This is a genomic window from Ornithinimicrobium sufpigmenti, from assembly GCF_004322775.1.
In the GTDB taxonomy this organism is placed as follows: Bacteria; Actinomycetota; Actinomycetes; order Actinomycetales; family Dermatophilaceae; genus Ornithinicoccus; species Ornithinicoccus sufpigmenti.
On the sequence record NZ_CP036403.1, the window covers coordinates 3921229 to 4035536 of the forward strand.

The following is a 114308-nucleotide window of genomic DNA, read 5'->3' on the forward strand; positions in this document are numbered from 1 at the left end:
CCGGGCCAGCTCGAGGAAGGGGCAGTCCCGCAGCGTCAGGGTCGTCTCCCCCTCGGCACCGTCGACGCTGAGATCGGGCGTGTAGCCCCACTCGGCCAGCAGGTCGACCACGTGCCCCATCTTCCCGAGCCACTCGCCGGCGGTCGCCGCGGGCTCCTCCGGCCCGACCTGACCCCGGTCGGCCAGCCGCTGGCGGACCCACTCGGCTCCCGCCTCCTCCGGGGACAGGTGCGCCACGGAGTCCGGGTCCAGCGCCTCGGCGAGGAGCGTGGCCAGCACCTGGTACGGCCCTTCGGCCTGCGGCGACTCCGAGGGGGTGAGCTCTCCGTCGACGACGACGTACTTCTTCTTCGGCCGCCCCGCTCCCCCGCCCCGGACGAAGTGCGCCTCCAGCAGGCCCGCGGCGACCAGCTGGTCGAGGTGGAAGCGCACGGTCGTGCTGTGCAGGCTCAGCAGCTGGCCCAGCTCTGCTGCGGTGAGCCCGCTGGCGCGGGTCGGTCGGCCCTCGACGGCCAGCCGGGGCAGGCCCGCCAGGGTGTCCACGATCCGCCGGCGCACGGCGGAGGTGAGCAGCGCTGCTCCCTCGTTCGGCGTCTCGGCGGCCCTCACTGCGACTCCCTTTTAGCGGATTGCGACGTCTTATCTAAACCCATCGGCGGGCCAGACGCAAGGGGGATCGGCCGCTCGTCGGCGACCTGGCGATCTGCGCACGCAGCGCCTCCCACCAGCAGAAATACGGCATACATCTATGCGCGAATTGAACGCACGTGCCGTGTGGCGAAGGGGTCAACCCAGGTGTAGGGTACGGGTGTTTAGATGACTCTCTCCGTCAAATGCCTTCCTCACCCATAGGAGCAGGATGAGCAACGCCCCCGCCGGCGTCCAGACGCGCACCGCCTCGCAGGCTGGCCGCGTCATGTGGATCTCCACCACCGCCTTCACGCTGATGTTCGCGGTCTGGCTGATGTTCGGCATCCTCGGCAAGCCCATCCAGGAGGAGTTCGGGCTCACCGACACCCAGCTGTCCTGGATCTCGGCGGTCGCCGTGCTCAACGGCTCGATCTGGCGTCTGCCCGCCGGGATGCTCACCGACCGGATCGGCGGCCGCAAGATGATGACCGCGATCCTGGTGGTCAGCGCGGTGCCCGCCTTCATGGTCAGCAGGGCCGAGAGCTACGGGTGGCTGCTGGTGCTGGCCTTCCTCGTCGGCTTCGCCGGCAACTCCTTCTCGGTCGGCATCGCCTGGAACGCCGCCTGGACGCCCCGTGAGCGCCAGGGGTTCGCCCTCGGCCTGTTCGGCGCCGGCAACGTGGGCGCCTCGGTCACCAAGTTCATCGGCCCGCCGATCATCGCCGCAACGGCGGGCTCGACCGTCATCCTGGGGCTCCAGGGCGGGTGGCGCCTCATCCCGGTCGTGTATGCCGTGCTGCTGCTCGTCATGGCGGCGATCACCTGGTTCGGCACCCCGTCCCAGGACCGGATGCCCGGCTCGTCCCGGACGCTGGGGCAGATGATGACCCCGCTCCGTCAGCTGCGGGTGTGGCGGTTCAGCCTCTACTACGTCGCCGTCTTCGGCGCCTACGTCGCCCTGGCGGCGTGGATGCCCATCTACTACATCAACAACTTCGGGGTCTCGCTGACGACCGCCGGCCTGCTGACCGCGCTGTTCATCTTCCCCGCCTCGCTGCTGCGTCCGGTGGGTGGCTGGTTCACCGACCGCTGGGGCGCCCGCAAGGCGATGTACGGCACCTTCTTCGTCATGCTGGTCACCTCCGGCATCCTGATGATGCCCAACGGCCACGTGGTCATCAACCACGCCGACGGCCGGGCCACCGAGCACCTGGGCTACGCGATGCACATCGTGCCGTTCACCATCCTGCTCTTCCTGCTCGGCTGCGCGATGGGCGTGGGCAAGGCGGCCGTCTTCAAGCACATCCCCGAGTACTTCCCGGACAACGTCGGCCCGGTCGGCGGCCTCGTCGGCATGCTCGGCGGCCTGGGCGGGTTCTTCCTGCCGCCGCTGTTCGCCTACACCGAGGAGTGGTCCGGCTTCCCGACCTCCACCTTCTTCGTCCTCTTCCTCCTCACCGCCGTCTGCCTGCTGTGGATGCACCTCACCGTCGTCCGCATGCTGCACGCGCAGTCCCCCGAGCTGTCCGACAAGCTCGAGCCCAGCGACGGCGAGCAGGACCTCGACCGCACCTTCACCGGAACACCTGACCAGCACGACGAGCCCGACAGCCGTCTACAGGAGGCACAGCGATGAGCACCCCCGCGTCCGAACGCCGCACCGGCGGTGAATGGCTGCAGAACTGGGACCCCGAGAACGAGGAGACCTGGGACAGCGGCCGGGCCTGGTCCACCCTGTGGATCACCACCTTCACCCTCACCCTGTGCTTCATCACCTGGTTCCTGCCCAGCGCGGTCATCCCGCGGCTCAACGCCCTCGGCTACGAGTTCACCCAGGGCCAGCTGTACTGGATGGCAGCCATGCCCGGTCTGGCGGCCGGCCTGCTGCGGATCGTCTGGATGGTGCTGCCGCCCATCCTGGGCACCCGCAAGATGGTGGCGATCACCACCTTCCTGCTCGTCTTCCCCCTGCTCGGCTGGGGCGTGCGCGTGCAGGAGCCGACCGCGCCCTACTGGGAGCTCATGGTCCTGGCCTTCCTGGCCGGTATCGGCGGCGGTGCCTTCTCCGGCTTCATGCCCTCCACCTCCTACTTCTTCCCCAAGCGGCTGCAGGGGACCGCGCTGGGCCTGCAGGCGGGCCTGGGCAACTTCGGCGTCTCCCTGGTCCAGCTGCTCACCCCGTGGCTCATCGGCTTCGGGATGCTGGGCTTCCTCGGCAACAGCCAGAGCATGGAGATGGCCGGCCAGGGCAACCAGGAGGTGTGGTACCAGAACGCGGCCTTCTTCTGGATCCCCTTCTGCCTCATCGGCGCCGCCCTGGCGTGGTGGCTGCTGAAGTCGGTGCCGATCAAGGCCAACATCAAGCAGCAGTTCGACATCTTCAGCAACGTCGACACCTGGCTGATGACCCTGCTGTACATCATGACCTTCGGCACCTTCTCCGGCCTGTCCGCCCAGTTCGGCCTGCTCATGCAGAACCTCTACGGCTCCGGCAACCCCGAGATCGTCCAGGGCACCGGGCCCGAGGCCCAGATGCTCATCGAGGGCTACCAGGTGCCCAACGCCCTGGCGCTGGTCTTCCTCGGTCCCCTCGTGGGAGCGGGTGCGCGCGTCCTGTTCTCCCCCCTGACCGACCGGATGGGCGGGGCGATCTGGACGCTGATCTCCGGGCTCGGCCTGATCGGCTCCATCGCCTTCACCATGACGGGCCTGGTGCCGGACACCTCCTCGGCCGCGGCCCTGGACGCCGGTTTTGACCGCTTCCTGTGGGGGATGCTGGCGATCTTCCTCTTCGCCGGGATCGGCAACGCCTCCACCTTCAAGCAGATGCCGATGATCTTCGAGCGACGCCAGGCCGGTGGCGTGATCGGCTGGACCGCGGCCATCGCGGCCTTCGGGCCCTTCCTCTTCGGGGTCGGCCTGACCCTGATGAGCCCGACCACCTTCTACCTCATCGGCATCGCCTTCGCCGTGCTGTGCGTGGTCATCACCTGGGTGCGCTACGCCCGTCCCGGCGCGCCCAAGCCGGGTTGACCGTCCCTGCGCACGGCATACCCGCGCCCTGCCCAACGCCCGCACACGCACTTCACCCTGCCCATTCAGCCCTGACCCGTCACGACCTGGAGACCGACATGACCGACACACCCCGCACCCTGCCCATCGTCGAGAAGGGCGGCTGCGGCTGCGGCTGCTCCGGCGACGAGGGCGTGCCCGCCCTGGACGCCCGGGAGATCCCGCACGCGATCCGCCACGCCACGATCTTCGGTGCCGTCGGCGGCCTGCGGCCGGGACAGCAGATGGACCTGATCGCCCCCCACGACCCCCTGCCCCTGCTCGCCCAGCTCGCCGAGCGCGAGGGCGGGTCGGTGACGCACGAGTACCTCGAGCGCGGCCCCGAGGTCTGGACGCTGCGCTTCACGCGACAGGCCGACGAGCGGGCGACGAGCACCGCCGGCGCCTGATGTGCACCTACTGCGGCTGCGAGTCGATCGAGGTGATCGGCCGGTTCATGGCCGAGCACACCGCGATCATCAACGCCGCCGGCGAGCTGCGCCGGGCCCTCGAGCGGGGTGCAGAGGAGGCGGCAGTGCACGCCGCCGCCGACACCCTCGCCGGCCTGCTCCACCCGCACACCAGCGCCGAGGAGGTCGGCCTCTTCTCGGTGATGCGGCGCGAGGAGCAGTTCACCGAGCACATCGCTGACCTGTGCTCCGAGCACACCGAGCTCGACGAGCGGCTGGCGGCGGTCCGCGCGGGCGACCACGCGGCCTACCCCGCCTTCGAGCACCTCCTGCGCCAGCACATCGACCGCGAGGACAACGGCCTCTTCCCCGCGGCCGCCATCGCGCTGGACGGCCCGGACTGGGCAGAGGTGGAGCAGACCACTCCCCCAGCGGCGTGAGCCCCGGACGGCGCCGGGCCGACGGGGGACGCGGGCCGGCCCCGCTCCTGCTCCTGCCGGGCGGGCTGGCGCTCCTGGTCGGCATGGACGCCGGGCTCACCCTGGCCGGCGTCCCGGCACCGCTCGCCAGCGCCCGGCTGGCCGACCTGCACGGGTCGCTGATGGTCCTGGGCTTCCTCGGCACGGTGATCAGCCTGGAGCGCGCCACCGCGCTGCGTGCGGGCTGGGGCTTCCTGGCCCCCGCGCTCACCGGTGCCGGCGCGCTGGCGCTGACCCTGCTCCCCGATCCCCTCCTGGGCCGGCTGCTGCTCACCCAGGGACTGCTCACCCTCGTCCTGGTGTATGCCGTCCTCTGGCGCCGCAACCGGGACCTCACCGTCGCCGTGGAGGCCCTGGGCGCGGTGCTGGCGGCCGCGGCCGCGCTGCTGCTGACCCGGGTGGAGGTGGCGGTCGTGGTGCCGCTGCTCGTCGGCTTCGTCGTGCTCACCATCGCCGCCGAGCGGGTGGAGCTGGCCCGGCTGGCCATGCCCGTCGGCGCCGACCGCTGGCTGGTCCTGCTCGCCGGCGGTGTCACGCTGGCGGTGCTCGGCACGACGGTGCTGGCCGGCTCCCGGCCCGGTGCCGAGGTGACCTGGCGGCTGCTCGGGCTGGCCCTGCTCCTCCTCACCGGCTGGCTGGTGCGCCATGACGTCGCCCGGCGCACGGTCCGCGGGAGCGGCCTGCCCCGCTTCGCGGCGGTGGCACTGCTGCTCGGGTACGGCTGGCTGCTGGTGGCCGGGCTCGGGCTGCTGCTGGGCGGGCGACCTGTGGGCGACGGCTATGACGTCGTCGTGCACGCCACCTTCCTCGGCTTCGCGATCTCCATGGTGCTGGCGCACGCCCCGGTGATCCTCCCGGCCGTGCTCAAGGTGCGGCTGCCCTACCACCGCGCGATGTGGGTCCCCCTGCTCCTGCTGCACGCCACGCTCGCCGCACGGGTCGCCTCGCTGGGCCTGGTCGCGATCGGCCTGCGGGCGCTGCCCATCTGGCAGCTGGCGCTGCTCGGCAACGTCGCCGCCCTCCTGCTCTTCCTGCTCACCCTGCTGACGGTGGTGGTGACCGGCCCGCGGGCCGGGCGCCGCCGCATACCGGACCGAACGGAGATCCATGTCTGACCTCGCGCCGACCGCGCGCCGGACCACGCCCGACGGTGGCCGCCGGACGCGAGCTGCGGGCAACCGGGGCCACTGGGCGCTGCGTGACCAGCCCGCCCTGCTGTGGCTGCTGCTCGCCCTGGTGATGACGGCGATCCACCCGTTCGTGCCCGACTCGCGCTGGCTCATGGTCCACCTGGTCCTCCTCGGCGCCCTGACCCACGCGATCATGGTGTGGAGCACCCACTTCACCCAGGCGCTGCTGAAGACCCGGCCGGGGCTGGACGACCGCCGGGCCCAGTCGATCCGGCTGTGGCTGCTCCTCGCCGGCACCGTCCTGACCCTGGTCGGCGTCCCGACCGCCCGCTGGCCGGTCACCCTGGTCGGGGCCAGCCTGGTCAGCGCGGCCGTGGTCACCCACGGGGTGCAGCTGGTCCGGCGCCTGCGGGGCGCGCTGCCCGGCCGGTTCCGGGTGACGGTGCGCTACTACGTCGCGGCGGCGCTGGCCCTGCCGGTCGGCGCCGGCTTCGGGGCGACCCTGGCCCTCGGGTTGTCGGACGTGTGGCACGGACGGCTGCTGCTGGCGCACACGATGACGATGCTGCTGGGCTGGGTCGGGCTCACCGTCACCGGGACGCTGCTCACCCTGTGGCCGACGATGCTGCGCACGCGGATCGCCCCGCCCGCCGAACGGCGCGCCACGCAGGCGCTGCCCGGCCTCGTCGCCTCCCTGGCCCTGCTGGTCGGCGGGGCCCTGCTCGACGTGCGGTGGCTGAGCGTGGTCGCGCTGGTCGGCTACCTCGCCTCGCTGGCCTGGTGGGCCAGCGCCGTGCTGTCACCGGTGCGGCAGGCGCCGCCGCGGGAGTTCGCACCGTCCTCGGTCGGGCTGGCGCTCGTCTGGGGCCTGGCCGCGCTGACCATGGTGCTGTGGCGGCTGGCCGGTGCCGGCAACTGGGCCGACTTCGTCAACGGCTTCGGCTGGACCTCGGCCGTGATCGTGGTCGGCTTCGCCGCGCAGCTGCTGACCGGCGCCCTGTCCTACCTCGTGCCCTCCGTGGTCGGCGGCGGCAAGACCGTCGTGCGGGCGGGCGCGCGCTGGTTCGACCGGTGGGGCACGGCCCGGCTGGTGACGATCAACGTCGGGCTGCTGCTGTGCCTGCTGCCGGTGCCCAGCATCGTGCGGGTCATCGTCTCGCTGCTCGTCGTCGCAGCCCTGGCCACGTTCATCCCGCTGATGATCCTGGGCATCCGGGCCTCCAGCCGGGCCAAGCGCGAGGTGGCCGCCGCCCGCGAGCGCGGCGAGCGTCCGGCCGGGGCCCGGCCCGCGCCGGGTGCCGAGGCCGGCACGCCGGACCGGATGCCCTCCATCTGGTCCGGCGGGCAGCTGGTCGCGGCGCTGTCGGCGCTGGTGCTGGCCGTGTCGGTGGGCGTGGCGGCGGACCCGGCGGCAGCCGGTCTGGGCGGCTCCGGGGTCGGGGTGGCGGAAGGCACGGTGGCAGGTGGCGACGCCTCGGCTGCCGTGACACCCACCGGCAACACGACCACGGTCACCGTCGAGGCGCACGACATGCGCTTCGAGCCCGCCAGCATCACGGTGCCGGCTGGGGACCGCCTGGTGATCGAGCTGGTCAACATGGACGACAACAACGTGCACGACCTGCAGCTCCTCGGCGAGCGCTCACCGCGCCTCGGCACGGGCGACTCCGCGACGCTGGACGTCGGCGTCGTCGGTGGCCCGGCGCAGGGCTGGTGCACCATCGTCGGCCACCGGCAGATGGGGATGGTCTTCGACGTCTTCGTCGGGGGAGGCGACGGCGGCACGGCCGCTGAGGGCGCTGAGGGGTCCGGGCAGGATGGCCAGGACCAGCGCGGGGCCGGGCAGCACGGCGGCGATCAGTACGGCGCCGGTCAGGACGACGACGGCCACGGTGGTCCCGGGATAGCGGCCTTCCCGTCCACGGCCACGCCGCTGCTGGACCCGGGTGCCCGGGTGCAGGACGTGGTGGACCCCGTCCTGGCACCGCTGGGCGAGGAGCGGGTGCACCGGCTGACCCTGACCGCGCAGGAGCTGGAGCTGGAGGTCGCGCCGGGGGTGACGCAGACGCGGTGGACCTTCAACGGCCAGGTGCCCGGGCCGACGCTGCGCGGCCGGGTCGGCGACGTCTTCGAGATCACCCTGGTCAACGACGGGACACTGGGCCACTCCATCGACTTCCACGCCGGCGCGCTGGCCCCGGACCAGCCGATGCGCACCATCGCGCCGGGTGAGTCGCTGGTCTATCGGTTCACCGCCGAGCGGGCGGGCATCTGGATGTACCACTGCTCGACGGCACCCATGAGCAGCCACATCGCGGCCGGCATGGCCGGCGCGGTCATCATCGAGCCCGAGGAGGGCCTGCCCGAGGTGGACCGCGAGTACGTCCTGGTCCAGTCCGAGGTCTACCTCGTCCCGGGCTCCGGCCAGGGCGAGGAGCCGGCGGCCGAGGTGGACGCCGACGCGGTGGCCGGTGAGCGCCCGGCCTTCGTCACCTTCAACGGGGTCGCCGGGCAGTACGGCCCGGCCGGTGAGATGTTCGAGGCCGAGGTCGGCGAGCGGGTCCGCTTCTGGGTGCTCGTCGCCGGGCCTAACCGGCCCACGTCCTTCCACATCGTCGGCGGCCAGTTCGACACCGTCTACGCCGAGGGCGCCTACCAGCTCGGGCCGCAGTCCGAGGGCGCAGGCGCCCAGGCGCTCGCGCTGCAGCCGGCCCAGGGCGGCTTCGTGGAGCTGACCTTCCCGGAGGCCGGGCACTACTCGGCGGTCTCGCACATCATGGTCGACGCCGAGCGAGGTGCCCACGGCGTCGTCCGCGTGACGGACTGAGCGGGCCCCACGGGAACCCCGTCGGCATACCGGGCCCGCCGGTCAGCGCGTGAGCAGCTCCTGCTCGCGCAGCCAGTCCAGCCAGGGGTGCTCGGGGTCGCCGTCCCACCGCTCGCGCCAGGTCTGGACGTGGCGGGCGGCGTAGCGGGCCTGCAGCTCGGGCTCGACCGGCTCGGCGGGCTGGCGGTATGCGTCGGCGCCGCCGACCCAGACGATGGTGCCGCCGCGCTGGCGAACCACCTCGGCGAAGTCGGCGTCCTGCAGCCCCCGCCCTGTGTAGTCGGCGCAGAAGCCGCCGGTGGCCTGGAAGTCCTCGACGCTCATCGCGAAGCACTCGCCGCTGAACAGCCCCCACCGGGTGTCGACGACCTGCTGGCCGGGCACGAGCGGGATCGCGTCCGGGCCCCGGGAGGCGATCTCGTGCAGGCGGCCCATCGGGTAGCCGAGCACCTCCTCCTCGGCCAACGGCGGCAGGTCGAGGACGGGGGTACGCCACACCACGGGTGAGGTGACCTCCTGGTCGTCGGCGTGGCGGGGGATGGCCTGCAGGACGGCGCGGCGCTGGCCACCGACGGCCTCGCCGAGACGCTCCAGGGTGGTCGGGCCGGGGATCACCGTGTCGTCCATGAACACCAGCGTCCGGGCGCCCGCCTCGATGGCGAGGTTGGCGGCCAGGTTGCGGGCCGCGGCGATCGGCAGCGCACGCCGGTCGGTCTGGACCGGCCGCACGATCGTCTCCCACCGGTCGGTGCCCAGCGGCAGCCGGCCCCGGGTGAGCTCGCGGTCCCCCATCGAGATCACGCAGTGCACCTGCGGAGGGACGGAGCCGACGGAGATGCCGTCGACCTGGGCAAGCAGCTGGCTGTGGCGCGCTCTGGTCATGGAGAGCACGGCGATCGTCCCTGGCACGTGCGCATCCTAGGCACATGCAGGCCGGGAATCCACACCCTCCAGGTGGCGGGGCGCGGGTCCGCTCAGGCGGGGACGTAGAGCACGGCGGAGTAGGGCGCCAGGTCGAGCAGCCCCTTACCGTCCTGCACCTCGATGTCCGGGGTGGCGTGGTCGCCGAAGAGCGTGCTGTAGGTGCGGGCGTCGCTGTTGAAGCGCACCCGCCAGTTCCCGCCGCCGGGCACCTCGACCTGGCGCTGGACGGAGGTGGCGGAGAGGTTGACGGCGACCAGCACGTGGTGGTCGTCGCCGGTGGACCGCACGTAGGCGAGCACCTTGACCTCCTCGTCGGCGGTGATCAGCGTGGTGTGCTCCCCGGCCAGGCCGCGGGTGTCGCCCTCGGCGTTGCGGCGCAGCAGGATCAGGTCGCGGAACATCTGGGTGAGGTCGCGGAAGGCCCAGGCCCGCTCCCAGTCCAGCGGCACGGTGTCGCGGAACCACTCGTCCTCGAGGAACTCCTGTCCCTGGAAGAGCATCGGGATCCCCGGTGCGGTCAGGACGAGCGCGGCACCGAGCGTGGCGCGCTTCTGGGCGGCCCACCCGCCCGGGTCGTCACCGTCGACCTCGGAGGGGATCCGCGCCTGGCCGTTGGCCACCTCGTCATGGGACTCGGTGTAGATCACCCGGTCGAACGGCTGGTGGTACTCATGGGTGACGGCCTGGGCCACCGCCGCCACGGAGCGGTGGGCGTCGTCGGCCACGATCAGCGCCTCCCGGACGGGGTGGACGAACTGGTTGTCCCACTGCGCGTGCATCGCGGCACCCTCGGGCTCGACGGAGGTGACCTCGGCGACGTTGTGCAGGTCCTCGGCGATGACGACGTGGCGGGGGAACTCGGTGCGGACCATCTCGCCGATGAGCCGCATCATCTCCCAGCCCTCGGGGATGTCCTCCCCGTCCGTGCCGTTGACGCGGCGCATGTAGGGCGTCATGTCCAGCCGCAGCCCGTCCGCGTGGTAGTCACGCAGCCACATCCGGGCGTTGTCGAGGATGAAGTCGCGCACCTCCTCGCGGCCGTAGTCCGGGCGGGTGTCGCCCCACGGGGTCGCGGAGCGGTGGTCGTTGTAGAAGTAGATCCCGCCCTTGTCGTTCTCGCTCCACCCGTCGAACTGCCAGGTCGACAGGTCGCTGGGGCCGAAGTGGTTGTAGACCACGTCGATGATGACCGCCAGCCCGCGCTTGTGCGCCTCCTTGACGAAGATCTTCAGCGCCTCGGGACCGCCGTAGGTGCTCGCGACGGCGAAGACGTGGGCCGGGTTGTAGCCCCACGAGTAGTCGCCCGCGAACTCCATGAGCGGCATCAGCTCGATCGCGTTGACGCCCAGCCCGACCAGGTAGTCCAGCTTGCCCAGCAGGTCGTGGAGGTCGGCCGGTCCGTCACCGGGGGTGTCGACGAAGGAGCCGATGTGGGTCTCGTAGACGACGAGCTCGTGCTGGTGCGGCGGGGTGAAGTCGTCACCGTCCCAGTCGAAGGCGCCGTGGTCGTAGAGCAGGCCGTTGCCGACGGAGTTGGTCACGGCCAGCGCCCGCGGGTCGATCCGGAGGAAGGTGTCCTCGCCGTTGCGCAGCAGGTACTGGTACTCCTGCCACATCTGCGCGACCGGCACCTCGGCATACCAGTTGCCGTTGCCCTCGGCCGTCATCGGGTGCGCCTCGTCGTCCCACTCGTTGAAGTCGCCCACCACCTGCACCGAGTCGGCGTGCGGGGCCCAGACCCGGAAGGCGTAACCAGCCTCGATCGGGACGGCACCCATGCCGACAGCAGCCATGCCGTTCCTCCGCTCACCAGCGAGGACGCGACCGCCGCGTCCCTGGCCGCCATGCTAAACCGGTCTCGCCGGTCCGGCGGTTCGAGCAGGACGGCTGAGCGTGGGGTCCCGGCGACGCAGGTAGCGTGACCGCGTGACCCCCCGCTCCCGACCGGCCAGCGATGCCTCCGGCTCCGAGGCCCGCGCCGGCCTGGTGCTCGTCGCCACCCTGGCTGCGCTGGCCATGCTCGGTCCGTTCACCATCGACACGATCTTCCCCGGTTTCCAGCAGCTGGGCGAGCAGTTCGACGTCGGCACGGCCGCGCTGCAGCGGGTGACCAGCGCCTACCTGGTGGCCTTCGCCGTGATGAGCGTGGTGCACGGCCCGTTGTCGGACGCCCTCGGGCGACGGACCGTGATGATCGGCGGACTGGCGGGGTATGTGGTCGCCTCCATCGCCTGTGCGCTCGCCCCGAGCTTCGGCTGGCTGCTGGTCGGCCGGGCGGCGCAGGGGGTCTTCGCCGGCGCGGCCACGGTCGTCAGCAGGGCCGTGATCCCCGACCTGTTCAGCGGCCCCACCGCGCGACGGCTGATGAGCCAGGTGATGCTCATCTTCGCCGTCGCACCCGCCATCGCGCCGGTCATCGGCGGCTGGTTGCTGCTCCTGGGCCGGTGGCCGCTGATCTTCTGGTTCGTCGCCGGGTATGCCGTGCTCGGCATCCTGCTCGTGGTCCTGGTGCTGCCCGAGACCCTGCCTCCGGAGGACCGGACCCCGCTGCGTCTCGGCGCGGTCGTGGGTGGCCTGTGGACCGTGGCCAGGTCCTGGCGCTTCGAGCGGCTGGCCGTGGCCGGGGCCCTGACCTTCGGCTCCTACATCCTCTACGTGCTCACCGCCCCGATCCTCGTGGTCGACCTGCTGGGCCAGGGCGAGCAGGATTTCTGGAAGCTCTTCGTCCCGCTCATCGGGGGGATGGCGCTGGGCTCGTACACCGGTGGCCGGTTGGCCTCGCGCGTCTCCGGCGAGCGGCTCGTCGACGTGTCCATGGTGGCCGCCGTGCTCATCGGGCTGCTCAACATCGCGCTGGTGTGGATGTCGCCGAGCCTGCCGTGGGCCGTCGTCGGCCCGGCCCTGTTCGGGGTGGTGATCGGGCTGGCCTTCCCCGTCGTGCAGCTGACCCTGCTCGAGCTCTTCCCGCGCCACCGCGGATCTGCCGCCTCGATGGCCGCCTTCTCGGTGCTGCTGTCCAACGCCCTGATCGCCGGCGTGGTCGGCCCGCTCATCACGACCTCGCTGGTGAGCACCGCCGCGACCAGCGCGGCCTTCGCCACCGGGGGCGCGTTGCTGTGGTGGTGGCACCGGCGGGACCCGGTGGTCCAGCAGGACGTCGCGGGGTAGGTTCGGGAGCCATGGCGGAGCAGACCGACGAGCGGGACTGGTGGGTCCGCCGCCTGCTGCCCGGCGGCGAGGATCCGGACCCTCGCTTCTCGCTGGCCAACGAGCGCACCTTCCTGGCCTGGATCCGCACCGCGCTGGCCCTGCTCGCGGGGGGCATCGCGATCGAGGCCTTCGCGGTCGGCCTCTTCGAGCCGGCCGTCCGCAAGGGCATCGCCCTGCTGCTGATCGTGCTGGGCATGTTCGTCAGCGGGGGTGCCTTCATGCGGTGGCTCGGGGTGGAACGCGCGATGCGCCACTCGAGGCCGCTGCCCATGCCGTTGATCGCTCCCGTGCTCGGCCTCGGCGCAGCGGTCAGCGCGCTCGTCCTGGCGATCTTCATCCTCACCACCGCCCCATGAGCCGCAGGCGCCCGCGCCGGGGGCCAGCGCCTGCGCCGGCCACCGCGGCCGCGGTGGACCGGGGCCTCCAGCCGGAGCGCACCACCCTGTCCTGGAGCCGTACCGGCCTCGCCCTGGTGACGGTCAGCGCGGTCTTCCTGCGCTGGGTGCCGCACTACGGGCTGGGCATGCTGCTCCTGCCGCTGCTCACGCTGGTGTGCGCCCTCGCCATCACCATGACCCACAACCGACGCACCAACCGGGCCGTGGCGGGCATCCGTGCCGAGGTCGACGTGGTCGAACCCATGGCGCTGGTGGCTCTCGTCGCCGTGCTGATGGGGCTGGGCGGCGCCGGGATCGGCTTCGTCCTCTACGCCCCCTGACCGCTCCACGTGGTGGGTGGCACCGGAGGTGCGACGCCGCCGGCGGTCATGGATGGTCGACCGCGACGCGTGCGAGCGTCTCGCGCCGCCCGCATGACCTTGAATCCATGCAATGCGAGGAAGACAACGCGCGTCGGGGTGAGTCCCCAGCACAACCTTGATCCCTGGTTGTGCGGTGTCGTTGTGCGGTGTCGTTGTGCGGTGTCGTCGTGCGGTGTCGTTGTGCGGCGTCCATGAGCGGGGCTATCCCCAGCCGAACGAGCCGCGAAACGGCTTCAGCTCACACAACGACCCGGCACCGCAGCGCCGGGTCGTTCGTCTGTCTGGAAGGCCTTGGTTCGGCAAGGTCTGGGTCGGGGTGACCCCCGCACGTGGCCGCGCTCAGGACGCGAGGCTGGGCTCACCGGCCAGCAGCCGGCGGGCCTGCGCGGCGCGGTTCGAGGTGACCAGCACCTCATAGCTCTGCGCCAGCAGGCTCTGGGCGGAGCGGAAGTCTCGACGGCCACGGGTGGCCCACTGGGCGACGGCACCGAGAAGGGCGCCCCACAGGGCACCGAAGAGCAGGCCCGCGATCAGCAGGGAGAACCAGGCGACCACCGGGGTGAACAGCCCGAGCAGGAGCGCGACGAAGAGGCCCAGCCACGCGCCCGTCCCCGCTCCGGCGAGCGCGGCACGGCCCACGGTCATGCGGCCGGTGACCTGCTCCACCGAGGTGATGCCGTGGCCGAGGATCCGCAGGTTCTCCACCTCGAAGCCCTCGTCGGACAGGCGGTCCACGACGGCCTGCGCCTCGGGATAGGTGCGGTAGCTGCCCAGGGAGGTCCGTCCCTCGGCGAACGCATCGTCCCCGGTGTACACACCGGGCCGGAAGTCGGTCTGGGTGGTCGAACGGTCGGTGTAGGTGCTCATCTGCATCAGCTCCTTGTCATCTGAGCTCCTCCTGGATACTTTTATGATACTAACTAATGACATGTCATGCAAAAGGAGGACAGGTATGGAGCAGCCCGGCCAACCCGTGCAGTCGGCCCCGGCGGAGCAGTCGGCTCCGTCGGACAGCGTCGGCGACGCCCTCGAGGTGGCCCTGGACGCGATCCACCGGGCGCGCAGCCGGCCGGAGGCTCGCAGAGCCGTCCTGGGTCCGGGCGGGGAGTCCCTCAGCGCGACCGACCGCTGGCTGCTGAACCGGCTCGACGAGGCCGGCCCGCTGCGGATGTCGGCCCTGGCCCGGTGGCAGGAGGTTGAGCCGCCGACGATGACCGCGCAGGTGCGGCGGCTGGAGAGTCGCGGGTGGATCATCCGTCAGCCGGACCCGACCGACCGCCGGGTGGTGATGGTCGCGCTGCAGCCGGCCGGCCGGCAGGTGATCCGGCACGCTCAGAAGGCCGCTCGTGAGACTGCCAACCACCTGGTCGCCCACTGGTCCGAGCACGACCGGCAGGAGCTGACCCGGCTGCTCGTGCGCCTGGCGGACGAGCTGGACCGACTTCCGGTCAGCGGACCACCTGGCGCCGCTGGCCGTCGACGCGGCGGGTCCACCCCCGACCGTCCAGGTGCTCCAGCAGCGGCACCGCCACTCGGCGGGTCGTTCCGAGGGCCTGGCGGGCCTGGCTGAGCGTGAACGGCTGCTCCAGGGCAGCGAGCTCGCGCATCGCCCGGGCAGGGCCGTCGGGGAGCAGTACGATGTCGTCCGGGAGGCGCAGCAACCGGCCCTGACGCGCCGCGGCAGCCAGCTCGGTCGACCCCAGCCCCAGCCGCGAGAGCTCCTCCCGCTCCGGCGCGGCGAAGGGTGCGGCGCGCAGACGCACCTCGAGCTCCGTTACGGCGCTCTCCGCGCGGCCCAGACCACCGTGGCCGGGGGCGTGCACGCGGCCGTCGGTGGTCCTCAGCCCCGCAGCGACCACGACGTGACGCACGAGCTCGGGCGCGGGGGTCGGCAGGCCGGAGGGCAGAGAGCCCCCGTCAGTGGCGGTCCGAAGATGCTCCGGCAGCTCCAGGAGATGCGCGACCTCTGCCATCGCCAGTCCAGGGCTCAGGGGGTGGGTCGCGTGGTGCTCGCGCACGCCCTCGACCACCCGCTGGCTCCATACCTGCACCGCCGCGGGATCCACCCACCAGCCGCCGACACGCACGGCCTCGGCGGGCTCGCTCAGCCCCAGCTGCTCCAGCGCGCCGGGGTGATCAGCCTGACGCGAGCGCAGACGCACGTCGGCGAGGGAACGGGCATCCGCACCCTCGAGCGCCTCGGCCCGGCGGCGGGCCGCGCCGCGTCGGCGCAGCGGCAACGGGTCGACGTCGACGACCTGCGCGGACCACAGCTGCCGGGTGCCGGGGTCTCGCAGGAGGGCCCGGTCCCCCACCCGCCAGGGCAGAACCTGGTCGAGGCTGACCCGCGCATGCAAGCCGCCGAGCGGTCTGGTGCGCGCCGGGTGGTCGGCCGACCCCACGTGCAGCGTCACCCGGGCCGGGAGACCGTCGGAGCCATCAGCACCGGCGGAGCGACCAGCGCCGGTCGGCGGCTCGTCACCGGTCGTGACCGGCTCCAGCCGGACGTCGATCACGCGGGCCAGGGCGAAGGCACCGGGGGTGATGAGCACCGACTCCCGACCCGCCTCTGCGGCGTCCACCCGGCGCAGGTTGACCGCGACCCGGGAGACGGGGCCGACGCTCTCGTGCGCGACGTCCTCGCTCTGCAGGCCCCGGACGACCGCCTCCCGGGCGCCGGCCGAGGACACCAGCGCAAGGTGGTCGCCGACGCGCAGGGTCCCGGCGCCCAGGGTGCCGGTCACCACGGTGCCCGAGCCCTGGATGGTGAATGAGCGGTCGCACCAGAGCCGGACCGGTGCGTCCGGATCGGGGTGGGGTATCCTGGCGACGAGCGCGTCGAGAGCCTCGCGCAGCTCGTCCATGCCCGCGCCCGAGCGGGCGGACACGGCGACGCCCGGCACCTCCAGACCGGCAGCCGACAGCCGCCTCGCGGCCTCTCCCCGCACCTGCTCGACCCTGTCCGCGTCCGCCAGGTCGCTCCGGGTCAGCACCAGCACCCCGTCGCGGATGCCCAGCGCGCGCAGCGCGGCCAGGTGCTCCGAGCTCTGTGCCTGCCAGCCCTGGTCGGCGGCGACCACGAACACCACGGCGGTGGCCGGTCCCAGGCCGGCGAGCGTCGTGCCGATGAACCGCCGGTGCCCTGGCACGTCGACGAAGGCGATGTCCGCACCGCTCGGCAGGCGCGTCCACGCGAACCCCAGCTCGATCGTCAGCCCCCGCGCCCGCTCCTCCGCGAGCCGGTCCGGTTCCCGTCCGGTCAACGCGCGGACCAGCGTCGACTTGCCGTGGTCGACGTGGCCGGCCGTAGCCAGCACCCGCTTCATCGGACCGGGCGGACGACGTCGACGGGACCGTCGGTCGCGGTGCCGTCGTCGACCAGCCCGGTGGTCGGGCGATCTACCTGCCGGCCCTGGTCAGCACCGGCCCCCAGCGCAGCCTGCAGCGCCCTCAGCAGGTCCTGGTCCCGGTCCGGAGGTATGCAGCGCAGGTCCACCAGACCTCTTCCGTCCTCCACGCGGGCCAGGACGACCGGCAGGTCGTCGCCGTCGGCGCCGCGGCCAGGACGGCGCAGCCGGGTGACGACGTCGACCGGCACCTCGACGGCATACCCGGGAAGGGGGACACCGGGTGCGCCGCCCCCGCCGACCCGCCCCGCGACGGGAACGACCTCCCGACCCAGGGCGGCGGCCAACCGGGAGACCCGCGGCCGCAGCTCCTCGGCCGTGCGGTGGAGTGCCTCCTGGACCGGGACGGCACCGGCCCGGACCGTCGCCTCGAGGGCGGCCAGGGTCAGCTTGTCGACGCGCACCGCCCGCGCGAGGGGGTGGCGGCGCAGCCGCTCCACGGTCTCCGCCACCCCCAGGACGATCCCCGCCTGGGGGCCACCGAGCAGCTTGTCCCCGCTGGCGGTCACCAGGGTCACTCCTCCCTCGCGCAGGGCGGTGGTGGCGTCGGGCTCGTCCGGCAGCAGCGGGTCGGGGGCAAGCAGGCCGGAGCCGATGTCGGCGACGACCGGGACCGGGCTGCCGTCCGGGCGTCGCAGGTCGCCCAGCTCCGGCAGGCCCACGGCGGAGACGAACCCCTCGACGCGAAAGTTGCTGGGGTGCACCTTCAGCACGCAGCCGGTGTCCGGGCCGATGGCGTCGGTGTAGTCCCGCAGGTGGGTCCGGTTGGTCGTGCCCACCTCCCGCAGCCGTGCGCCGGTGGAGGCGATGAGGTCGGGCAGACGGAAGCCGTCGCCGATCTCCACCATCTCTCCACGGGAGACGACGACCTCGCGGCCCGCGGCCAGGGTGGTCGTGGCGAGGACGAGGGCGGCGGCGCCGTTGTTCACCACCAGGGCGCCCTCGGCGGGCGGGACCGCCTGGAGGAGCGCCTGCAGCGCACCGGCGCCACGACGGGCTCGTTGGCCGGTGGCCAGGTCCATCTCGACGTCGACGTACCCGGCGGCGTCGAGGACGGCTTCCGTCGCCGCGCGGGACAGCGGCGCTCGACCGATGTTGGTGTGCACCACGACACCGGTCGCGTTGAGCACGGGGGTCAGCGAGCTGGTCCTGGTGGGCAGCGCGGCGAGGGCGGATGCCGCCACGTCGTCGGGCGCGATCTCACCCCGCCGGGCCTGGTCCTGGGCGGCCACGACCGCGGCCCGCACCGACGCCCGACCTAGCCGGTCGACGGCGGCCACGAAGGGTGGGCTCGCGAGCAATGTGTCGGTTCGCGGGATCGCCCGTCGCGCATCGGTCTGGCTCACCCGTGAGCTCCCATCCTGTGCAGGTGATTCGGGTTGCTGCCCCCACCCTAGACAGCGGCGAGAGGTTGAGGGGGCCGGTCGACCGCAGGCCACCGGGTCGGGGGCAGAACGCGTCGCCGGTCGGGGGCAAACCGTGTCGCCGGTCGGGGGCAAACCGTGTCGCCGGTCGGGGAGGCATCCGCCGGGGCTACCCTCGGGCCATGGACGCGATCCGGCTGACCCAGTTCGCGCGCGGCGGCGGCTGCGCCTGCAAGATCCCCGCCGGTGAGCTGGAGCAGATCGTGGCCGGTCTGCAGGGGCTCAAGCACCCGCCGGGGGCGGAGGTGCTGGTCGGCCTCGACGACGGCGACGACGCGGCGGCGGTGCGGATCGAGGGCGGGGTGGCGGTCGTGTCGACCTCGGACTTCTTCACCCCCGTCGTCGACGACGCCTACGACTGGGGCCGGATCGCGGCCGCCAACGCCCTCTCCGACGTCTACGCGATGGGCGGCACGCCTCTGATGGCGATCAACCTCGTCGCCTGGCCACGCGAGGCCCTGCCCACCGAGCTGCTCCGCGAGGTGCTGCGCGGTGGCCTCGACGTCGCGACCGAGGCGGGCTGCCCCGTCCTCGGCGGGCACAGCATCGATGCGCCGGAACCGATCTACGGCATGGCGGTCACCGGCACCGCAGACCCCGACCGGCTGATGCGCAACGACGCGGCCGAGGCCGGGCTGCCGATCAGCCTGACCAAACCGCTGGGCGTCGGGGTGCTCAACAACCGGCACAAGAGCACCGGAGAGGTCAGCGAGGAGGCGATCGCGAGCATGGTCGCCCTCAACCGCGACGCCTCCCGGGCGGCGCTCGAGGCGGGCGTCACGGCCGCGACCGACGTCACCGGCTTCGGGCTGCTGGGCCACCTGTACAAGATGTGCCGGGCGTCCGGGGTCGCTGCACGCATCGACTCCTCCGCCGTGCCCTACGTCGACGGTGCCCGGCAGGCCCTGGCCGCCGGGCACGTCCCGGGCGGCTCCCGCCGGAACCTGGACTGGGTCCGGCCGCACCTGCGCGCCGACGGGGTCAGCGAGGACGAGCTGCTCCTGCTGGCCGACGCGCAGACCTCCGGCGGGCTGCTCGTCGTGGGCGAGGTGCCGGGTGCCCCCGTGGTCGGGGAGACCCTGCCCGGCGGTTCGCTGGGCGAAGGGATCCTCCTGCAGGTCGTGTGACGCTCAGGTGGCCTCGACCGCACCTGCGCGCTCGGCGCTGGCCGGCGGCTTGGGGGGCCGGGTGATCAGCGGCACGACGGCGCCGATCACGGCGATGAGGCCGACGACGGTGAAGCCCAGCGCGTAGGCGTCGTCCTCGCCGACCAGCCAGGAGATCAGCAGTGGGCCGATGACGCCGCCGATCGACCAGCCGATGAGCATCAGGCCGTAGATGGCGCCGGAGTACCGCACCCCGAAGAAGTCGCTGGCGGTCGAGGGCAGGGTGCCGAAGGCCCCGCCGTAGCAGAGGTAGATCAGCGCGGCGAGGACGTAGAAGAGCACCATGTTGCTGGCGTGCGGGATGGCCACCAGCGCCAGGCCCTGCAGGCCCAGGATCCCGACGAAGGCGATCCGACGGCCGATCCGGTCCGACAGTCCGGCCCACAGGATGCGGCCGGCCCCGTTGAACAGGCCCATGATGCCGACCAGGGTGGCCGCACCGGCAGCGGTGAAGCCGGCCACGTCGGTCGCCGTGGCGGCAGCCAGGGAGATGAAGGAGATGCCGGCCGTGACCGAGATGGTGAGGATGAGCACGAGCAGGTACCACTGCGGGGTGCGCAGCGCCTCCTGCTGGGTGAAGTCGTAGGGGGCCACCTTGACGGGCGCCGCCTCCTGCTCGCTCGTGACGCCGGAGCCCTGGCCCGCCGGGGCCGCGGCCTGGCCGGGGACGACATACCCCTCCGGCGGGTTGCGGAAGACCGAGGCGCCGAGCAGGCCGGCGACGAGGTAGGCGATGCCGAGCCAGAGGAAGACCTTGGTCGGGTGCAGCTGGTAGGCCTCGCTGCCCTCGATCATCGCCTGGGCCAGGGGTGAGGTGATCACCGCGCCGAAGCCGAAGCCGCCGACCGCGATGCCGGTGATCAGGCCGCGCTTGTCCGGGAACCACTTCTGCAGCATGGCGATCGGCACGATGTAGGCCAGGCCGAGGCCGAAGCCGCCGAGCACGCCGTAGCCGAGGATGAGCAGCCATAGGTCGCTGTCGTCCCGGGCGAAGCTGGCCAGGATGATGCCCAGCGAGTAGATCGTGACACCGATGAGCGCGACGGGACGCGGCCCGCGCTGGTCCTGCATCCGACCACCGAGGAAGGTGCCGACGAAGATCATCCCGATGGCGACCGTGAACGGCAGCGTCGCCTCCACCGTGGACAGGGAGAAGGCCGACGGCTCGGCCAGGATCGCCCTGCTGAAGGTGCTCCACGCGTAGACGGCGCCGATGGCCAGCTGGACCAGGACGCCGCCGGCCAGGATCAGCAGGCGGTTGCCGCCGGTGGAGGTTCTCTCTGCGCTCATCGGGTCTCCCTGCGGTTGACGGTGGTGCGCCGCGCCGTCCTCAGCGGACGGTGACGATGCTGTCGTGAACGGTGCCGCTGCTGCGGCGCTCCTCCAGTCGCCGCTTCTGCGGACCGACGGTGTACTTGGGGTCCTTGGCCGAGACCATCCCGGCCTCGACCATGCCGAAGCGGGTCAGTGCCGATGCCGCGGCCAGCGCCGTGCCGGAGGCGACCGCGAGGGCGCGGCTGCGCCCGGAGAGCAGGGTGCCGAGGCCGCCGGCGATGGTCAGCGCCTTGGCCAGCCGCAGCATCCGCCCGGCCTCGCCCGTCTCCACCGGCTCGTTGAGCTCCAGGTCGGACAGGTGGTGCTCGAGGCGCTGCATCGCGACCAGGTCGGTGGCGGCACCGAGCATCGCGAAGCGCCGGGCCGGTCCGGTCTCGCCGGTGGGGCTGAGGATCATCTGCACCCCGCCCGAGGCCATCGCGGCGGACGCGACGAAGACGAAGGGCAGGTGGCTGCGGCTCTCGAACCACACCGGGGTCACGGTGTCGGAGAGCAGCACGGCGGTGTATGCGGCCAGCGGCGGCCCGAAGAGGGCCTGCCCCACCGCGGCGGGCGGGTCGGCGACCCGCAGCGCCTGCTTGGCCAGGTCCAGGACGGTGCCGGGGCTGGTCCGCACGACGCGGGCCAGCTCGGCCGCCGTGGTCACGCCGGCGAACGCGGCATACCCGGACAGGATCCAGGTGCCGACCGACATCGGGGAAGTCAGCTTGACCGTGCGCAGCATGTTGAGGAAGCGCTCCGGCCGGCCGAGGTCGGCGACGAGCGCGGCGCCGCTGAGGGCGACGGTGGTCATCGCGGTGTAGCGGCTGTTACGCCGCAGCACCGGACGGCCGGTGGCGGCGGCGCCCGAGGCGATGATGCCCGAGCCCGCGGCGATCCCACCGAGGAAGAGGTAGGCGGGGATCTCGTGCTTCCACGGCACCGCCTTGATGATGGGCTGGCCGTAGTAGGCGGAGAACTGGGCGTCCGGGACGGCGGGTGCCTCCCGTGCGCCGCCTCCGTCCCGGTTGAGCCAGCTGCGCCCGCTCCTGGCCAGGTCGCGGGCCGCGCCGCTGGCCGCGTCGCGGACGGAGGGTCGCCGCCGGCGGCGCACCCCCTCGTCCGGCGGCCGGTAGCTGTCGAAGTCGGAGGTCGTCATCCACGCCTCCCGAGGAAGGCCAGGGCGCCGGCGCCGAGCAGGCCCAGCCCGGCCAGGCCGGCCTTGCGGAACATGGCGGGCAGCTCGGCGGTGGGGACGATCGGGTCCGGCGGCAGGCCGTAGACCTCGGGCTCGTCGAGGAGCAGGAAGACCGAACCGGTGCCGCCCACGCCGTCGTCGTCGTTGGCGCCGTAGAGCCGGGCCTCCGTGAAGCCCTGCTCGTGCAGGTGGGTGACCCGCTCCTGGGCCTCCGCGACCAGCTGGTCGCGGTCACCGAACTTGATCGAGGTCGTGGGGCAGGTCTGCGCGCACGCGGGCATCTGGTCCTCGACCAGACGGTCGTAGCACAGCGTGCACTTCTGCGCGATGCCCACATTGGGCACGTGCCCGTCGGCCCGGACCGAGACGGCCGACTCGTCGCGCCGCTCGATCACCCCGAACGGGCAGGCGCCCACGCAGTAGCCACAGCCGTTGCAGACGTCGGGCTGGACCACGACGGTGCCGTGCTCGCTGCGGAAGAGCGCGCCGGTGGGGCACACGTCGAGACATCCGGCGTGCGTGCAGTGCTTGCAGACGTCGGAGGACATCAGCCAGCGGAACTCCGGCATCGGCCCGACGATCTTGTGCCCGTCGACGGTGGTGCTGCTCTGCAGCATGTCCCGCAGGTCGGGGCCGTGGTCGTCGAACGGTGCCGGGGGCGTGCCGTACCCGGCCGGCGGGGCCGCGGTCGGGGCGGACGCCGCACCCTGCGGAGCACCTGCCGGCGCGGGTTGCCCGGCCCCCGCGCCCTCCGGGGCACCGATGCCCGGCATCCCCAGGTCGACGAGGCGCCGCCCCGACTCCCGGGCCTGCAGGATCCGGTCCTGGGTCTGCTCGACGAAGGCGACGTGCCGCCACGTGCTGGCGCCCAGGTCACCGGTGTTGTCGTAGGAGTTGGCGCTCAGGCCCAGGTCGTCCATCGGCAGGGCGTTCCACTCCTTGCACGCCACCTCGCAGGCCTTGCAGCCGATACAGATCGAGGTGTCGGTGAAGAAGCCCTTGCGGCTGGGTGCGTCCTCCCAGCCGGAGTCCGCCGCCACATCGGTGCGTCCGGCGAGCTGGCGCGCGAGGTAACCCATCAGTTGTCTCCTTCGTGGCCGTCGACCGGGCGGGGATCCTGCGGTGGGGCGATGGTCGCGGCCCGTCGCTGCGCCATCTCCGGGGAGACCTCGTCGACCCGCTCGTTGCCGGTCTCGGCGGTGCTCCCGGACCGGGACTGGTACTCGGCGACGAGGCGCAGCAGCGCCTCACCACGCGGTCGGCGACCCGGTTGGATGTCGCACGAGCCCACCTTGGACTCCTGGATGTGCACGTTCGGGTCGAGCACGACACCGAGCAGGTCGTTGGCCGCGTCGCCCTCGACGACCGCGTCCCGGCCGACGCCCCAGTGGTAGGGCAGACCGATCTGGTGCACGGTGCGGCCACCGACCGTGACCGGCCTGACCCGGTCGGTCACCATGACCCGGGCCTCGATCGCCGCGCGAGGGCTGACGATGGTGGCCCACTCACCGTTGACCAGCCCGCGCTCCTGCGCCAGCTCCCGGGAGACTTCGCAGAACATCTCCGGCTGCAGCTCGGAGAGGTAGGGCAACCAGCGGCTCATGCCGCCCGCCGTGTGGTGCTCGGTGAGCCGGTAGGTGGTGAAGACGTACGGGTAGACGTCGTTGCCGGGCTCGCCACCCGAGGGGCTCCACAGGTTGTCCTTGCGCGGGAACACCAGACGGGCAGGGTTGCGCTGCTGGGTGTAGAGCGGGTTGCTGACCGGCGACTCCTGGGCCTCGTAGTGCGTGGGCAGGGGCCCGTCCGCCATACCGCGCGGAGCGAACAACCAGCCCTTGCCGTCGGCCTGCATGATGAACGGGTCGTCCCCGGCGAGCGCCGCCGGACCACCGACGTCGGGGTCGGGTCTGAAGCCCGGTGCGCGGTCGACGGGGAAGTCGGGGACGTCCTTGCCCGTCCACTTACCTTCCTCCTCGTCCCACCAGATGTAGGCCTTCCGCTCGCTCCACGGACGACCCTCGGGGTCGGCGGAGGCGCGGTTGTAGAGGATCCGGCGGTTCATCGGCCAGGCCCAGCCCCAGTCGTGCGCGACATCATCCTGGTCCTTGGCCGGCACCCGCTTGGCGGGCCGGTTGACACCGCCGGCGAAGACGCCGGAGTAGATCCAGCAGCCGCCGGAGGTCGAGCCGTCGGCCTTCATCTGGACGAAGCCGTCGAGCAGCTGTCCGGCCTTCTCACCGGTGAGGTGGTAGCCGTTGACCTCCCGCAGGACCGCCTCGGCGTCGACCTCCCCGTGCTCGTCCTTGGGGTAGTCCCAGGTCATGTCCAGCAGGGGACGGTCCCGCTCGTCGGTGGAGCCGGCCAGCTTGGCCCGGATCCGCACGCCGAGCTCGTGGAAGAAGTCGAGCTCGCTCTGGGCGTCGCCCGGCGGCCGCACCGCCTGGTGGCGCCACTGCAGCATGCGCTGGGTCTGGGTGAAGGTGCCCGACTTCTCGGCGAAGCTGGCGGCCGGGAAGAAGAAGACCTCCGTCTGGATGTCCTCCGGGCGCAGCTCGCCGTTGGCGATCTCCGGGGAGTCCTTCCAGAAGGTGGCGGTCTCGATCAGCTGCAGGTCCCGCACGACCAGCCACTTCAGGTGGCTCAGCGCCATCCGCTGCATCCGCGCGTGGGCGGAGCCGACAGCGGGGTTCTGGCCCACGACGAAGTAGCCGTCGACCTTGTCCTCCAGCATCCCCATCGTGGTCTGGTAGGTGCCGTGGGCACCGGTCAGCCGGGGCAGGTAGTCGTAGCAGAAGTCGTTCTCCGGCGTCGCCGCGTCCCCGAACCAGGACTTGAGCAGGCTGGCGGTGTAGGCGTCGGCGTTGGTCCAGAAGCCCTTCTGCAACGGTGAGGCGATCGCCGCCAGGTAGTCCTGCAGGGTGTCGTGCTGGCCGGCCACCGGCATCGGCAGGTAGCCCGGCAGCAGGTTGAACAGGGTCGGGATGTCGGTCGAGCCCTGGATGCTGGCGTGGCCCCGCAGCGCCATGATCCCGCCGCCCGGCCGACCCATGTTGCCCATGAGCAGCTGCAGGATCGCCGCGGTCCGGATGAACTGGGCGCCCAGGCTGTGCTGGGTCCAGCCCAGCGCGTAGGCGAACGCCGTGGTCCGCTCGCGCCCCGAGTTCTCGGTGAGCGCCCTAGCCACCTCGTGGAACTGCGCGACGGGTATGCCGCACACCTCCTCGACCATCTCCGGGGTGTAGCGCTGGTAGTGCCGCTTGAGGATCTGGAAGACCGAGCGCGGGTGCTGCAGGGTCTCGTCCCTGACCACCTTGGCGTGCTCGAGCGCCGGGCCGCCGGAGCCGAGCTCGTGGCCGCCGGCCCGGGCCCGGTCCGTGGACCCACCCTCCTCCTCGCCGGCCGGGCCGTCGATGTCGTCGTCGGAGCCGGGACCGCCGTCGGCCCGGGCCTCGTAGGCCCACGAGGACGGGTCGTACGCGCCGGTCGCCGGGTCGTAGCCGGAGAACACGCCGTCGAGGTCCTCGGTGTCGACGTAGTCCTCGTTGATCAGCGTGGCGGCGTTGGTGTAGGAGACGACGTAGTCGTGGAAGTAGAGGTCGTTGGTCAGCACGTGGTTGATCAGCGCGCCGAGCAGGACGACGTCGGTGCCGGCCCGGATCGGGACGTGCGTGTCAGCGATCGCCGAGGTGCGGGTGAACCGGGGGTCGATGTGGATGACCCGCGCGCCCCGGGCCTTGGCCTCGGAGACCCACTGGAAGCCCACCGGATGGCACTCGGCCATGTTGGACCCCTGGATGATCACGCAGTCGGCGTTGGCCATGTCCTGCAAGGACTGGGTGGCGCCACCGCGGCCGAACGAGGCTCCCAGACTGGGAACCGTGGAGCTGTGTCATATCCGGGCCTGGTTCTCGATCTGGATCGCCCCCGAAGCCGTGAACAGCTTCTTCATGAGGTAGTTCTCCTCGTTGTCGAGGGTGGCTCCCCCGAGCGAGGCGATCCCCATGGTGCGGCGCACCCGGCGGCCCTTCTCGTCCAGATCCTGCCAGCCGTTGCGCCTGGCCTCCAGGTAGCGGTCGGCGACCATCTCGATGGCGGTGTCCAGGTCGAGGGTCTGCCACTCGGTGGCACCCGGGGCCCGGTAGAGCATGGTGGTCTGACGGGTCGGCGAGTTGACCAGCTGCTCGCTGGCCGCCCCCTTGGGGCACAGCCGCCCGCGGCTCACGGGCGAGTCCGGGTCGCCCTCGATCTGCACGATCTTCTCGTCCTTGACGAAGATCTTCTGGCCGCACCCCACCGCGCAGTAGGGGCACACGCTCTGCACCACCCGGTCGGCCGTGGTCGTCCGGGGTTGGATCTCGCGGGTCCGCCGCGAGGTGACCGAGGTCCCCCGCCCGAGCAGGTCCCCCGAGGCCAGCTGCCGCAGGACTGGCCAGCCCAGGAAGGTCGAGTCCTTCTTCGCCATGGTCGGTACCCCTTTCCGGTCGCTCCAGCGCCACCGCGTCCACCGTAGCGCGGCCGGTGGTTTCCGCCACCCGAAGCAGACCGGCTGCCGGCTCCCGCCTCCGCCGACGCTGCGACCTCCGCCCAGGACCGCTACGACGAGCTGTCATAGACTGGAGTCACCAGCAACGGGAGGCGCACTCATGACCGACGCACACCTCAACCAGGTCCTGACCGAGCAGGAGTGCTGGACCAGGCTGGCGCAGACCGAGTTCGGGCGGCTGGCCTACCACCTCGCCGACGAGGTCCACATCGCCCCGGTCAACTACGCGGTCCACGAGGACTCGATCTACTTCCGCACCGCCGAGGGCTCCAAGCTGCTCGGCGTGGCGATGCACGAGGACGTCGCCTTCGAGATCGACCACGTCGCCGACGGCGAGGAGGTCGCCTGGAGCGTCGTGGCGCGGGGCAAGGCCAGGATCCTCGAGGGCGACGCGGCCCGCCAGGCGGACCACCTGCGGCTGCGCCCCTGGGTGGACAACCAGAAGTTCAACGTCGTGGCCATCACGGTCGAGGAGGTCACCGGTCGCGAGTACCACCTGGCCCGACCCTGGCGGCACATCGTGCCGCGGGACGAGGCCTGAGCCGCTGGACACCGCTGCGGACGACGGCGTCGTCCTCTGGCACCGGGGTCGGACCCCGGCCGACGAGGCCCTGCGCCGGCACCTGGCCGTGCTGCTCGGCCCCGGTGAGGTGGCGGTGGGCCGGCTCTGCGCCCGGTGCGGGTCGCACCAGCACGGCCGGCCATGGGCTCGGCATACCGCCGGGGAGGGGGAGGACGGAGCCAGCCGCGAGGTCCACGTCTCCCTCTCCCGGGGCGGGGGGTATGTGGTCACCGCCGCCTCCCTGCGCGGGCCGCTCGGCGTGGACGTCGAGGTGGTGCAGGACGTGGCCCGTGCCTGGCCGGAGGACCTCGTGCTGGCTCCGGGCGAGTCGGCCGGCTCGGCCCGGGAGCGGGCCCGGTGCTGGGCGGCCAAGGAGGCGGTGCTCAAACGACGGGGGACCGGCCTGACGCTGCCGATGTCGACGGTCGTGCTGCGGCAGCAGCGCGCGCTCGTCGACCTGCCGGCCCCCGACGGGCTGGTGGCGGTCCTCGCAGGACCCCTGTGAGGCACCGACACTGGTGACTGCGGGGACCGAGGGCGCCGGCACCGGCCTGCCCGACCTCAGGAGGGCAGGTCCGGCAGCCGGGGCGAGTCCAGCCACGGACGCAGGACCGGGGCGAGGTCCCGGCCGGCGACCTCGGCGCAGTGGGCGAGGAGCTGGGCCGTGGTCACGCTGGCGTGCTGGTGCGCCGCCACCCAGGTCCGCAGGCACTCGAAGAAGAGGTCGTCACCGACCTCCACCCGCAGCGCGTGCAGGGTGAGGGCCCCGCGCTTGTAGACCCAGTCGTCGAACATGTGCGCCGCCGTCGGCCCGGTCAGGGGTGCGGGCTGGTCCTCACCCTCGGCCAGCAGCCCGTGGTGGTGCTCGGCCCACTCCTGCGCCGTCCGTCCACCGGACGCCTCGGACCAGAGCCACTCCGCGTAGCAGGCGAAGCCCTCGTGCAGCCAGATGTCGGACCATCGCTCGGCGGTCACCGCGTTGCCGAACCACTGGTGGGCCAGCTCGTGGGCCACGAGCCGGACGTTCTCCCAGTCGTCGGAGACGAAGTTGCGCCCGAAGGTCGACAGCGACGCCGACTCCAGCGGGATCTCCAGCTCGTCCTCGGTGATGACCGCGGTGTAGGAGGGGTAGGGGTAGGGGCCGAACGCCTCGACGAAGCAGGACATCATCTCCGGCTGCCGGCCGAACGAGGCGGCGAACCCCGCACCCCGGACCCCCGCCGGCCCCACGACCCTGATCGGCACCGGCCCCTCCTGCTCGGTCACGGCGTAGGGGCCGACCTGGACGGTCGCCAGGTAGGCGGGGATCGGGTGCTCCTGGCGGAAGACCCAGGTCCGGCTCGCGCCGTGCCGTCGCGAGGACACCGGCTCACCGCTGAACTCGACGTGGTAGTCCGCGGCGGTGGTGAAGGTCAGGTCGTAGGTAGAGCGCGACGACGGCCGGTTGTTGCAGGGCATCCACGAGGACGCGCCGTGCGGCTGGGAGGCCACGATGACCCCGTCCTCGAGCTCCTCCCAGCCCGCGGGGTCGAAGCCCGGGAGGCGGAGGGGGGCGGGGTTGCCGGCATACCGGACCCGGACGGTCACCCGCGAGCCCGGCTCGACCGGCTCGGGCAGGGTCACCAGCAGCTGGCCGCCGCTGGAGCGGAACCTGGTGACCGGGTGTCCCGAGACGGTGACCTTGCTCGCCTTCAGCGCCAGGTCCAGACGCAGCTGGGTGAGCCGTCCCACGGCCCGGCAGGTCAGCACCGCCTCCCCCTCGAGCCGGTTGCTGGTCAGGGCGTAGGTCAGGGTGAGGTCGTGGTGGAGCACCTCGTAGGACAGGTCGCCGTGGCCCGGGACGTAGGGGTCCGCGCCCCTCCCGCCGTTGGCGCCCTTCAGGCTCTTCACCGGACCTGCTCCTTCTCGCTCGGGTTCGTGCTGCTCTCGTTGCCGACCTCGATGCCAGCCTCGTTGCTGCCCTCGTTGCTGCCCGGCTGACCGCCGGTGTCGTCCCACGGGCCGATGGGGTTGCCGACCCAGCGGGTCTGGGCGGGCACGGACTCCCCCCGCATCACGAGCGAGAGCGGGCCGATCGTGCTGTGCCGGCCGAGGGTCGCGGCCGGCAGGATCACGCTGTTCGGGCCCAGGGTCGCACCTGCCTCCAGGGTGACTCTGTCCATGCTCAGGACCCGGTCGTGGAACAGGTGGGTCTGCACCACGCAGCCGTGGTTGACCGTCGCCCCGTCGCGCAGCTCTACCAGGTCCGTCTCCGGCAGCCAGTAGCTGTCGCACCAGACGCCGCGTCCGATGCGTGCCCCCAGCATGCGCAGCCAGACGTTGAGCACCACCGTGCCCTGGGTCACGGAGGCGAACCACGGCACGGCCAGCACCTCGGTGAAGGAGTCCGCCAGCTCGTTGCGCCACACGAAGGAGGACCACAACGGGTGCTCGCGGACGGTATGGCGCCCGACGATCGTCCACTTGGCCGCCCAGGCGACCAGGGCCGCCAGCAGCCCGGCGGCGATCATCACCACGCCGCCCAGGGCGAAGGCCGCCACGACGTGCCAGCGCAGCAGCGCGAGCAGGGCCACCGCCACGCCGAGGTGGAGCAGGACGTGCAGCAGGAGGGGGACGAGCCGCAGCGTCTCGATGAGTCCCCGGGCCACGCGCAGGCGCCGGGGCGGGGCGTAGGTGCGGCTGGTGTCGGTCTCGCCGGCCGCTCGCCGCAGCCGGGTGGGCGGGCTGCCCAGGTAGGACGAGCCGGCCTTGACGCTCTTGCGCCGCGGGGCCGCCGACAGGACCGCCACCAACGCCTCCCGTGGGACCTTGCGGCCGGCCGAGACCATGCCGGAGTTGCCGACGAAGGCGCGCTTGCCCACCTTGACCCGCTCGACCCGCATCCAGCCGTGGCTGAGCTCGTAGGCGCCGATCAGGGTGTCGTCGGCGAGGAAGGCGTGGTCGTTGACCTGCGCCAGCGAGGGGATGAGCAGCACCGTCGAGGCCTCGACCCCCCGGCCGACCCGGGCCCCGAGCAGGCGCAGCCAGACCGGCGTGAGGGCGCCGGCGTAGAGCGGGAACAGCCAGGTCCGGGCCTCGTCGAGGACGCGGACCGTGGTCCAGACCGCCAGCCCGCGACCGGAGCGCGTCGGGTGGTGGCCGGGGCGGATCGCCACGGCACAGACGCGCACCACGAGCAGCACGAGCAGGGTCAGCACCGCGTAGCCGACCAGGGCCGCGAGCGCCCACCAGGCCCAGCCGAGGGCAAGAACGACCCACGCGCCCGCCGCGACCGCCAGGACCGGCAGGGCGGACACGAGGAGGGCGGCAGCCGCATACCCCCACCACGAAGCCCGGCCTCGCGGGGGCAGCGCGTCCGTCCAGGCACCACGAGCCCGTCGCGCGACGCGGCTGGCCGGTGCTCCCGACCAGTACTCCCCTGCGGGCACCTCCCCGAGCACGAAGGAGCCGGGCGCGACCTCGGCCTCCTGCCCGACGTCCGCGCCGGGGCCCAGCATGCTGCGGGCACCGACCCGGGCCCCGGCCCGCACGCTGACCGGGCCCACGTGGATGCGGTCGCCGTCGATCCAGGCGCCCCCGAGGTCGACCTCGGGCTCCACGGCAGCCCGCTCACCGATGCGCAGGAAGCCGGTGACGGGAGGCAGTGCGTGCAGGTCGACGCCGGGGGCGATGTCGGCGCCCAGCGCCCGGGCATAGCGCTGGAGCCAGGGCGCGCCGGCGGAGGAGACGGCGGCCAGCTCGGTCTGGATGCGGTCGGCCAGCCACAGCCGCAGGTGGACCTTGCCACCCCGTGGGTAGCTGCCGGGTCGCACCCCGCGCAGGGTGGCCCGGATGAGGAGGGCAGCCAGGCCCATCCGCACCGGCGGCACCGGGAAGAGGACCGCGGTCAGCGCTACGACCGGCCAGGGGAGGTCAGGGGCCCAGGCCAGGTCGAGCACCTCGCCGGCGAGAACGCTGACGAGCATGGCCCAGGCGATCCAGCGTCCGGCCGCCAGGGTGCGCAGCGGCAGCAGCGCCAGCACCTGACCGACCTGCGTCTTGGGCGGGATGGGGTGCACCGTGCGGCCCAGCGGGGCCGGCCCGGCACCGAGCTCGTCCAGCAGGGCGGCGAGCGCGCCGACCGTCGGGTTCGCGTAGAGGTCTCCCACGGCCACCTCGGGAAAGCGCTCCCGCAGCCGCCCGACGATCTGCGCAGCGGTCAGCGAGCCACCGCCGAAGCTGAAGAAGTCGTCCCCGGGGGAGGTGACCTCGGCGCCGAGCACATCGGCCCAGATCTGCCCGATCCACGCCTGCAGGGGCGTCAGGTGCGCGGTGCCGAGCCCACGGGCGGGCGGCAGCGGCCAGGGCAGGGCGTCCCGGTCGATCTTGCCCGAGGTGCGGGTGGGCAGGTCCTCGACCACCGCCAGGCGCGGCACCAGTGCGTCCGGCATCCGCTCGCGCAGCAGCGCCTGGGCGGCGTCAGTGTCGAAACCGTCGAGACCGTCGGAGCCGTCGAAGCTGTCGTCGACCGCCAGGTAGCCGACGAGCAGCTGGTTCCCCGCCGTGGTGCGACGCACCGCCGCGGCCGCGCCGACGACCCCTGGGAGGCGCAGCAGCTGGCCGTCGATCTCACCCAGCTCGATCCGGCGGCCACCGAGCTTGATCTGGTCGTCGGCCCGACCGCCGAAGAGCAGCCCGGCAGGGTCGTTGATCACGATGTCCCCGGAGCGGTAGGCCCGCGACCAGCCCAGGCCCGGCATCGGCGCATACGCCTGCGCATCCTTGACCGGGTCGAGGTAACGGGCCAGGCCCACGCCGCCGATGATCAGCTGGCCGCTGGCTCCCTCCGGCACCGGCTGTCCCTGCTCGTCGACGACCGCGAGGTCCCAACCGTCCAACGGCAGCCCGATCCGGACCGGCTCGGTGCCGTCGAGGAGCGCGGCGCAGGCCACCACCGTGGCCTCGGTGGGTCCGTAGGTGTTCCAGACCTGCCGCCCCGGGGCCTGCAGCCGCGCAGCGAGCTCCGGGGGGCAGGCCTCGCCGCCCAGGATGAGCAGGCGGACCTGCTCCAGGGCCGCCGTCGGCCACAGCGCGACCAGGGTGGGCACCGTCGACACGACGGTGATGTCGTTGGCGCGCAGCCACGGGCCGACGTCGACCCCGGCCCGGACCAGGGAGCGCGGGGCGGGCACCAGGGTGGCGCCGGAGGCCCACGCGAGCCACATCTCCTCGCAGCTGGCGTCGAAGGCCACGGACAGCCCCGCCATCACCCGGTCACCGGGTCCCAGGGGGCGGGGGTCACCGGCCAGGAAGAGCCGAGACTCGGCGTCGACGAAGGCGGCGGCGTTGCGGTGGGTGACGGCCACGCCCTTGGGCGTGCCGGTGGAGCCGGAGGTGAAGATCACCCAGGCGTCGTCGTCCGGGGTGGGCGCCTCCCCCGGACGCCCGGGAGCACCTCCGGGACGGGGGCTGATCGCCAGCTCGTGGCCGATGACGGCGGCGACGTCGGCCTCGTCGAAGACCACCCTGGCCCGCTCGTCGGGGTCGTCGGCGTCGACCGGCACGTAGGCCGCCCCGGCGACGAGGACGCCGAGGATCGCGGTGTAGAGCTCCGTCGTGCCCGAGCTGACCCGGATCCCGACCTTGGCCCCGCGGCCGACGCCGTGGACGGCCAGCCGGGCGGCCACCTGGTCGGCGGCCGCCGCCAGCTCGGCGTAGGTCAGCGTGCGGCCCCCGCTGTCGATGGCGAGCGCGTCGGGCGCGGCCTCCACGGTGCGCTGCAGGATGTCGACCAGGGTCCGCGGGCCGGGCGCCAGGTGGCCGGCCAGCAGGGCGGCCGGGACACCAACGCCGGGCGGTCCGCTGTGGCGACCCGGCGATGTGCTCACCCTCGAAGTGTCCCCCACCCGCCGGGCTGCGGCACCCGGCGGGTGGGTCGGCGTCCTTCGGTCGGCGTGCTGAGGCGAGGGCGGCTCAGTCCTTCTGCATACCCGCGCTGATGAGGCTCATCACCGAGGAGTCGGCGAGCGTGGTGACGTCGCCGACCTCGCGGTTCTCCGCGACGTCCTTGAGGAGACGGCGCATGATCTTGCCCGAGCGGGTCTTGGGCAGCTCGGGGACGATCATGATCTGGCGGGGCTTGGCGATGGGGCCGATCTCCCTGGCGACGTGGTTGCGCAGCTCCTGGACCAGCTCCCCACCCTCGCCGTCCTCATCCGCCTCCGCGACGGCGTCCGCACGCAGGATGACGAAGGCGCAGATCGCCTGCCCGGTGGTCTCGTCGGCCGCGCCGACGACGGCCGCCTCGGCCACCTTCGGGTGGGACACCAGCGCCGACTCGATCTCGGAGGTGGACATGCGGTGGCCGGAGACGTTCATCACGTCGTCGACGCGGCCGACCACCCAGACGTTGCCGTCCTCGTCGAGCTTGGCACCGTCACCGGCGAAGTAGACGTCCGGGAACCGGCTCCAGTAGGTGTCCTGGTACCGCTCCGGGTCGCCCCAGATGCCCCGCAGCATCGAGGGCCACGGCTCGGTGATGACCAGGTAGCCGCCCGAGCCCTTCTCGACCTCCTGACCGGTGTCGTCGACCACCTTGGCCACGATGCCGGGGATGGCCTTCATCGCCGAGCCCGGGCGGGCCGCGGTGACGCCCGGCAGGGGGCTGATCATGATCGCGCCCGTCTCGGTCTGCCACCAGGTGTCCACGATCGGGGTGCGGTTGCCGCCGATGTGCTCGCGGTACCACATCCAGGCCTCGGGGTTGATCGGCTCACCCACCGACCCGAGCAGCCGCAGGCTGGACAGGTCGAACTTCGCGGGGATGTCCGCGCCCCACTTCATGAACGTCCGGATCGCGGTCGGTGCGGTGTAGAGGACGGTGACCTTGAGGTCCTGGACGATCTCCCAGAACCGGCCCTGGTGGGGCGTGTCCGGGGTGCCCTCGTACATCACCTGGGTGGCGCCGAGGGTCATCGGCCCGTAGACGATGTAGGAGTGGCCCGTCACCCAGCCGATGTCGGCGGTGCACCAGTAGACGTCGGAGTCGGGGTGCAGGTCGTGGACGACGTGGCTGGTGTAGGCCGTCTGCACCAGGTAGCCGCCCGTGGCGTGGAAGATGCCCTTGGGCTTCCCGGTGGTCCCTGAGGTGTAGAGGATGAACAGCGGGTGCTCGGCGTCGAAGGCCTGCGCCTCGTGCGTCTCCCCCGCCGCCTCCAGCGCCTCGTGCCACCACAGGTCGCGGCCGTCGGTCCAGTCCACGTCCTGCCCGGTGCGCTGCACGACGAGCACCTTCTGGACCGGGTTCTCGTCGTGGTTCAGCGCCGCGTCGACCGCCGGCTTGAGGGCGGAGGGCTTGCCCCGGCGGTAGCCGCCGTCCGCGGTGATGACCACCTTGGCGCCGGCGTCGTCGATCCGGCTGTGCAGCGCCTCGGCGGAGAACCCGCCGAAGACGACCGAGTGCGGTGCTCCGAGCCGGGCGCAGGCCAGCATGGCGATGGCCGCCTCGGGGATCATCGGCAGGTAGATCGCCACCGTGTCGCCCTCGCCGACGCCCAGGTCCGCGAGCGCGTTGGCCGCCCGCTGCACCAGCTGGTGCAGCTCGGCGTAGGTGATGTCGCGGGTCTCCCCCTCCGGCTCGCCGACCCAGTGGATCGCGACCCGGTCGCCGTGGCCGGCCTCGACGTGCCGGTCGACGGCGTTGACGCAGGCGTTGAGCCGCCCGCCGAGGAACCACTTGGCGAAGGGCGCCTCCGACCAGTCCAGGACCTGCCCGAAGTCGGTCTCCCACTGGACGTACTTGCGGGCCTGTTCGCCCCAGAAGCCCTCACGGTCCTCGTCGGCCCGGTCGAAGAGCTCCTGGCCGGCGTTGGCCTGGGCGCGGAACTCCTCGCTCGGCTCGAAGGTGCGCTCCTCGTGCAGCAGGTTGGACAGTCCCTCGTTGGACATCGTGCCTCCTCGTGGCTCGGGTTCGGTTCGAGTATGCCGTGCATCACAGCGGTGGTGCAGGTGCGGGTCGGTCAATGCTCGACCGCCTCGGCGACGCCGTGGCCGGTCAGGCTGCGGACCTCGACCTCGGCCCACTTCTGCTCGTTGCGCTCCGCGCTGGTCACCGTGCCCAGCCAGCCCAGGACAAAGGCCAGCGGGATGGAGATGATGCCGGGGTTGGCGAGCGGGAAGAAGGAGAAGTCGATGTCGGTGTTGGTGATCATCGAGGTCTCCGAGCCGGACACCACCGGGGAGAAGGCGATGAGCAGCAGGGAGGAGGCCAGGCCGCCGTAGATGCTCCACAGGGCGCCGCGGGTGTTGAAGCGGCTCCAGAACAGGCTGTAGAGGATCGTCGGCAGGTTGGCCGAGGCGGCGACCGCGAAGGCTAGCGCGACGAGGAAGGCGATGTTCTGCCCGTAGGCCAGGATGCCGCCCAGGATCGCCACCACGCCGATGCCGACCGCGGCCCGGCGGGCGACCTTGACCTCCTCCTCGGGCGTGGCCCTGCCCTTCTTGAAGACGTAGTTGTACAGGTCGTGGGCGAAGGTCGCCGAGGAGGCGATGGTCAGGCCGGCGACCACCGCCAGGATGGTCGCGAAGGCGATGCCGGAGATGATGCCGAGCAGCCAGGACCCGCCGAGCTCGAAGGCCAGCAGGGGGGCCGCGGAGTTGGCCGCGCCCGGTGCGGCGGAGATGGTGTCCGGACCGACCAGGGCGGCCGCTCCATACCCCACCACCAGGGTGAGCAGGTAGAACCCACCGATCAGCCAGATCGCCCACTCGACCGACTTGCGGGCCTGCTGGGAGGTCGGGACGGTGTAGAAGCGGATCAGCACGTGCGGCAGGCCGGCGGTGCCGAGGACGAGCGCCAGCGACAGGCTGATGAAGTCGAGGTTGGACAGCAGCGAGCCGCCGTAGCGCAGGCCCGGGTCGAGCAGCGCGGCACCGGCCTCGGGGCTGGCGTCGACGGCGCCCTGCAGGACCGCGGAGAGGTTGAAGCCGAAGAGGGCCAGCACCCAGACGGTGATGATCGCGGTGGCGCCGATGAGCAGCACCGCCTTGATCATCTGGACCCAGGTGGTCCCCTTCATCCCGCCGATCATCACGTAGGCGATCATCACCGCGCCGACGAGCGCGATGACCAGGTACTGCGCCCACTGCGAGTGCAGGCCGAGCAGCAGCGCGACGAGACCACCGGCGCCGGCCATCTGGGCCAGCAGGTAGAAGAAGGAGACGGCCAGCGAGGAGCTGGCGGCCGCGATCCGGACCGGCCGCTGGCGCAGCCGGTAGGAGAGCACGTCGGCCAGGGTGAACCGGCCGGTGTTGCGCATGAGCTCGGCGGTCAGCAGCAGCGCGACCAGCCAGGCCACGAGGAAGCCGATGGAGTAGAGGAAGCCGTCGTAGCCCTGCAGCGCGATGGCGCCGGCGATGCCGAGGAAGGAGGCTGCCGAGAGGTAGTCGCCGGCGATGGCCAGGCCGTTCTGCCGACCGGTGAACGCGGCGCCACCGGTGTAGTACTGCGCGGCGGTCTTCTTGCCGCCGGCGACCTTGATGACGACGGTCAGGGTGCCGATGACAAAGGCGGCGAAGACGGCGATGTTGAGGACCGGGCTGCCCACCTGGACGTCGGCGGCGGCTGCGGCGGTGGGCAGCATCGACAGGGCGCTCATCGCACCTCACCCCCGGCCAGCTCGGCCATGCGCTGCCCGCAGGCCTCGGCGCGCGGGTCGAACTCGCGGTTGGCCCAACGCGCGTAGATGAAGGTGATGGCGAAGGTGGTGACGAACTGCAGCAGGCCGAAGATCAGGCCGATGTTGATGACGCCGACGACACGGATCGACATGAACTCGGGCGCGAAGATGGCCGCCAGGACGTAGAGGAAGTACCACGCCAGGAAGAAGGCGGTCATCGGGAAGACGAACCTGCGGAAACGGCTGCGCAGCTCCTGGAACTCCTCGGTCTGCTGCATCCGCACGTAGGGGTCGGTGCCGGTGGCGAAGCCGTCGGCCATCCCCTCGGGGTGCGCGGTGTGGGACACGGTGCCTGCCCTTCACGTCGGTCGGACCGGGCGCGGGTCGCCCGATGACGATGCCACGATGCGCCTGCCGGGGCTGGGCGGGGAAGGGGCCTGGTCGTCCGCGGCGACCAGTGGTCGGCGGCTGCGCCGAACGGTCAGGCGGTGACGACGGGCGGTCCGGCCTCAGCCGGTCACGCCCTCCGGCGTGTGCAGGCGCACCAGGGTGCGGCGGGCGGTGCGGGGTATGCCGTGCGGCGTGGCCCGGGAGACGCCCACCGCCACCAGGGCGGCCGTCGGCACGGTCCAGGCCGCAGGATGCTCCAGCAGGGCGCCGGGCCACCCGGTCGGGGTGTCGGTGAGCACGGTCGCGGCGAGCGCCCCGACGGCCAGCACCGCGCCGGTCAGCAGGCCGGCCGTCGCGCCCTGGACCGACAGCCGCGGCCACCACACCCCCAGGGCCAGCAGCGGGAAGAAGGTCGAGGCCGCGACGACGAAGGCCAGGGTCACGAAGGCGGCCAGCCCCACCTCCGGGAAGAACTGGGACACGGCGTAGGGAATCACCGCCGACAGCACGGCCGCGAACCGGAACCCGGTGACCTCCGAGTGGTCGCCCCGGGTGACCCGCGCCAGCAGCGGGCGCACCACGTCCTGGTTGAGGACGCCGGTGACGGCCACCGCCAGCCCCGAGGACGTGGACAGGAAGGCCGCGAACGCCCCACCGACGAGGGCCGCGGTGAGCACCTCCGCGCTCAGCCCCGAGACCACCTCGGCCGGCAGCCGCAGGACGACGGTGTCGTGCCGCATACCCTCCTCCAGCCGGGGCAGGTAGGCGCGGCCGAGGACGCCGAAGACGAGGGTGAAGACGTAGAAGATGCCGATCAGCGCGAGCACCCGGACCGTGGTGCGGCGGGCGCCGGAGCCGTCGGGGTTGGTGTAGTAGCGGACGACCACGTGCGGCAGGCCGGTCGTGCCGAGGGCCAGGGCCAGGATGAGGGAGAAGGTCCGGTAGAGGTGGTGGTCGCCGGGCTCGGCGCCGGTGAACGGCTGCAGCCACTCCGAGCTGACGGCGGGCGCGGGCCCCCGAGTGGTCCACCAGACGGCGAGGATGATCCCGGCGGGGACGGCCAGCGCCGTCAGCTTGAGCCAGTACTGCACCGCCTGGGCGAGGGTGATCGAGCGCATCCCGCCCGCGGCCACCGACCCCACGACGACCAGGAGCACGATAAGGCCGCCGAGCCAGGCGGGGGCCCCGGTGACCAGGCGCAGGGTGAACCCGGCGCCCTGGAACTGCGGGATGAGGTAGAGCCAGCCGATGAGCACGACCAGGGCGGCGCACAGGTGGCGCACCGCGCGGGACTCCAGGCGGGCCTCCGCGAAGTCGGGCAGCGTGTAGGCGCCGGACCGCCTCAGGGGCGCCGCGACGAGGACGAGCAGCACGACATACCCGACCGTGTAGCCGATGGGGTACCAGAGCGCGTCGACCCCCTGGTCGTAGATCAGTCCGGCGACGCCGAGGAAGCTGGCGGCGGAGAGGTACTCACCGCCGATGGCGGCCGCGTTGCGGGCCGGGGAGACGGTGCGACCGGCGACGTAGAAGTCGCTGGTGCGGCGGGAGAGCCGCAGCGCGAAGACGCTGAGCCCCAGGGTGACCACGCAGACCAGCAGCACCGCCAGGCCGGACAGGGTGGCCCCCACTCAGCGCTCCCGCGTCACGACGTCGGCGAAGCGGCGCTCCAGGCGGTGGGCGTGGTGGTCGTACCAGGCGGCCAGCCCCACCATCGCCGGGTAGATCAGCACCCCCATGAGCAGCCAGGGCAACGGCACCCCGGCCAGCTGCACCGTGCGGGTGGCGGGGACGAGCGCGAACAGGACCGGCATGCCGAGCAGGATCACCGCCAGGATGGCCAGCCCGGTCAGCGACAGCCGCAGCTGCTCGCGCAGCAGGCCGCGCAGGTAGAGCTCCCCGACGTCGGTCTGCTCGGCCAGGGCGGTGGCCAGTGGCCGGCGGCGGGCGGCGGCGGCGCCGCGGCGGGAGGAGGTGACCCGCACCCGTTGCGTGGGCCGCGAGCCGTTCATCGGGCCGGCCTGTCGGCCAGCACCCGCTCGCGCACCGCCCGGGCGTGCCGCCGCGCGACCGGCAGCTCCGGCCCATCGGGCGCGAGGACGAGGGAGAGCTTGCCCTGGCCCTGGCGCACCTCGGCGACGTGCCCCAGCGCGACGAGGGTGGAGCGGTGGATGCGGACGAAGCCGGCGTCGGCCCAGCGCTGCTCCAGGGTGGACAGGGGGATGCGCACCAGGTGGGAGCCGGTGAGGGTGAACAACCGGGCGTAGTCACCCTGCGCCTGCACGTAGCGGATCGTGGACCGCTGGACGAACCGGGTGACGCCGCCGAGCTCGACGGCGATCCGCTCGTCGGCCGGCCGTGGGCTCGGTGGCGCTGCCGCCGGTGGCGGCGCGGGCTCCTCCGGGACCGGCTGCGGGGCGGCGAGCTGGGCCCGCCTGGCCTCGATGACCCGGTCGACCGCCTGGGCCAGGCGGGCGGCGGAGACGGGTTTCATCACGTAGTCGACCGCCTGCACCGCGAAGGCGTCGACCGCGTGCTCCTCGTGGGCGGTGACGAAGACGATCTGGGGGCGCACGGCGAACCGCGCCACGACCCTGGCCAGCTCCATCCCGTCCAGGCCGGGCATCGAGATGTCGGAGAAGACGACATCGACCTCGTCCTCCTCCAGCGCCCGCAGCGCGTCGGTCCCCGACGAGGCGGCACGCACGCCGGCGAACCGGCCGTCCTGCTCGAGCAGGTAGGTCAGCTCGGAGCGGGCGGGCGGTTCGTCGTCGACGACGAGAGCGCGCATGGACCCATGCTATTCAGACCGGGCTCACGGGTGGACGTGCACGCCCGGCGCGTACTTGGGCACCCGGAAGCTGACCTTGGTGCCCAGGCCCTCGGCGGTCTCCACGACGAGCCCGTGGTCGTCGCCGTAGATCTGCCGCAGCCGGGCGTCCACGTTGGCGAGCCCGACGCTGCCACCGTCCCGGTCGTCGTGATCGAGGCCCGTGTCGCCGTCCAGCGCCCGCCGGACCACCTCGGGGTCGGAGCCGGCGCCGTCGTCCTCGACCGCGATCTCGGCCTGGTCGCCGTGGTCGGTGGCGGTGATGACCACCGTCCCGGTGCCGACCTTGTCGGCCAGCCCGTGCCGGACCGCGTTCTCGACCAGGGGCTGCAGCGCCAGGTAGGGCACGGTCACCGGCAGCACCTCCGGCGCGACGAGCAGGCTGACCTGCAGCCGGTCGCCGAACCGGGCCTGCTCCAGCACCAGGTAGCGCTCGACGTTGCGCAGCTCGTCGGCCAGCGTGGTGAAGGCGCCGCCGCGGCGCAGGGCGTAGCGGGTGAAGTCGGCGAACTCCAGCAGCAGCTCGCGCGCCCGGTCGGGGTCGGTGCGCACGAAGCTGGCGATCGCGCCGAGGCTGTTGTAGATGAAGTGCGGGCTGATCTGCGCCCGCAGGCTGCGCAGCTCGGCCTCCATCGCCCGGGTGCGCTCGCGGTCCAGCTCGCCCAGCTCCAGCTGCCCGCTGACCCAGGTGGCGACCTGCTCGGTCGCCCTGGCCAGGCCGGCGGAGGGACGGTCGGAGTATGCCGCCAGCGTCCCGATCACGCGGTCCTCCACGACCAGGGGGGCGACCACGCCGGCGCGCACGTCGCACTCGGGCCGGTCGCACGGCAGGTCGCCGCGCCGCAGGACGACGACGTCGCCGTGGGCCAGGACCTCGCGGGCGTGGCCGATGGCCTGGTCCTTGTGGTGGTCGCCGTGCCCGCTCCAGACCAGCAGGTCCTGGGTGTCGCAGAAGGCGAGCGCGCTGCCGCCGAGCATCAGCCGCAGGTGCCGGGCGGCCTTGGCCGCGTTGCTCTCGTTCAGGCCCTCGCGCAGGTGCCGAGCGGCCTGGCTGCCGGAGCGCAGCGTCTCGTAGGTGATCCGGTCCTCCTCGGACAGGAAGCCGCGGGAGAGCCGGCGCCGGCGCACCCACAGCACGCCCATCAGCACCAGGAAGACCGCCGTGACCACGAGGGCGGTCGGGAGGTGGAGGCCGTCCTGCATGGCGCAGAGACTACGCGGGTGGCTCTCGTCGGCCGTCCGGCTCGGGCGCGGCGAACCCCGGCAGGTCGGCGATCATCGGTCCGATGTCGACCAGCAGCGCGGCCGACAGCTCCGAGGCGGCCTGCCGCACCTGCGAGAGGTCCACCGCGGTGTGCCGCTCCTGCACCGACGGCTCGATGCTGGTCAGCACCTCCTCGCGGGCCCGCTCGGCGGCGCGGACCGCCAGGTCCTGCCGCAGCGCCTCGCTGAGCAGACCGCCCTCGGCGAGGGCCCGACGACCCAGCTCCACCGCATACTTCTCGGCGGCGGCGGCCTCCTGCTCGTCGTCGGTGGACAGCATGAGCGCCGCCCGCTCCAGCAGCCGGCGTCCGCGTTCCAGGTCGCCGTCGCCGAGCTCGGCCACGGCCCGCGTCAGCAAGGGCCGGTTGCCGCGGGTGGCCTCCCGCGCCAGCATGCCCAGCTGGATGCCGAGCACCCGCTCCCGGGTGCGGGCGCCGAGGTCGTCGTGCCGCAGGCCGGGGGTGTAGTTCTCGGAGGGAGCGCTCTGGGCCATGGTGTCGAGGTAGCCGCGCTGCGCCTCGTCGGCGGTCTGCACGGTGTCCCGCAGCGGGATCGCGCGGATCGCCAGCGTGGCGAAGAAGACCACCAGCATGAGCGGGAGCCCGAGCAGGAAGACGTCGTGCAGCTGGTCGGCCAGCCCGGCACGGACGGCGCCGATGGCCTCCGGCGGCAGCCCTGCCGTCGAGGCCGGGTCGATCGCGGCCCCGGCGTCGATGTCGTCCAGGTTGCCCACCTCGTCCACCAGGTCGGCCGGCAGGTGGGAGGCGATGGCCTGCGGCATACCGGACGTCATCACCGCTCCGAACAGCGCGATGCCCACCGTGTTGCCCACGTTGCGGAAGAACTGCAGGGTCGCCGTCGCCACGCCCAGGTCGGAGCGGCCCACGGCGTTCTGCACGACGAGGGTGTACTGCTGCATGGACAGCCCGAGCCCCGAGCCCAGCACCCCCAGGGCCGCGGTCAGCTCCCACTCCGAGGAGTTGGCGTCGAGGCGGGTGAGCAGCCACAGCGCCACGGCCACCACGACCGTGCCGAGCAGCATGAACTCCTTGTAACGGCCGGTCCTGGTGACCAGGAAGCCGGTGACGATGCCGACGAGGATCAGCCCCAGCATCATCGGCACGAGGATCAGGCCGGACTCGGTCGCGCTGACGCCGAGCACGCCCTGGGCGAACACCGGGACGTAGATGATCATCCCGAACATCACCATCGCCAGCGCGAACGCGGCGACGTTGGAGGTGGTGAAGACGCTGTTGCGGAAGAGGCGCAGCGGCAGCAAGGGGTTCTCGGCGCGCAGCTCCACCACGACGAAGAGGCCGAGCAGGACGGCGCCGACGGCATACAGGCCCAGGATCTGCCAGGAGCTCCAGGGGTATGTCGTGCCGCCCCACGAGGTCGCGAGCAGGGTCGTCATCAGGGCCGGGGTGAGCGTGAGGATCCCGAGCACGTCGACCCGGCCGCGGGTGGGGGTGTGGTCCAGCTGCAGGAAGCGGGCGATGACGAAGATGGCCGCCAGCCCCAGCGGGATGGTGGAGAAGAACAGCCAGCGCCAGCCCAGGAGGTCGGTGATCAGGCCGCCCGCGATCGGTCCGGCGACGGAGGTGACGCCGAAGACCGCGCCCATGAGCCCCTGGTACTTGCCGCGCTGCCGGGCGGGGATGAGGTCGCCGATGATCGTCTGGGACAGCGGCATCAGCGTGCCCATGCCGATGCCCTGCACGGCCCGGCCGGCGACCAGGGTCCAGAAGTTCGGCGCGAGCCCGGAGATCAACGAGCCGAGGAGGAAGACGACCAGGCCGGCGAGGTAGAACTCGCGGCGGCCGAACATGTCCGAGAGCTTGCCGACGATCGGCACGACGATCGCCGAGGCAAGGAAGGCGGCGCTCGCCACCCAGCTGTAGTGGTCCATCCCGCCGAGGTCGGCGACGATGCGCGGGATCGCGGGACCGACGATGCCCTGGCTGATCGAGGCGACGAACATCCCCAGCATGAGCCCGCCAAACACCCGCCGCTGCGCGGGCGACATCTGGTATGACGTGGCGCCGGTGGCAGTGGCTGCGCTCATCGGGCGGTCCTCCCGTCGTGCTGGCTCGCTCGGCGGTGCTCGAGTGTGTCGGTGAGCTGGGAGAGCAGGCGGGCGAGCTCGGCGCGGTCGCGCTCCGCCCATCCCGCGAGCGCGTCGGTGACCAGAGCGACCCGACGGGCCCGCTCTCGCTGAACGGCGTCGCAGCCGGCCTGGGTCAGGGTGAGCAGGTGGGCGCGACCGTCGGCCGGGTCGGGCTCGCGGGCGATGAGGCCGCGATCGGCGAGCGAGCCCAGACGGCGGCTCATGGTCGAGGGATCCAACCCCTCGGCGCGGGCCAGGTCGCGGGAGCGGACGGCTTCTCCCGCCCCGCCCTGCAGCGGCAGGCGGACGAGCACGAGGAAGTCGCTGCGCGAGAGCTCCTCGCCCTGGAAGTCGTTGATGAGACGCCCCATCGAGGTGATGGCACGGGCAAGCTCTTCAGAAAGTTGCATGATGCATGCATCATACTCCTCACCTGGAGATGCCCCTCACCCCAGCCGGCCGTCAGCTGGCGTCGTGCTGGAGCCAGAGCGGCACGGTGGCCAGGAGCGTCATCAGCAGGATGCCGGCGGAGACGAGGACGTTGAGGAAGAGCTCGTGGAAGGTCATGTCCCTACCTTCGGCGGGCAGACCCGCCCGCCACATCAGGCGTCGGGCTGGACGACGCACGCCTGGGGTGCGACCCCGGTCGCAGGGAAGTTTCCGGGGGTACGACCGGGGGCGGACGGTGGCCGCACGCTTCTGCGGTGGATCTGTGCGGAGAGATTCAGAACGGCAGTGCGCTGACCAGCCCGTCGGGGCGGCCAGGTTCCAGGTACCACTCGTCGCCGAAGGCCATGGCGTACTGCTCCTCGGGCATGCCGAGCATCCAGCCGACGTCCTCCTGCGAGGCGTGCGCGGCGAGCGCGGCCCGCTTGGTGGCCAGCACCGGGCGGACGTCCACGTGCCAGTGCAGCTCGGCCTCCGGCATCCCCATCGGGTTGCCGTCGTCGGCGGGCTGGTCCGGGTCCCAGTCGTCGCCCTCGCCGGGGCTGATCATCCCCGCCTGCCTGGCCTGCTCGTAGAGCCGGCGCATGTGGTCGCGGTTCATCGTCGTCTCGAGGTGACGCGGGCGGCGGGCCGCGAGCTCGACCGCCCGTCGGACGACGTGGTGAACCCCGACGTGGTCGGGGTGGCCGTAGCCGCCGTGCCAGTCGTAGCCGACGACGACATCGGCGTCCTCCTCCTCGAGGATGGCGACCAGCCGTCCGGCGGCCTCGTCGAGGTCGGCGGTGTGGAACGACCCGCGGTGGCCGTTCTGCTCCCACCCGGTCATGCCGGAGTCGGCATACCCGAGCCACGCGACGCGGGCCGTGCCGAGGAGCTGGTTCGACGCCTCGGCCTCCCTGCGGCGACGCTGGACCACGGTCTCGCCGTCGGCCAGGTCCTCCGGCACCGTGCCGTGCTCGCCGTTGGTCGCGTACACGCACACCACCCGGTGGCCCGCGTCGACCGCCAGCCGCATCGTGCCAGCGGTTCCGGACGCCTCGTCGTCAGGATGGGCGTGGAGGAAGACGATCGTGCTCACGAGGTCATCACGGGCCCAGAGTAGGGGCGGACCGGCCCACCACCGAAGCGATGCCGAGCCAGGTGTGCCGGTTGCCGGCCCAGCACCAGCCGACCTTGGGGGCGCCGCGGCGCTCCTTGCCGTCGCGGCCGGTGCCGTTGCTGATCCACAGCGCCGGCACCCGGCTGTCGAGCGTGCCCGCCCGGCGGCCCGGCTTGCGGGAGCCGGTCGTCATGAAGCAGTGGTTGCGCTCGATGACCGACGGCTGCTGCAGCGCCCAGCAGATGCCCTCCGAGAGGGTCATCAGCTCGCGTCCGGCTGCGCGCAGCTCGGGGTCGACCTCGTCCGGGCTGCGGTCGGCGAACCGGTCACCGCGGTCGGGGTCGTGCACGGCATACAGGTCGCGGTCCGGCACCAGCGTGCCCGGCGCGGGACCGAACTCGGCCAGGTCCGTCATGTCCTCGACCACGAAGCCCGGGAGCTCGCCCAGACGCATCAGCGCAGCCAGCCGGGCCGCGGGGACGAGGCGGGGGTGGACGACGAGCAGGTCCCCGGCCAGGCCCCCGGGCAGCGGCGGCAGGTCCAGCCCGAGGCCGGTGAGCGTGCGGTGCTGCTCGGCCAGGTCGGGCAGGCCGGCAGCGCCGTGCGTGGGCTCGGACGCAAGTGCGGCGGTTTGTGGGTTCACGGGTCCTCCAGGCGCTCTTGAGCGGATCGAGGGGAACGCTCTGGAGCACCCGGGAATTCCCCTGGCCGCCCGCTGCCCCGTGCGTGCGGTCAGAAGACCGGCTTGCCGCCCGTCACGCCCAGCACCGTGCCGGAGACGTAGCTCGCCTCGTCGGAGGCGAGGAAGACATAGGCGGCAGCGACCTCGACCGGGTGGCCGGCGCGGCCCAGCGGGGTGTCGGAGCCGAAGCCCTCGACCTTGTCCGGTGCCATCGTCGCCGGGATGAGCGGGGTCCAGATCGGCCCCGGGGCGACGGCGTTGACCCGGATCCCGCGCGGCCCGAGCTCGGCGGCCAGGTTGACGGCGAGGTTGGTCAGCGCGGCCTTGGAGGCGGCGTAGTCGAGGAGGTGGTCCGAGGGCGCGTAGGCCTGGACCGAGGTGGTCAGCACGATCGCGCCACCCTCCGACAGCTCCTCGGCCAGCTCCCGCACCAGCCAGAACGGCGAGAAGACGTTGGTGGAGAAGGTCCGCTCGACCTGCTCCGGCGGGAACTCCTCCAGCTCGTCGTGGGTCATCTGGTAGGCGGCGTTCGGCACGAGCACGTCGAGCCCGCCGAGTGCCTCGACCGCCTGCCGGGCCAGGTCGCGGTTGGCGTCGTAGGAGCGCAGGTCGCCCGGGAAGAGGTGGCAGGTCCCGCCGGCCTGCTCGACCATGCGGCGGGTCTCCTCCGCGTCCTCGCTCTCCTGCGGCAGATGGGCGATCGCGACGGTGGCGCCCTCGTGGGCGAAGGTCACCGCGACGGCGCGGCCGATCCCGGAGTCGCCGCCGGTGATGAGCACGCGCTTGCCGGTGAGGCGGTCGCGGCCGGTCCACGAGGTCCCGTGGTCCGGCGTGGGGTCCAGCTTCGCCTCGGTCCCCGGCCACTCCTGCTCCTGCGCGGGGATGTCGCTCAGGTCCTCCTGGGCCTTCTCGGTCATGGTGTCCCTCTCCCTCGTCGTGGTTCTGCGGGCGTCATGTTCTCCGGGCGGCGACCTCAGGACGTCTGCTCGCCTGCCGTCCCCGCATCCTCGACGCTATGGCGCAGGGTTCGGGACTTCCTCCTGGAGCGACGCGAAGGGCACGACCGACGAGGCTCGCCCGTCCGCGCCGACGATGGGCTCCCGAGTCAGGCCTACTTGGGGCGGGTCCAGCGCCACCCGGCCCGCGGCTTGGTGCCGAGCGCGAAGGCGCGCACGCGGATGTCGCTCATCGTGGACCAGCCGGAGATCACGACGCGGGTGCCGGTCGGCGGGGTGCCCTGGGCCTTGGCGTCCACCTCCAGACGGGCATCGCCCATGCTGGCGTTCACCTGCAGGGCGACCTCGGTGCCCGGCGGGACGACGAGGCGGACGTTGCTCATCCATACCGCGAGCCGGATCTCGACCGTCTCTCCCGGCACGATCACCTCGCGCAGGTCCAGCCGCACGGTGCTCATCCCGGCGTTGATCCGGGTCTCCTGGGCCAGCGGGAAGCGGCCGACCCGGTCGACCTGCCCGAAGTAGGTGTCGATCCGGTCCTGGGACTGCCGGGCCACTCCCCCGTGCCCGACGACGGCCGGCGGCTGGTAGGTCGGGATCACCTCGGGGATGCCCCCTGCACCGTTCTGCGAGGGCAGTGGCGGCGGCTGGTCGTCCTGCGGGCGCTGCGTCATACCGCCCACGCTACCGACACCGTGAGCTCACCACGGCGACCCAGGTCCCACGCTCCCGCCCGGTGCTGTCCCGGGCCGCCCCGACACTTACTGTGACCGCTATGGAGTTCCGATACCTCGGCCGCAGCGGCCTGAAGATCAGCGAGATCACCTACGGCAACTGGCTCACCCACGGCAGCCAGGTGGAGAACGAGGTGGCGAACCGGTGCGTGCGGGCCGCCCTGGATGCGGGGATCAGCACCTTCGACACCGCCGACGTCTACGCCAACACCAAGGCGGAGTCCGTGCTGGGGGAGGCGCTGAAGGGCGAGCGCCGGGAGAGCCTGGAGATCTTCACCAAGGTGTACTGGCCGACCGGGCCGCGGGGCAAGAACGACACCGGGCTCTCGCGCAAGCACGTCATGGAGTCCATCGACGGCAGCCTGCGCCGGCTGCAGACCGACTACGTCGACCTCTACCAGGCCCACCGGTACGACACCGAGACGCCTCTGGAGGAGACGATGCAGGCCTTCGCCGACATCGTGCGGGCCGGCAAGGCGCTCTACATCGGCGTCAGCGAGTGGACCGCCGACCAGATCCGGGCGGGGCACGCGCTGAGCAAGGAGCTGGGCTTCCAGCTGATCTCCTCCCAGCCGCAGTACTCCATGCTCTGGCGGGTCATCGAGCCCGAGGTCATCCCGGCCTCCGAGGAGCTGGGCATCTCCCAGATCGTCTGGAGCCCGATGGCGCAGGGTGTGCTGTCCGGCAAGTACCTGCCGGGTCAGGCCCCGACCGAGGGCCGCGCCGCGGACGAGGCCATGGGCCGTGGGATGCAGGGCTTCCTGCGCGAGGAGGTGCTGACCGCCGTGCAGGGGCTGAAGCCGCTCGCGGAGGAGGCGGGGCTGACCATGCCGCAGCTGGCGATCGCCTGGGTGCTGCAGCACCCGAACGTCGCCGCCGCGCTCATCGGCGCCTCCCGCCCCGAGCAGGTCGAGGACAACGTCAAGGCGGCCGGCGTCAAGCTCGAGGCCGACCTGATGGCCAGGATCGACGAGGTGCTCGGCGACGTCGTCGAGCGCGACCCGGGCAAGACGGCCGAGCGCGCACCGCAGCAGCGCGTGGCCTGACGGTCGGGCTCAGCGCACCCGCAGCCAGCGCCAGCCCTTGGGCGCGTCCGGACCGGCCGGGATCTCCCGCACCCGGACCTCGCCGAAGACCGCGTTGGCGGTCAGCACCAGCCGGGCGCCGGTGCGGGGCACCTGACCCTGCGGGTCCGTCTCGGCGCGGACGTCACCGAAGACGGTGCCGCCGTTGACCTCCACGTCGGTGCCCGGCGGCACGGCGACGCGCACGTCCCCGAAGACCGACCAGGTGGTCACCTCGAGGGTCTCCCCCGGCTGCAGGACCTCGCGCAGGTCGAGCTTGACGTCGCCGAAGAGCTGGTAGAAGGAGCTGCGGCGGCTGGCGCTCCAGCGCCCCTTGCGGACCACGTCACCGAAGACGGACCAGACGTCCTCACTCTCCCGCCTGGCGGGCAGGTTGGCCGAGCTGTGCTGCCCGTACTGCGGCAGGGGCGCCACCGGGCCCGGCACGACCTCGGCCGGGGGCTGCCATCCCTGCTGGACGGGCAGCGGCGGTGGCGTCTGCCCACCAGGCTCCCCATGAAGCTCCCCCGCCGGTTCACCCCACGTGTGCGGCACCTCGCTCGGGCCCTCCCACGGACCCCCCTGCTCACCCGGTCGCTGCGTCATACCCCCAACCTAACCCGTGCGGCGGCGCCACGGCACCGGCCTTTCCGGCGCTCACGGCGATGGGGCAGGGTGGGGCCATGGCCTCCCCCTTCGACCTGACCCTGGAGCAGATGTGCGAGCACCGGTCCGCCAAGTGGAGCCGGGTGCCCGCCGACGTGCTGCCCGCCTGGACCGCCGAGATGGACGTGCGCACCGCGCCGGCGATCACCGACGCCCTGCGCCTGGCGGTGGAGCGCTCGGACTTCGGCTACGCCGGTGACCCCGCCCCGGTGACCAGCGCCTTCGCCGGCTTCGCCCGCGACACCTGGGGCTGGGACCCGACCGCGGGCGGCGGCACGATGCGGCTGTTCGCGGACGTGGGCCAGGCCGCCATCGAGGTGCTGCGCGCGGTGACCTCACCCGGTGACCGGGTGGTCATCAACCCGCCGGTCTACCTCTCCTTCTACCCCTGGCTGCAGGCGGTCGGCGCGGAGCCGCTGGAGGTCCCGATGCTCGACGTCGCCTCCGGCGGGCGCCTGGACCTGGAGGGTATGGAGCGCGCCCTCGCCTCGGGTGCGCGGGTCGTCCTGCTCTGCACCCCGCACAACCCCCTCGGCCACGTGTACACCGAGGAGGAGCTGTCGGCGGTCGCGGACCTGGCCGCGGCGCACGACGCGCTGGTGATCTCCGACGAGATCCATGCCCCGCTCGTGCACCCCGGCAGCCCCACGCCGTTCCTGCCCTTCCTCACCGTCTCCGAGGCGGCCCGTGAGGTCGGGATCGCGCTGCACTCCCCGTCCAAGGCGTGGAACACCGCAGGTCTGAAGACCGCCGTCGGGATCACGGCCGTCCCGGGCCGATGGCCCGACCTGCGCGAGGAGCTGGACTGGTCGCCGTCGATCCTCGGGCAGTACGCCGCAGTCGCCGCGTACACCGACGGCCGGGAGTGGCTGGACACGGTCCGCACCGAGATCGAGCAGCGCACCCAGCAGCTGTCCGCCCTGCTCGCCGAGCACCTGCCCGCGGTGCGCTACACCCCTGGGCACGCGTCATACCTGGCCTGGCTGGACTGCCGCGACCTCGGCCTGGGCGACAACCCGGCAGCCACCTTCCTCGAACGGGGCCGGGTCGCGCTCTCGCCCGGGCCGGCGTTCGGACCGGACGGCGCCGGGTTCGCCCGGCTCAACATCGGCACCAGCCAGGAGCTGATGACCGAGGCGGTCCGGCGGATGGCGGCGGCAGTCAGCCGGTCGCGGATCGGGTCGCCCGTGTCGGACCCCGGGTCTAGCGTGGCGACATGACATTGCCGACCGACCCGCCGACCGACCCTTCGTCCGACCCCACGCAGCCGCCGCTCGACGTGCCGGAGAGCGACCCGACGGTCAACCCCGGTCCCGACACCCCGGGCCCGTCGCAGCCCCTCGCCGACCCCCCGCAGGAGCCGGACCCCGAGGTGCTCGGCTCCCCTACTCCCCAGGACGGCCCGGGACAGCAGCAGCGCGATCCCCAGGAGTGGGTGACCGGGGACGACCCGGCCACCGAGGCGCAGAAGTCCTACCTCGACCGCCTCGCCAGCGCCGCCGGCGAGCAGATCCCGGCCGAGGGCCTGACGAAGGCACAGGCCTCGGAGCACATCGACCGCCTGCAGGACCGGACGGGGATGGAGCCTCGCCAGGCATAGCCTCGCCGTCTGGACGAGTCGTCCAGGAGCCATGCACGTCCCTGCACCTGGCGCACGGTCGCGCCACAGGGCGGGACACCTCATACCCTGTCCTCATGACCCGCCCCCACCTGTGGATCCGTGCCGAGGCCCGCCCGACCGAGCAGCGTGTGCCGATCGTCCCCGACGACGCGCGCCGGCTGATCGAGGACGGGTTCACCGTCACCGTCGAGGAGTCCCCGACCCGCGTGATCCCGCTGGCGGAGTATGAGGAGGCGGGGTGCCGGGTGGCGCCGCGCGGGTCGTGGGTGGACGCACCGAAGGGTGCTGTCGTGGTCGGCATCAAGGAGCTGCCGGAGGACCCGGACGACCTCGCCCACACGCACGTCTTCTTCGCGCACGCCTACAAGGGGCAGGAAGGCGCGGAGCAGGTGCTCGACCGGTTCCGCCGCGGGGGCGGGGAGCTGCTGGACGTGGAGTACCTCACCGTGGACGGCAAGCGGGTCGTGGCCTTCGGCTTCTGGGCCGGGTATGTCGGTGCCGCGCTGGCGGTGCTGCGGCACCGTGGCCTGCTGACCGGCGGCGTCGCGCCGATGACCCGAGAGGAGCTGGACGGCATGCTGCAGCAGGGACCGCCCGTCGCCTCGGGAGCTCCGGCCGGCGCGACCGCCGAGCCGGAGCGGGCGCTGGTCATCGGGTCCCGTGGTCGCTCAGGCACGGGCGCGATGGCGGCGCTGGAGGTCGCCGGCTGCGCCGTGACCCGCTGGGACCGGGCCGATACCGAGGTCGTCGACAAGAACGCGCTGCTGGCGCACGACATCATGGTCAACTGTGTGGCCAGCGACCGGCCGCGGGAGCCCTTCCTCGCCACCGAGGACATCGACGTCCCTCGCCGGCTGCGGACGGTCGCCGACGTGACCTGCGACGTCACCTCGGAGGCGAACCTGCTGCCGTTCAACACCGCGATCACGACCTGGGACGAGCCGGTCCGCGCCTTCGGGTCCACCGGCAACCCGCTGGAGGTGATCGCGATCGACAACCTGCCCTCCCTGCTGCCGCGCGAGTCCTCGGAGTCGTTCTCGGCCGAGCTCACCCCGCTGCTGCCCGACCTGGCCGAGCGCCAGGGTCCCTGGGCCGCCAGCCTGGACTGGTTCCGGCGGCACCTGCGCTGAGGCGGCCGTCGGCCGCGGTCTGGTCGGGGGCTGGCCGCCGGCGTGGTCGGGGTGTCCCTGCGCACACGGCAGAATGGACCCATGCTCGGTGAAGAGGTCTTCCTGCTCGACGCTGTCCGCACGCCGTTCGGCAAGCTGCGCGGCGGCCTGTCGCACGTGCGCACCGACGACCTGGCCGCGGTGCCGCTGCGCTCACTGCTGGAGCGCCACCCCGGCCTGGACCCCGCGCGGATCGAGGACGTCTACTACGGCAACACCAACGGCGCGGGCGAGGAGAACCGCAACGTCGCCCGGATGGCGGCGCTGCTCGCCGGCCTGCCGGTGACCGTGCCAGGGGCGACGACGAACCGGCTGTGCGCCTCGGGGTCGGAGGCGCTGGTGCAGGCCGCCCGCGCCATCGCGGTGGGCGACGCGGACCTGGTCGTCGCCGGCGGGGTCGAGGGGATGAGCCGCGCGCCCTACGTGCTGCCCAAGCCCGACGAGGCCCTGCCTCGCGCCATGGAGCTGCACCAGACGACCGTCGGCTGGCGGATGGTCAACCCCGCGTTCCCCGATGAGTGGACCGCCTCCCTGGGGGCCAGCGCCCAGGCTGTCGCCACCGAGCGCGGCATCGGGCGCGAGGAGATGGACGAGTATGCCGTCCGCTCCCACCAGCGGGTGCACGCCGCCTACGAGGCGGCGGCGCACAAGGGTTTCGTGGAGCCGCTGGAGGGCGTGGAGCGTGACGAGTCGCTTCGGCCGGGGGCCTCGATGGAGTCGCTGGGCGGGCTGCGCCCGGCCTTCACCAGGGACGGCACGGTGACGGCGGGCAACTCCTCGCCGGTCAACGACGGCGCGATGGCGGCGCTGGTCGGCACGGCGGCGATGGCCGAGGAGCTGGGGCTGGAGCCGATCGCCCGGATCGTGGCCTCCCGCACGGTCGCGGTGTCGCCGGAGCAGTTCGCGGTCGCGCCGGTGCCGGCGATCCGGCAGCTGCTGGAGCGGACCGGCAAGGGTTTCGACGACGTCGACCTGTGGGAGATCAACGAGGCCTTCGCCGCGATGGTGCTCTCCACCCTCCACGACCTGCCCGAGCTGGGCCGGGACGCGCTGGAGACGAACGTCAACGTCAACGGCGGCGCGATCGCGATCGGTCACCCGCTCGGCGCCAGCGCCCCCCGCGTGGTCGTCGACCTGGCCCGCGAGCTGCGCCGCCGCGGTGGCGGCATCGGCGTGGCGGCCGCCTGCATCGGCGTCGGTCAGGGCACCGCGCTGATGATCGAGGTCCCCCGCCCCTGACAGAACACGGGAAAAGGCCCGACAGAACACGGCAGAGGGTCCCCACACGGCGCACGAGGGGGACCCCTCAGCCGTCTCGCGTGCTCAGTCGGGCTCTTCCGCGCGCTCTGATGGGCTTTTTCGCGCGTCCTGTCGGGACCTTTGCCGTGTTCTGTCAGAACTCGGCGGAGGGGCGCCAGGTGCCGAGCTCGCCGCGGAGGACCTCGACGACCTCGCCGAGGGTGGCGTAGGCCTTGACCGCGGCGATCGTGGCCGGCATCACCGAGCGGCCGTCGCGAACGTCCGACGCCAGTTGGGCCAGGGCCGCGTCGACCGCGGCCTGGTCGCGGGTCTCGCGCAGCCGCCGCACCGACTCGGCCTGCGCCCGCTCGGTGCCCGGGTCGATGGTGAAGACCTCCAGGGGCTCGGTCGGGGCGGGGAACGTGTTGACCCCGACCACGGTCCGCTCGCCGGTCTCGACCTGCTGGGAGTGCCGGTAGGCCGCCTCGGCCAGGTCGCGCGCGAACCGGCCGGAGTCGATCGCCTCCAGCGCCCCGCCGCGCTCCTCGATGTCCTCCATCAGCGACCAGATCGAGGCCTCGAGCTCGTCGGTGAGCGCCTCCACGGCGTACGAGCCGGCCAACGGGTCCAGCGTCGTGGTCAGCCCGGTCTCGAAGGCCACCACCTGCTGGGTCCGCAGCGCCAGCGTCGCCGCGTGCTCGGTCGGCACCCCGAGCGCCTCGTCGTAGGCCGAGACGTGCAGGGTCTGCACGCCCGCGAGCGCCGCGACGGTCGCCTCCACCGACGTGCGGACGACGTTGTTGAGCGGCTGCTGCGCGGTGAGCGTCGAGCCGGCGGTGAAGGCGAAGATCCGCAGCTGCTGCGAGCGCGGGTCCTTCGCTCCATACCGCTCCCGCATCAGCCGCGCCCAGACCCGCCGGGCGGCACGGAACTTGGCGACCTCCGGCAGCACGTCGGTGGTGATCGCCAGGAAGGTGAACAGCGTCGGCGCCACCTGGTCGACGTCGACCCCGCGCCGGACGCACTCGTCGAGGTAGGCGCGGGCGTTGGCGAAGGTGAACGCGATCTCCTGAGTCGCCGAGGACCCGGACTCGCGGATGTGGTAGCCGCTCATCGCCAGCGGGACCCAGCTGGGGGCCTCGCGGCTGACGTACTCGATGGTGTCGACCGACAGCCGCAGCGAGGCCTCCGGGGGGAAGATCTGGGTCCCGCGGGCGATGAACTCCTTGAGCACGTCGTTCTGGATGAACATCCCGAACTGGTCGGGGTGCACGCCCCGCTTCTCGGCCAGCGCGACGAAGAGCGCGGCCCACAGGTAGCCGATGGAGTTCGCGGTGGTGCGGACCTGGGACAGCTCCTCCAGGGGTATGCCGTCCATCAGCACCTCGATGTCGGCCAGGGAGTCGATGGCCACCCCGACCCGGCCGACCTCGCCCGCGGCGCGCGGGTCGTCGGAGTCGATGCCCATCTGGCTGGGCAGGTCCATCGCGACCGAGAAGCCGGTGACGCCCGCGTCGAGCAGGGCGCGGAAGCGGGCGTTGGACTCCTTGGCGGTCCCGAACCCGGCGTACTGGCCCATGATCCAGACCTTGGGCTCGTCACTGACCCCCCGGGTGTAGGGGTACTGGCCCGGGCGTTCCGCGCCCTCCGGCGCGTAGTCGACCCGGAGCTGCGGGTCCTCCCAGCTCACGACATACCCTCCTGCTCGTGCTCCTGCTCCAGGTCGGCGCGCAGCACCTTCTTGGCGATCTTGCCGGTGGAGTTGAGCGGGAACTCACGCACCACCCGCACCTCCTTGGGCTTCTTGTAGGACGCCATCCGCGCGGCGCAGTGCTCCCGCACCCGCTCCGGGTCGACCTCGGCGCCGGCGCGGGCGGTGACGAGGGCGACGACCCGCTGCCCCCAGTCGGCGTCGGCGACCCCCACCACCGCGACCTCGCCGACCTCGGGCACCTCGGCGATGACCTCCTCGACCTCGCGGGGGTAGATGTTGTAGCCGCCAGAGATGATCATGTCGCCCTTGCGGTCGATGAGCCACAGGTGACCGTCGTCGGAGAGCCGCCCGAGGTCGCCGGTGTGCAGCCAGCCGTCGACGACCGCCTTGGACAGGTCGGTGCGCGCCTCGGCGTTGTAGTAGCCGGCCATCACGTGGTCGCCGCGGGTGATCACCTCGCCGACCTCCCCGGGGGCGACCGGGCGGCCGTCCTCGTCGACGATCGCCAGCTCGACCCCGAGGGCAGGGCGGCCGGCGCTGGTGAGCAGCTCGGGCCGGTCAGTCAGGCCGCGGGCGTGGTCGGCGGCGTCGAGCACGGTGACCGGGGGGATCGCCTCGACGAGCCCGTAGTACTGCACCAGGTGCGGCGTGAGCTGCTCGTGCGCGCGGCGCATCTGCTCCGGAGGCATCGGCGCACCGGCGTAGCCCAGCATCTTCAGCTCAGCCAGGCCCTCACGGGTCGCGCCGTGGGAGAGCAGGCGGGCGACCATGGTCGGCACGAGCGCGGTGTGGGTCGCGCCCCGCTCCCCGACCGCCTCCAGGAAGGTCTGCGGGTCCCAGGTCGGCAGCACGATCTGGCGGGCGCCGGCGACGAGGAAGGGCAGCACGAACAGCCCGGAGGTATGGGTGACCGGCCCCGCGTGCACGTAGCAGTCGCCCGGCCCGGGCGGACCGCCCAGCACGTCGTGGGTCATGTTCACCACCGAGGCGAACCAGTTGCGGTGCGTGCGCTGGGCCCCCTTGGGGTGGCCGGTGGTGCCGGAGGAGTAGTGCAGGCCGCACAGGTCGTCGGGGGCGCGCACCGGGAGGGGGCCGGTGGGCGGTTGGGCGGCCAGGGCCTCGAGCGAGGTCTCGGGGCCGTCGCCGACGACCACCACGTGCGGCACCTGCTCGCGCACCGGCGCGATGTCGTCGGCGAACCGCTCGTGGTAGACCAGCCCGCGGGCGCCGCAGTCGCTCGCGATCCGCTGCCAGTCCGAGGGGTGCAGGCGGTAGTTGAGCGCCACCCTGACCAGCCCGGCCGCGCGGATCGCCAGGTCGGTCTCGAGGTATGCCGTGCTGTTGCTCTGCAGGTCGAGCACCCGGTCGCCGGGCTGGAGGCCGAGCGCGAGCAGTCCGCCGGCGATGCGGGTGACCCGGTCGGCGAGCTCGGCGAAGGTGCGGCTGTCCGAGGCTTCCGGTCCCTCGATCGCCACGCGGTCGCCGAACCGGCGCCCGGCGCGGTTGAGCATGGTGCTGATATCCACTGTCTTCAGGCCTCCTCGTCGACGAGGGCCAGGGCGGCGTCGAGGATGCGCACCCCGTCGCCCTCGGCGAGCACGGTGATGGGGTTGAGGTCGAGCTCGGCGTCCGCCGGGAGCGTGGCGGCCAAGTCGGCCAGGCGGACGATGGTGTCGACGAGAGCTGCGCGGTCTGCCGGCGGCCGTCCGCGGACGCCGCCGAGGAGCATGGCCAACCGGGTCTCGTCGATCATCTCCTCGACGTCCTGCCGGTCGACGGGCAGCAGCCGCAGCGCGACATCGGCCACGATCTCGGTGAGCACGCCGCCCACGCCGACGGTGAGGATCCGGCCCAGGGGGGTGTCGGCGCTGCCGACCAGGACCTCGACGCCGTCGGGCACCATCTCCTCGACGAGGACCTGGCCGGTGCTGCCGTCCGGGCCCCGCAGGGCAGCGAGCCGGTCGTAGACCTCGGCCGCCCGGTCGGCGGTGACGTCGAGCACGACTCCGCCGGCCTCCGACTTGTGCAGCAGGCCAGGGACGACCGCCTTGAAGACCGTTCGGCCACCGGCCTGCTCGACGGCCGCCAGTGCGTCATCGCGGTCGCCGACGAGGCGGCCGACCGGCACCGGGAGCCCGGCCTGGGCGAGCGCCTGCTTGAGCGAGCTCTCGTCGGTCCGGGCCCAGAGGTTGGAGGCTGAGACCTGGCCGACGGGGCGGTCGGTGCGACCCTCGTCGGTGCCACGGTTCGAGCGGTCCTCGCGAGATCCCGCCTCGAGGAACTCCGCCAGGGCGGCCACGGCACGCACGGCGCGGGCGGGGGTCGGGTAGACCGGCAGCCCCGCGGCGCGCATCGTCGCGGCCGCGTCGGGGGCGAGGTGGTCGGCGCCGGTACGGGCGACGACGACCGGCACGCCGGTGCGCTCCCGGACCCGCGCCAGGGCCTCGACCACGGCGTCCACGTCGGAGCCGGTGAGCACGCAGAAGCAGGCGACGATCGCGTCGACCCCCGGGTCCTGGGCGATCGTGGTCAGCGCCCGGTCGAAGAGGTCCGGGTTGCTCATGACCGAGGCGGTGACGTCCACCGGGTTGGCGGTCGAGCCGTACGCCGGGACGATCTGGCCCAGCTCGGCCAGCGTGTCGTCGCTCAGCGCCGCCAGCTCCAGCCCCCGGGTCTCGATCGCGTCGGCCGCCAGGATCCCCGACCCGCCGGAGGTGGTGACCACGGCGACCCGACCGAGCGCACGGTTCTCACGCCCGGTCCCCTCTCGACCGAGCGCACGGTTCTCACGCTCATCCCCCTCCCGACCGAGCGCACGGTTCTCACGCCCGGTCCCCTCTCGACCGAGCGCACGGTTCTCACGCCCGTCCCCACCCCGACCGAGCGCACGGTTCTCACGCACCATCGGCACCAGCGCCATCACGTCACCCACGTCGAGCAGCTCGTCCACGTCGTCCACGCGCACGACCCCCGCCCGGCGCAGCGCCGCGTCGACGACCTTGTCACCGGTCGCCAGCGCGCCGGTGTGCGAGGCCGCAGCCCGCGCCCCGGCGTCCGAACGGCCGGCCTTGAGCATCGCGACCGGCACCCCGGAGGCCGTCACCCGGGCGAGGGCGTCGAGGTCGCCCAGCGACTCGGCATACCCGAGCAGGCCGGTGCACCCGGGCTCCTGCGCCAGCGCGGCCATCACCTCGGTGGCGCCGATGTCGGCCTCGTTGCCGGTGTTGACCACCCAGCCCAGCCCGAGCCCGCGCTCGAAGGCGAGCGAGACCGCGCCGTAGCCCAGCGCCCCGCTCTGGCTGACAAAACCGATCGACCCGGGCACCAGCTCGGTGTGCTCACCGGAGAAGAGCGGCGAGAACGAACTGACCTGCCCGGCCTCGGTCCCGACGGTGCCGATGCAGTTGGGGCCGAGGACGCGCACGCCGAGCTCACGGGCGACGCGAACCAGCTCGTCCTGCAGGGCGGCACCCGCCTCGCCGGTCTCGGCGAACCCGCTGGAGCAGACGACGACCACGTCCACACCCGCCGCGGCGCAGTCGCGCACGGCGGCGACGACCTTGTCGGCGGCCACCATCACCATGGCCGCGTCCACCTCGCCGGCCTTCGCCGCCTCTGCGACCGAGGGGTATGAAGGGAGCCCGGCCACGGACGCCCCGTCCGGTCGGACCGGGTAGATGCCGCCGCGGTAGCCGTAGCGCTGGAGGAACTGGACCGGCAGCCGGCCGACTGCACCGGGCCGGTCGCTGGCGCCGACCACGGCCACGCCGCGGGCGGCCCAGAGCGGACGCAGGGACACCTGGCCCGCAAGTCGTGCGCCCGGTGCGTGCGAATCGTGCGCCCGGTCGGTGGGATCCGTGCTCTCGGTCGGGGGGAACGGTGCGCTCGGTCGGGGAGATTCGTGCGCCCGGTCTGGGAGATCCGTGCTCTCGGTCGGGGGGAACGGTGCGCCCGGTCGGTCGGGGGTGGTCATGCCCCGGGCCTCCACCGTGCGTGGCGGCTGCCGGTCTCGCCCTCGCGGACCAGCTGCAGGCGCGGCTTGGGGCCGTCGGAGCGGCCGGTCTGCGGCTTGCGGCGGCCGGCGCGCCAGGGCATCGGCCACACCGCGCCCGGGCCGTCGTAGTCCTGCTCGACCGCGGCGTGCAGGGTCCAGTTCGGGTTGTAGAGGTGGGCGCGGCCGACGGCGCACAGGTCGGCGCGGCCGGCGAGGACGATCGAGTTCACGTCGTCCCAGGAGGAGATGATCCCTACGGCAATCGTGGGGATCCCGACCCGGTTGCGGATCGCGTCGGCGAAGGGCGTCTGGTAGGACCGGCCGAACGCGGGCTGCTCGTCGGGGGTGACCTGGCCGGAGGAGACGTCGATGCCCGCAGCGCCTGCGTCCTTGAACGCCTGGGCGATCTGCACCGCGTCGTCCACGTCGATGCCGCCCTCGACCCAGTCGGTGGCCGAGATGCGCACGGTCATCGGCCGCTCCGCCGGCCAGACCTCGCGCATGGCAGCGAAGACCTCCAGCGGGTAGCGCAGCCGGTTGGCCAGGTCACCGCCGTACTCGTCCGTGCGCTGGTTGGTCACGGGAGAGATGAAGGAGGAGAGCAGGTAGCCGTGGGCGCAGTGCAGCTCGAGCAGGTCGAAGCCGGCCTCGGCACCGCGCCGGGCGGCCGCCACGTGCTCCTCCTTGACCGCCTCCAGGTCCTCGCGGGTCAGCTCGCGCGGGACCTGGTTGACCCCGGGGCGGTAGGGCAGCGGCGAGGGCGCGACCACCTCCCAGTTGCCCTCCTCCAGCGGCTGGTCGATGCCCTTCCACATGAGCTTCGTCGAGCCCTTGCGGCCCGAGTGCCCCACCTGCAGACCGATCTTGGCGGCGCTCAGCCGGTGCACCTCGTCGACGATCCGGCCCCACGCCACGGCCTGCTCGTCGGTCCAGATCCCGGTGCATCCGGGCGTGATCCGTCCCTGGGCCGAGGTGCAGACCATCTCGGTCATCACCAGCCCGGCACCGCCCATCGCCTTGCCGCCCAGGTGGACCAGGTGGAAGTCGGTCGGCATCCCGTCACCGGGCGAGACGTACATGTCCATCGGGGAGACCACGACCCGGTTGGTCAGCTCCAGCTCGCCCAGGCGGAAGGGCTGGAACATCGGCGGGGTATGCGGCCTGCCGCCGGGGGTGCTGCGGGCGAACCAGTCGTCGATCTGCTGGACGAACTCGGGGTCGCGGACCTTGAGGTTGTCGTGGGTGACCCGCCGGCTGCGGGTCATGATGTTGAAGGCGAACTGCTCGGGCTCCTGGTCCATGTACTGGCCCAGGTTCTCGAACCACTCCAGCGAGGCCTGCGCCGCACGCTGGGTCGACTCCACGACCGGCTTGCGCTCCTCCTCGTAGGCGGCGAGCGCCGCGTCGACGTCGTCGTGCTCGTGCAGGCAGGCGGCCAGGGCGAGCGCGTCCTCCATCGCCAGCTTGGTGCCCGAGCCGATCGAGAAGTGCGCGGTGTGCGCGGCGTCGCCGAGGATGACGATGTTGCCCCGCTCCCCCGCCCGCCAGGTCTCGTTGCGGATCGTGGTGAAGGTGATCCAGCGCGAGTTGTTGGCCATCACCTCGTGGCCCTCGAAGATGTCGGCGCACAGCTCCTGGACGCGGGCGATCGACTCCTCGTCGCTCTCCCCCGGCACCCAGTCGCGGTCCTCGGCGTGGTCGAAGCCGGCGGCACGCCATACGTCCTCGTGCATCTCCAGGATGAAGGTCGAGCCGGTCGCGTCGTAGGGGTAGCCATGCACCTGCATGACGCCCCACTCGGTGCGCAGGATGTAGAACTTGAAGGCGTCGAAGACCTTGGTGGTGCCCAGCCACATGTACTTGCAGCGGCGCGCGTCCAGCGTGGGCCGGAAGGTGGCCTCGTAACGCCGGCGGACCATGGAGTTGAGCCCGTCGGCGGCCAGCACGAGGTCGTGGTCGCGGGCCAGCTCGTCGACGTCGGGGGCCGTGGTGCGGAAGTGCATCGTCACCCCGAGCTCCCGGCAGCGGGCCTGCAGGATTTCCAGCAGCCGCTTGCGGGTCATCGCGGCGAAACCGTGACCCCCGGAGGTGTACACCTGCCCGTCCAGGTGGACGTCGATGTCGTCCCATCGTGCGAACTCGGCCTGCATCGCCTCGTACACGGCGCGGTCGGCGTGCTCGATCCCGCCGAGGGTCTCGTCGGAGAAGACGACGCCGAAGCCGAAGGTGTCGTCGGGGGCGTTGCGCTCCCACACCGTGATCTCGTGGGACGGGTCCAGCGCCTTGGTCAGCGCGGCGAAGTACAGCCCGCCCGGACCCCCACCGATGATCGCGATGCGCATCCGGGACTCCTTCGTCGTTGTCGGTACCAGCGCGGCCAGACTATGTTGGATTCGAAACGGTCGTCAACAAGACAGGATAATTGCCATGGAGGTCGGGTCGTTCGCGGGCAAGGTCGTGGTCGTCACCGGCGGTGCGGGGGGCATCGGCCGCGCCGTGTGCGAGGGCTTCGCGGCGCAAGGTGCCTCGCTCGCCGTGCTCGATGTGCGCGGCACCGAGGAGGCGGCGGGCGAGGTCTCCCAGCGGTATGGCGTGGCCGCCCGGGGCTACGAGCTCGACGTGAGCGACCGCTCGGCGGTGGTGCGGGTGATGAACGCCGTCGTCGCGGACCTCGGCGGGCTGGACGTGCTGGTGACCCTGGCCGGCGGGTCGCTGGGCACCCCCAGGGGCCTGGCGGAGATCGAGGAGGAGCACGTCGACCTCGTCGTCGACGTCAACGTCAAGGGCACCTTCTACTGCGCGCAGGCGGCGCTGGCCAGGATGCCCGACGACGGCGTCGTCGTCACCGTCTCCTCGATCGGGGGGCGGCAGCCCTCGCCCGTGACCGGGGTCCCGTATGCCGCCTCGAAGGCCGCCGTGCTCGGCCTCACCCGGCGGCTGGCCCGGGAGGTGGGCGGCCGGGGACAGCGCGTGAACGCGGTCGCGCCGGGGCTGTTCCTGACCGGCCGGCTGCAGCAGATGTATGACGAGATGCCGGCCGCCGAGCGGGACGAGGTGCTGGGCGCCATCCCGCTGGGCCGCTTCCCCGAGCTGCGCGAGATCGTCGACCCGGTGCTCTTCCTGGCCGGGCCCGGCGCGTCCTACATCACCGGGGTCGTGCTCGACGTCAACGGCGGGCGGTTCATGCCGCTGTGAGCGGCGCGTAGGCTGAGGTGGTGCGTATCGATGTGTGGTCCGACCTGCTCTGCCCGTTCTGCCACCTGGGACGGCGTCATCTCGCGCTGGCCCTGGAGGAGTTCGAGCACGCCGACCAGATCCAGGTGATCTGGCACAGCTACCAGCTCGACCCGGAGGCGCCGGCCACGGCCCCGGGCAGCAACCTCGACCGCCTGGCGGAGAAGTACGGCGTCGACCGCGACCAGATGGTGGCCACCCAGGAGCAGCTCGCCGCCGACGCCGCGGAGGTGGGTCTGGACTACCGCTGGCAGGACACGGTCCCCGGCAACTCCTACGACGCGCACCGGATCATCCACTTCGCCCGCTTCCAGGGCCTGGAGGAGGCCGTCACCGGACGGATCATGCGGGCCTGGTTCACCGAGGGCCGCGCGATCGGCGACCAGAACGTGCTCATCGAGCTGGCCACGGAGGCGGGGCTGGACCCGCAGGACGTCCGCGGCGTGCTGGCCCAGGACTCCTTCGGCACCGAGGTGCGCGCCGACATCGACCTGGCCACCCGGATCGGGATCTCCGCCGTGCCGACCTTCGTGCTCGACCAGAAGTTCGGGGTCACCGGTGTGCAGCCGGTCGAGACGATGCTCGGCGCGCTGCGCTACGCCTGGGACGACCAGGGCAACACCGCCGGCGGCGGCTGCGGTGGCAACTGCGGCTGCGGCGGCGGGGCACCGGCGCCGCAGGTCGAGCAGGCCGCACCGGCTCCGCACGAGTCTGCCGGCGGCGGCATCTGCGGTTCGGGGGCGTGCGGCTGTGGCGGCGGAGCGCCCGCGGAGGCTGCCCGTGAGCCCGAGCCGGCCGCGGTGGGCGGCTGCGGCTCGGGGGCCTGCGGCTGCCGCTGAGCCCCTGCAGAGGCCGCTCGCGAGCCGGAGCCGGCAGGCGTGGGCGGCTGCGGCTCCGGGGCCTGCGGCTGCCGCTGAGCCCGGCCGGCCTCTGCGCGAGGAGGTCGACACCGAGCAGGGAGCTGGCTCTCGCCGCGGATGTCGCGCCTCGACAGGGCAGATGTCACTCCTTGACAAGGAAATGTTCGACGGACATGGATATATCCCCCGTCCACGGTGACTTTTCCCGTCCGAGGTGACTTTCGTCGTCCAGCCCGGGAGGTCGGCTGATGACGCGCCCGGCCAAGGGCACCCTTGCGCGAGACGCCCTCGACTTATAGCGTCACGGTCACGGCCGTCGCGGACGCGTATCACTGGCGCTACTCGTCGCGGCGGTCGCCGAGACCCCGCTCGTCTGTTGTGCCGCCCGGTCCGGCGAGAACGCCGCACGACACATACCCGTGCACGGGTCCAGCAGGGCGCTGGAGTGCACGATCAGCGCGGTTGCGCCGGACCGACGCCGACAGGGCAGCTCCTACCGATCTGCTCGGCTCTTCAACCGCTCGCGGACCCCGAGTGGCCAGGGTCCGGCGCCGCCCGCGGACCCGGCTGCGTCCGCCAGGGCCACTGCGTCCGCCGACTCCCCTGGACCGACGTTGACGCAGACCATCCGACCACGGGCTGCGGGGCCGCGCGGGCCGGCGACCTCGAAGGCGTAGGTCAGCGAGGACGTCCCGACCTTCTCGACCCACAACGTCGTGTCCACCTGCTCGCGGAACCACAGCCGGTCCAGGTAGTCCACCTCGTACCGGACCCGTGGGGCGGTGCCGAAGAGGTCCAGCAGGCCCAGTTCCTCGTGCAGCGCGTTCTCGGCGGCCTCGACCCACCGGATGACGGCCGAGTGGTGGTAGTGGCCGGCCGCATCCGTGTCCACCCAGTCGACGGTGCGGGTGACGCTGACCCGGGTCACGCGTCGACCGACCCCGTGGCGGCTGTCGCAGCCTCCTTGCGCAGCACGAACCGCTGCACCTTGCCGGTCGAGGTCCGCGGCAGCGCGTCGAGGAACTCGATCTGGCGGGGGTACTTGTACGGCGCGATGACGCCCTTCACGTGGTCCTGCAGCGTCTTGCGCAGCGTCGCCTCGCCGTCCTCACCACCCAGCTCGGTGCGGCCGCGGCGCGGCACGACGTAGGCCTTCACGACATACCCCCGCTCCTCGTCCGGCGCCGCGACCACGGCGCACTCCATCACCTCCGGGTGCGAGATCAGCGCCTCCTCGACCTCGGTGCCGGAGATGTTGTAGCCCGCGCTGATGATCATGTCGTCCGAGCGGGCCTGGTACCAGAAGTAGCCGTCCTCGTCGCGGATGAAGGTGTCGCCGGTGATGTTCCAGCCGTCCTGGACGTACACGGTCTGCCGCTCGTCGGCCAGGTAGCGGCAGCCGGTCGGCCCCTTGACCGCGAGCCGGCCGGCCACACCGTCGGGCGCGTCCCGGCCCGCCTTGTCGATGACCTTCGCCCGGTAGCCCGGCACCGGCTTCCCGGTCGAGCCGGGCCGGATGTCGTCGTCGGAGGAGCCGATGAAGATGTGCAGCATCTCGGTCGAGCCGATGCCGTCGATGAGCTTGAGCCCGGTGGCCTCGTGGAACTCCTCCCACGTCGCGCGGGGCAGGTGCTCCCCCGCCGAGACCGCGCGGCGCAGGCCCCTCAGCGCCGGCGCCCTCCCCTTGGCCAGCATCGCCTTGTATGCCGTGGGGGCGGTGAAGCAGACCGTCGCGCCGAGCTCCTCGATGAGGTCGGCCAGCTGCTCCGGGGTCGCCTTCTCGACCATGATCGTGCTGGCCCCCACCCGTAGCGGGAAGATGACGAGCCCGCCCAGGCCGAAGGTGAAGGCGATCGGCGGGGTGCCGATGAAGACGTCGTCCGGCGCCGGCCGGAGCACGTAGCGGGAGAAGGTGTCGGCGTTGGCCAGGATGTCGCGGTGGAAGTGCATGGTGGCCTTGGGCCGGCCCGTGGTGCCGGAGGTGAAGGCCAGCATCGAGACGTCGTCCGCGGCGGTCGGGACGTCCTCGAAGGTCGTCGGCTTGTCCCGCGCCAGGGCGAGGATGTCGTCCAGGCCCGCGGCACCCTGCTGCTCCTCGCCGCCCTGGGTCGCGCCGTACGTGAGCATCCGCAGCCCTGGGATCTGGGAGTTGAGCAGGTCGTCGGTGAACCGGTGGTCGCACACCGCCAGGTTGAAGTTGCCGATCTCGCAGATCGTCAACAGCTCCTTGGACCGCAGCATCGGCATCGTCGGGACGATCACCGCGCCGGCCTTGAGCGCGGCGATCCAGATCGCCACCAGCCACGGGTTGTTCGGCCCACGCAGCAGCACCCGGTTGCCGGGCACCAGACCCAGGTCGTCGACGAAGACGTGCGCGATCCGGTTGGCGTGCTCGCGCAGCTCGCCGTAGGTCCACCGGGTGCCGTCGGGCGCGAGGATGCACGGCCGGTCCGCGCCACCCTGGTCGATCACGTCGTCCAGCAGCACCGTGCCGACGTTGAGCTGCGCGGGGTACTGCACCTCGGGCACCTCGAAGATGAACTCCGGCCACAGGTCACGGGGTGGCAGGTTGTCGCGGCAGAAGGTGTCGACGTGCGCGCTCGGCGAGAGCGACAGGGGCGCGTCCGGCATCAGCAGACCTCTCTCTCGGCACCTTCGGCGACGGTGCCCGGTGCTCCCCAGTATGTTAGCTGCGTGACGACAGTCAAGGGCACGACATCATCTGCGCACGACTCCGGGCGCTCCGGGACCGGGGTCGACGCCGGTCTGCGCGCGCTCATCGTGACGATCTACGGCCTCTACGCCCGGGAGGTCGGGGGCTGGCTGAGCGTCAGCACCCTCATCCGGCTGATGGCCCGGCTGGACGTGGACGAGCCGGCGGTGCGCTCCTCGATCTCCCGGCTCAAGCGTCGCGGCATCCTGGAGCCGGAGCGGATCGACGGCCGGGCGGGCTACGCCCTGTCCGCCCAGGCCCGGGAGATCCTGGACGCCGGGGACCGGCGCATCTTCCGCCGCCGCAGGGGGACCGTCGACGAGGGCTGGGTCCTCGCCGTCTTCAGCGTGCCGGAGTCCGAGCGCCGCCGCCGGCACACCCTGCGCTCGCGCCTGGCCTGGCTCGGCTTCGGCTCCGTCGGCCCCGGCGTCTGGATCGCGCCGGCGCACCTCCACGACGAGGCGCGCGAGATGCTGCTGCGGGAGGACCTGGCGGAGTACGTCGACCTCTTCCAGGCCACCTACCTCGGCTTCTCCGCGGCCGCCGAGGAGGTGGCGCGCTGGTGGGACCTCGAGGGCCTGGGGGAGCTCTACGAGGAGTTCTGCGCCGAGCACGCACCGGTCCTGGCGAGCTGGCGCGCCCGGCGGGGCAAGGACGACCCGGGTATGGCGTTCGCCGACTACGTGCGGGTGCTCACCGCCTGGCGGCGCCTGCCCTACCTCGACCCTGGCCTGGCGCCCGAGCTGCTCCCGCGGGACTGGGCCGGGACCAGGGCCGCCGACCTCTTCTTCGCGCTGCAGCGCCGCCTCGAGGGCCCCTCGCACCGGTTCGTCGAGGAGGCCAGCTGAGGTCGTGTCGCCGGTCGGGGACAAAGCGTGTCGCCGGTCGGGGACACAGCGTGTCGCCGGTGGGGGACACACCGTGTCGCCGGTCGGGTCAGATGCCGAGCAGCTCCTCGGCGCGGGTGCGGTGGCGGCGGAACTCCTCGACGGGCACGTCCCACTGCACCGAGCCCTTCTGCATGACCACCACGTGGTCGGCCACGGACAGGGCCAGGCGCAGGTTCTGCTCGACGACGAGCACGGTCATCCCGGCGTCGCACACCTCGCGGACGACCTCGCCGACCTGCTGGACGATCGCGGGGGCGAGCCCGTCGGACGGCTCGTCGAGCAGCAGGATGGTCGGGTTGGTCAGCAGCGCCCGGGCGATCGCCAGCATCTGCTGCTCGCCGCCGGAGAGCTGGTTGCCGCCGTTGCGCAGCCGCTCGCCCAGCCGGGGCAGCAGCTCGACCACCCGCTCCCGGGTCCACGCGCCCTGCCGGCCCGACCGGTCGGCGATGTCCAGGTGCTCGGCCACGGTCAGGGGACCGAAGACGCGGCGTCCCTGCGGCACCAGACCGACGCCGAGCTTGGCGATCCGGTCCGGTCGCGCGCCGGCCACCTCGTGCCCGGCGACCGTCACCGAGCCCGCCATCGGCCGGACCAGGCCCATGATCGTGTTGACCAGCGTGGACTTGCCCACGCCGTTGCGGCCGAGGAGGGCCAGCACGCCGCCCTCGGGGATGGCGATGTCGACCCCGTGCAGCACCCGGGACCCGTCGTAGCCGGAGACCAGGCCGCGGGTCGCAAGAATGGGCGCGCTGGCCGTGTCGGGGGTGGCCGTGCTCATCCCGATCCCTCCTCGATGAACAGCTCCGAGGTGTCCTCGGCGCCCAGGTAGGCCTGCTGGACGGCGTCGCTGGCCCGGACCTCGTCCGGGTCCCCGGTCAGCAGGTGCTGGCCGAGGTGCAGGACGGTGACCCGGTCGGCGACGCCGAAGACGAGGTCGAGGTCGTGCTCGACGAGCAGGACGGTGACCTCGGCGGGCAGCCCCAGCACCAGGTCCTGGAAGGCCATCGTGTCGGCCGGGGACATCCCGGCGGCCGGCTCGTCCAGCAGCAGCACCGACGGCCGGGTCGCCAGCGCGACGGCGACCTCGAGCTGCCGCCGCTCCCCGTGGGACAGCGATGCTGCGGTCGCGCCGGACCGGTCCTGCAGGTTGAGCTGCTCGAGCACCTCGTCCGCCTCGGCGAGCAGGGCCCGGCGCCGGGTCACCGCGCGCCAGGGCTGCCCCTGCACACCGTGGCGGCGCTGCACGGCGATGAGGATGTTCTCCCGGGCGGTGGCCGAGAGGAAGAGCGAGGAGTGTTGGAAGGTGCGGACCAGGCCGCGGCGGGCACGGGCGTGCTCGGAGAGCCTGGTCACGTCGTCGCCGTGCAGGGTCACCGTCCCCGCGGTCGCCGGGAGCGCGCCGGCGACGAGCGCGAAGAGGGTCGACTTCCCCGCGCCGTTGGGACCGATGACGGCGTGCCGGGCACCGGGGGCGACGTCGAAGCTGACGTCCTTGACCGCAGACAGGCTGCCGAAGTCCTTGCCCAGGCCCTGCAGGCGCAGCGCGGGGGCGGGCGACCCGGAGGAGGTGGCGGGCGTGCTCGTCATACCTCGACCTCCCCCGCGGCGCCCTTGCGCAGCCGGCGCAGCCACCCGCCCCACTGTCTCGGACCTCCGGCGATCCCCTTCGGCAGCAGGTAGACGGCGAGGACGAACAGGATGCCCAGCAGCAGCGGGCCGCTCGCGAAGCCCATCTGGCCGAGGTAGTCGCGGGTGAAGATGACCACCATGGCGCCGAGGCAGGCGCCCCACATCGACCCGACGCCGCCGACGATGACGCAGAGCAGGGCCAGGGCGGCGACCTGGAAACCCATGTCGCCCGGGGCGACGAAACGCTGGGAGGAGGCCCACAGGGAGCCGGCCAGCGCGGCCAGGCCGCCGGCGATGACGTAGGCCGCGAGCGCGTAGCTGTCGGTGCGGTAGCCCACTGCCCGCAGCCGCGCCTCGTTGTCCCGCAGCCCGCGCAGGGTCAGCCCCAGCGGCGAGCGCAGCAGGATGGCCACGAGGACGTAGGCGATGAGCGCGACGGCGAGGACGTAGTAGTAGATGAAGCCCTGGTTGCGCAGGCCCTCTGCTCCGGGCACGGCCACGACGGGCGGGATGCCGGACAGGCCGTCGGTCCCGCGGGTGATCTCGTGCAGGCGGCCGGCGGCGCTGTAGGCGATCTCGCCGATGGCCAGGGTGATCATCAGGAAGGCGACACCGCGGGCGCGGATCGCGACCGGGCCGGTGAGCAGCGCGGCGACCACGCCGGCCACGACCGCGACCACGAGCTGGACGAGGCCCAGCTCGGAGACGTGGATCGCGGTCAGGGCGCCGGCGTACGCCCCGACGCCGAAGTAGGCCGCCTGGCCCAGGGTGGGCAGGCCGGCGATGCCGGTCAGCAGGTTCACGCTCATGGCCAGCACGGCGAAGATGAGGATCTTGGTGAACGTCATCACCGCATACGTGCCGAGCACCCACGGGATGGCGAGCAGGGCGAGCACGACCACCCCGACGACGAGGCTCTGGCGGACGTCCGGCCGTCGGCGGCGGGCCGGCTCGACCGCCCGGGTGTCGGGGGTATGCCGCACGTCGCGCGCGGGCTGGGCGGTGCTCATGCGGTCTTCCCCGTCGCGAACAGCCCCTGGGGGCGGAGAGCCAGGACGAAGAGCATCGCCCCGAAGAGCAGGAAGGGGGCGTAGTCCGTGAACAGGGCGACCCCGAGCGTCTGGACCTGGCCGATCAGCAGCGCGCCGAGAAGCGCCCCCCGGACCGACCCCAGCCCGCCGATGACCACGACGACCAGGGAGAGCACCAGGACCCTCTGGTCCACGTGCGGACCAGGCGCCAGGATCGGGGCGCCGAGGACCCCGCCGACGGTGGCCAGCACGGCACCGAAGGCGAAGACGCCGAAGAGGATTTTGCGGGTGTCGACCCCCATGGCCCGCACCATGTCCCGGTCGGCGACGGTCGCCCGGACCAGGGCACCTACGGAGGTCCGCTCGAAGGCCAGGTAGACGAGCGCGGCGAGCAGGCCGGCCACGCCGATGAAGACCAGCCGGTAGAGGGGGTAGGTGTAGCCCAGGACGGTGATCGAGCCGGCCAGCGCCGTCGGAGGAGCTGTCGAGAGCGTCTCGGCCGGGAAGAACATGAGGAAGATCTCCGCGGCGATGAACGAGATGCCCAGCGTCAGCGCCGCCTGGTCAAGGTGCCCGCGTCCCTGCAGCGGCGCGACCGCAGCTGCGAGCAGGCCACCGCCCAGGACGCCGACCAGCAGGCCCACCACCAGGGCGATGAGCAGGCCCGTCCAGCTGCCGTCGGACAGCGCGTAGGCGGTGTAGGCGCCAGCCAGGTAGAGCGTGCCGTGCGCGAGGTTGAGCACGTCCATCATCCCGAAGACCAGGGAGAGGCCCACGGCCAGCGTGAACAGCAGCAGGCCGTAGGCCACCCCGTCCACCATGCTGACGAGGTTCTGGTCGAACCAGCCGATCACGGTGCGGGCGGTCGCAGGTGGTGCGGCACGTGGTCGGGCCGGTGGTGGACGGCGTGCCGGGTGCGGGCCTCAGCCACCCAGCTCACCCAGCTCCTCGATCACGACGTTGACCAGTTCGCCGTCGACCTCCTGCACCTCGCGCAGGTACCACTTCTGGATCGGGGTGCCGTTGTCGTTGAACCGCCAGGTGCCGCGCGGCGACTCGATCTCGCCCAGGCCGCCGATGGCCTCGTTGATGGCCTGCGGGTCGGCTCCCCCGGCCTCGGCGATCGCGAGGTCCAGCACCCGGGCGGCGTCGTAGGAGGCCGCGGCATAGGTGGTGGGCTTGCGGCCGGTCTTCTCCTCGTAGTCGGCGACGAACTGGGCGTTGAGCTCGTTCTCCAGGTCGTAGTTGTAGTTCATCGCGGTGAAGGTGCCCAGCGCGGAGTCGCCCTGGCCGTCCAGCACGCCACCCTCGGTGAGGAAGCCCGCGGAGTAGTGGGTGATCTCGTCCTTGAGGCCGAACTGCTCGTACTGCTTGACGAACTCCACCGCGGCACCGCCGGCGTAGAAGGTGAACATCGCCTCGGCACCCGAGGAGCGGGCGTTGGCCAGGAACGGCTGGAAGTTGGTCGTGCTCGGGAACGGCGTGTAGACCTCGTCGGCGATCTCGCCGCCGGCGGGCTCGAAGGTGCTCTTGAAGCCGGTCACCTCGTCGATGCCCGCCTGGTAGTCGGCCGCCAGGAAGTACACGCTGCCCTCGACGTTCTCGGCGACGTAGGCACCGAGCGCCTCCCCCGGCTCGTCGTTGACGTAGGAGGTGCGCCAGATGTACTCGGCGCCGGTGAGGGTGGTGGGGGAGGCGTTGGACCCGACCAGCGGGATCTCCTCGCTCTCGAAGAGGTCGACGATGCCGTTCATCACCGCGGAGTTCACCACGCCGGTGACGACGTGCACCTCGTCCTGCTGGACGAGGCGGTCGGCCGCGGCGCGTCCACTGTCGGCGGTCTCCCCCTCGTCGGCGAGGACGACGTCCACGTCCTGACCGCCGAGCTGGTTGTCGTGCTGCTCGAGGTAGACCTCGAAGCCGGCCTTCATGTCGTCGCCCAGGCTGGTGTAGACACCCGACTGCGGCACGAGCAGGCCGACCTTCACGGGGCCTTCGTCGTCACCGCCGCCGCCACCCAGGGTGCCGCCTCCGCAGGCGCCGAGCGCGAGCGAGCCGCTCGCCACGAGGGCGAGCAGGTGTGTCTTCCGTCGTGCGGTCGTCCGTGCGGTCATCGCTGGAAACCCTTCCTCGGGTGCACCCGGCTCCGTCGCCGGGACGTGGTGATGGCATGCACCATATGTCGCTTCTGTATCGCTCGTCTACGGAACGCAATAAAATCGTGACCTGCAGGATCAGCCGTCCGAGCCCTCCCGGGCCTCGATCACGGCCATCCCCTGCACCTCGACGAGCGCCTCGACGTCCCACAGCCTGGCCACGCCGATCCCGGCCGTGGCCGGGTAGTGGCTGCCGAGGAGCTTCTTCCAGACGCGGCCGATCTCGCGGCCGTGGGCCTTGTAGTCGTCGATGTCGACCAGGTAGATCGTCAGGGTGGCCAGGTCGGTGGGCTCTCCGCCGGCCGCGCGCAGCGAGACCAGCAGGTTGGACAGCGCCTGCTCGAACTGCTCCACCACGGTGTCGCCGACGATGACCCCGTCGGGGTTGAGCGCCGTCTGCCCGGCCAGGAAGACCGTCCTGCCGGTGCCGACGACCGCGTGGCTGAAGCCCTTGGGCTGGCCCAGCTCGGGCGGGTTGACAAGTTCGATCATGACTGGAGCGCTCCTCCGTCGACGTTGATCCCCTGACCGCTCATGCCGCCGTTGCGCAGGCAGGTCAGCACCGCCTCGACGACCTCGTCGACGGTGATGAGCCGGTGGAGGGGGGACTTGGCCTCCAGCGCGGCGAGCGCCTGCTCCGGGGTGCGCCCGGTCTTGTCCACGATGCCCCGCACGGTCTGCGCGGTCATCGGCGTGTCCACGTAGCCGGGGCACACGGCGTTGACGGTGACGCCCGTCCTGGCCAGCTCGGCCGCCGCGGACCGCACCAGCCCCAGGACCCCGTGCTTGCTGGCGGTGTAGGCGGAGATGTAGGGCTCGCCCACCTTGGCCGCCACCGAGGCGACGACGACGATCCTGCCGTGCCCGGCCTGCTTCATCGCCGGGATGGTGCGTCGGAGCAGGCGGAACGGGGCGGTGAGGTTGAGGTCGAGCATCTGCTGCCACTGCTCGTCGGTGGTCCGGTCCACCGACGCGGAGACGCCCGCTCCGGCGTTGGCGACGACGACCTGCGGCGCGGCCCACTCCTGCTCGAGCTGGTCGACCACCCCCTCGATCGCCCCAGGTGCGGTCAGGTCCGCGGGGAGCACGAGCGTGGGGCCGGTGCACCGGCCTGCGGTCTCCTCCAGCTGGTCGCGGCTGCGGGAGGTGAGGGCGACGGCATACCCCTCGTCGCTGAGCGCCGAGGCGATCCCTGCACCGATCCCGCGACCCGCCCCGGTGACCAGGGCGACGGGTTGCTCCAGATGTCTCGACACGCTGCGACCTTGCCACTTTCCGTGACGACCGTCAAGATGGCGACATACCGATAGGCGCAGCGACGAGGAGCACACGATGATCAGGCCCGAGGACTTCACCGACGTCACCTACGAGGTGGAGGAGAGCTGGGCGGTGGTCACCATCAACCGTCCGGAGCGCTACAACTCCTTCCGCGGCCGCACGGTCGACGAGCTGATCGCCGCGTTCAAGCACGCGTGGGCCGACTCCCGGGTGGCCTGCGTGATCCTCACCGGGGCGGGGGAGAAGGCGTTCTGCGCCGGCGGTGACGTCAAGGAGCGGGCCGAGACCGGCAGCTACGGCGAGACGGAGTCCGGGCTGTTCGAGATCCAGCAGCTGCACCAGACCATCCGGGACATCCCCAAGCCGGTCATCGCGGCCGTCAACGGCGTCGCGGTCGGCGGCGGGCACGTGCTGCACGTGCTGTGCGACCTGTCCGTGGCCAGCAGCACCGCGCGGTTCGGGCAGAGCGGCCCGCGGGTGGGGTCCTTCGACGCGGGCTTCGGCTCGGCCTACCTCGCGCGGGTGGTCGGTGAGAAGCGGGCGCGGCAGATCTGGTTCCTGCTCGACCTCTACGACGCCGAGACCGCCGAGCGATGGGGCCTGGTCAACGACGTGGTCGCGCCGGAGCAGCTGATGGACAAGGCGCGCGAGTATGCCGCGAAGATCTCCTCCTACTCCCCCACCGCGCTGCGCTTCCTCAAGCACAGCTTCAACGCCGACTCCGACCACATGCAGGGCCTGGGCAACATCGCCTTCGCGGGGCTGGACCTCTTCGTGCAGACCGAGGAGGCGAAGGAGGGTGCCAACGCCTTCGCCGAGAAGCGGACGCCGGACTTCGGCCCCTGGCGCTGAGCCCTCCCGGAGGTAGGCCCGGTCGGGACTTCCGCTGCAGGTCGCGCGGTCCCAGGACGCGAGAGATGATGCCGGGATGACCACGACTCGAGAGTCACTGGAGAGCGCCTCCGAGGCGCGTGGCCTGGCGGAGCTGGTGCTCGTGCGGCACGGCGAGAGCCTGGGCAACCTGGCCGACCGGGCGGCGCTGGACGCCGGCGAGGCCTACCTCGACATCGACGTCCGGGACGCCGACGTCGAGCTGTCGGAGACCGGCGTGGAGCAGGCCGAGGCGGTGCGCGACTACCTGCGCAGCCTCCCGGCCGACCGGCAGCCGACCGCGGTGCTCAGCTCTCCATACCGTCGGGCCCGGCAGACGGCCGAGACCGCCGTCGAGGGGTTGGACGTGCCCTTCGTCGTGGACGAGCGGGTCCGCGAGCGGGACCTCGGCGTCTTCGACGGCATGACCTGGATCGGCATCGAGCAGGAGCATGCGGAGGAGTCCCGTCGGCGTCAGCGCGTCGGCAAGTTCTACTACCGGCCGCCCGGTGGCGAGAGCTGGGTCGACGTGGTCCAGCGCGTGCGGCAGGTTCTGCTCGAGCTGCAGGAGAGGTATGCCGGGGAGCGGCTGTGGGCCTTCTCCCACCAGGCCACGATCATGTGCTTCCGGGTGGCCGTGGAGGGTCTGGGAGAGGCGGAGGTGCTCGCGGCCGACAAGGAGACCCCGCTGGCGAACTGCTCGATGACCGTCTACCGCGCCGGCGACGAAGGACTGGAGCTGGTCACCTACGGGGACACCACCGCCGTGGACCGGGCCGGCGAGGACGTGACCCACGAGCCCTCGCACGGGGGCGGGGACCAGGGACAGGGCCGATGAGCCGGCCCGCGCCAGAGGTCGTCACCCCGCACCTGCTGCGGGGGTGGCCGCTGCCCGAGCTGAAGGCCGACAAGGAGTCCCGGGGCCGGGTCCTGATCGTCGGCGGCAGTCGCTTCAACCCGGGCGGTGCCCTGCTCGCGGCTGAGGCCGCCCTGCGCGTGGGCGTGGGCAAGGTCCAGGTCGTGACCACCGAGTCCACCGCCACGGCCCTGGCGGTGGCCATGCCCGAGACGATGGTTCGAGGGGTCTCCGAGGACAGCAGCGGGCAGCTGACCCTGGAAGCTGCGGACGTCGCCGTCGAGCTGGCGCAGCAGTGCGAGGCGGTGCTCATCGGGCCTGGCCTCGGCGATCCGGAGAAGGCGCGCGCACTGACCGCCCGGATCCTGTCCGGCCTGCAGACGAGCGTCGTGCTCGACGCCTTGGCGCTGGTCGCCGTCACCGAGGACCCGTCCTGCCTGGAGCACCTCCAGGGCCGGGCGGTCATCACCCCCAATCTGACCGAGCTCGCCCGCACCCTGGGCTGGGACGACGCCAAGGTCGAGGACGACCCGCGCGAGGCCTCGCTCCGCCTCGCCGCCCGCACCGGCGTCTGCGTCTCCTCCGGCGGCTCCGTGACCTGGACGGCGCATCCCGACGGGCGGTCGTGGGCCGGGGCGGTCGGCGGACCAGGACTCGGCACCTCCGGTTCGGGCGACGTCAAGGCGGGCGCGGTCACCGGGCTCTTGGGTCGGGGGGCCGATCCCTGCCAGGCCGCGGTATGGGGCAGCCACCTGCACGGCAGCGCCGGCGACCGACTCACGGCCGAGCTGGGACCCGCGGGATTCCTGGCCCGGGAGCTCGCCCTGCAGATCCCGCAGGTCCTCGCCGAGCTGGACACCTGAGCACTGGCCCCCGGCGCTGGAGATTCCAGCGCTGACTCTTCCGAATGCGGGCGCCCCTCCATGCACAGCCCTCTCCTCCCATGATGGGTTATCCACAGATCAGGGTCGAACAGGTGATCGTGTCGGTGGTGGCGCATAGCATGTGTGTATGAGGTGAACAGCAGGTCGTTCACCGGGGAGGAGGGGAGCGCCATGAGCACTTCAGCGCCACAGATGGAGCCGGAGCCTGAGACTAGCGGCCCGGCCGGACAGTCCGGACACGTCGAAGAGCCGGCCCCGTTCAGGGACGGGCAGCTGGCACGGCAGTCGGCTGGGCAAGGGGATGAGGGGCGGTCGTGCGCCCCGTCCTTGCGGGTGGCGCGACTCCTGTCGGTCACGGAGTCCGGGTTGGCTGCCCGGCTGATCGAGACTGCTCGCGCGGTGGTGTTCGCCTGCGGCGACGAGGCGCTGGTCCTCAAGGGCTTCACCTCGGTGGCGGAGCTCACCCCGGCGCAGGTGCGCAAGTGGCGGGCGGAGGCCAAGGCCGACGCGGTCGCCGAGCTGCAGGTCTGCACCGGTCGCGGCGCCGAGGAGTGCCGCCACCTGGTCGCGCTGGCCTGCGCCCCGGCCCAGGTGCGCGCCCTGGTCATCGGCGCCCTGGACAGTGGCGTCGCCTCCTGGCGTCAGGTGCAGGCGTTCTGGCGCCGCTGCGCCCGCCTGGACACGGAGGGCGCCGTCGCCGTCGCGGAAGCGATGTTCGGCGAGGACCCCTCGTTAATGGCGAAGGAACGCCTCGACCCCGACGGTGAACCCACCACGGAGCCGTGGCAGCACCAGCGGTACTCCGCGGCCCTAGAACGTGAGGCCACCGCCGTCGAAGGTGTCGACGTGGAAGCCGAACGGGCCCGCCGCCGAGCGGCCTACGCCGCCCGCCGCGTGAGCATGACCGCAGACGAGGACGGGACCGGCACGATCACCATCAGCAGCGACCTGATCCGCGTCTGCGGTGCCTACGCCCGCCTGGACCGCGCAGCCCGCCTCATGCGCAAGGCCGGCGACGAGCGGTCCCTGGACCAGCTGCGCTCCGACATCGCCACCATCCTGCTCGTCCACGGACACGTCCCGCTCCCCGACGACCACCCGCACACGACGGCTTCGACACCGGAGAACGGCGAGGAGCCAGACCGTGACGTGCTTCTGGACGACCTGTGGTCCCCGGCCCACGAGGAGCAGCTGGCGCAGGTCCTGTCCGGCATGCCCACCATCACCCTGCAGGTCATCACCCCCTGGGACAGCCTCACCGGCACGGCAGCGTGCCGACGCTGCGGCCACGGCCACGATCTCGACCTCAACGGTCAGGCATCGACACCACCCCCGCCCGAGGTGCAGGAGAGCAGTGTGCCCGTAGCCGGCCCGGGCACGGTCAAGACGGACATCATGGGCGGGCGTTCTCGCGTGGTGCGTGGCCAGGTGGGGCACATCCTGGGCGCGCACGGTCGTCCCGGGGCGTTCATCACCCCCGGCCAGGTGCGCGAACTGGCGCTGACGCCCGGCACGACGCTGCACCGGCTGCTCACCGATCCCGCCGACGGACGCCTCATCGAACGCACCATCAAGGCCTACCGGCCCGATGCGGAGATGCGACGGCAAGTCATCGCCGCCGACGTGCTCGCCCGCGTGCCCTGGTCCACCCACCCCGCCAGCGTCTGCGAGCTGGACCACGTCGTCCCCTGGACAGGTGAGGAGGGTGGCGGCCCGACCACGGAGACGAACCTGGCCGCGCTCCCGATCCGTCCGCACCAGGCCAAGACCAACCGCAAGCACGCCGCGATCATCAACGACCGCCGTGACCTGACCTGGACCACCCTGCTCGCCCAGTCGACCCCCACCCGGGTGCACGACTACACCCAGTACCTCAGCCAGGTGCGCGCCAGCCTTGACGAGGAGGAGTTCCCCGCCACCATGGTCGCTGGCGACATCGCCTACGCCGCCCGCGGCGCCTACCGCGAAGGCGCCCACCTCACGATCGCCCGCCGCGAGCAGGCCCGCGCCGACCAGCACGGCCACCCCGTGCCGGACTGGGCCACGCTGCGCTCGGTCCCCGACCCGGCCAAGCCCTCGCGAGACCTGCCCGCGGCCTTGCTCGACACCACCGACCCTCAGGCCCGGGAAGCCCTGCGCGACCTGGCCAGCCAGGCCCTCTACGCCGCCCTGGCCACCCGCGGCCCAGAGGCGACCCTGCAAGACCTCGACGACCTGCCGGGAGCCACCGAGCACGGCGGTGACACCGGCGGCTGGATGTTCGTCACCCACCGTCGGGACGGCATCCGCCGCCCTGGTCCCGCCCCCGAGCACCCCACCCCCGAGCAGCTGCTCGACACCGACCCCAGCTACTACCACCGCCGACCTCTCACGCGGCACGGCAGGCCAGGGGCAGGCATGCCCCAGGACCGGCCGTGGGCCAGCGACGGGGACTACGGGCCGCCACCCTTCTGAGGCCTCAGCCCCTGAGCTCGGGAAAGTCGGAGTCGCGGTACTCGTGCTCCAGACCGACCAGTCCGGTCGTCCCCGGAGTCACCGCCTCGGCCGCGATCTCCTCCTCACGGACCCGCAGTTCCACCCGGCGGATCTTGCCGGAGATGGTCTTGGGCAGCTCGTAGAACTCCAGCCTGCGCACGCGCTGCCACGGGGCCAGGTGCTCCCGGGCGTGCTTGAGGATCGAGAAGGCGGTCTCCCGGGTCGGCTCGTGTCCCGGCGCCAGGGCCACGTAGGCCTTGGGCACGGCGAGGCGCACCTCGTCCGGCGCGGGCACCACCGCGGCCTCGGCGACGGCCGGGTGCTCGATCAGCACCGACTCGAGCTCGAAGGGGCTGATCTTGTAGTCGCTGGCCTTGAAGACGTCGTCGGTGCGGCCGACGTAGGTGATCATCCCGCTCGCGTCCCGCGAGGCGACGTCACCGGTGTGGTAGACGCCCCAAGCCATCGCCTCCTCGTTGCGCTCGTCGTCACCCTGGTAGCCGGTCATCAGCCCGACGGGACGCGCCGCGAGGTCCAGGCACAGCTCGCCCTCGCCGGGGCCGTTAATCACCTCGCCGGAGGCGACGTCGACGAGAACGACCGGCACACCGGGCAGTGGCTTGCCCATCGACCCCGGCCGCACCTGCTCACCGGGGCAGTTGCCGACCTGCGCGGTGGTCTCGGTCTGCCCGTAGCCGTCCCGCAGGGTCAGCCCCCAGTGCGTGCGCACCTGGCTGATGACCTCGGGGTTCAGCGGCTCGCCCGCACCGATGATCTCCCGCAGCGCCCCCGGACCGCCGGACAGGTCTGCGTTGATGAGCATGCGCCATACCGTGGGCGGCGCGCAGAAGGTGGTGACGCGGTAGGAGCGCAGCACCTTCAGCAGGGCCGCGGCGTCGAACCGGCTGTAGTTGTAGACCATCACCGTCGCCTCGGCGATCCACGGCGCGAAGAACAACGACCACGCGTGCTTGGCCCAGCCCGGCGAGGAGATGTTCAGGTGCACGTCGCCGGGCCGCACGCCGAGCCAGTACATGGTCGACAGGTGCCCGACGGGGTAGGAGACCTGCGTGTGCTCGACCAGCTTGGGCCGGCTGGTGGTGCCGGAGGTGAAGTAGAGCAGCAGCCGGTCCGAGGCCGCCGTCCCGGGATGCTCGACCGGCGCCGCCGGGGTCTGGTATGCCGTGCGCAGGTCGGTCCATCCGTCCGCCTCGCCCACGCTCACCCGCAGGTAGTCGCCGGGGACGTCGGCGAAGGTGCCGGTGTCGGCGCTGTTGGCGATCACCATCCGAGCCGCTCCCCGGGCGATACGGTCACGCAGGTCGGCCGGCCCGACCGCGGTGGTGGTCGGCATGATCACGGCGCCGACCTTCATGATGCCGAGCATGGTCTCCCACAGCTCGACCTGGTTGCCGAGCATGACGATCACGCTGTCGCCCTTGCCGATGCCCTGACGCGTCAGGAACCTCGCCAGCTGGTCCGACCGCCTCGCGATCTGGTCGAAGGTCAGGGTCTGGTCGCCGCCGTCCTCCTCGACGACGATCAGTGCGGGCGAGTCGTTGCCCCGCGCGATCGCGTCGAACCAGTCGACGGCCCAGTTGAACCGCTCCCCCACGTCGGGGAAGCGGAACTGCGCCCGGGCCCGTTCGGGGTGCCCCTGGAGCTCGAGCAGCTGGTCACGGGCGGCACGGTATGCCGTGGTGGCGTCAGAGGTGGCGTCGGGGCTGGACGTCGTCGTCATGCCTCATGTCTACACCGGAGCCGGCGTGGACGACGGTGCCCCGCCGACCGGGTGGTCGACGGGGCACCGTGTGTGGGGATCAGCCGCGGCTAGCCGGGGCTGGTTGGGGTCAGTCGCGTTCCAGGAGGTCCTCCAGCTCCTCGATCACCTTGTTCGAGACCGCGGTGGTGCCACCGAGCACGACGACCTTCTGCGGCCACAACCGCTGCAGCGCACCCTCGATCGCGCCCGGCAGACCACCCTGACGGGTGATCAGCAACGGCTCGTGGTCACCACCAGCCTTCGCGCCACCAGCCAACGCGTCCGGCCAGTTCTGACCCGAAGCCACGTAGACCGTCTCCGCGGAAGCGACCTCAGCGAACAAGCGGGCCGAGGTGACCCACCGGTTCAGGCCACCAGTACGCGTGGTCGGAGCCCACTGACGCAGCTCGTTGACCACGCCCTGGTCCACCGCACCCTCACCACCGAGCACCGTGATCTGGCTCGGCTCCAACGCATCCAGCGCCGCAGCCGTCGCCGACGGGATCTCCGTACGCCGCACCAGCAGCACCGGAGAGTCCAGCGCACCAGCACGAGCCGCCGCGGACAACGCGTCCGGGTAGTCCACACCAGTAGCCACGAACACCCGCTGCCCCTGGCCACCGAACTCCGCCGCCACCGCCGCAGCAGTGCCGTACCGGTTCGTACCCGACACCCGCTCCACCGGCGCACCGGTCAACGCACCAGCCTCAGCCAGCACCGCGTCCTTCACCGCGCCGTCACCACCCAGGACCACGACCCGCTCCGGCGCCAGACGCACCAGCTCAGCCTTGGTCGAGTTCGGCAACGCACCCGGACGGGTCAGCAGCACCGGAGCCTCCACCGACCCGGCCAGAGCCGAACCAGTCAACGCGTCCGGGTAGTCCTGCCCGGTGGCCAGGAACACCACCTCAGCACCCGACTCGTACGTGCCCGACACCGCCGCAGCCGTGCCGTACCGGTTCGTGCCAGACCACCGCTGCACCTCGAACGGGGCCTCGGCCTCCTCCGCCACGACCAGCGTGACCGAGATCGCCTCCAGCTCCTGACCGGTGTCCGTGGTCACCTCCACCTGGGTGGTGTAGGTACCCGCGTCCAGACCAGCAGCGTCCGTGGTGAACGCGACGTCGACCGAGTCATCGGCCTCCACCGTGAACTCCTCGGGGTCCACGCTCAGCCAGTCCACGTCCTCGGACAGGCTCACCTCCGCGTCAGCCTCACCCGTGTTGGAGAAGGTGACGTCGGTCGAGTCAGAGCCACCGAACTCCACGGTGTGCTCCACCGAGGTCGGGTCGACCTCGATCACACCCACCGGCGGCACCTGCTCGTCGGAGACGATCAGCGTGACCTCGATCGCGTCCAGCTCCTGACCGGTGTCCGTGGTCACCTCCACCTGGGTGGTGTAGGTGCCCGCGTCCAGACCAGCAGCGTCCGTGGTGAACGCGACGTCGACCGAGTCATCGGCCTCCACCGTGAACTCCTCGGGGTCCACGCTCAGCCAGTCCACGTCCTCGGACAGGCTCACCTCCGCGTCAGCCTCACCCGTGTTGGAGAAGGTGACGTCGGTCGAGTCAGAGCCACCGAACTCCACGGTGTGCTCCACCGAGGTCGGGTCGACCTCGATCACACCCACCGGCGGCTCCTCCTCGGTGACGGTCATGGTCACCGGGATGTCGTCGACGGACTGCGGGGTGTTGCTGCGCACCCGGATGGCTGCGGAGTAGGTGCCCAGGTCCAGACCGGTGGAGTCGGTGGCGACCGTCACCTCGACGGACTCACCCGCTTCCACCGTGAAGGTCTGGGGGTCCAGCTCCAGCCACTCGACGTCCGTCGTCGTGACGCAGTCGTCCCAGCCGGGCAGGTGCTCGGCGGCCGCGACGGGGTTGAACCCGCCGATGGAGCCACCGACCTTGACGATCCCGCACGAGATGTCACCGCGGTAGACCGGCGTGGTAGCCGGAGCCAGCGTCGTCCACTGGTCGCCGTCGAAGGCGTAGGTGGCGTTGCTGACCGCACCGGCACCAGCACCCTGGACACCGCCCTGGACCACGAGCTGGCTGTTGGCCGTCGCGGCACCAGCGGCCCAGTGGGGGGTCGGGGCGTCCGCCACCGACTCCCACGCGTCCGCCCCTGCGTCGTAGACGTAGGTCGAGGCGATGCCACCGGAACCGGGGTTGCCCCCGGAGCAGACCAGCTCACCGTCGACCGCGCCGCAGGTGGGGAACGCGGCCGCCGTCGGGTAGTTGGCGAGGGTCTCCCAGGTGTCCGAGGCCACGTCGTAGGCCATGGCGTTGTTGCTCATCGGGGTGCACTCGTTGGTGGAGCAACCACCGATGACGTACATGATCCCGTCGATCACCGCGGTCCCGGACGCCGAGACGCCGGTCGGGGCCGAGGCCGCCTGGGTCCAGCTGTCCGCACCCGCGTCGTAGACGTAGGTGTCGGTGGTGGTGGCGCTGGCCACCCAGCCGCCGCTGACGACGATCTCGCCAGCGACCGCCTCGGCGTTCACCGCAGACGCCGCCTGCGGCATCGGCGCGACGGCCTGCCAGGTCTGCGTCTCGGCGTCGAGCCGGTTCACGTCGGCGAAGGCCGCCGTCCCGGTCGTGCCGCCCAGGACGTAGTGGTCACCGTCCACGTTGACCACGCGGTTGTCCATCGTGATGCGCGGGTAGTCCGGCAGGGACTCCCAGGTGTCGCTCGGCGCGAAGTCACCCTCGGCGGAGGTGCCCACCTCTGCCTCGTCGTCCGCGAAGGCGGCGAAGCTGGTCGGCACGTCCAGGGTGGTCGGCTCGACGTCGACGCCCGCACCGGCCGGTGCGGTGAAGCCACCATCGCGCTCCAGCAGCTCGACCTCGACGGCGCTCGTGCCGTCGTTGGTGAAGGTCAGGCTGTGCTCGACGACCTCGTCCTGGTCCTGCGTGGACTCGATCTCGCCGGGCTCGACGACCACCAGACCGGAGCCCAGGGAGAAGTCGGCGCGGACGACGTCGCCGTCCACCACCGTCACCTCCTGGGTCGTGGTCTCGTAGTTGGTCGCGGAGGCCTGGAGGGTGTTCTCACCCGGGGTGTCGGAGAAGATCCAGTAGAAGCCGTCGGCGAGGTTCTCGTCGGCCGGCGTCGCGGTGGTGACCGCGGTCTGGTCCTCGTCGTCGAGGTTGGTCACCGTGGCGCCCACGATGCCCTGGTCCGCGGTGTCGTGGACGTTGCCCACGACGTAGCCGCCCTCACCTGCGGGCACGCAGGAGCGCTCGCCGACGAAGACGTCGTCGATCTGCCACCACCAGCCCCAGGTCCCTTCGTAGTTGAAGCCGATGCGGACATCGCTCTCACCTGCCGCCATCGGCAGCGGGACCAGCTCCTCGCGCGGTCCCCGACGCGACTCGGTCCACTCCTCGACGTCCTCCCAGGTCTCGCCGCCGTCCAGGCTGACCCGGACGGTCGCGGAGTCGTTGGTGAACCGGTAGTAGTCGGACTTGAACCCGACCGCCGGGGTCTCGTCGCCGGACATGTCGACCGACGGGGTCACCAGCGTGGTGTTCTGGGTCTGGCCGCTGCCGTAGTCGTCGGAGTTGACCACCGCGAAGCCGCCCTCGCCACCGGTCTGGTTGCCCCGGTCGCCCGGGTCGTCGAAGCGCCACACCTGGTCGTTGCCCTGGTGGTCGACGACGTCCCAGCCCTCGGGAGCGGTCTCCTCGTCGAAGGTCTCCCAGAGGCCTTCGGTGGTGACGTGGTAGCCGGGGGCGTTGCAGGTGATCGCGTCGACCTCCACGGCGAAGTTCTCCGTCGCGTCACCGCTGACCGTCACCTCGCGCGAGGGCGTGGTGTACCCGGGGTACTGCACCTGCACGCTGAGCGTGTAGGTGGAACCCGAGGGGATGTTCAGCGAGTACGCACCGGTCTCCGGGTCGGAGTAGGTGGCCTCGGGCGTGCCGTCCACCGCGATCCGTGCGTACAGCGGGAAGCCGTAGCCGGAACCGTCGGTGATGACGCCGTCGATGGTGGCGGCGTCGGCGGTCTCGAGCGCCACGTTGACCGTGGTGGTCTCCTCAGCCTCGATCGTCACCGTCTGCGTGTGCGTCTCGTAGCCGAAGGCGCTGACCGTGACGTCGTAGTCACCGGCGACGAGCATGGTGTTGAACACGCCCTCGCTGTTGGTGGTCAGGGTGCGCTCCATCGGGCCCACCACCTGCACCGAGGCGCTCGCGATCGCGGAGTCGTCGTCGGCGTCGGTGACCACACCGGTCAGCGTGCCGGCGTCGTCGATGGGAGCTTCGTCCACCAGGGCAGCGGCGTCGAGCCGGCCCTCACCGAAGACGTTGTTGTTCTCCGGGGTACCGCCGCACTGGTCGTCCGCCGTGTCGATGGCGGTGCCGTCGAGCAGGTTGCGGGTCCCCTCGACGTCACCGAGCAGGATCGGCGAGGCCGACCAGGCCAGCGCGACCGCGCCCGCGACGTGCGGGGAGGCCATCGAGGTGCCGTTGTAGCTGGCGTAGGCGTTGCCGGGCACAGAGGAGCGGACCGCCGTGCCGGGGGCCGAGATGTCCGGCTTGATCTCGCCGTTCTCACCAGGTCCGCGGCTCGAGCCGGGAGCGATGACATGGCTGCTGGTGTAGTTGCCCACGGAGTAGGAGATCGCCAGGCTGCCGGGGGCACCGGAGGTGTTGCAGCCGGGCCCGTTGTTGCCGTTGGCGAAGACACCGAACTGGCCGGCGGCGGCCCAGGCCTCGATGACGTCCGACATGAACGGGTCGTTGGAGGGCACCGTGGTGCCCCACGAGTTGTTGATGATGTGCGGACGCTTGCTGACGTCGGGGTTCTCCCCGTTCAGGTCCGTCGGCTCCAGCATCCACTGGCCCGAGGACATCAGCGCCTCGTCGGAGGGGCAGCAGCCGTTCGCGGCGATCCACTTCGCCCCCGGCGCCACGCCGATCTGGTTGTCGCCACCGTCGTCGCCGACCATGGTGCCGGTGACGTGGGTGCCGTGCCCGTTGAAGTCGGCAGGCTCGTCGGGCGAGGTGCCGGACGCGTCGAACCAGCTGTAGTTGTGGTCGACCTCACCGTCGCCCAGGTTGCCGCGGTACTGCTGGATCAGCGCCGGGTGGTCCCACTGGGCGCCGGTGTCGATGGAGGCGACGACGATGTCCTGACCCTCGACGCCGTCGGCCCAGACCTCGGGTGCGTTGACGTCGTCGACTCCCCACTCGACCGCGTTCGGCGCCTTCTCCGGCACCGTCGGCACGATCTCGGGGATCTCGATCTGCATCGTGGGGTAGATGCCCTCGACCCCCGCGGCGAGGGACATGGAGGTGACCAGGTCGGCGTCTGCGCCGCTGACCCGGACCGAGTTGGTGGCCCAGAAGGCCTGGTAGTCCACGTCCTGCTTGTCCAGGCTGGCCCGCAGCCCGCCCTGGCTGGACTCCGCGGCCGCCTGGAGGGCGTCCACCACTGCCTGGCCGCGCTCGTTCCAGTCGGAGATTGCCGCGAACTGCGACATGTCCGGCCGCTCGGCGAACCGGACCCAGACGTCCGCCCGTCCCTCGGCCTGCAGCTCGGCGCTCACATCAGCATCGATGGAGGCTCCCGAACCATTCCCCTCAGGGGTGGGTGATGCCGCAGCCGGCAACCCCGCCAATCCTGAGGTCACCAGCGACGCGGAGGCCAGAAGAGCCCACCACCGCCGTCGACCCGAATGTTCCATGAACAGTCCTCTCCGTTGAGAAAGGGCAGCCGACACGCCACCCAGACTGTTTGACCATAGGGACAGCCACCAGCCCGCTCAATGGCCGAACATGCACGAAACGTGCACAATCTGGGCAGTTCATGTACAAGACGTCGATTGGGCCGGTTGACCGTCCGCTCAGGGCCGGCAGGCGTGACGTTCCAGGGCGGCGAGCCCCGCGAGGTCGCCCTCACCCAGCTCGCTCTGCCCATGGTGCTGGGCCGCCATCAGCTGTCCTGACTCCTCCGTGTGCCCCAGCCCGAGGACGTGCAGCAGCTCGTGCACCAGCACGGCCTCCTCGTCCATGCCGCGGAACCAGCCTCGGGGCAGGTCGGTGTCGATGACGACGGTCCCGGTCACCGACCGGGCTCCCCGCGGACCGGTGAGGTATGAGGCGCCGCCGAGGCCGGCGACCGGGCCGGCCAGGTCGGGCACCTCCTCCTCGTCGGCCCAGCCGAGCAGCACCGGCCCGGCGCCGCGGTCGAGGAAGGTCCGGTCGTCGGTCTCCCCCACCACCTCGAAGGTGAAGCTGCTGGCCTCGTTGACGGTGGCCAGGGCCGAGTCGACCAGCTCGGCATACCCCTCGGGAGCGCCCTGCGGGTTGACCTCCACCTCGATGACCGCCTCGCAGGTCCAGGTGACCGGCGCTCCGCCAGGGGTGGTGGCCAGGTAGGAGTAGCCCTCGCCGCCGGAGCCGGGCACGCCGTCGAGCCGGTCGTGGGTCAGCACCGTGCGGCGGACGTCACCGAAGTCGACGACGGGTGAGACGGCGATGACCCCGGTGATCACCATGGCGAGGATGACCATGGTCGCGAGCACGCCCGCCCACCCTGATCTCGCTCGCCCGGCCACGGGTCCAGTCTCCTCGACGGTCAGGCCTGTCCGGCCCCGGTCACTGGCCGAGGTCGGCCAGCATCGTCTCGAAGTCGGTGACCTCAGGGTCCACGGTCGTGCCGGAGCGGCGCTGCGGGGTGGCGTGCGGGACGAAGCCGGCGACCGATCCGCTCTCGGCCACGACCAGGTTGGCCAGCTCGGTGGCGGCCCGGGCGACGCGCCTGCCCAGCTGGTCGCTCTCGCCCCCGCCGAAGTCCTCGGTGGCGGCGAACACCCCGGTCGGCACCACGACCGCGCGCAGGTAGGTGAACACCGGACGCAGGGCGTGGTCGAGGACCAGCGAGTGGCGTGCGCTGCCGGCGGTCGCGGCGATGACCACGGGCATCCCGGTGAGGGAGTCGGGGTCCAGGACGTCGAGGAACATCTTGAACAGCCCGGAGTAGCTGGCGGTGAAGACGGGGGTGACCGCGATCAGGCCGTCAGCGGCCGAGACCGCGTCCCGGGCGCGCGCGACGGCGGGGGTCGGCATACCTCCGGTGGTCATGGTGGTGGCGAGGTCCTGCGCCAGCTCCCGGAGCTCGATGACCTCCACCTCGGCGGCCTCACCGCGCGCGGACACCTGGGAGGTGACCGCGTCGGCGATCCGGTCGGCGAGCAGCCGGGTGGAGCTGGGCTGGGACAGGCCTGCGGTGATGACGACGATCTTGCGGCTCATGGGTCCTTTCCGGGTCTGCTGGTCGGGCGTCAGACGCCTGCGCGTGCGGCGGCGCGCTCGGCCGCCGGGACGGCCGGGGCCACCAGGTGGTGCTTGGCCTCCGGGCCGGCCGCGACCAGCGAGGCGTGCGTGGGCGGGTCGCTGGGGACGTGGGCGGGGCGGCGGGCCTCGAACTCCTTGCGCAACACGGGCACGACCTCACGGCCGAGGATCTCCAGCTGCTCGAGCACCATGGGCAGGGGCAGCCCGGCGTGGTCCATGAGGAAGAGCTGGCGCTGGTAGTCCCCGACGGCGTCGGCGAAGCCGAGCGTGCGCTCGATGACCATCTCGGGGGTGCCGACGGTCAGCGGCGTGGCGTGGGTGAACTGCTCCAGGCTGGGTCCGTGGCCGTAGACAGGGGCGTTGTCGAAGTAGGGGCGGAAGACCTTCTTGGCCTGCGCCTCGGTCTCGGCCATGAAGGCCTGCCCGCCCAGGCCGACGATCGCCTGGTCCGCGGCGCCGTGGCCGTAGTGCTCGAACCGGCGCCGGTAGAGCTGCACCATCGTGGCGGTGTGCTCCATGTTCCAGAAGATGTTGTTGTGGAAGAAGCCGTCGCCGTAGTAGGCGGCCTGCTCGGCGATCTCGGTGGACCGGATCGAGCCGTGCCAGACGAACGGCGGGGTCGCGTCGAGGGGGCGCGGGGTGGCGGTGAAGCCCTGCAGCGGGGTGCGGAACTTGCCCTGCCAGTCCACGGCCTCCTCGCGCCACAGCCGGCGCAGCAGGTGGTAGTTCTCGATGGCCAGCGGGATGCCCTGGCGGATGTCCTTGCCGAACCAGGGGTAGACCGGGCCGGTGTTGCCGCGGCCCATCATCAGGTCGACGCGACCCTTGGCGACGTGCTGGAGGAAGGCGTAGTCCTCCGCGATGCGCACCGGGTCGGTCGTGGTGATGAGGGTGGTGGCGGTCGAGAGGATCAGCCGTTGCGTCTGGGCGGCGATGAAGGCCAGGTGGGTCGTGGGCGAGGACACCGTGAACGGCGGGTTGTGGTGCTGCCCGGTCGCGAAGACGTCGAGGCCGACCTCCTCCGCCTTCAGCGCGATCTGGGTGATCGCGTCGATGCGTTCACCGTCGGTCGGGGTCCGTCCCGTGGTGGGGTCCGTAGTCACGTCGCCGACGCTGAAGATCCCGAACTGCATGGCTGCTCCGGCCTCTCGTAAGTAGTTGATCTGTCAACTAGACTAACAGGTGGTCGAGCTCACCTATTCCAACCCTGGGTATGCCGTTCTGTTCCCGGCGCGTAGCGTCACCGCCATGCCGTCGTCGGGCCCACCTCCACCCGGGCGCACCTTCGTGCGGCCGGTCACCCACGCCGACCTGCTGGTCACGCTGGGCGGCTTCGTGGCCTCGACCGCCCTGGGCGGGGTGCTGATGATCGTGCTGGTCCTGGCCGGGGTGGAGCCCCTGGCCGTGGTCACCGGAGGGATCCCGACGACCGTGGCGCTGTGGCTCCTGGCGCTCTGGTTCGGGCTGCGCGCGCGGGGATGGACCTGGGCCGACCTGGGCCTGGGCGAGCGGCTGGGTCTGGGCCGGTGGTGGTGGCAGGTCGCCCTGGCCTACGTCGGGGTGGTGCTGGTGGCCTCGCTGGTCGTCTCCCAGCTGTCGGCTCCCGGTGAGCAGCCCAACGTCCTGGAGGGCGGGGTGCGGTTCGGGCCGGTCGTGGTCGCGGCCATCTGGGTCGCCGTCGGGCTCGTCGGCCCGCTCGTCGAGGAGGTCATCTTCCGCCGGGTCCTGCTGGGCTGGCTGGAGTCGCGGGTCGGGCTGGTGCTGGCCGTGCTGGTGCAGGCGGCCCTGTTCGCGGTGCTGCACGTCGTGCCCGCCGCGATGGTGCTGACCTTCCTGCTGGGGCTGGCGACGGCACTGCTCGCGCGGCGGCACCGCTCGCTCTGGCCGGCCCTGGCCCTGCACGCGCTCAACAACCTGGTCGCCCTCTCGGTGCTGCTGTCGACCCTGCGCTGACGGGCCGCGCCCCCGGACTGGCGTCACACCGAGGAGCAGGCGGCCTCGCGCAGGTGGCGCAGACCGGCCAGGTCGCCGGTGCCGAGCTGGGTCTGGCCCAGGCTGACCGGCTGCATGAGCTCGCCGCCGGTGTCGGTGTGGCCCAGGCCGAGCACATGGGCCAGCTCGTGGATGACGATCGTCTCCGCCACCGGGGCGGGGACCTGGTCGCCGAAGACGTCCACATCCAGCACCACCATCCCGCCGACCGCCACCCGCGGGCCGCCGATCGAACGCTGGGCATGCACCGCGCCGCCGAGGCCGGCCGTCGACCCGCCCAGGGCCGGCACCTCCTCCGCATCCGCGAAGCCGAGCAGCACCGGCCCGGCGCCGCGGTCGAGGAAGGTCCGGTCGTCGGTCTCGCCCACCACCTCCAGGGTGAACCCGCTGGCGTCGTTCACGCGCGCCACCGCGGAGGCGACCAGGTCGGCATACCCCTCGGGTGCGCCCTGCGGGTTCACCTCCACCGGGATGGTGCCCTCGCACGGCCAGGTGACGGGCGAGACGCCGTCGGGCTGGGTCACGGCGAAGGTGTAGCCCTCCCCTCCCGAGCCGGGCTCTCCGTCCACCCCGTCGCTGAAGGCGCGGTCGGTCAGGTCGGTCTCGCCCGTCAACCGGTCCACCAGGGAGCGCGCATCGGGCAGCAGCTGCGGGGCGAAGAGGTAGGCCGAGATCGCCAGCATCGCCAGGACCAGCAGCAGCGACAACAGCCCGGAGCAGCCCCCGGACCTGCGGGCCGGGCGGGGTGCGGCTGCGACGGGCGCGCCCAGGCCGTAGCGCCGGTCGAGGTCGTCGAGCTCGCGCAGCCGGCGCTCCATCTCGCGGGCGCGCCTGCGCCTCGCCCGCTCCTGCTGCCAGCTCACCGCGCCATCCTGCCGCACCTGGCTGGACGCGCCGCCCAGGATGGGTCAGCCGGGCAGGGTCCTCACCCCAGCAGGTCAGCCATCTGCTTGGCGATCATGTCGGTGGCGCGCTGGGGCGCCAGACGCGAGAGCCGGTCGAGCATGGCGGCGTCGCGGCCCACGGTCACGCGGTACTCGCCCTTCTTGACCGCGTCCTCGACGATCTTGCGGGCGGCGTCGCGGGCCGGCATGATCCGGCGCCTGGAACCCTTGTCACCGGCCTCGACGTCCTGGGTGGCCGCCTCCTCCGGGGTGGCCCGGCCCGGCATCAGGACCCCGGAGTTGCTGGTGATCTCGGTCTCGATGGCGCCGGGGAAGACGATGGTGACGGTCACGGGGGTCTCGCGCAGCTCGGAGTAGAGGCCCTCGGTGAGCAGCTTGACGGCGGCCTTGCTGGCGCCGTACATCGTCTGGCCCGGCACCGGGGCGAAGCCGCCCATGCTGGAGACGTTGACCAGGCAGGCCTCGGGCCGCTCGAGCAGGTGGGGCAGGAACGCCTTGCTGGTGTGCACCACGCCCCAGAGGTTGACGCCCAGGACCCGCTCCATCTGCTCGTAGGACAGGTCCGCGAACGGGACGAACTCCTGGATGATCCCGGCGACGTTGAGCAGCCCGTCGATGTGGCCGTGCGCCTGCAGCACCTGCTCCGGCAGCGCCTCGACGGCCTGGCGGTCGGTGATGTCGAGGGTATGCAGCGTCAGCCGCTCCCCCACCTTGACCCGCTGCCCCAGGTCGACCAGGGACTCCTCGCGCAGGTCGACCGCGGCCACCCGACCACCCCGCCGAAGGAGGTCCAGGACCACCTCCAGCCCGATGCCGTTGCCCGCTCCGGTGACGACGAAGACCTTGTTCTGCACCTGCATGACTGACGTGCTCCTCGGTAGGTGTGTCGGTCGCTCCAGCCTACTACTACGTATCGTCGGACTCACTGGCCGTGGGGACCTCGAGAAGGTCCGGGCGGCCGAACATCTGCGCGGTCTGGCGAGCCGTCGGCATCCCCGCGTCGGGGTCGGCGCCATGCTCCAGCAGCACGACCACCACCTCCTCCTCACCCTTGAAGATCGCACCGGCCAGCGGGGACTGTCCGCGGTCGTTGAGGCGGTCGACGTCGGCTCCCCGCGCGGCCAGGTCACGGACCAGGCCCGCGTGACCGTGGTAGGCCGCCAGCATGAGCAGGGTGTTGCCGTGCGGGTCGGTGAGGTCCGCCGGGGCGCCAGCGTCGACGTAGGCGGCCAGGCGGTTCGTGTCGCCGCGCCGGGCCAGGTCGAACAGGGCATGGGCCAGGTCGACCGCCTCCTGGGGCGCGGTCGACGAGGACGCGGGCTGGCCCGGGTGCTCGCTCGGCTTGCTCATGAGGCCAGTCTCCCGCACCGGGGGTGGTGCCGCTCGCCGCGGCCGTGCTCAGGGGTGGTGGGCACGCTCGTGCTCGGCGTGGCCGGGGGGCTCGAGCTGGAAGGTGGAGTGCTCGACGCTGACCTCGAAGTGGGAGGCCACGCACTCCTGCAGGGCGTCGAGCAGCTGCGGGGTGCAGCCCTCCCGCCAGCACCGCTCCTCCACGACGACGTGGGCGGTCAGGACGGGCAGGCCGGTGTCGATCCGCGAGGCGTGCAGGTCGTGGATGTCGGCCACGTGCTCCAGCTCCATCAGGTGGGCCCGGACGTCCTCCAGGTCCAGCCCGGGCGGGGTGGCCTCGAGCAGCACGCTGCCGGCCTCGCGCAGGATCACGACGGCCCGCGGCATGATCAGCAGCGCGATGAGGATGCCGGCGACCGCGTCCGCCCGGTGCCAGCCGAGGGTGAGGATGAGCACGGCACCGACGATCACCGCGACCGAGCCCAGGGCGTCGTTGACGACCTCCAGGAAGGCGGCCCGCAGGTTGAGGTTGGCCCGGCGTCCGCCGGCGAGCACGGCCAGGGCGATCAGGTTGGCGACGAGACCGACCGCGCCGAAGACCAGGACCCACTGGCCGGAGATCTCCGGCGGCTCGGTGGCCAGCAGCCGCCGGACACCCTCGACGAGGGCGAAGGCCCCCACACCGAGCAGCACGGTGGCCTGCGCGCCGGCCGCCAGCACCTCGACCCGGGCGAACCCCCAGGTCCGCCGCGGGTTCGGCGGACGCTCCATCAGCGTCGCGGCGACCAGGGCGAGGAGCAGCCCGGCGCTGTCGGTGATGCCGTGCACAGCGTCGACGAGCAGGGCCAAGGACCCGGTGAGGGCCGCGCCGACGACCTGCGCCAGGACGACGACCAGGGTCAGCCCGAAGGCGATCGCCAGGCGCGGCCGGGTCGCCGAGGCGTGGTCATGACCGTGGCCGTGACCACCGCCCTGCGTCTGGCCCTCGCCCTCCATCCGCCCGGCCTCCTATCCATCGTGCGTCCGCGTACCGACCCAGCCTACCGCATACCCCCAAGGGGTATGGGGGGTGAGACGCTGGGGGTTGCGGGCGGGAGGGCCGTCCGCAGTGACCGGGAAGGAGAGCGAATGAGCACCGAGACCCCGTTGCAGGAGGCCCTGCGCGCGGCGTTGTCCCCCGACCCGATGGTGCGGCAGCGCGGCGCACTGCGGCTGGGCACCGTGGCCGACGCGAGCGTCGCCGGTGACCTGGTGGCGCTGCTGGTGTCCGAGCCGGACCCGTTCGTGCGCGAGACGCTCACCTGGGCGGTGGTGCGCCAGGCGCCGGCCACCGTCCCGCCCCTGCTCGCCGCGCTGGCGGGGGAGGACGAGTCCCGGGCACAGGTGCTGCACGCGCTGTCCAAGATCCAGGACCCGCAGAGCGTGGAGCACGCGCTGCCCCTGGTCCGCGACCCTCACCCCCTGGTCGCTGCCAAGGCGTGGTGGGTGGTCGGACGGACCGCCGTCCCCGGGACCGCGCCCGTCCTGCTGGACCTGCTCGGTCGCCAGCGGGACGAGGAGCAGCGCCGCGCGCTGACCAGGGCGCTGGCGCAGATGGGCGAGGTGGCGGTGCCCGGTCTGGCGGACGCGCTGGCTGCGGAGGACCCCGAGGTCCGCCGGCACGCCGCCGAGGTGCTGGTCGCGGTCGGCGACCCCGCGGTCGGAGCCCTGGAGGCGCTGCTCGCGGCCGCGCAGGGCGAGGACCGGGAGCTGGCCATGCTCGCGCTGGAGGCGCTCGGCCCGCTCGACGCACCGGAGGTGGACGAGGTGCTGCTGCGTCTCCGGGACGGCGGCAGCCGCTGGCTCGCCACGGTCGCGGACTGGTTGATCGGCGACCGGGCCGAGCGGCGGGCCCGGCAGCGGGACCGGGCCGAGCGCCGTTAGCCGGCCGCTGCCGGGTCACACCGTGGCGTCGCTGCGTCTGTGTCGGGTCACTGTCAGTGGCCGCTCCTAGGCTGCCGGGCATGTACTCGACCGTCGCCATCAGCGGATACCGGTCCCTGCGGGACGTGGTGCTCCCGCTGGGTCGGCTGACCGTGGTGACCGGTGCGAACGGCACCGGCAAGTCCAGCGTCTACCGCGCCCTGCGCCTGCTGGCCGCCTGCGGCCGCGGCGAGGTGGTGGGCGCACTCGCCCGCGAGGGCGGCCTGGAGTCCGCGCTGTGGGCCGGCCCGGAGTCGCTCGGGCAGGCTCGGCGCGGCCATGACGTGCAGGGCGGCATGCGCAAGGGGCCGATCTCCGTGCGGCTGGGGGTGGGCGGTGCGGAGCCGGGCGCGGCGTCATACCTCGTCGACCTGGGGATCCCGGTGCAAGGGGTGGTCGTCGACGCCGAGGGCGGCCGCCGGCCGTCCGCCTTCAACCGGGACCCCGAGGTCAAGCGGGAGGCGGTGTGGGCGGGACCGGTGATGCGGCCCGCGACCCTCGCCGCCCGGCGCAAGCACTACTCGGTGGAGCTGCGCGGCGAGGACGGGGTATGGCGCAAGGCCCCCGTCAGCGTCGCGCCCTGGGCCAGCATCCTCAGCGAGATCGTGGACCCGCTGGACGCGCCGGAGGTGTGGGCGGTGCGGGAGGAGCTGCGCTCGTGGCGCTTCTACGACGGCTTCCGGGTCGACGCCGACGCGCCGGCCCGCCGACCGCAGGTGGGCACCCGCACCTGGGCGCTGGCGGAGGACGGCGCAGACCTCGCGGCTGCGCTGCAGACGATCGAGGAGGACTCGCCGGGGGTCCTGGACGAGGCCGTGGCCGACGCCTTCGACGGAGCCCGGCTGCGGGTCGCGGTGACCGACGGGCTCTTCGACGTCGAGCTGCACCAGCCGGGGATGCTGCGCCCGTTGCGCTCGGCCGAGCTCTCCGACGGGACGCTGCGCTACCTGCTGTGGCTGGCGGCGCTGATGACGCCCGTGCCGCCCCGGTTGATGGCGCTCAACGAGCCGGAGACCAGCCTGCATCCTTCTCTCGTGCCGCCGCTGGCGCGCGCGATCGTCCGGGCCTCGACCCGCGCGCAGGTCGTGGTCGTGACCCACTCGGCGACGTTGGTCGAGGCACTGACCGAGACGCTGGGCGCTGCGGTCGACCAGGGCGAGCTCGACGATCCCGTGGGGCACGACGGGGTGGCCGACCTGCGCCTGGTGGAGCTGACCAAGGACCTCGGGGAGACCCTGGTCGTGGGGCAGGGGATGCTCAGTACGCCGTCGTGGGAGTGGGGGCGGAGGTGATGCAGGGAGGGGCAGCTCAGTCCGCCTGGTCGTAGGACTCGACCACCGCCACGTCCAGGGGGAACTCCACCGGGAAGCCGCCGAAGAGCAGCTGGCCGGCTGCCCGCGCGGCCTCGCGGACCGCCTCGGCGACGACGTCGGCATACTGCTGCGGCGTGTGCACGATGACCTCGTCGTGCAGGAAGTAGACCAGCTCGGGCCGGGGCGCACCCGCCGACGCCTGGCCTGCGAAGGTGTCGTCGAGGACCCGTCGCAGGTGGCCCAGCCAGCACAGCGCCCACTCGGCGGCCGTTCCCTGGACCACGAAGTTGCGGGTGAACCGGCCCCAGTCCCGGGCCGCCTGCCGGGCCCGGCGCTCCGCGGCGTCCCCCGCGCCGGGGTGCTGGGCGGCGTCCTGCAGCTCGTGCCACCGCGGGGAGGGCGGCGGGGAGGTCCGACCGAGCCAGGTCCGGACCTGGTCGCCCCGTTCACCGGCCTGCGCTGCGGCGTCCACGAGCCCGATCGCCCGGGGGTAGGCGCGGCGCAGGACCGGCATGAGCGCCCCGGCCTGGCCGCTCGTCGCGCCGTACATGGCGCCGAGCATGGCCATCTTGGCCAGCTGCCGGCTGGCGAGCACCCCCTGGTCGACGAGCCCTTGGTAGAGGTCGCCGGCGGCCGCGGCGCGTGCCATCACCTCGTCCCCAGACATCGCGGCGAGCACGCGCGGCTCGAGCTGGGCGGCGTCGGCCACGACCAGCCGCCACCCGGGCTCGGCCCGGACCGCGGCACGGATCTGGCGCGGAAGCTGCAGGGCGCCACCGCCCCGGCTGGCCCACCGTCCGGTCACCACCCCGCCCACCACCCAGTCGGGGCGGAAGCGGTCGTCCTGCACCCAGGACGCCAGCCAGGCCCAGCCGTTGGCCGTGTGCAGCCTGCTGAGCTTGCGATAGGCCAGCAGCGGAGGGATGACCGGGTGGTCGATCCGCTCCAGCTCCCACTGCCGGGTGGTGGCCACCTCCAGCCCGGCCCGGCGCAGCGCAGCGATCAGGTCCGGCGCGGAGTCGGGGTTGAGCCCGGGCGCTGCGAGGGCCTCGCGGATCTCCGCGCAGAGCTCGGTCATCCGGGCCGGACGGCCGCCCTGCGCGTGCGGCTCGCCGAGCAGCTCGCGCAGCAGGCGCTCATGGGTCGCCGAGCTGAACGGCACCCCGACCTGGTTCAGCTCCTGGGCGATGAGCGCGCCGACCGACTCCGCGTGACAGAGCAGGCGCAGCCTGGAGTCACCCACCTGCGTCAGGCACTCCTGCTGGGCGAGGTGCTCGGCCAGGCACTCCTCGATCGTGGGGCCGGTGCTCGGCAGGTCGAAGAGGGTCGTGCCCGGGTCCTCCTGCGCCGCGGCAGCGTGGTGCCCGACGTCGGTCCCCGGCAGGTCGAGCGCCGAGACCGGGCCCCCGGCGTAGGCGGTGTCGGCCGCGGCGGCTGCCCGGCGCAGGATGGCCCGGACCAGGCGCAGGTCGACGGCATGCCGCACCCGCACCCCGCCGCGCAGCAGCACGGCATACACCTCGGCGGAGTCCGCCCACACCCACCGCACTCCTCCGACCTCCTGGCTCGCCGCCCAGCCGGGCAGCTCGGCGCGCGGCAAGCTCCAGCGCTCCCCGGGCGCTCCCTCCCGGACCTGCACGATGTGGGCCACGCCGTCGGCGAGCGCCACGACGAGGTCCATGGGCGAAGGATAGGGCCGCGGGACGCACCTCCTGGCCGCGCCGTGTCGCCGGTGGGCGTCACACCGTGTCGCCGGTCGGCGTCAAACCGTGTCGCCGGTCGACGTCAGACCGTGTCGTCGGTGGAGGAGTCGGTCGGGGAGACCGGCTCGCGCCATACCTCCAGCGGGAGCACGTCCGGGCGCTTGGCCGAGCGGCCGTCGCCGGAGCTCTCGCCGCGCAGCCGCCGGCGGATCCACGGCCGCAGGTGCGCGGCGATCCACTCGCGGTTGGCGCGCACCGACTCGAACCGGCTGAGCGGCGGGAGTGCCTCGAGGGGCTCGCGCCAGTCGCGCAGGTCGGGCTCCAGGCCGAGGGTCCAGGCGGCCTGGGCGGCGACCCTGGCGTGCCCCTCGGAGGAGAGGTGGATGCGGTCCCCGCCCCACATCCGCGGGTCGCGCAGCGCGGCGAGGGTGTAGATGTCGACGACGTAGGAGCCGGTGCGCTGTGCGATGCCCCAGAGGTGGGCGGTGTACTCGACCATGCGCGGGTGGACCCGGTTGACCAGCGGCGTCAGCGACACGTCGGGAGCGGTGACGAGGACGACGTCGGCGCCGGTCGCGCGGATCTCCGTGGTGGCCTCCTCCAGCTTGGCCATCACCTCGGGGAGGGAGACCTTGGGCCGCAGCACGTCGTTGCCGCCGGCGGACAGGCTCACCAGGTCGGGCGTCAGCTGCAGCGCCGGTGGCAGCTGCTCCTCCAGGACGGCGTCGATCAGCCGGCCCCGGATCGCCAGGTTGGCGTAACCGAACGGCACATCGGCCTCGCCGTTGCGACGCGCCAGCCGGTTCGCCAGCCGGTCGGCCCACCCGACGTACTCACCCTCGCGCCGCGGGTCGGCGTCGACCATGCCCTCGGTGAACGAGTCACCGATCGCCACGAAGCGCTGCCACCACCGCAGCTCGACGGGCTCGACGGAGTCGTGGGACGTGGTCATGGGCTCAGCGTAGGAGGCGTCGTGGCGTACGTGGCGTGCATGGCGTACGTGGCGTACGTAGGCCTTCAGTCGAGGGAGGCGGGCGTTCCCGCCGGAACGCACCGCGCCCGGTCACCCACGAGGGGCGACCGGGCGCGGCAAGAACCGTGTCTGGCTCAGCTGGAGACGCGCTCCTTCAGCTTGGAACCGGCCTTGAAGGCGGGGGCCTTGCTCGCGGCGATTTGGATCTCGGCGCCGGTCTGCGGGTTGCGGCCCGTGCGGGCGGCGCGCTCACGCACCTCGAAGGTGCCGAAGCCCGGGAAGGAGACCTTCTCACCCTTGGCGAGCTCGGCGGCGATGGCCTCCAGGACGGAGCTGACAGCCTTCTCGGCGGCAGCCTGGGTCATGCCCGCCTCGCGGGCAACGGCCTCGACAATGACCTTCTTGCTCATGGGTACAGCCCTTTCATCGTGCTGACATGTCGGTCAACCGTAGGCAGACGCCGGGCGTCTTGGCCACCAGGGGGCCCCGGCGCGTCGCGGAAAAAGCGGCCGTAGAGTGCCTTTCGTGCCTCGATCCCGCCCGTTCGCGCCCGCCGTGGCGCCCCTGGTGGTGCCTCCGGCCGGCACCCACGGCGGGGACGGACCCGCCGTGGAGGCGGCCCTGGGTCTGGCTCCCGGGAGCCTGCTGGACCTCTCGCAGAACATGAACCCGGTCTCCCCTCCCGTGGCCCCGGTGGTCTCGCGGCACCTGGCGGCGCTGGGGCATTACCCCGACGACCGCGAGGCGACGCGGGTGCTCGCCGAGGCGCTCGGCGTCGATCCCGGCAGGGTCCTGCTGACCAACGGGGGCAGCGAGGCGATCCACCTGGTCACCGCGGTCCTCGGCGGGCGGGTGCGCGAGGAGCCGGAGTTCGGGCTGCACCCCCGCGGGAGCGAGGGCCCGGTATGGCGCACCGACCCGCACTCCCCCACCGGTCGGCTCGCCGACCCGCAGGAACGGGCCGACGTCTGGGACGAGGCGTTCTACGCCGTCGCGACCGGCGGGTGGACGGCGCTCGGGACGCCGGCCCGCGATCGGGCCGTGGTGGTGGGTTCGCTGACCAAGACCTTCTCCTGCCCGGGCCTGCGCCTGGGGTATGTCGTGGTGCCGGAAGGCCCGGTCGCCGCCCGGGACGGCTCCTCGCTGGGCCCTGAGGAGCTGCGGGTGCGGCTGCTCCGGGCCCAGCCGCACTGGCCAGTCTCAGCCCTGGCGCTGGCCGTGCTGCCAGACCTGCTGGCTGACGCGGACCTGCCCGGTTGGGCAGCGCGGATCGGTCAGCTGCGGCAGGATCTCGTGGGCGTCCTGGAGAGCGCCGGGCTGCAGGTGCAGGCGGCGGACGCCCCGTGGGTGCTGGTGCACGAGCCGGGGCTGCGCGAGCGGCTCGCCCCGCGCGGGGTGCTGGTCCGGGACTGCGCCAGCTTCGGCCTCCCGGACGTCTTCCGGATGGCGGTCCCGGGCCCCTCCGGGCTGGAACGGGTCGCTACCGCGGTCGCTCAGGCCTGAGCCTTCGCCGGTCCGCGTGCCGATCGCCCCGGGGCCACCGGCGACCGGGAGGGAGTAGAGTGGCGCCGTCGTGCAGACGAAGTCCGGTGCAAAACCGGCACTGTCCCGCAACGGTGGAGTCCCCTGACCATGCCAGGTCACGGCGGACCGAGTCCGGTCGAACTGCCCGATGATCCGCAACCACTCGCCCTCGAGGACATAGGGCCGGTTCGGACGGCGGACCGGTCATAGGTCCTGTCGCTCGAGACCAGCTACCTCGACCGACAGGAGACCACATGAGCACCCCCGCCCCCTTCACCCGTTCCCGCGCCGTCGCCGCGGCGCTCGCCCTGAGCCTGGCCCTAGCCGCGTGCGGCGGTGACACCGACGACACCGACGACACCGACGCCGCTGCCGAGGCTGACACCGACACCGACACCGAGACCGCGACCGACGCGGGCTCGACGGACGACGATGTCGCGGCCGGCGACTTCCCGGTCACCGTCGACGCCGAGAACGGCGAGGTGACGATCGAGTCCCGCCCGGAGCGGATCATCTCCCTCTCGCCGTCCGCCACCGAGATCCTCTTCGCCATCGGCGCCGGTGACCGGGTCATCGCCGCCGACCAGTTCTCGACCTACCCCGAGGACGCGCCGACGACCGACCTGTCTGGCTGGGACCCCAACGTGGAGGCGATCGTCGGCTACGAGCCCGACCTGGTCCTGATCGCCAACGACTCCAACGACCTGGTCGCCTCGCTGGAGGCCCTCGACATCCCGGTCCTAGCCAACTCCGCCCCCGCCGACATCGAGGGCGGCTACGACATCGTCGCCGCTATGGGGATGGCCACCGGGGAGATCGACGGCGCCGCCAGCGTCGTGGAGGAGATGCGCGCCGGGCTGGAGGAAGCCCTCGCGGCCGCGCCCCAGGACCAGCAGATCCGCGTCTACCACGAGCTGGACGACACCTTCTTCTCCGCGAGCAGCCACAGCTTCATCGGCTCTGTCTACGAGCAGATGGGCGCGGTCAACATCGCTGACGAGGCCGACGCGGACGCCACCGGCTACCCGCAGCTGACCGAGGAGGCCATCGTGGAGGCCGACCCTCAGCTCATCGTCATCACCGACCAGGTCACCTACACCGCCGAGGACGTCGCGAACCGTCCGGGTTGGTCGCAGATCGAGGCGGTGCGCAACGGCAACATCGTCACCGTCGACGCCGACATCGCCTCCCGCTGGGGCCCTCGCCTGCCCCAGCTCGTCGAGCTGGTCGCCGACGCGATGAACTCGGTGGCCGCACCGGTCGGCCGCTGACCGGCCCACGGCTGGCGAACCCGACGGACCGCAGACCGGCACGATGAAGTCGACGACCCCCTCCACGCGCGCGCAGCCCGCGCCGGATGCCCTTGAGGCGTCCGTCACCAAGGCCTTCCGGCTGCCCGTGAGCGCTGTGCTGGGCACCCTGGCCCTGCTCCTGCTCGCCGTGCTCGCCTCCGCGAGCCAGGGCGCGGCCGGGCTGCCCGTGGAGGGGGTCGTCCGCTCACTCGCCGGCGCGCTGCCCGGGCTCGACGTCGAGCAGACGCTGACCGGCCAACAGCAGCAGGTGCTGTGGCAGATCCGGCTACCGCGCACCATGCTGGCCGCACTGGTGGGAGGCAGCCTGGCCGTCGCCGGGGCCGGCTACCAGGGCGTCTTCCGCAACCCGCTCGCCGACCCCTACCTGCTCGGCGTCTCCGCCGGGGCCGGCCTGGGCGCGGTCCTGGCCCTGGGTTTCGGCCTCGACCTGTCCTGGGGCCCCATCGCGGCCCTGCCGATGGCCGCGTTCCTCGGCGCGCTCGTCGCGGTGACCGGCTCGGTGCTGGTCGCCCGCGCCTCCTTCCGGGACCCGGCGACCCTGCTGCTGGCCGGCGTCGCGATGGCGGCGCTCTTCTCCGCCGCCCAGACCTACGCCCTGACGCGGCTGGACGAGACACGCGCCCGCGAGGTGCTCTCCTGGCTGTTCGGCCGTCTGGCCACCCACGGCTGGCAGCCGGTCGCGATGCTGCTGCCGTATGTCGTCCTGGCCGGCGCCGTCCTGCTCCTGCACGCCCGTCACCTGGACGTGCTGCGGCTCGGCGACGACGAGGCCCGGTCGCTGGGGCTCAGCCCGGCCCGCTCGCGCCTCGTCGTGGTCACCGCGGCCACCCTCATCACCGCGGCCGCGGTGTCGGTCAGCGGGCTGATCGCCTTCGTCGGCCTGGTGACGCCGCACGTGGTGCGGCTGCTGGTCGGCCACTCCTACCGGCTCATCGTGCCGCTGTCGGCCGTCCTCGGCGCGACCTTCCTGGCCTTCGTGGACATCGGCGCCCGCACCCTGGTGGCCCCCGCCGAGCTGCCGGTCGGGGTGATCACCGCGTTCATCGGGGCACCGTTCTTCTGCTTCGTGCTGTGGAGAGGCAAGGCCAACCCATGAACCCCCAGTCAGCCGCTCGGACCCTCGCCGAGCCGACCGCCCTGCGCCCGACCCACGCCCTGCGCACCCACGACGTGCGGGTGGCCTTCCACGGCAACGAGGTGGTCCGTGGCGTGGACCTGGAGCTGCGCGCCGGTGAGTGGCTGGGCCTGATCGGGCCCAACGGCTCGGGCAAGTCGACCTACCTGCGCAGCCTGCTCGGCCTGGTCCCGCGCACCGGCACCGTGGAGCTCGGTGACGGTGGGGTCCCCGACCCGACCGATCTGTCCTTCATGCCCCAGGCTCCCGAGCTGCCGCCCGGCATGACCGTCGTCGAGTACGTGCTGCTGGGCCGCACCGCCCACCTGGGCTGGCTGCGTGCCGAGTCCGTGCAGGACCGGCAGATCGTCGCCAGCGTGCTGCGCCGGCTGGGCCTGGCCTCGTTCGCCGACCGGCAGGTGCGCAGCCTGTCCGGCGGGGAGGCCCAGCGGGTGGTCATCGCACGGGCGCTGACCCAGCAGGCCCCCGTGCTGCTGCTCGACGAGCCCACCAGCGCGCTGGACGTCGGCCACTCCGTCGAGGTGCTGGAGATGGTCGACGAGCTGCGCCACCAGGACGGGCTGACCGTGATCGCCGCCATGCACGACCTCGGCATGGCCGCCCGCTACGCCGACCGGCTCCTGCTCCTCGAGCACGGTGCCCCGCAGGCTATCGGCCCCCCCGAGGAGGTCCTCGAGCCCGAGCTGCTCACTCGTGTGTACGGCCACCCGATCCGGGTCGTCGAGCTGGACGGGCACCTCGTCGTGGTCCCCGCGGCCCGGCCGGACCGGCCGGCGCGCGGACGGCATACCCCCATCGACCTGCAGTCCCGACGCACGGAGGAAAGCTCATGACCGACCACGACCAGCCCCGCACGGAGCGGCCGTACGACCGGCGCGAGCTGCGCTCGGCACCCTCGCTCGTGCTGGTGAACACCGGGCACGGCAAGGGCAAGTCCACCGCCGCCTTCGGCACCCTGCTGCGCAGCCGCGGGCGCGACTGGCCCACCGCCGTGGTGCAGTTCCTCAAGTCCGGCAAGTGGCGCACGGGCGAGGAGGCCATGCTGCGGCAGCTCGGCGTGGAGTGGTTCAGCGCCGGCGACGGCTTCTCCTGGGAGTCCGACGACCTCGACGAGAGCCGCGCCAAGGCCGTGGCCGCGTGGGCGTTCACCCGGCGGCTCATCGAGGCCGGGGAGCACCGCATGGTGATGCTGGACGAGATCTCCTACCCGATGAACTGGGGCTGGATCGACCCGGGCGACGTGGCCTCGACGCTGAGCGAGCGGCCGGAGGACGTCTCGGTCTTCCTCACCGGGCGAGAGATGCCTCAGGCCGTCATCGACACGGTCACCGAGATGGTCAACGTCAAGCACCCGTTCGAGCAGGGGATCCGCGCGCGGCGTGGCATCGACTACTGAGGGCGCCGCGCTGATGGTGGTCGGCGCCACCAGCGGCGCGGGCAAGTCGACGCTGGTCAGCGCCCTGTGCCGCGCGCTCGCCCGCCGCGGGTTCGACGTCGCCCCGTTCAAGGCGCAGAACATGTCGAACCACGGCGCTGTCACCCCCGACGGTGGCGAGATCGGGCGGGCGCAGGCGATGCAGGCCCTGGCCGCCCGGGTCGAGACCGACCGGAGGATGGGGCCGGTGCTGCTCAAGCCGTCCGGTGCACGAACGTCACACCTGGTCGTCCTGGGTGAGGAGGTCGGGGTCGCCGACGCGGTCGGCTATGGCGAGCGGGCGGCCCGGTTGCGCCCCGTGGTCCTGGACGCCCTGCAGTCGCTGCGGGCCGAGCACGAGGTCACCGTCCTGGAGGGCGCCGGCGGCGCGGCGGAGATCAACCTGCTGGACCGCGACCTGGTCAACCTGCCCCTGGCCGCCGCGGCCGGGATTCCCGCCGTGCTGGTCGTCGACATCGAGCGCGGTGGCGCGTTCGCGGCGGCGTACGGCACCTGGGCGCTGCTCTCTGACCGCCTGCGGGCGTGCCTGCACGGCTTCGTGATCAACTCCTTCCGCGGCGATGTTTCCCTGCTGGGGCCCGGTCTGCGGGACCTGGCGGAGCGGACCGGCATACCCGTGCTGGGGGTGCTGCCGCACCTGGGTGAGCACCTGATGCTGGGGGTGGAGGACTCGCTGGACCTCACGGCCGCCCCGCCCTCGGCGCACCGGTCGGGCACGACGGACCGCCCGGTCCGGGTCGGCGTCGTCCGGCTGCCGCACCTGGCCAACCCCTCCGACCTCGACCCGCTCGTCCTCGAGCCCGGGGTCGAGCTGCGCTGGGCGAGCTCGCCCGGCGACCTCAGCGACGTCGACCTCGTGATCCTGCCGGGCAGCCGGTCCACGGTCGCCGACCTGACGTGGCTGCGCGAGCGCGGGCTCGGCCGTGCCCTGGCGGACCTGCTCCGGGACCCGGACGGGCCATTCGTACTCGGCATCTGCGCTGGCTACCAGATGCTGGGGCACACGATCCACGACGAGATCGAGTCGGGGGCCGGCGCCGTGGCCGGGCTGGGGCTGCTGGCGGTGCGGACCGTCTTCACCGTCCCCAAGACCGTGCGCCGAGCCGAGGGCGTCGTGGCCGACGGGTCGGGGACACCGGTTGCGGGCTATGAGATCCGGTGGGGCAGGCCGGAGCCGGTGGGTGGTGGGGACGGCGATGTCCGGCCCTGGCTGCAGCTGGGTGGTGAGGGTACTGGCCGTGCCGAGGGGGCGGTGCGCACGGACGGCCGGGTGCGGGGCACCTCCCTGCACGGGGTCCTCGACGCCGACGCCCTGCGGCACGATCTGCTGAGCACGGTCGCCCTCGCCCGCGACCGGATCTTCATACCGTCGGCCGTGCCCTACGCGCAGGCCCTGGACGCCCACCTCGACCACCTGGCCGACTGGGTCGAGGAGCATCTCGACCTGCCCGCGCTGGTCGACCTGGCCCGGAGCGCCACCCGGGTCGAGGAAGCTCCTGGCTGGTGAGCAGGATGGTCGACGTGGTGCATCTCATCGAGCGGGACGGCGCGCTGCTCTTCCCCGTGCCCCCGGGTTGGGTGGCGCTGAGCTCGGCCTCCGTCGGGGGCGGGCTCGTCTGGCCCCGCCTCGTGGTCAACCTCGGGGTGGGCGACGGCTTCCAGCGCACCGACCTCGACGCCTACGTCGAGGAGCGGCTGGCTGCCCTGGGCCGGGACGACGCCCCCGTGACGGCCCTGCTGACCGCCGCCGATGTGCGGTGCTGGACCGGCGGTGAGGCCGACGGTGTCCAGGCGTGGGCCACGGTCGCCGCGACGAAGCCGACGTGGGCCGCGCGGCCGGGCGGACTGGGTGTGCGCGTGGAGGACGACGCGCCGCCGGAGCCGGGCACGGTCAACATCGTCGTCGCCGTCCCGGCCCCGCTCACCGGCTCCGCCCTCGTCCAGGCCGTGGGGACGGTGACGGAGGCCAAGGCCCAGGCCCTGCTGCACGCCGGGGTGCCGGGGACCGGCACGGCCAGCGACGCGGTCGTCGTGCTCTGCCCGGACGCGGTCGAGGGACGCGCGCCGGTTCCGTTCGCCGGGGTCCGCTCCCCCTGGGGCCACCGGGTGGCGGAGGCGGTGCGCCAGGCGGTCAGCACCGGTATGCAGGTCAACCCCTGGCCACGGGTGGCCGCCGACCCCGATCCGGAGCGGGTGTGGTGAGCGCGGTGGGGTCGACCTTCCGCGGGCGCGCCCTCGGGGTGGCTCTCGGGCTGACCCTCGACCGGCTCGCGGGTGAACCACCGACCGCCTGGCACCCGGTGGCCTGGTTCGGCACGGCGATGAGCCAGGTCGAGCGGCGGCTGTACGCCGACGCCCGCCTGCCCGGGGCGGCCTACGCCCTGGTCGGGGTGGGGGTGGGCGCCGGTTCCGGATGGCTGCTGGGCCGCGTGGGCCGGAGGCTCCCGGGACGGGAGACGGACGGGGCAGCCGGGGTGGCGGTGCTGGCGGCCGCCGTGGGGGTGGCCTGCGCAGGTCGCATGCTGCGCGAGACCTCGGCGCGGATCGAGGACCGCCTCCGCGCCGACGACCTCGACGTGGCACGGGAGCTCTTGCCGTGGCTGGTGGGCCGCGACCCGAGCACCCTCGACGCGAGCGGCGTCGCGGCGGCGGTCGTGGAGTCGCTGGCGGAGAACACCGTCGACGCCGTCGTCGCGCCGGTCTTCTGGGGACTGCTGGCCGGGGCGCCGGGAGTGCTGGCGCACCGCGCGGTCAACACGATGGACGCGATGGTCGGTCACCGCAGCGCCCGCTACGGCCGGTTCGGCACGGCCGCCGCCCGCCTCGACGACGTCATGGCGTGGGTGCCCGCGCGTGTCTTCGCGGCTCTCGTCGCGGTGCTGGCGGCGCTCCCCACCGGTGCTCAGCGCTCCGCGGAACGCTTCGCCCAGCCGCGTTCCGCGGAACGTCTCTCCCCACGGCCTCCGGCGCGAGGATCGGCCCTCCCCCAGCTCCATCAGGTGCTGAGCGTGGTGCGCCGGGACGCTCCCGCTCACCCCTCCCCCAACTCGGGCGTGGCCGAGAGCGCTGTCGCCGCCGCCCTGGGGGTCGAGCTGGGCGGGCCGCTGCGCTACGGCGACCGCGTGGAGAACCGGCCACACCTCGGGGACGGACCGCGGCCCGACCACGTGACGATCGGGGCTGCCCGGCAGCTGGTCGACCGCGTCGAGATCACGGCGGTGGTCATCTGCCTTCTGCTGGCCGCCGCCGCGTCGGACCGCACCCGCGGCACCCGGACCTCCACCCCAGCCCGAAGGAGCCCACGATGAGCCTGACCTTCCTGACCGGCGGCGCCCGCAGCGGCAAGTCCGCCCTGGCCGTGCGACGCGCCGGACGCTCCGGTCTGGCGGTGGTCTTCGTCGCGACCGGCCAGGCGCGGGACGGGGAGATGTCCGACCGGATCGCCCGGCACCAGGCCGAGCGCCCCGAGGGCTGGGAGACGGTCGAGGCACCCGTCGACCTGGTCGACGCGGTGCGGGGACTGCCGGGTGACAGGTGCGTCATCGTCGACTGCCTCTCGCTGTGGGTGAGCAACCTCATGGAGCACGGCGACGACGAGGCCACCACGGTGGCCCGGGCGGAGGCGCTGGGCCGGTGGGGGGCCGCATACCCGGGCAGGGTGATCGTGGTGACCAACGAGGTCGGCCTCGGGATCGTGCCCATGCACCCGGTGAGCCGGGACTACCGAGACCGGCTGGGGCGGGTCAACGCGATCCTGTCCCGGCACGCCGACCACGCCCAGCTCGTCGTCGCTGGCCGCACCCTGACCCTTGACCCCCTGGAGGACTGATGAGCACCGCTGAGACCACCGCTGAGAACGTTGCGACCACCCCCGCGAACGCCGGGACCACCCTGGCCCCCCGCGAGCTGGTCGAGGAGACCCTGCAGCAGATCCGGCCGCTGGACCACGAGACCGGCGCCGCGGCGGCCGGGGCGATGGACGGCAAGGTGAAGCCGCTGGGCAGCCTGGGCCAGCTGGAGGCTCTCGCGGCCCGGCTGGCCGGGATCCAGGCGACCACCGAGCCGCACGTGGACAAGCCGGCGGTGGTGATCTGCGCGGGCGACCACGGGATCACGACGAGCGGGGTGAGCGCGTACCCGCAGGAGGTCACCGCGCTGATGCTCAGCGGCTTCGCCGCGGGGACGGCCGCCGTCGGGGTGCTGGCCCGCGAGGCCGGCATCCGGCTCCTCGTCGCCGATCTCGGCGTGATCCAGCCGCCCGTGATCGAGCCGGGCCAGAACGTCGTGCTGGACCGGCGGGTCCGACCGGGGACGGCGAACTCGCTGGAGGGGCCGGCCATGACCGTGGAGGAGGCCCAGCAGGCGGTCGCCCACGGCATCGGGCTCGCGGACCTGCTCATCGACGACGGTGCCGACCTGGTGGGGCTCGGGGAGATGGGCATCGGCAACACGACGGCGGCGAGCGCCCTGACCGCGTCCCTGCTCGAACGCGACCCGGCCCGGGTCACCGGCCCGGGCACCGGCGTCAGCGGCGAAGCCCTGGCCGCCAAGATCGCCGCGGTCGACGCCGTGCTGCGCCGCCATGGTGACCTTGACGACCCGTGGCAGGTCCTGGCCGCGATGGGTGGGCTGGAGATCGCCGGGCTCACCGGGGTGGTGCTGCGCTGCGCCGCCCGGCGGGTGCCGGTCCTCCTGGACGGTTTCGTCGCCACCGCCGCCGCCCTGGTCGCCTGGCGGATCGAGCCACGCAGCGCCGACGCGATGATCGCCGCCACCTTGTCCCCCGAGCCTGGTCACGCGGTCCAGCTGGAGGCCCTCGGCCTGGAGCCGGTGCTGCGGCTCGGCATGCGTCTGGGTGAGGGCAGCGGAGCGGCGCTGGCCGTCCCCGTCCTGCGCTCGGCCGCGGCGGTGCTGCGTGACATGGGCAGCTTCGCCGACCTGGGCCTGGCGGACGAGAAGCCGACGGCGTGACGTGACGTCGCGGGAGGGCGGGCGGATGAGCGTCGTCGGATCCGTGCTGGACGCCGTCGCCTTCCTCACCAGGGTGCCGGTGCCTCCTCGGCGACGGTTCGACCTGGCCCGGGCGGCCTGGGCCTTCCCGCTGGTGGGCGGGCTGCTGGGGCTGGTGCTGGGCACGGTGGGCGTGCTGACGGCCCAGCCGCTGGGGTGGCTGGTCGCGGCGGTGCTGGTGGTCGCGCTCGAGGTGCTCCTCACCGGTGCCTTGCACCTCGACGGGCTGGCCGACTGCGCCGACGGGACGGGCGGAGCCGACCGGCGGGCACGGCTGCGGATCATGAAGGACCACTCCGTCGGCGTGTATGGCGTGGCCGCGGTCGTCCTGGACCTCCTCCTGAAGGTGGCGCTGGTCGGTGCGCTGCTCGACAGGGCCGATCCCGGCCTCGCCGTGGTCATCCTGACCGTCGTGTGGGCACTGTCGCGGGCCGCGATGCTGCCACTGGCGGCGTGGCTGCCCTACGCCCGGGACGAGGGCACCGGTCGCAGCCTGGTGGAGGGTCTCACCGCCGGGCGGCTGTGGTCCGGTGGGCTCGTGGTGGCGGTCTGCGTCGGCGCGGCCACCTGGGCCGGCAGCGAACTGACCGGAGCGACGCCCTGGCTGGTCCCTCTCGTGCTGCTGCCCACGGTCGTCGTCACCACCCTGCTGGTCGGCGGCTGGGCCCGACGGACGCTGGGTGGGGTGACGGGTGACGTCCTGGGCTCGGCCGCGGAGGTCACGCTGCTCGCCGGCCTGCTCGCCGCCGTCGCGGTGCTGGCCCCCGGCGTGCTGCAGTCCTGACCTGGGCCGGGCCCGGGCCTCCCGCGCACCGCGGCACCGGCGTGTCGCGCACAGGACACAGACTGCTTGCGGCGTGTCGCACGTCCCCGCGTGCGACACGCCGCAGGGCCCGGACGCCCTGTGCGCGACACGCCGGCGGGGGGACGGGGTGAGGGCGCCGACGGGGGGGAAACGGCAGGCGAAGGCGCCGACAGGGGAACGGCAGCCGAGAGGGCGCCGGCGGGCGAGCGCTCCGGCCGGGTGGACAGACAGGGCGGGCCACCAGACAGCGGGCGGCGGGGTCGGGCGGGCGCGGGTGGGCGTGCTCTGCGTCATGCCGGTGGCCGAGGGTCGAGGTGCGGCTCGTGGCTCACGGTCCGCGCCTCCTCCCCAGCTCAGTCGTCGGACGACTCGCCGAGCTCGCCGAGGTGCACGAGGGCGTCTCCGCGGTTGGCCAGCGGGGCTTCGGAGCGGCCGATGACCACGCCCGTGCGGTCGGCCTTGACGATGGCCAGCCGCTTGCCGAAGGAGTTGAACAGCTCACCGAGCCGGTCTCCTTCCTTGACGTGCTGGCCGAGGTCGACGTCCATGTGCACGATGCCCGTCCGGCGGGCACGGACCCAGCCCGAGCGCCAGCACACGTCGCTGGGACGGGGCGCCTCGACCGACTCCTCGGGCGGGTCGATCATCCCGAGCGTGGCCAGCACCCGCAGCACCCCGTCCACCCCGGGCGTGATGGCCCACTCGTCGAAGCGCCAGGCCTCCCCCGCCTCGTAGAGCAGCACGCGGGCGCCGGCCTCCCGGGCGGCGGAGCGCAGCGAGCCGTCCCGGAGCCGGGCGTGGTACATCACCGGTGCACCGAAGGCCTCCGCCAGCTCGCGGGTGCGCGGGTCCTCCAGGTCGCAGCGGATCTGCGGCAGGTTGGTGCGCCGGTCCGATCCGGTGTGCAGGTCGATCCCCACGTCGCACTTGTGCACGACCTCGTTCATGAACAGGTGGGCGATCCGGCCCGCGAGCGAGCCCCGCACCGAGCCCGGGAAGCTGCGGTTGAGGTCGCGCCTGTCCGGCATGTAGCGGTCACGGGTCATCACGCCCAGCACGTTGACGATGGGCACGGCGATGACGGTGCCGCGGATGCTCCGGGGGTCCAGCTGGGCCATCACCCGGCGGACGATCTCGATGCCGACGACCTCGTCGCCGTGGATCGCGGCGTTGACCCACACGGTCGGACCGTCCTCGCGGCCGTGGAGGACGTGTACGGGCAGGCTCACCTCGGCACCCGTGACCAGTCGCGAGATCGGCAGGCTCACCTCCCGCCGGGAGCCGGCCCGCACCCTGACCTCGCCGATGGCGAACGACGGGCGTAGCCGCCGTCGTTCGCTCACGCGCGGCCCCAGTTGCGACGCCGCAGCTCCCGGGGCGGACGACCACCCAGGTAGGAGCGGGCCGGGTCCACGAGGTAGCCCTGCACCAGGACCTCCCGTCCGACCAGCATCCGGAAACCCATCTCGTCACGGCCGGTGAGCGTCACCTCGGCCGGGACGGTCCGCCCGCCGAGCACGACGGGGAGCAGCACCACATACCTCTCCTCGGCGTGGCCGGAGGAGGACCGGACCGTGCGCGAGTCGTGGACGGGCAGCTCCACGACCACCTCGTCCTCGGCGGTCGCCTGCCACGGGTGGACGACGAAGCGGACCCAGTCGTGCCCGTCGCGGTCGAAGGTGCGCAGGTCGAAGGCGTGCAGGGAGGAGGTCTTCGCGCCCGTGTCCACCTTGGCCTTGACCCAGTCCACCCCTACCTCGGGCAGGCGCACCCATTCCCGCCAGCCGACGACGGTCTGCTCTGTGGTGTGATGGGCTCGCTCCGACACCTGCACATCCTCTCAGGAAGCATCCATGAAGCTCGCCATCCTCTCCCGGTCGCTGCGCGCCTACTCCACCCAGCGCCTGCGCACCGCCGCCCTCGACCGGGGTCACCAGGTCAAGGTGCTGGATACCCTGCGCTTCGGGATCGACCTCACCGGCGAGGAACCGGACCTGTCCTTCAGAGGGAGGCAGCTGTCCAGCTACGACGCGATCCTGCCCCGGATCGGGGCGTCGGTCACCTACTTCGGCACCGCGGTGGTGCGGCAGTTCGAGCAGATGGACGTCTACACGCCCAACACCGCCAACGGCATCATGAACAGCCGGGACAAGCTGCGCGCCACGCAGATCCTGTCCCGCCACGCGATCGCGATGCCGGCGACCGCGTTCGTGCGCAACCGCGACGACGTGCGCAGCGCGATCTCGATGGTCGGCGGGGCCCCGGTCGTCATCAAGCTGCTCGAGGGCACCCAGGGCATCGGCGTCATCCTCGCCCCGACCGCGAAGGTCGCCGAGGCGATCATCGAGACCCTGCACGGCACCAACCAGCAGGTGCTCATCCAGCACTTCGTCAAGGAGTCGAGGGGCAAGGACATCCGCGCCCTGGTCGTCGGGGACCGGGTGGTCGCGGCCATGCGGCGACGGGCCCAGGGCGATGAGTTCCGCTCCAACGTCCACCGCGGCGGCAGCGTCGAGGGCGTCGAGCTGGACCCGGCCTACGCCGAGGTCGCGGTCCGCGCCGCGCACATCATGGGCCTGCGGGTGGCCGGCGTGGACATGCTCGAGGGCGACGAGGGGCCGCTGGTCATGGAGGTCAACTCCTCACCCGGCCTGCAGGGCATCGAGGCGGCGACCAAGCTGGACGTCGCCGGCGCGATCGTCGACTACATCGCCGACCAGGTCGGTTTCCCGGACATCGACGTGCGCCAGCGCCTCGCCGTCTCCACGGGGTATGGCGTGGCCGAGATCGCGGTGATGTCCGGCTCGGACATGATCGGCAAGACCCTCGCCGAGTCCGGGCTGCGGGAGAACGACATCCAGGTGCTCACCCTGCACCGCGGCACCCGGGTCGTGCCCAACCCGCTGCCGGGCAAGGAGCTCGAGGACGGCGACCGGCTGCTGTGCTTCGGCCGGCTGGAGAACATGCGCTCCCTCATCCCGGCCCGCTCGCGGCGGCCCCGTCGCGTGCGCCGGCTGCCCAAGAACCCGATCCTGGAGCACGAGAGCGCCTCGTAGGTCCTGGAGCCCCGGGCCAGGCGTCAGCGCTGAGCCGCGGCGTCCAGCGCCTCGGCGATGGGGGTCGGCCCGTTGACGAACTCGATCATCACGCCGCCCAGGTCGTCGCGCTCGACGACGGCCGCCAGGACGCGCGCCACGTCGGCGCGGGAGACCTGCGACTGCCCGACCACCGACGGGTCGCGGTCGGCGTCGTCCGGGCCGTAGCCCACGACGAGCAGGTGGCCCGTCGGGGCCTCGAGGGACAGGGCACCGGGGGCGACGATCGTCCAGGCGAGGTCGGTGCCGCGCAGGTGCTCGTCAGCGGCGGCCTTGGCCTCGGCGTAGGCGAAGAAGGAGTTGTCCTCCGGTACACCGTGGTCGGTGGTCGCACCGAGGTAGGAGACGATCACGTAGCGCGGGACCCCGGCCGCCACGGCGGCGTCCATGGTCCGGATCGCGGCGTCGCGGTCGACCGCGAAGGTGCGCTCCGGGTCACCGCCGCCCGCGCCGGCCGACCAGACGACGACGTCGTGGCCGCGCAGCAGCTCGGTCAGCTCCTCGACCGACAGCGACTGCACGTCGGCGACGACGGGGTTGGCCCCGCGCTCGGCGATGGCGGCCTGCTGGTCCGGGTTGCGGATGATGGCATCGACCTCGTGCCCCGCCTCGCTCAGCAGCGGGTGCAGCTCGAGGGCGATCTTTCCGTGTCCTCCGATGATGGCGATACGCATACCAGGGACAGCGCATCTCGGGTGCTCGATGTTCCCCGTGCCCTCCCGAGCCCGTGCCACCCTGCCCCGGCCCCTGCCCCTTCAGGTGTGCGCCGACGACGGGAGGCGGCACCATACCGTCATGACCCGCCTGCGCACGGTGAAGCCCGGGAGCAAGGGCTGGACCCGCCGACGCGCGGGCTCCGGCTTCACCTACCTCGACCACGACGGCAACCGCCTGCCGCAGGAGGAGGTCGACCGGATCAAGGCGCTGGCCATCCCGCCCGCCTGGAAGGACGTGTGGATCTGCCCCGTCGCCCACGGCCACATCCAAGCCGTCGGCACCGACGAGGCCGGGCGGCGGCAGTACCTCTACCACCCGACGTGGCGCGAGCAGCGGGACGAGGCGAAGTTCCGGCGGATCATCGAGGCGTCGGAACGGCTCCCTCAGGCCCGGCGGCGGGTCACCCGCGACCTGCGGCGCGAGGGTATGCCGCTCCAGCGGGCCTGCGCCACCGCCGTCCGGATGCTGGACCTGGGGTACTTCCGGATCGGCAACGACGTCTACACCGACACCCACGGCTCGTTCGGGCTGACCACCCTGGAGCGCTCGCACGTGCGCAAGGTCGCCGAGGGGCTGCGCTTCACCTTCGTCGGCAAGAGCGGGATCCAGCAGGACCTGACCATCTCCGACGACGACGTGGCTGCCTCCCTTCGGGTGATGCGCTCCCGGCGGGACGGCACCAGCCGGCTCCTGGCCTGGAGGGACGACAACGGCGCCTGGCACCTGCTCACCTCCGACGACGTCAACGCCTACCTGGCCGACATCTTCGACCACGAGCTGACTGCCAAGGACTTCCGCACCTGGCACGCGACCGTGCACGCGGCGGTCGCGCTGGCCGCCTCGCCGGAGCCGGGCGACAGCAAGACCAGCCAGCGTCGTGCGGTCAAGGAGGCGGTGGAGGAGGTCTCGGACTACCTGGGCAACACCCCGACGATCGCCAAGGGCTCCTACATCGACCCGCGCGTCATCGAGGCCTACGAGGAGGGCGAGACGATCACCGTGCCGGGCGCGTCGTCGGGGACGAGCGCCCGGACCCGGCAGAGCGCGGTCGAGAAGGCGGTGCGGGACCTGCTGTCGGACGACTGAGCTCCGTCCGCAGGTCGTCTGCGGGTGGTCAGGTGGTCAGCGAGCTCGCCCGAGGGTCGTCAGCTCGCCTTGTCCGCGTCTTCGCTGCGGTAGATGGCCTCGCGCTCGTCCTCGGTCAGACCACCCCAGACGCCGTAGGGCTCGCGGACGCGCAGGGCGTGGTCGCGGCAGGTGTCGAGCACCGGACAGGTGCCGCAGACCGCCTTCGCCCGCTGGACGCGGCGCTCCCGCGAGGGGCCGCGCTCACCCTCCGGGTGGAAAAAGATGTCGGGGCTGGCATCACGGCAGGCACCGTTCTGTTGCCACTCCCACACCTCGATCATCGGCTCCAGGGCCTCGGACTGGGTCATCGTCCAACCACCTCCTTCATGGGGCACTCAACCTCATGTCGAGGCGGAAGGTTACCGATTTGACCAAAACATGGGAAAAGATCACCCCTGGGGGTGCGAAAACGGGGTCTCACCAGGGCAGTTTCCGCTCCGGAAGGGAGCTGCGCCGCCGACCCCTCAGCGTCCGGTCCAGGTCCAGCCTCCGCACGGCGAGCGCGTCGGTGAGATAGCTCTGCCGCATCCGCCACGGGTCGCGGTCACCCTGGTCCGGCAGGCTGCCCTCGGCCCGGCGCAGGTAGCCGGCGTCCAGGCCCATGAGCGGGCGCCGGTCCATCCCGGGCTCCTCCCGCTCCTCCATGGGGACGGCCACGGCATACCCCCGGTCCTCCATCCACGACAGCACCCGCGCCACCAGGCGCGCGGTGAGGTCGGACCGCAGGGTCCAGGAGGCGTTGACGTAGCCGACGGTGAAGGCGAAGTTGGGCAGGCCGGTGATCATCGCGCCGGCCCAGACCAGCTGCTCGCCCAGCGGCACGGGTATGCCGTCCACCTGCGGCTCGATCCCGCCCGCGACCTGGACGCGCAGGCCGGTGGCGGTGACGAGCACGTCGGCTGGCACGACCTCGCCGGTGCGCAGCCTGACCCCCTCCGGGACGACCCGCTCGATGGTGCCGGTGACAATGCGGGCGCGGCCGCTGCGCAGGGCGGCGAAGAAGTCGCCGTCGGGTGCGGCGCAGAGCCGCTGGTCCCACGGGTCGTAGGGCGGGGTCAGGTGGGCGTCGACGTAGTCCCGCGCGGCGTCGTCGCCGCCCAGGGCCCGGGCCGCCCGGTCGGTCAGCACGCGGCCGGCCAGCCGCGGCGCGGCGCGCATCGCGGCCCACAGCGCGGACCCGGTCAGCACGTTCTTCGTCCGCGCGAGCCGGTGGGCCGGTCCTGCGGGCAGCAACCACCGCGCCCGGTCGGCGAACCGGTCCCGGGAGGGGATCGAGCCCACCCAGGTAGGGGTGCGCTGCAGCATCGTCACCTGCGCCGCGACCTGGCCGTCCT

The 114308-nt window shown here is 72.5% G+C and carries 96 protein-coding genes and 1 pseudogene (2 of these 97 only partly in view); 41 read left to right on the forward strand and 56 right to left on the reverse strand.

The window, feature by feature from the left end:
* Positions 1 to 609 carry the 5' portion of a helix-turn-helix transcriptional regulator gene (locus tag ESZ52_RS17945; RefSeq protein WP_181009846.1) on the reverse strand. It extends 315 nt beyond the left edge of the window, so 609 of the gene's 924 nt are visible here — the first part of the coding sequence; the start codon lies at positions 607 to 609; its stop codon lies off the left edge, out of view.
* Between the two features lie 250 nt (positions 610 to 859).
* Between ESZ52_RS17945 and ESZ52_RS17950 the strand changes: the two genes are divergently transcribed.
* The 6 genes from ESZ52_RS17950 to ESZ52_RS17975 all read left to right on the forward strand — a co-directional run bounded on the left by ESZ52_RS17950 (position 860) and on the right by ESZ52_RS17975 (position 8527).
* Positions 860 to 2266, forward strand: coding sequence for an MFS transporter (locus ESZ52_RS17950; protein WP_131106135.1), 1407 nt, complete (start codon positions 860 to 862; stop codon positions 2264 to 2266).
* Positions 2263 to 3663 carry an MFS transporter gene (locus ESZ52_RS17955; protein WP_131106136.1) on the forward strand — a complete coding sequence of 467 codons (1401 nt, stop codon included), beginning with the start codon at positions 2263 to 2265 and terminating at the stop codon, positions 3661 to 3663. The genes ESZ52_RS17950 and ESZ52_RS17955 overlap by 4 nt, the downstream gene beginning before the upstream one ends.
* 98 nt (positions 3664 to 3761) lie before the next feature.
* A complete protein-coding gene (locus ESZ52_RS17960) occupies positions 3762 to 4091 on the forward strand; it encodes a DUF2249 domain-containing protein (protein ID WP_131106137.1) in 330 nt (109 codons plus the stop codon).
* A 47-nt stretch (positions 4092 to 4138) separates the two neighbouring features.
* Positions 4139 to 4531 (forward strand): hemerythrin domain-containing protein, encoded by a 393-nt coding sequence (locus ESZ52_RS17965; protein WP_238154370.1) that lies wholly within the window; start codon positions 4139 to 4141, stop codon positions 4529 to 4531.
* The gene (locus tag ESZ52_RS17970) at positions 4528 to 5685 is read left to right on the forward strand and encodes a hypothetical protein (protein ID WP_238154371.1); all 1158 of its coding nucleotides are present in this window, start codon (positions 4528 to 4530) and stop codon (positions 5683 to 5685) included. The genes ESZ52_RS17965 and ESZ52_RS17970 overlap by 4 nt, the downstream gene beginning before the upstream one ends.
* Positions 5678 to 8527, forward strand: a complete 2850-nt coding sequence (locus ESZ52_RS17975; protein ID WP_131106139.1) for a multicopper oxidase domain-containing protein — start codon at positions 5678 to 5680, stop codon at positions 8525 to 8527. The genes ESZ52_RS17970 and ESZ52_RS17975 overlap by 8 nt, the downstream gene beginning before the upstream one ends.
* A gap of 42 nt (positions 8528 to 8569) precedes the next feature.
* On the opposite strand, the gene ESZ52_RS17980 is transcribed toward ESZ52_RS17975, so the two are convergent.
* Positions 8570 to 9436: a glycosyltransferase family 2 protein gene (locus tag ESZ52_RS17980; RefSeq protein ID WP_131106140.1), complete on the reverse strand. Its 867-nt coding sequence runs from the start codon at positions 9434 to 9436 to the stop codon at positions 8570 to 8572.
* A 65-nt stretch (positions 9437 to 9501) separates the two neighbouring features.
* Positions 9502 to 11244: an alpha-amylase family glycosyl hydrolase gene (locus ESZ52_RS17985; protein WP_238154372.1), complete on the reverse strand. Its 1743-nt coding sequence runs from the start codon at positions 11242 to 11244 to the stop codon at positions 9502 to 9504.
* A 133-nt stretch (positions 11245 to 11377) separates the two neighbouring features.
* On the opposite strand from ESZ52_RS17985, the gene ESZ52_RS17990 reads away from it, so the two are divergent.
* Genes ESZ52_RS17990 through ESZ52_RS18000 form a run of 3 tightly spaced genes read left to right on the forward strand, consistent with a single transcriptional unit; the run spans position 11378 to position 13379 of the window.
* The gene (locus tag ESZ52_RS17990; RefSeq protein WP_238160624.1) at positions 11378 to 12619 is read left to right on the forward strand and encodes a multidrug effflux MFS transporter; all 1242 of its coding nucleotides are present in this window, start codon (positions 11378 to 11380) and stop codon (positions 12617 to 12619) included.
* A gap of 11 nt (positions 12620 to 12630) precedes the next feature.
* Positions 12631 to 13017, forward strand: a complete 387-nt coding sequence (locus ESZ52_RS17995; RefSeq protein ID WP_131106141.1) for a YidH family protein — start codon at positions 12631 to 12633, stop codon at positions 13015 to 13017.
* Entirely contained in the window at positions 13014 to 13379 is a 366-nt protein-coding gene (locus tag ESZ52_RS18000) for a DUF202 domain-containing protein (RefSeq protein ID WP_131106142.1), read from the forward strand. Before ESZ52_RS17995 ends, ESZ52_RS18000 begins: the two co-directional genes overlap by 4 nt.
* 381 nt (positions 13380 to 13760) lie before the next feature.
* Here ESZ52_RS18000 and ESZ52_RS18005 read toward each other — a convergent pair whose 3' ends face one another.
* Positions 13761 to 14288 carry a YflT domain-containing protein gene (locus ESZ52_RS18005; protein WP_238154374.1) on the reverse strand — a complete coding sequence of 176 codons (528 nt, stop codon included), beginning with the start codon at positions 14286 to 14288 and terminating at the stop codon, positions 13761 to 13763.
* A gap of 85 nt (positions 14289 to 14373) precedes the next feature.
* Between ESZ52_RS18005 and ESZ52_RS19945 the strand changes: the two are divergent.
* A pseudogene (locus tag ESZ52_RS19945) lies at positions 14374 to 14697 on the forward strand (MarR family winged helix-turn-helix transcriptional regulator); the annotation flags it as partial.
* Positions 14698 to 14869: 172 nt separating this feature from the next.
* On the opposite strand, the gene ESZ52_RS18015 reads toward ESZ52_RS19945, so the two are convergent.
* The gene (locus tag ESZ52_RS18015; protein ID WP_131106144.1) at positions 14870 to 16747 is read right to left on the reverse strand and encodes a SelB domain-containing protein; all 1878 of its coding nucleotides are present in this window, start codon (positions 16745 to 16747) and stop codon (positions 14870 to 14872) included.
* On the reverse strand, positions 16744 to 18174 hold the full coding sequence (selA, locus tag ESZ52_RS18020; protein WP_131106145.1) for an L-seryl-tRNA(Sec) selenium transferase: 1431 nt from the start codon (positions 18172 to 18174) through the stop codon (positions 16744 to 16746). Before selA ends, ESZ52_RS18015 begins: the two co-directional genes overlap by 4 nt.
* Positions 18175 to 18374: 200 nt before the next feature.
* On the opposite strand from selA, the gene selD reads away from it, so the two are divergent.
* The gene (gene selD / locus ESZ52_RS18025) at positions 18375 to 19379 is read left to right on the forward strand and encodes a selenide, water dikinase SelD (protein WP_131106146.1); all 1005 of its coding nucleotides are present in this window, start codon (positions 18375 to 18377) and stop codon (positions 19377 to 19379) included.
* 3 nt (positions 19380 to 19382) lie between these two features.
* Here the strand turns inward: selD and ESZ52_RS18030 are convergent, their stop codons facing one another.
* The 4 genes from ESZ52_RS18030 to fdh are packed head-to-tail and all read right to left on the reverse strand — an operon-like array spanning position 19383 to position 26392.
* The gene (locus ESZ52_RS18030; RefSeq protein WP_131106147.1) at positions 19383 to 20708 is read right to left on the reverse strand and encodes an L-lactate MFS transporter; all 1326 of its coding nucleotides are present in this window, start codon (positions 20706 to 20708) and stop codon (positions 19383 to 19385) included.
* Positions 20709 to 20748: 40 nt separating this feature from the next.
* A complete protein-coding gene (gene nrfD / locus ESZ52_RS18035; protein WP_131106148.1) occupies positions 20749 to 21891 on the reverse strand; it encodes an NrfD/PsrC family molybdoenzyme membrane anchor subunit in 1143 nt (380 codons plus the stop codon).
* Positions 21888 to 23009, reverse strand: coding sequence for a 4Fe-4S dicluster domain-containing protein (locus ESZ52_RS18040; RefSeq protein ID WP_131106149.1), 1122 nt, complete (start codon positions 23007 to 23009; stop codon positions 21888 to 21890). Before ESZ52_RS18040 ends, nrfD begins: the two co-directional genes overlap by 4 nt.
* Complete coding sequence (gene fdh, locus ESZ52_RS18045) at positions 23009 to 26392, reverse strand: formate dehydrogenase (protein ID WP_131106150.1); 3384 nt, start codon at positions 26390 to 26392, stop codon at positions 23009 to 23011. The genes ESZ52_RS18040 and fdh overlap by 1 nt, the downstream gene beginning before the upstream one ends.
* A 181-nt stretch (positions 26393 to 26573) precedes the next feature.
* Here fdh and ESZ52_RS18050 point away from each other — a divergent pair, with 181 nt between their 5' ends.
* On the forward strand, positions 26574 to 27014 hold the full coding sequence (locus ESZ52_RS18050) for a pyridoxamine 5'-phosphate oxidase family protein (protein WP_131106151.1): 441 nt from the start codon (positions 26574 to 26576) through the stop codon (positions 27012 to 27014).
* Positions 27015 to 27102: 88 nt separating this feature from the next.
* Positions 27103 to 27540, forward strand: a complete 438-nt coding sequence (locus tag ESZ52_RS18055) for a 4'-phosphopantetheinyl transferase family protein (protein WP_181009847.1) — start codon at positions 27103 to 27105, stop codon at positions 27538 to 27540.
* Positions 27541 to 27596: 56 nt separating this feature from the next.
* On the opposite strand, the gene ESZ52_RS18060 is transcribed toward ESZ52_RS18055, so the two are convergent.
* The 15 genes from ESZ52_RS18060 to ESZ52_RS18130 form a co-directional block, all read right to left on the reverse strand.
* Positions 27597 to 28925 (reverse strand): M1 family metallopeptidase, encoded by a 1329-nt coding sequence (locus tag ESZ52_RS18060; protein WP_238154375.1) that lies wholly within the window; start codon positions 28923 to 28925, stop codon positions 27597 to 27599.
* Entirely contained in the window at positions 28922 to 32902 is a 3981-nt protein-coding gene (locus ESZ52_RS18065; protein ID WP_131106153.1) for a Pls/PosA family non-ribosomal peptide synthetase, read from the reverse strand. Before ESZ52_RS18065 ends, ESZ52_RS18060 begins: the two co-directional genes overlap by 4 nt.
* Before the next feature lie 85 nt (positions 32903 to 32987).
* On the reverse strand, positions 32988 to 34961 hold the full coding sequence (gene acs / locus ESZ52_RS18070) for an acetate--CoA ligase (RefSeq protein ID WP_131106154.1): 1974 nt from the start codon (positions 34959 to 34961) through the stop codon (positions 32988 to 32990).
* A gap of 71 nt (positions 34962 to 35032) precedes the next feature.
* The gene (locus tag ESZ52_RS18075; RefSeq protein ID WP_131106155.1) at positions 35033 to 36670 is read right to left on the reverse strand and encodes a solute symporter family protein; all 1638 of its coding nucleotides are present in this window, start codon (positions 36668 to 36670) and stop codon (positions 35033 to 35035) included.
* A complete protein-coding gene (locus ESZ52_RS18080) occupies positions 36667 to 37011 on the reverse strand; it encodes a DUF485 domain-containing protein (RefSeq protein ID WP_131106737.1) in 345 nt (114 codons plus the stop codon). Before ESZ52_RS18080 ends, ESZ52_RS18075 begins: the two co-directional genes overlap by 4 nt.
* Before the next feature lie 189 nt (positions 37012 to 37200).
* The gene (locus ESZ52_RS18085) at positions 37201 to 38712 is read right to left on the reverse strand and encodes a sodium/solute symporter (RefSeq protein ID WP_131106156.1); all 1512 of its coding nucleotides are present in this window, start codon (positions 38710 to 38712) and stop codon (positions 37201 to 37203) included.
* Positions 38713 to 39093 (reverse strand): DUF485 domain-containing protein, encoded by a 381-nt coding sequence (locus ESZ52_RS18090; RefSeq protein WP_131106157.1) that lies wholly within the window; start codon positions 39091 to 39093, stop codon positions 38713 to 38715.
* A complete protein-coding gene (locus ESZ52_RS18095; protein WP_131106158.1) occupies positions 39090 to 39872 on the reverse strand; it encodes a LytR/AlgR family response regulator transcription factor in 783 nt (260 codons plus the stop codon). The genes ESZ52_RS18090 and ESZ52_RS18095 overlap by 4 nt, the downstream gene beginning before the upstream one ends.
* A 24-nt stretch (positions 39873 to 39896) precedes the next feature.
* Positions 39897 to 41114, reverse strand: a complete 1218-nt coding sequence (locus ESZ52_RS18100) for a histidine kinase (RefSeq protein WP_181009848.1) — start codon at positions 41112 to 41114, stop codon at positions 39897 to 39899.
* A gap of 10 nt (positions 41115 to 41124) precedes the next feature.
* Complete coding sequence (locus ESZ52_RS18105; protein WP_131106159.1) at positions 41125 to 43239, reverse strand: MDR family MFS transporter; 2115 nt, start codon at positions 43237 to 43239, stop codon at positions 41125 to 41127.
* On the reverse strand, positions 43236 to 43691 hold the full coding sequence (locus ESZ52_RS18110; RefSeq protein WP_131106160.1) for a MarR family winged helix-turn-helix transcriptional regulator: 456 nt from the start codon (positions 43689 to 43691) through the stop codon (positions 43236 to 43238). Before ESZ52_RS18110 ends, ESZ52_RS18105 begins: the two co-directional genes overlap by 4 nt.
* A gap of 314 nt (positions 43692 to 44005) precedes the next feature.
* Positions 44006 to 44806 (reverse strand): PIG-L deacetylase family protein, encoded by an 801-nt coding sequence (locus ESZ52_RS18115; protein ID WP_131106161.1) that lies wholly within the window; start codon positions 44804 to 44806, stop codon positions 44006 to 44008.
* A 7-nt stretch (positions 44807 to 44813) separates the two neighbouring features.
* On the reverse strand, positions 44814 to 45470 hold the full coding sequence (locus ESZ52_RS18120; protein WP_238154376.1) for a DUF5701 family protein: 657 nt from the start codon (positions 45468 to 45470) through the stop codon (positions 44814 to 44816).
* Between the two features lie 89 nt (positions 45471 to 45559).
* The gene (locus ESZ52_RS18125; RefSeq protein WP_131106162.1) at positions 45560 to 46426 is read right to left on the reverse strand and encodes an SDR family oxidoreductase; all 867 of its coding nucleotides are present in this window, start codon (positions 46424 to 46426) and stop codon (positions 45560 to 45562) included.
* A 194-nt stretch (positions 46427 to 46620) separates the two neighbouring features.
* Positions 46621 to 47139 carry a LiaF domain-containing protein gene (locus ESZ52_RS18130; RefSeq protein ID WP_131106163.1) on the reverse strand — a complete coding sequence of 173 codons (519 nt, stop codon included), beginning with the start codon at positions 47137 to 47139 and terminating at the stop codon, positions 46621 to 46623.
* Between the two features lie 101 nt (positions 47140 to 47240).
* Here ESZ52_RS18130 and ESZ52_RS18135 point away from each other — a divergent pair, with 101 nt between their 5' ends.
* Entirely contained in the window at positions 47241 to 48245 is a 1005-nt protein-coding gene (locus ESZ52_RS18135; protein WP_131106164.1) for an aldo/keto reductase family protein, read from the forward strand.
* Between the two features lie 9 nt (positions 48246 to 48254).
* Here the strand turns inward: ESZ52_RS18135 and ESZ52_RS18140 are convergent, their stop codons facing one another.
* A complete protein-coding gene (locus ESZ52_RS18140) occupies positions 48255 to 48869 on the reverse strand; it encodes a LiaF domain-containing protein (protein ID WP_131106165.1) in 615 nt (204 codons plus the stop codon).
* 77 nt (positions 48870 to 48946) lie between these two features.
* Here ESZ52_RS18140 and ESZ52_RS18145 point away from each other — a divergent pair, with 77 nt between their 5' ends.
* The 4 genes from ESZ52_RS18145 (at position 48947) to ESZ52_RS18160 (ending at position 52958) form a co-directional block, all read left to right on the forward strand.
* Positions 48947 to 50149: a MalY/PatB family protein gene (locus ESZ52_RS18145; protein ID WP_131106166.1), complete on the forward strand. Its 1203-nt coding sequence runs from the start codon at positions 48947 to 48949 to the stop codon at positions 50147 to 50149.
* Positions 50146 to 50529, forward strand: a complete 384-nt coding sequence (locus ESZ52_RS20040; protein WP_131106167.1) for a DUF3072 domain-containing protein — start codon at positions 50146 to 50148, stop codon at positions 50527 to 50529. The genes ESZ52_RS18145 and ESZ52_RS20040 overlap by 4 nt, the downstream gene beginning before the upstream one ends.
* A gap of 95 nt (positions 50530 to 50624) precedes the next feature.
* Entirely contained in the window at positions 50625 to 51680 is a 1056-nt protein-coding gene (locus ESZ52_RS18155; RefSeq protein ID WP_131106168.1) for a saccharopine dehydrogenase, read from the forward strand.
* 81 nt (positions 51681 to 51761) lie between these two features.
* A complete protein-coding gene (locus ESZ52_RS18160; RefSeq protein WP_131106169.1) occupies positions 51762 to 52958 on the forward strand; it encodes a thiolase family protein in 1197 nt (398 codons plus the stop codon).
* 154 nt (positions 52959 to 53112) lie between these two features.
* Here ESZ52_RS18160 and ESZ52_RS18165 read toward each other — a convergent pair whose 3' ends face one another.
* The 4 genes from ESZ52_RS18165 to ESZ52_RS18180 form a co-directional block, all read right to left on the reverse strand.
* A complete protein-coding gene (locus ESZ52_RS18165) occupies positions 53113 to 54648 on the reverse strand; it encodes an acyl-CoA mutase large subunit family protein (RefSeq protein WP_131106170.1) in 1536 nt (511 codons plus the stop codon).
* The gene (locus ESZ52_RS18170; protein ID WP_131106171.1) at positions 54645 to 56198 is read right to left on the reverse strand and encodes an AMP-binding protein; all 1554 of its coding nucleotides are present in this window, start codon (positions 56196 to 56198) and stop codon (positions 54645 to 54647) included. Before ESZ52_RS18170 ends, ESZ52_RS18165 begins: the two co-directional genes overlap by 4 nt.
* 5 nt (positions 56199 to 56203) lie before the next feature.
* Positions 56204 to 58471: an acetate--CoA ligase family protein gene (locus ESZ52_RS18175; RefSeq protein WP_202865376.1), complete on the reverse strand. Its 2268-nt coding sequence runs from the start codon at positions 58469 to 58471 to the stop codon at positions 56204 to 56206.
* 170 nt (positions 58472 to 58641) lie between these two features.
* Positions 58642 to 61008, reverse strand: a complete 2367-nt coding sequence (locus tag ESZ52_RS18180) for a bifunctional salicylyl-CoA 5-hydroxylase/oxidoreductase (RefSeq protein ID WP_131106173.1) — start codon at positions 61006 to 61008, stop codon at positions 58642 to 58644.
* A gap of 85 nt (positions 61009 to 61093) precedes the next feature.
* On the opposite strand from ESZ52_RS18180, the gene ESZ52_RS18185 reads away from it, so the two are divergent.
* Complete coding sequence (locus tag ESZ52_RS18185; RefSeq protein ID WP_131106174.1) at positions 61094 to 61861, forward strand: SDR family NAD(P)-dependent oxidoreductase; 768 nt, start codon at positions 61094 to 61096, stop codon at positions 61859 to 61861.
* Positions 61862 to 61881: 20 nt separating this feature from the next.
* On the forward strand, positions 61882 to 62739 hold the full coding sequence (locus ESZ52_RS18190) for a DsbA family oxidoreductase (protein WP_131106175.1): 858 nt from the start codon (positions 61882 to 61884) through the stop codon (positions 62737 to 62739).
* A gap of 514 nt (positions 62740 to 63253) precedes the next feature.
* Here the strand turns inward: ESZ52_RS18190 and ESZ52_RS18195 are convergent.
* Together ESZ52_RS18195 and ESZ52_RS18200 are read right to left on the reverse strand one after the other, a co-directional pair.
* On the reverse strand, positions 63254 to 63688 hold the full coding sequence (locus tag ESZ52_RS18195; RefSeq protein WP_131106176.1) for an acyl-CoA thioesterase: 435 nt from the start codon (positions 63686 to 63688) through the stop codon (positions 63254 to 63256).
* Positions 63685 to 65391, reverse strand: coding sequence for an AMP-binding protein (locus ESZ52_RS18200; protein ID WP_181009849.1), 1707 nt, complete (start codon positions 65389 to 65391; stop codon positions 63685 to 63687). The genes ESZ52_RS18195 and ESZ52_RS18200 overlap by 4 nt, the downstream gene beginning before the upstream one ends.
* 63 nt (positions 65392 to 65454) lie before the next feature.
* On the opposite strand from ESZ52_RS18200, the gene ESZ52_RS18205 reads away from it, so the two are divergent.
* The gene (locus ESZ52_RS18205; protein WP_238154377.1) at positions 65455 to 66321 is read left to right on the forward strand and encodes a PaaX family transcriptional regulator; all 867 of its coding nucleotides are present in this window, start codon (positions 65455 to 65457) and stop codon (positions 66319 to 66321) included.
* An 88-nt stretch (positions 66322 to 66409) separates the two neighbouring features.
* Here the strand turns inward: ESZ52_RS18205 and ESZ52_RS18210 are convergent, their stop codons facing one another.
* The 7 genes from ESZ52_RS18210 to ESZ52_RS18240 form a co-directional block, all read right to left on the reverse strand.
* Entirely contained in the window at positions 66410 to 67141 is a 732-nt protein-coding gene (locus ESZ52_RS18210; protein WP_131106177.1) for an ABC transporter ATP-binding protein, read from the reverse strand.
* Entirely contained in the window at positions 67138 to 67950 is an 813-nt protein-coding gene (locus ESZ52_RS18215) for an ABC transporter ATP-binding protein (protein ID WP_131106178.1), read from the reverse strand. Before ESZ52_RS18215 ends, ESZ52_RS18210 begins: the two co-directional genes overlap by 4 nt.
* Positions 67947 to 69002: a branched-chain amino acid ABC transporter permease gene (locus tag ESZ52_RS18220; protein WP_131106179.1), complete on the reverse strand. Its 1056-nt coding sequence runs from the start codon at positions 69000 to 69002 to the stop codon at positions 67947 to 67949. The genes ESZ52_RS18215 and ESZ52_RS18220 overlap by 4 nt, the downstream gene beginning before the upstream one ends.
* A complete protein-coding gene (locus ESZ52_RS18225; RefSeq protein WP_202865377.1) occupies positions 68999 to 69877 on the reverse strand; it encodes a branched-chain amino acid ABC transporter permease in 879 nt (292 codons plus the stop codon). The genes ESZ52_RS18220 and ESZ52_RS18225 overlap by 4 nt, the downstream gene beginning before the upstream one ends.
* Positions 69878 to 69946: 69 nt before the next feature.
* Entirely contained in the window at positions 69947 to 71137 is a 1191-nt protein-coding gene (locus ESZ52_RS18230) for an ABC transporter substrate-binding protein (protein ID WP_131106180.1), read from the reverse strand.
* A 120-nt stretch (positions 71138 to 71257) separates the two neighbouring features.
* The gene (locus ESZ52_RS18235; protein WP_131106181.1) at positions 71258 to 71671 is read right to left on the reverse strand and encodes a RidA family protein; all 414 of its coding nucleotides are present in this window, start codon (positions 71669 to 71671) and stop codon (positions 71258 to 71260) included.
* Positions 71668 to 72435, reverse strand: coding sequence for an SDR family NAD(P)-dependent oxidoreductase (locus ESZ52_RS18240; RefSeq protein ID WP_202865378.1), 768 nt, complete (start codon positions 72433 to 72435; stop codon positions 71668 to 71670). Before ESZ52_RS18240 ends, ESZ52_RS18235 begins: the two co-directional genes overlap by 4 nt.
* A gap of 76 nt (positions 72436 to 72511) precedes the next feature.
* Between ESZ52_RS18240 and ESZ52_RS18245 the strand changes: the two genes are divergently transcribed.
* From ESZ52_RS18245 to ESZ52_RS18260, 4 genes are all read left to right on the forward strand, one after another.
* Complete coding sequence (locus ESZ52_RS18245) at positions 72512 to 73309, forward strand: enoyl-CoA hydratase-related protein (protein WP_131106182.1); 798 nt, start codon at positions 72512 to 72514, stop codon at positions 73307 to 73309.
* A gap of 76 nt (positions 73310 to 73385) precedes the next feature.
* On the forward strand, positions 73386 to 74165 hold the full coding sequence (locus ESZ52_RS18250; RefSeq protein WP_131106183.1) for a histidine phosphatase family protein: 780 nt from the start codon (positions 73386 to 73388) through the stop codon (positions 74163 to 74165).
* On the forward strand, positions 74162 to 75046 hold the full coding sequence (locus ESZ52_RS18255) for an NAD(P)H-hydrate dehydratase (protein ID WP_131106184.1): 885 nt from the start codon (positions 74162 to 74164) through the stop codon (positions 75044 to 75046). Before ESZ52_RS18250 ends, ESZ52_RS18255 begins: the two co-directional genes overlap by 4 nt.
* A gap of 354 nt (positions 75047 to 75400) precedes the next feature.
* Entirely contained in the window at positions 75401 to 77521 is a 2121-nt protein-coding gene (locus ESZ52_RS18260; protein ID WP_131106185.1) for an HNH endonuclease signature motif containing protein, read from the forward strand.
* 4 nt (positions 77522 to 77525) lie between these two features.
* On the opposite strand, the gene ESZ52_RS18265 is transcribed toward ESZ52_RS18260, so the two are convergent.
* From ESZ52_RS18265 to ESZ52_RS18285, 5 genes are all read right to left on the reverse strand, one after another.
* On the reverse strand, positions 77526 to 79283 hold the full coding sequence (locus ESZ52_RS18265; RefSeq protein WP_131106186.1) for an AMP-binding protein: 1758 nt from the start codon (positions 79281 to 79283) through the stop codon (positions 77526 to 77528).
* A 109-nt stretch (positions 79284 to 79392) separates the two neighbouring features.
* On the reverse strand, positions 79393 to 84864 hold the full coding sequence (locus ESZ52_RS18270; protein WP_238154378.1) for a S8 family serine peptidase: 5472 nt from the start codon (positions 84862 to 84864) through the stop codon (positions 79393 to 79395).
* Between the two features lie 297 nt (positions 84865 to 85161).
* Positions 85162 to 85842 carry a matrixin family metalloprotease gene (locus tag ESZ52_RS18275; protein WP_131106188.1) on the reverse strand — a complete coding sequence of 227 codons (681 nt, stop codon included), beginning with the start codon at positions 85840 to 85842 and terminating at the stop codon, positions 85162 to 85164.
* Between the two features lie 73 nt (positions 85843 to 85915).
* Entirely contained in the window at positions 85916 to 86572 is a 657-nt protein-coding gene (locus ESZ52_RS18280; RefSeq protein ID WP_131106189.1) for an FMN reductase, read from the reverse strand.
* A 29-nt stretch (positions 86573 to 86601) separates the two neighbouring features.
* Positions 86602 to 87747, reverse strand: a complete 1146-nt coding sequence (locus tag ESZ52_RS18285; protein WP_131106190.1) for an LLM class flavin-dependent oxidoreductase — start codon at positions 87745 to 87747, stop codon at positions 86602 to 86604.
* Positions 87748 to 87862: 115 nt separating this feature from the next.
* On the opposite strand from ESZ52_RS18285, the gene ESZ52_RS18290 reads away from it, so the two are divergent.
* Positions 87863 to 88567, forward strand: a complete 705-nt coding sequence (locus tag ESZ52_RS18290; protein WP_131106191.1) for a CPBP family intramembrane glutamic endopeptidase — start codon at positions 87863 to 87865, stop codon at positions 88565 to 88567.
* 23 nt (positions 88568 to 88590) lie between these two features.
* Here the strand turns inward: ESZ52_RS18290 and ESZ52_RS18295 are convergent, their stop codons facing one another.
* From ESZ52_RS18295 to ESZ52_RS18310, 4 genes are all read right to left on the reverse strand, one after another.
* Positions 88591 to 89469: a matrixin family metalloprotease gene (locus ESZ52_RS18295; RefSeq protein WP_131106192.1), complete on the reverse strand. Its 879-nt coding sequence runs from the start codon at positions 89467 to 89469 to the stop codon at positions 88591 to 88593.
* A gap of 62 nt (positions 89470 to 89531) precedes the next feature.
* The gene (locus ESZ52_RS18300) at positions 89532 to 90371 is read right to left on the reverse strand and encodes an SDR family NAD(P)-dependent oxidoreductase (RefSeq protein ID WP_131106193.1); all 840 of its coding nucleotides are present in this window, start codon (positions 90369 to 90371) and stop codon (positions 89532 to 89534) included.
* Positions 90372 to 90417: 46 nt separating this feature from the next.
* Positions 90418 to 90861 carry an ankyrin repeat domain-containing protein gene (locus ESZ52_RS18305; RefSeq protein WP_131106194.1) on the reverse strand — a complete coding sequence of 148 codons (444 nt, stop codon included), beginning with the start codon at positions 90859 to 90861 and terminating at the stop codon, positions 90418 to 90420.
* A 48-nt stretch (positions 90862 to 90909) separates the two neighbouring features.
* Positions 90910 to 91857 (reverse strand): cation diffusion facilitator family transporter, encoded by a 948-nt coding sequence (locus ESZ52_RS18310; RefSeq protein ID WP_131106195.1) that lies wholly within the window; start codon positions 91855 to 91857, stop codon positions 90910 to 90912.
* A 132-nt stretch (positions 91858 to 91989) separates the two neighbouring features.
* On the opposite strand from ESZ52_RS18310, the gene ESZ52_RS18315 reads away from it, so the two are divergent.
* Positions 91990 to 92784 carry a HEAT repeat domain-containing protein gene (locus ESZ52_RS18315; protein WP_131106196.1) on the forward strand — a complete coding sequence of 265 codons (795 nt, stop codon included), beginning with the start codon at positions 91990 to 91992 and terminating at the stop codon, positions 92782 to 92784.
* An 80-nt stretch (positions 92785 to 92864) separates the two neighbouring features.
* Complete coding sequence (locus tag ESZ52_RS18320; RefSeq protein WP_131106197.1) at positions 92865 to 94115, forward strand: AAA family ATPase; 1251 nt, start codon at positions 92865 to 92867, stop codon at positions 94113 to 94115.
* Positions 94116 to 94131: 16 nt separating this feature from the next.
* On the opposite strand, the gene ESZ52_RS18325 is transcribed toward ESZ52_RS18320, so the two are convergent.
* The 3 genes from ESZ52_RS18325 to ESZ52_RS18335 all read right to left on the reverse strand — a co-directional run bounded on the left by ESZ52_RS18325 (position 94132) and on the right by ESZ52_RS18335 (position 97222).
* Positions 94132 to 95817: a bifunctional 3'-5' exonuclease/DNA polymerase gene (locus ESZ52_RS18325; RefSeq protein WP_131106198.1), complete on the reverse strand. Its 1686-nt coding sequence runs from the start codon at positions 95815 to 95817 to the stop codon at positions 94132 to 94134.
* Positions 95818 to 95921: 104 nt separating this feature from the next.
* The gene (locus ESZ52_RS18330) at positions 95922 to 96791 is read right to left on the reverse strand and encodes an SGNH/GDSL hydrolase family protein (RefSeq protein ID WP_131106199.1); all 870 of its coding nucleotides are present in this window, start codon (positions 96789 to 96791) and stop codon (positions 95922 to 95924) included.
* 155 nt (positions 96792 to 96946) lie between these two features.
* On the reverse strand, positions 96947 to 97222 hold the full coding sequence (locus ESZ52_RS18335; protein ID WP_131106200.1) for an HU family DNA-binding protein: 276 nt from the start codon (positions 97220 to 97222) through the stop codon (positions 96947 to 96949).
* Positions 97223 to 97337: 115 nt separating this feature from the next.
* Here ESZ52_RS18335 and ESZ52_RS18340 point away from each other — a divergent pair, with 115 nt between their 5' ends.
* The 11 genes from ESZ52_RS18340 to cobS all read left to right on the forward strand — a co-directional run bounded on the left by ESZ52_RS18340 (position 97338) and on the right by cobS (position 108013).
* Positions 97338 to 98315, forward strand: a complete 978-nt coding sequence (locus ESZ52_RS18340; protein ID WP_131106201.1) for an aminotransferase class I/II-fold pyridoxal phosphate-dependent enzyme — start codon at positions 97338 to 97340, stop codon at positions 98313 to 98315.
* Between the two features lie 275 nt (positions 98316 to 98590).
* Positions 98591 to 99607, forward strand: coding sequence for an ABC transporter substrate-binding protein (locus ESZ52_RS18345; RefSeq protein WP_131106202.1), 1017 nt, complete (start codon positions 98591 to 98593; stop codon positions 99605 to 99607).
* A 43-nt stretch (positions 99608 to 99650) separates the two neighbouring features.
* The gene (locus tag ESZ52_RS18350) at positions 99651 to 100745 is read left to right on the forward strand and encodes a FecCD family ABC transporter permease (RefSeq protein WP_131106203.1); all 1095 of its coding nucleotides are present in this window, start codon (positions 99651 to 99653) and stop codon (positions 100743 to 100745) included.
* Positions 100742 to 101617 (forward strand): ABC transporter ATP-binding protein, encoded by an 876-nt coding sequence (locus ESZ52_RS18355; RefSeq protein WP_131106204.1) that lies wholly within the window; start codon positions 100742 to 100744, stop codon positions 101615 to 101617. Before ESZ52_RS18350 ends, ESZ52_RS18355 begins: the two co-directional genes overlap by 4 nt.
* A complete protein-coding gene (locus ESZ52_RS18360) occupies positions 101614 to 102180 on the forward strand; it encodes a cob(I)yrinic acid a,c-diamide adenosyltransferase (RefSeq protein WP_131106205.1) in 567 nt (188 codons plus the stop codon). Before ESZ52_RS18355 ends, ESZ52_RS18360 begins: the two co-directional genes overlap by 4 nt.
* Positions 102164 to 103726, forward strand: coding sequence for a cobyric acid synthase (locus ESZ52_RS18365; RefSeq protein ID WP_238154379.1), 1563 nt, complete (start codon positions 102164 to 102166; stop codon positions 103724 to 103726). The genes ESZ52_RS18360 and ESZ52_RS18365 overlap by 17 nt, the downstream gene beginning before the upstream one ends.
* A gap of 5 nt (positions 103727 to 103731) precedes the next feature.
* Entirely contained in the window at positions 103732 to 104421 is a 690-nt protein-coding gene (locus tag ESZ52_RS18370; RefSeq protein WP_131106745.1) for an adenosylcobinamide amidohydrolase, read from the forward strand.
* Between the two features lie 5 nt (positions 104422 to 104426).
* Entirely contained in the window at positions 104427 to 105527 is a 1101-nt protein-coding gene (locus ESZ52_RS18375) for a CobD/CbiB family cobalamin biosynthesis protein (protein ID WP_181009850.1), read from the forward strand.
* Positions 105524 to 106048, forward strand: a complete 525-nt coding sequence (gene cobU / locus ESZ52_RS18380) for a bifunctional adenosylcobinamide kinase/adenosylcobinamide-phosphate guanylyltransferase (RefSeq protein WP_131106207.1) — start codon at positions 105524 to 105526, stop codon at positions 106046 to 106048. The genes ESZ52_RS18375 and cobU overlap by 4 nt, the downstream gene beginning before the upstream one ends.
* Positions 106048 to 107190, forward strand: a complete 1143-nt coding sequence (cobT, locus tag ESZ52_RS18385) for a nicotinate-nucleotide--dimethylbenzimidazole phosphoribosyltransferase (RefSeq protein ID WP_131106208.1) — start codon at positions 106048 to 106050, stop codon at positions 107188 to 107190. Before cobU ends, cobT begins: the two co-directional genes overlap by 1 nt.
* A gap of 25 nt (positions 107191 to 107215) precedes the next feature.
* On the forward strand, positions 107216 to 108013 hold the full coding sequence (gene cobS / locus ESZ52_RS18390; RefSeq protein ID WP_131106209.1) for an adenosylcobinamide-GDP ribazoletransferase: 798 nt from the start codon (positions 107216 to 107218) through the stop codon (positions 108011 to 108013).
* A 374-nt stretch (positions 108014 to 108387) separates the two neighbouring features.
* On the opposite strand, the gene ESZ52_RS18395 is transcribed toward cobS, so the two are convergent.
* A complete protein-coding gene (locus tag ESZ52_RS18395; RefSeq protein ID WP_181009851.1) occupies positions 108388 to 109377 on the reverse strand; it encodes a succinylglutamate desuccinylase/aspartoacylase family protein in 990 nt (329 codons plus the stop codon).
* Entirely contained in the window at positions 109374 to 109862 is a 489-nt protein-coding gene (locus ESZ52_RS18400) for an ATP-dependent zinc protease family protein (protein ID WP_131106210.1), read from the reverse strand. Before ESZ52_RS18400 ends, ESZ52_RS18395 begins: the two co-directional genes overlap by 4 nt.
* Before the next feature lie 25 nt (positions 109863 to 109887).
* On the opposite strand from ESZ52_RS18400, the gene rimK reads away from it, so the two are divergent.
* A complete protein-coding gene (gene rimK, locus ESZ52_RS18405; protein ID WP_131106211.1) occupies positions 109888 to 111090 on the forward strand; it encodes a 30S ribosomal protein S6--L-glutamate ligase in 1203 nt (400 codons plus the stop codon).
* 23 nt (positions 111091 to 111113) lie between these two features.
* Here the strand turns inward: rimK and ESZ52_RS18410 are convergent, their stop codons facing one another.
* On the reverse strand, positions 111114 to 111803 hold the full coding sequence (locus ESZ52_RS18410; protein WP_131106212.1) for an NAD(P)H-binding protein: 690 nt from the start codon (positions 111801 to 111803) through the stop codon (positions 111114 to 111116).
* 121 nt (positions 111804 to 111924) lie between these two features.
* Between ESZ52_RS18410 and ESZ52_RS18415 the strand changes: the two genes are divergently transcribed.
* Positions 111925 to 112932 carry a DNA topoisomerase IB gene (locus ESZ52_RS18415; RefSeq protein WP_131106213.1) on the forward strand — a complete coding sequence of 336 codons (1008 nt, stop codon included), beginning with the start codon at positions 111925 to 111927 and terminating at the stop codon, positions 112930 to 112932.
* 59 nt (positions 112933 to 112991) lie between these two features.
* Here the strand turns inward: ESZ52_RS18415 and ESZ52_RS18420 are convergent, their stop codons facing one another.
* On the reverse strand, positions 112992 to 113282 hold the full coding sequence (locus ESZ52_RS18420; RefSeq protein ID WP_131106214.1) for a WhiB family transcriptional regulator: 291 nt from the start codon (positions 113280 to 113282) through the stop codon (positions 112992 to 112994).
* Between the two features lie 109 nt (positions 113283 to 113391).
* Positions 113392 to 114308, reverse strand: partial view of a flavin-containing monooxygenase gene (locus ESZ52_RS18425; RefSeq protein ID WP_131106215.1) — the 3' portion only. It continues 619 nt past the right edge of the window; only the last 917 of its 1536 coding nucleotides appear in the window; the start codon falls outside the window, past its right edge; the stop codon is at positions 113392 to 113394.

Bases quoted from the DNA above. Each gene is read 5' to 3' on its own strand.
- ESZ52_RS17950 (WP_131106135.1), top strand. From the start codon at position 860: ATGAGCAACGCCCCCGCCGGCGTCCAGACGCGCACCGCCTCGCAGGCT.
- ESZ52_RS17955 (WP_131106136.1), top strand. From the start codon at position 2,263: ATGAGCACCCCCGCGTCCGAACGCCGCACCGGCGGTGAATGGCTGCAG.
- ESZ52_RS17960 (WP_131106137.1), top strand. From the start codon at position 3,762: ATGACCGACACACCCCGCACCCTGCCCATCGTCGAGAAGGGCGGCTGC.
- ESZ52_RS17965 (WP_238154370.1), top strand. From the start codon at position 4,139: ATGGCCGAGCACACCGCGATCATCAACGCCGCCGGCGAGCTGCGCCGG.
- ESZ52_RS17975 (WP_131106139.1), top strand. From the start codon at position 5,678: ATGTCTGACCTCGCGCCGACCGCGCGCCGGACCACGCCCGACGGTGGC.
- ESZ52_RS17985 (WP_238154372.1), bottom strand. From the start codon at position 11,244: ATGGCTGCTGTCGGCATGGGTGCCGTCCCGATCGAGGCTGGTTACGCC.
- ESZ52_RS17995 (WP_131106141.1), top strand. From the start codon at position 12,631: ATGGCGGAGCAGACCGACGAGCGGGACTGGTGGGTCCGCCGCCTGCTG.
- ESZ52_RS18000 (WP_131106142.1), top strand. From the start codon at position 13,014: ATGAGCCGCAGGCGCCCGCGCCGGGGGCCAGCGCCTGCGCCGGCCACC.
- ESZ52_RS18005 (WP_238154374.1), bottom strand. From the start codon at position 14,288: ATGAGCACCTACACCGACCGTTCGACCACCCAGACCGACTTCCGGCCC.
- ESZ52_RS18015 (WP_131106144.1), bottom strand. From the start codon at position 16,747: ATGAAGCGGGTGCTGGCTACGGCCGGCCACGTCGACCACGGCAAGTCG.
- selD (WP_131106146.1), top strand. From the start codon at position 18,375: ATGGACGCGATCCGGCTGACCCAGTTCGCGCGCGGCGGCGGCTGCGCC.
- ESZ52_RS18030 (WP_131106147.1), bottom strand. From the start codon at position 20,708: ATGAGCGCAGAGAGAACCTCCACCGGCGGCAACCGCCTGCTGATCCTG.
- nrfD (WP_131106148.1), bottom strand. From the start codon at position 21,891: ATGACGACCTCCGACTTCGACAGCTACCGGCCGCCGGACGAGGGGGTG.
- ESZ52_RS18040 (WP_131106149.1), bottom strand. From the start codon at position 23,009: ATGGGTTACCTCGCGCGCCAGCTCGCCGGACGCACCGATGTGGCGGCG.
- ESZ52_RS18050 (WP_131106151.1), top strand. From the start codon at position 26,574: ATGACCGACGCACACCTCAACCAGGTCCTGACCGAGCAGGAGTGCTGG.
- acs (WP_131106154.1), bottom strand. From the start codon at position 34,961: ATGTCCAACGAGGGACTGTCCAACCTGCTGCACGAGGAGCGCACCTTC.
- ESZ52_RS18075 (WP_131106155.1), bottom strand. From the start codon at position 36,670: ATGAGCGCCCTGTCGATGCTGCCCACCGCCGCAGCCGCCGCCGACGTC.
- ESZ52_RS18080 (WP_131106737.1), bottom strand. From the start codon at position 37,011: ATGGCCGACGGCTTCGCCACCGGCACCGACCCCTACGTGCGGATGCAG.
- ESZ52_RS18090 (WP_131106157.1), bottom strand. From the start codon at position 39,093: ATGAACGGCTCGCGGCCCACGCAACGGGTGCGGGTCACCTCCTCCCGC.
- ESZ52_RS18095 (WP_131106158.1), bottom strand. From the start codon at position 39,872: ATGCGCGCTCTCGTCGTCGACGACGAACCGCCCGCCCGCTCCGAGCTG.
- ESZ52_RS18100 (WP_181009848.1), bottom strand. From the start codon at position 41,114: ATGCAGGACGGCCTCCACCTCCCGACCGCCCTCGTGGTCACGGCGGTC.
- ESZ52_RS18105 (WP_131106159.1), bottom strand. From the start codon at position 43,239: ATGAGCGCAGCCACTGCCACCGGCGCCACGTCATACCAGATGTCGCCC.
- ESZ52_RS18110 (WP_131106160.1), bottom strand. From the start codon at position 43,691: ATGCAACTTTCTGAAGAGCTTGCCCGTGCCATCACCTCGATGGGGCGT.
- ESZ52_RS18125 (WP_131106162.1), bottom strand. From the start codon at position 46,426: ATGACCGAGAAGGCCCAGGAGGACCTGAGCGACATCCCCGCGCAGGAG.
- ESZ52_RS18130 (WP_131106163.1), bottom strand. From the start codon at position 47,139: ATGACGCAGCGCCCGCAGGACGACCAGCCGCCGCCACTGCCCTCGCAG.
- ESZ52_RS18135 (WP_131106164.1), top strand. From the start codon at position 47,241: ATGGAGTTCCGATACCTCGGCCGCAGCGGCCTGAAGATCAGCGAGATC.
- ESZ52_RS18140 (WP_131106165.1), bottom strand. From the start codon at position 48,869: ATGACGCAGCGACCGGGTGAGCAGGGGGGTCCGTGGGAGGGCCCGAGC.
- ESZ52_RS18145 (WP_131106166.1), top strand. From the start codon at position 48,947: ATGGCCTCCCCCTTCGACCTGACCCTGGAGCAGATGTGCGAGCACCGG.
- ESZ52_RS20040 (WP_131106167.1), top strand. From the start codon at position 50,146: ATGACATTGCCGACCGACCCGCCGACCGACCCTTCGTCCGACCCCACG.
- ESZ52_RS18155 (WP_131106168.1), top strand. From the start codon at position 50,625: ATGACCCGCCCCCACCTGTGGATCCGTGCCGAGGCCCGCCCGACCGAG.
- ESZ52_RS18160 (WP_131106169.1), top strand. From the start codon at position 51,762: ATGCTCGGTGAAGAGGTCTTCCTGCTCGACGCTGTCCGCACGCCGTTC.
- ESZ52_RS18180 (WP_131106173.1), bottom strand. From the start codon at position 61,008: ATGCGCATCGCGATCATCGGTGGGGGTCCGGGCGGGCTGTACTTCGCC.
- ESZ52_RS18185 (WP_131106174.1), top strand. From the start codon at position 61,094: ATGGAGGTCGGGTCGTTCGCGGGCAAGGTCGTGGTCGTCACCGGCGGT.
- ESZ52_RS18200 (WP_181009849.1), bottom strand. From the start codon at position 65,391: ATGCCGGACGCGCCCCTGTCGCTCTCGCCGAGCGCGCACGTCGACACC.
- ESZ52_RS18210 (WP_131106177.1), bottom strand. From the start codon at position 67,141: ATGAGCACGGCCACCCCCGACACGGCCAGCGCGCCCATTCTTGCGACC.
- ESZ52_RS18215 (WP_131106178.1), bottom strand. From the start codon at position 67,950: ATGACGAGCACGCCCGCCACCTCCTCCGGGTCGCCCGCCCCCGCGCTG.
- ESZ52_RS18220 (WP_131106179.1), bottom strand. From the start codon at position 69,002: ATGAGCACCGCCCAGCCCGCGCGCGACGTGCGGCATACCCCCGACACC.
- ESZ52_RS18230 (WP_131106180.1), bottom strand. From the start codon at position 71,137: ATGACCGCACGGACGACCGCACGACGGAAGACACACCTGCTCGCCCTC.
- ESZ52_RS18235 (WP_131106181.1), bottom strand. From the start codon at position 71,671: ATGATCGAACTTGTCAACCCGCCCGAGCTGGGCCAGCCCAAGGGCTTC.
- ESZ52_RS18245 (WP_131106182.1), top strand. From the start codon at position 72,512: ATGATCAGGCCCGAGGACTTCACCGACGTCACCTACGAGGTGGAGGAG.
- ESZ52_RS18250 (WP_131106183.1), top strand. From the start codon at position 73,386: ATGACCACGACTCGAGAGTCACTGGAGAGCGCCTCCGAGGCGCGTGGC.
- ESZ52_RS18255 (WP_131106184.1), top strand. From the start codon at position 74,162: ATGAGCCGGCCCGCGCCAGAGGTCGTCACCCCGCACCTGCTGCGGGGG.
- ESZ52_RS18265 (WP_131106186.1), bottom strand. From the start codon at position 79,283: ATGACGACGACGTCCAGCCCCGACGCCACCTCTGACGCCACCACGGCA.
- ESZ52_RS18280 (WP_131106189.1), bottom strand. From the start codon at position 86,572: ATGAGCCGCAAGATCGTCGTCATCACCGCAGGCCTGTCCCAGCCCAGC.
- ESZ52_RS18285 (WP_131106190.1), bottom strand. From the start codon at position 87,747: ATGCAGTTCGGGATCTTCAGCGTCGGCGACGTGACTACGGACCCCACC.
- ESZ52_RS18290 (WP_131106191.1), top strand. From the start codon at position 87,863: ATGCCGTCGTCGGGCCCACCTCCACCCGGGCGCACCTTCGTGCGGCCG.
- ESZ52_RS18300 (WP_131106193.1), bottom strand. From the start codon at position 90,371: ATGCAGGTGCAGAACAAGGTCTTCGTCGTCACCGGAGCGGGCAACGGC.
- ESZ52_RS18305 (WP_131106194.1), bottom strand. From the start codon at position 90,861: ATGAGCAAGCCGAGCGAGCACCCGGGCCAGCCCGCGTCCTCGTCGACC.
- ESZ52_RS18310 (WP_131106195.1), bottom strand. From the start codon at position 91,857: ATGGAGGGCGAGGGCCAGACGCAGGGCGGTGGTCACGGCCACGGTCAT.
- ESZ52_RS18315 (WP_131106196.1), top strand. From the start codon at position 91,990: ATGAGCACCGAGACCCCGTTGCAGGAGGCCCTGCGCGCGGCGTTGTCC.
- ESZ52_RS18320 (WP_131106197.1), top strand. From the start codon at position 92,865: ATGTACTCGACCGTCGCCATCAGCGGATACCGGTCCCTGCGGGACGTG.
- ESZ52_RS18325 (WP_131106198.1), bottom strand. From the start codon at position 95,817: ATGGACCTCGTCGTGGCGCTCGCCGACGGCGTGGCCCACATCGTGCAG.
- ESZ52_RS18330 (WP_131106199.1), bottom strand. From the start codon at position 96,791: ATGACCACGTCCCACGACTCCGTCGAGCCCGTCGAGCTGCGGTGGTGG.
- ESZ52_RS18335 (WP_131106200.1), bottom strand. From the start codon at position 97,222: ATGAGCAAGAAGGTCATTGTCGAGGCCGTTGCCCGCGAGGCGGGCATG.
- ESZ52_RS18345 (WP_131106202.1), top strand. From the start codon at position 98,591: ATGAGCACCCCCGCCCCCTTCACCCGTTCCCGCGCCGTCGCCGCGGCG.
- ESZ52_RS18350 (WP_131106203.1), top strand. From the start codon at position 99,651: ATGAAGTCGACGACCCCCTCCACGCGCGCGCAGCCCGCGCCGGATGCC.
- ESZ52_RS18355 (WP_131106204.1), top strand. From the start codon at position 100,742: ATGAACCCCCAGTCAGCCGCTCGGACCCTCGCCGAGCCGACCGCCCTG.
- ESZ52_RS18360 (WP_131106205.1), top strand. From the start codon at position 101,614: ATGACCGACCACGACCAGCCCCGCACGGAGCGGCCGTACGACCGGCGC.
- ESZ52_RS18370 (WP_131106745.1), top strand. From the start codon at position 103,732: ATGGTCGACGTGGTGCATCTCATCGAGCGGGACGGCGCGCTGCTCTTC.
- cobU (WP_131106207.1), top strand. From the start codon at position 105,524: ATGAGCCTGACCTTCCTGACCGGCGGCGCCCGCAGCGGCAAGTCCGCC.
- cobT (WP_131106208.1), top strand. From the start codon at position 106,048: ATGAGCACCGCTGAGACCACCGCTGAGAACGTTGCGACCACCCCCGCG.
- cobS (WP_131106209.1), top strand. From the start codon at position 107,216: ATGAGCGTCGTCGGATCCGTGCTGGACGCCGTCGCCTTCCTCACCAGG.
- rimK (WP_131106211.1), top strand. From the start codon at position 109,888: ATGAAGCTCGCCATCCTCTCCCGGTCGCTGCGCGCCTACTCCACCCAG.
- ESZ52_RS18410 (WP_131106212.1), bottom strand. From the start codon at position 111,803: ATGCGTATCGCCATCATCGGAGGACACGGAAAGATCGCCCTCGAGCTG.
- ESZ52_RS18415 (WP_131106213.1), top strand. From the start codon at position 111,925: ATGACCCGCCTGCGCACGGTGAAGCCCGGGAGCAAGGGCTGGACCCGC.
- ESZ52_RS18420 (WP_131106214.1), bottom strand. From the start codon at position 113,282: ATGACCCAGTCCGAGGCCCTGGAGCCGATGATCGAGGTGTGGGAGTGG.